The organism is Phreatobacter aquiterrae (assembly GCF_053471285.1).
Window position 1 is genome coordinate 1 of sequence record NZ_JBJPHW010000011.1, and the last position, 112,905, is coordinate 112,905.

General features: G+C 67.9%; 103 protein-coding genes, 1 tRNA gene and 1 pseudogene (1 of these 105 only partly in view). 63 read left to right on the top strand and 42 right to left on the bottom strand.

The genetic code is table 11. From position 1 onward, the window contains the following. Positions 1-1,485 (top strand): immunity protein CdiI family protein (locus ACJ4V0_RS16350; protein ID WP_448300665.1); only part of this gene is annotated, 1,485 nt, incomplete at its 5' end. Positions 1,486-1,727: 242 nt separating this feature from the next. Here ACJ4V0_RS16350 and ACJ4V0_RS16355 read toward each other — a convergent pair. Then, positions 1,728-1,802 (bottom strand) — tRNA-Val (locus tag ACJ4V0_RS16355). 104 nt (positions 1,803-1,906) lie between these two features. After that, entirely contained in the window at positions 1,907-2,272 is a 366-nt protein-coding gene (gene cpdR, locus ACJ4V0_RS16360) for a cell cycle two-component system response regulator CpdR (RefSeq protein ID WP_106749214.1), read from the bottom strand. A gap of 218 nt (positions 2,273-2,490) precedes the next feature. Between cpdR and ACJ4V0_RS16365 the strand changes: the two genes are divergently transcribed. Further along, a complete protein-coding gene (locus ACJ4V0_RS16365) occupies positions 2,491-3,381 on the top strand; it encodes an N-formylglutamate amidohydrolase (RefSeq protein WP_448300666.1) in 891 nt (296 codons plus the stop codon). Between the two features lie 398 nt (positions 3,382-3,779). Here the strand turns inward: ACJ4V0_RS16365 and ACJ4V0_RS16370 are convergent, their stop codons facing one another. Beyond that, positions 3,780-5,033, bottom strand: coding sequence for an MFS transporter (locus tag ACJ4V0_RS16370; RefSeq protein WP_448300667.1), 1,254 nt, complete (start codon positions 5,031-5,033; stop codon positions 3,780-3,782). 172 nt (positions 5,034-5,205) lie between these two features. On the opposite strand from ACJ4V0_RS16370, the gene hisN reads away from it, so the two are divergent. Further along, complete coding sequence (hisN, locus tag ACJ4V0_RS16375) at positions 5,206-5,988, top strand: histidinol-phosphatase (RefSeq protein WP_448300668.1); 783 nt, start codon at positions 5,206-5,208, stop codon at positions 5,986-5,988. 12 nt (positions 5,989-6,000) lie between these two features. Here the strand turns inward: hisN and ACJ4V0_RS16380 are convergent, their stop codons facing one another. The 3 genes from ACJ4V0_RS16380 to ACJ4V0_RS16390 form a co-directional block, all read right to left on the bottom strand. Then, positions 6,001-6,951, bottom strand: a complete 951-nt coding sequence (locus ACJ4V0_RS16380; protein ID WP_448300669.1) for an alpha/beta fold hydrolase — start codon at positions 6,949-6,951, stop codon at positions 6,001-6,003. A 77-nt stretch (positions 6,952-7,028) separates the two neighbouring features. Next, on the bottom strand, positions 7,029-7,439 hold the full coding sequence (locus tag ACJ4V0_RS16385; RefSeq protein WP_448300670.1) for a hypothetical protein: 411 nt from the start codon (positions 7,437-7,439) through the stop codon (positions 7,029-7,031). A 100-nt stretch (positions 7,440-7,539) separates the two neighbouring features. Then, positions 7,540-7,971 carry a hypothetical protein gene (locus ACJ4V0_RS16390; RefSeq protein ID WP_448300671.1) on the bottom strand — a complete coding sequence of 144 codons (432 nt, stop codon included), beginning with the start codon at positions 7,969-7,971 and terminating at the stop codon, positions 7,540-7,542. A gap of 307 nt (positions 7,972-8,278) precedes the next feature. On the opposite strand from ACJ4V0_RS16390, the gene ACJ4V0_RS16395 reads away from it, so the two are divergent. After that, positions 8,279-8,755, top strand: a complete 477-nt coding sequence (locus ACJ4V0_RS16395) for an Hsp20 family protein (RefSeq protein ID WP_448300672.1) — start codon at positions 8,279-8,281, stop codon at positions 8,753-8,755. A 135-nt stretch (positions 8,756-8,890) separates the two neighbouring features. On the opposite strand, the gene ACJ4V0_RS16400 is transcribed toward ACJ4V0_RS16395, so the two are convergent. The 8 genes from ACJ4V0_RS16400 to ACJ4V0_RS16435 all read right to left on the bottom strand — a co-directional run bounded on the left by ACJ4V0_RS16400 (position 8,891) and on the right by ACJ4V0_RS16435 (position 22,700). After that, positions 8,891-10,111, bottom strand: a complete 1,221-nt coding sequence (locus tag ACJ4V0_RS16400; RefSeq protein WP_448300673.1) for a hypothetical protein — start codon at positions 10,109-10,111, stop codon at positions 8,891-8,893. A gap of 139 nt (positions 10,112-10,250) precedes the next feature. Next, entirely contained in the window at positions 10,251-11,594 is a 1,344-nt protein-coding gene (locus tag ACJ4V0_RS16405; protein ID WP_448300674.1) for a threonine aldolase family protein, read from the bottom strand. Positions 11,595-11,646: 52 nt separating this feature from the next. Beyond that, complete coding sequence (gltD, locus tag ACJ4V0_RS16410) at positions 11,647-13,065, bottom strand: glutamate synthase subunit beta (protein WP_448300675.1); 1,419 nt, start codon at positions 13,063-13,065, stop codon at positions 11,647-11,649. 4 nt (positions 13,066-13,069) lie between these two features. Then, positions 13,070-17,803, bottom strand: a complete 4,734-nt coding sequence (gltB, locus tag ACJ4V0_RS16415) for a glutamate synthase large subunit (RefSeq protein ID WP_448300818.1) — start codon at positions 17,801-17,803, stop codon at positions 13,070-13,072. A gap of 346 nt (positions 17,804-18,149) precedes the next feature. Further along, on the bottom strand, positions 18,150-19,472 hold the full coding sequence (locus tag ACJ4V0_RS16420) for an SGNH/GDSL hydrolase family protein (RefSeq protein WP_448300676.1): 1,323 nt from the start codon (positions 19,470-19,472) through the stop codon (positions 18,150-18,152). Between the two features lie 135 nt (positions 19,473-19,607). Further along, on the bottom strand, positions 19,608-20,810 hold the full coding sequence (locus ACJ4V0_RS16425) for a lytic murein transglycosylase (protein ID WP_448300677.1): 1,203 nt from the start codon (positions 20,808-20,810) through the stop codon (positions 19,608-19,610). A gap of 104 nt (positions 20,811-20,914) precedes the next feature. Continuing rightward, positions 20,915-21,460: a chlorite dismutase family protein gene (locus ACJ4V0_RS16430; RefSeq protein ID WP_448300678.1), complete on the bottom strand. Its 546-nt coding sequence runs from the start codon at positions 21,458-21,460 to the stop codon at positions 20,915-20,917. A gap of 52 nt (positions 21,461-21,512) precedes the next feature. After that, positions 21,513-22,700, bottom strand: coding sequence for a lytic murein transglycosylase (locus ACJ4V0_RS16435; protein WP_448300679.1), 1,188 nt, complete (start codon positions 22,698-22,700; stop codon positions 21,513-21,515). A 183-nt stretch (positions 22,701-22,883) separates the two neighbouring features. On the opposite strand from ACJ4V0_RS16435, the gene ACJ4V0_RS16440 reads away from it, so the two are divergent. Both ACJ4V0_RS16440 and gyrB read left to right on the top strand, forming a co-directional pair. After that, a complete protein-coding gene (locus tag ACJ4V0_RS16440) occupies positions 22,884-23,330 on the top strand; it encodes a baeRF12 domain-containing protein (protein WP_448300680.1) in 447 nt (148 codons plus the stop codon). Positions 23,331-23,504: 174 nt separating this feature from the next. Beyond that, entirely contained in the window at positions 23,505-25,931 is a 2,427-nt protein-coding gene (gene gyrB, locus ACJ4V0_RS16445) for a DNA topoisomerase (ATP-hydrolyzing) subunit B (RefSeq protein ID WP_448300681.1), read from the top strand. 132 nt (positions 25,932-26,063) lie between these two features. On the opposite strand, the gene ACJ4V0_RS16450 is transcribed toward gyrB, so the two are convergent. Beyond that, complete coding sequence (locus tag ACJ4V0_RS16450; protein WP_448300819.1) at positions 26,064-27,674, bottom strand: GMC family oxidoreductase; 1,611 nt, start codon at positions 27,672-27,674, stop codon at positions 26,064-26,066. Between the two features lie 477 nt (positions 27,675-28,151). Here ACJ4V0_RS16450 and ACJ4V0_RS16455 point away from each other — a divergent pair, with 477 nt between their 5' ends. Both ACJ4V0_RS16455 and ACJ4V0_RS16460 read left to right on the top strand, forming a co-directional pair. Next, entirely contained in the window at positions 28,152-28,580 is a 429-nt protein-coding gene (locus ACJ4V0_RS16455; RefSeq protein ID WP_448300682.1) for an NUDIX hydrolase, read from the top strand. Between the two features lie 70 nt (positions 28,581-28,650). Then, on the top strand, positions 28,651-28,977 hold the full coding sequence (locus ACJ4V0_RS16460) for an NIPSNAP family protein (protein ID WP_448300683.1): 327 nt from the start codon (positions 28,651-28,653) through the stop codon (positions 28,975-28,977). Positions 28,978-29,021: 44 nt separating this feature from the next. On the opposite strand, the gene ACJ4V0_RS16465 is transcribed toward ACJ4V0_RS16460, so the two are convergent. The 7 genes from ACJ4V0_RS16465 to ACJ4V0_RS16495 all read right to left on the bottom strand — a co-directional run bounded on the left by ACJ4V0_RS16465 (position 29,022) and on the right by ACJ4V0_RS16495 (position 34,950). Next, positions 29,022-29,387: a hypothetical protein gene (locus ACJ4V0_RS16465; protein WP_448300684.1), complete on the bottom strand. Its 366-nt coding sequence runs from the start codon at positions 29,385-29,387 to the stop codon at positions 29,022-29,024. A 168-nt stretch (positions 29,388-29,555) separates the two neighbouring features. Continuing rightward, the gene (locus ACJ4V0_RS16470; RefSeq protein ID WP_448300685.1) at positions 29,556-29,927 is read right to left on the bottom strand and encodes a nitrile hydratase accessory protein; all 372 of its coding nucleotides are present in this window, start codon (positions 29,925-29,927) and stop codon (positions 29,556-29,558) included. Beyond that, positions 29,924-30,586 (bottom strand): nitrile hydratase subunit beta, encoded by a 663-nt coding sequence (nthB, locus tag ACJ4V0_RS16475; protein ID WP_448300686.1) that lies wholly within the window; start codon positions 30,584-30,586, stop codon positions 29,924-29,926. Before nthB ends, ACJ4V0_RS16470 begins: the two co-directional genes overlap by 4 nt. Beyond that, positions 30,583-31,230: a nitrile hydratase subunit alpha gene (gene nthA, locus ACJ4V0_RS16480; RefSeq protein ID WP_448300687.1), complete on the bottom strand. Its 648-nt coding sequence runs from the start codon at positions 31,228-31,230 to the stop codon at positions 30,583-30,585. The genes nthB and nthA overlap by 4 nt, the downstream gene beginning before the upstream one ends. Before the next feature lie 101 nt (positions 31,231-31,331). Continuing rightward, positions 31,332-33,068, bottom strand: a complete 1,737-nt coding sequence (locus ACJ4V0_RS16485) for an AMP-binding protein (RefSeq protein ID WP_448300688.1) — start codon at positions 33,066-33,068, stop codon at positions 31,332-31,334. Between the two features lie 110 nt (positions 33,069-33,178). After that, positions 33,179-33,460 (bottom strand): EscU/YscU/HrcU family type III secretion system export apparatus switch protein, encoded by a 282-nt coding sequence (locus ACJ4V0_RS16490; RefSeq protein WP_448300689.1) that lies wholly within the window; start codon positions 33,458-33,460, stop codon positions 33,179-33,181. Beyond that, entirely contained in the window at positions 33,457-34,950 is a 1,494-nt protein-coding gene (locus ACJ4V0_RS16495) for a flagellar hook-length control protein FliK (protein ID WP_448300690.1), read from the bottom strand. The genes ACJ4V0_RS16490 and ACJ4V0_RS16495 overlap by 4 nt, the downstream gene beginning before the upstream one ends. A 197-nt stretch (positions 34,951-35,147) precedes the next feature. Between ACJ4V0_RS16495 and ACJ4V0_RS16500 the strand changes: the two genes are divergently transcribed. Continuing rightward, a complete protein-coding gene (locus tag ACJ4V0_RS16500; protein ID WP_448300691.1) occupies positions 35,148-37,400 on the top strand; it encodes an OmpA family protein in 2,253 nt (750 codons plus the stop codon). A 12-nt stretch (positions 37,401-37,412) separates the two neighbouring features. Further along, positions 37,413-38,162 (top strand): helix-hairpin-helix domain-containing protein, encoded by a 750-nt coding sequence (locus tag ACJ4V0_RS16505; RefSeq protein ID WP_448300692.1) that lies wholly within the window; start codon positions 37,413-37,415, stop codon positions 38,160-38,162. A 301-nt stretch (positions 38,163-38,463) separates the two neighbouring features. Here ACJ4V0_RS16505 and flhA read toward each other — a convergent pair whose 3' ends face one another. After that, on the bottom strand, positions 38,464-40,593 hold the full coding sequence (gene flhA, locus ACJ4V0_RS16510) for a flagellar biosynthesis protein FlhA (RefSeq protein WP_448300693.1): 2,130 nt from the start codon (positions 40,591-40,593) through the stop codon (positions 38,464-38,466). A 174-nt stretch (positions 40,594-40,767) separates the two neighbouring features. Here flhA and ACJ4V0_RS16515 point away from each other — a divergent pair, with 174 nt between their 5' ends. From ACJ4V0_RS16515 to flbD, 6 genes are all read left to right on the top strand, one after another. Then, the gene (locus ACJ4V0_RS16515; RefSeq protein WP_448300694.1) at positions 40,768-41,145 is read left to right on the top strand and encodes a hypothetical protein; all 378 of its coding nucleotides are present in this window, start codon (positions 40,768-40,770) and stop codon (positions 41,143-41,145) included. Positions 41,146-41,266: 121 nt separating this feature from the next. Next, positions 41,267-42,949, top strand: a complete 1,683-nt coding sequence (gene fliF, locus ACJ4V0_RS16520; RefSeq protein ID WP_448300695.1) for a flagellar basal-body MS-ring/collar protein FliF — start codon at positions 41,267-41,269, stop codon at positions 42,947-42,949. 41 nt (positions 42,950-42,990) lie between these two features. Further along, on the top strand, positions 42,991-44,031 hold the full coding sequence (gene fliG, locus ACJ4V0_RS16525; protein ID WP_448300820.1) for a flagellar motor switch protein FliG: 1,041 nt from the start codon (positions 42,991-42,993) through the stop codon (positions 44,029-44,031). Positions 44,032-44,041: 10 nt separating this feature from the next. Continuing rightward, positions 44,042-44,683, top strand: a complete 642-nt coding sequence (gene fliH, locus ACJ4V0_RS16530; RefSeq protein ID WP_448300696.1) for a FliH/SctL family protein — start codon at positions 44,042-44,044, stop codon at positions 44,681-44,683. Continuing rightward, on the top strand, positions 44,680-45,042 hold the full coding sequence (gene fliN, locus ACJ4V0_RS16535) for a flagellar motor switch protein FliN (protein ID WP_448300697.1): 363 nt from the start codon (positions 44,680-44,682) through the stop codon (positions 45,040-45,042). Before fliH ends, fliN begins: the two co-directional genes overlap by 4 nt. Positions 45,043-45,055: 13 nt before the next feature. Further along, a complete protein-coding gene (flbD, locus tag ACJ4V0_RS16540) occupies positions 45,056-46,435 on the top strand; it encodes a sigma-54-dependent transcriptional regulator FlbD (protein ID WP_448300698.1) in 1,380 nt (459 codons plus the stop codon). Here flbD and ACJ4V0_RS16545 read toward each other — a convergent pair. Continuing rightward, positions 46,426-46,605, bottom strand: coding sequence for a DUF2256 domain-containing protein (locus ACJ4V0_RS16545; protein WP_448300699.1), 180 nt, complete (start codon positions 46,603-46,605; stop codon positions 46,426-46,428). The two genes, flbD and ACJ4V0_RS16545, sit on opposite strands and share 10 nt — an antisense overlap. An 85-nt stretch (positions 46,606-46,690) precedes the next feature. On the opposite strand from ACJ4V0_RS16545, the gene ACJ4V0_RS16550 reads away from it, so the two are divergent. After that, positions 46,691-47,422 (top strand): SDR family NAD(P)-dependent oxidoreductase, encoded by a 732-nt coding sequence (locus ACJ4V0_RS16550; protein ID WP_448300700.1) that lies wholly within the window; start codon positions 46,691-46,693, stop codon positions 47,420-47,422. Positions 47,423-47,429: 7 nt separating this feature from the next. Continuing rightward, positions 47,430-48,956 carry a cryptochrome/photolyase family protein gene (locus ACJ4V0_RS16555; RefSeq protein ID WP_448300701.1) on the top strand — a complete coding sequence of 509 codons (1,527 nt, stop codon included), beginning with the start codon at positions 47,430-47,432 and terminating at the stop codon, positions 48,954-48,956. Here the strand turns inward: ACJ4V0_RS16555 and ACJ4V0_RS16560 are convergent. Continuing rightward, positions 48,946-49,347, bottom strand: coding sequence for a DUF2513 domain-containing protein (locus tag ACJ4V0_RS16560; RefSeq protein WP_448300702.1), 402 nt, complete (start codon positions 49,345-49,347; stop codon positions 48,946-48,948). The two genes, ACJ4V0_RS16555 and ACJ4V0_RS16560, sit on opposite strands and share 11 nt — an antisense overlap. A gap of 159 nt (positions 49,348-49,506) precedes the next feature. Here ACJ4V0_RS16560 and ACJ4V0_RS16565 point away from each other — a divergent pair, with 159 nt between their 5' ends. Together ACJ4V0_RS16565 and ACJ4V0_RS16570 are read left to right on the top strand one after the other, a co-directional pair. After that, positions 49,507-50,499, top strand: a complete 993-nt coding sequence (locus ACJ4V0_RS16565; RefSeq protein ID WP_448300703.1) for an NAD(P)H-dependent flavin oxidoreductase — start codon at positions 49,507-49,509, stop codon at positions 50,497-50,499. Positions 50,500-50,608: 109 nt separating this feature from the next. Beyond that, entirely contained in the window at positions 50,609-51,406 is a 798-nt protein-coding gene (locus ACJ4V0_RS16570) for a DUF2189 domain-containing protein (RefSeq protein ID WP_448300704.1), read from the top strand. Positions 51,407-51,416: 10 nt separating this feature from the next. Here the strand turns inward: ACJ4V0_RS16570 and ACJ4V0_RS16575 are convergent, their stop codons facing one another. After that, positions 51,417-52,334 (bottom strand): polysaccharide deacetylase family protein, encoded by a 918-nt coding sequence (locus tag ACJ4V0_RS16575; RefSeq protein WP_448300705.1) that lies wholly within the window; start codon positions 52,332-52,334, stop codon positions 51,417-51,419. 176 nt (positions 52,335-52,510) lie between these two features. Between ACJ4V0_RS16575 and ACJ4V0_RS16580 the strand changes: the two genes are divergently transcribed. Together ACJ4V0_RS16580 and ACJ4V0_RS16585 are read left to right on the top strand one after the other, a co-directional pair. Continuing rightward, positions 52,511-53,482 carry a D-2-hydroxyacid dehydrogenase gene (locus ACJ4V0_RS16580; RefSeq protein WP_448300706.1) on the top strand — a complete coding sequence of 324 codons (972 nt, stop codon included), beginning with the start codon at positions 52,511-52,513 and terminating at the stop codon, positions 53,480-53,482. A 111-nt stretch (positions 53,483-53,593) separates the two neighbouring features. After that, positions 53,594-54,499 (top strand): CE1 family esterase, encoded by a 906-nt coding sequence (locus ACJ4V0_RS16585; protein WP_448300707.1) that lies wholly within the window; start codon positions 53,594-53,596, stop codon positions 54,497-54,499. A gap of 14 nt (positions 54,500-54,513) precedes the next feature. Here ACJ4V0_RS16585 and ACJ4V0_RS16590 read toward each other — a convergent pair whose 3' ends face one another. Beyond that, positions 54,514-55,026, bottom strand: a complete 513-nt coding sequence (locus tag ACJ4V0_RS16590) for a YHS domain-containing (seleno)protein (RefSeq protein ID WP_448300708.1) — start codon at positions 55,024-55,026, stop codon at positions 54,514-54,516. Between the two features lie 182 nt (positions 55,027-55,208). On the opposite strand from ACJ4V0_RS16590, the gene ACJ4V0_RS16595 reads away from it, so the two are divergent. Continuing rightward, positions 55,209-55,808 carry a DUF1134 domain-containing protein gene (locus ACJ4V0_RS16595; protein WP_448300709.1) on the top strand — a complete coding sequence of 200 codons (600 nt, stop codon included), beginning with the start codon at positions 55,209-55,211 and terminating at the stop codon, positions 55,806-55,808. 119 nt (positions 55,809-55,927) lie between these two features. Further along, a complete protein-coding gene (locus tag ACJ4V0_RS16600) occupies positions 55,928-57,328 on the top strand; it encodes a coiled-coil domain-containing protein (RefSeq protein ID WP_448300710.1) in 1,401 nt (466 codons plus the stop codon). Between the two features lie 41 nt (positions 57,329-57,369). Here ACJ4V0_RS16600 and ACJ4V0_RS16605 read toward each other — a convergent pair whose 3' ends face one another. The 3 genes from ACJ4V0_RS16605 to ACJ4V0_RS16615 form a co-directional block, all read right to left on the bottom strand. Further along, a complete protein-coding gene (locus ACJ4V0_RS16605) occupies positions 57,370-57,585 on the bottom strand; it encodes a DUF1127 domain-containing protein (protein WP_448300711.1) in 216 nt (71 codons plus the stop codon). A gap of 195 nt (positions 57,586-57,780) precedes the next feature. After that, entirely contained in the window at positions 57,781-58,203 is a 423-nt protein-coding gene (gene phaP, locus ACJ4V0_RS16610) for a TIGR01841 family phasin (RefSeq protein ID WP_448300712.1), read from the bottom strand. A 126-nt stretch (positions 58,204-58,329) separates the two neighbouring features. Then, a complete protein-coding gene (locus ACJ4V0_RS16615) occupies positions 58,330-59,643 on the bottom strand; it encodes a DUF445 domain-containing protein (RefSeq protein ID WP_448300713.1) in 1,314 nt (437 codons plus the stop codon). A 205-nt stretch (positions 59,644-59,848) separates the two neighbouring features. On the opposite strand from ACJ4V0_RS16615, the gene ACJ4V0_RS16620 reads away from it, so the two are divergent. Beyond that, a complete protein-coding gene (locus ACJ4V0_RS16620; RefSeq protein WP_448300714.1) occupies positions 59,849-60,340 on the top strand; it encodes a hypothetical protein in 492 nt (163 codons plus the stop codon). Positions 60,341-60,437: 97 nt separating this feature from the next. Here ACJ4V0_RS16620 and ACJ4V0_RS16625 read toward each other — a convergent pair whose 3' ends face one another. Next, on the bottom strand, positions 60,438-60,974 hold the full coding sequence (locus tag ACJ4V0_RS16625) for a GNAT family N-acetyltransferase (protein ID WP_448300715.1): 537 nt from the start codon (positions 60,972-60,974) through the stop codon (positions 60,438-60,440). A 139-nt stretch (positions 60,975-61,113) separates the two neighbouring features. Continuing rightward, complete coding sequence (locus ACJ4V0_RS16630; protein WP_448300716.1) at positions 61,114-64,662, bottom strand: tetratricopeptide repeat protein; 3,549 nt, start codon at positions 64,660-64,662, stop codon at positions 61,114-61,116. Between the two features lie 384 nt (positions 64,663-65,046). Here ACJ4V0_RS16630 and ACJ4V0_RS16635 point away from each other — a divergent pair, with 384 nt between their 5' ends. From ACJ4V0_RS16635 to ACJ4V0_RS16655, 5 genes are all read left to right on the top strand, one after another. Beyond that, positions 65,047-65,490 (top strand): MerR family transcriptional regulator, encoded by a 444-nt coding sequence (locus ACJ4V0_RS16635; RefSeq protein WP_448300717.1) that lies wholly within the window; start codon positions 65,047-65,049, stop codon positions 65,488-65,490. Between the two features lie 155 nt (positions 65,491-65,645). After that, positions 65,646-66,929 carry a phosphoglycerate dehydrogenase gene (gene serA / locus ACJ4V0_RS16640; protein WP_448300718.1) on the top strand — a complete coding sequence of 428 codons (1,284 nt, stop codon included), beginning with the start codon at positions 65,646-65,648 and terminating at the stop codon, positions 66,927-66,929. Between the two features lie 380 nt (positions 66,930-67,309). Continuing rightward, positions 67,310-68,398 (top strand): alcohol dehydrogenase, encoded by a 1,089-nt coding sequence (locus ACJ4V0_RS16645; RefSeq protein ID WP_448300719.1) that lies wholly within the window; start codon positions 67,310-67,312, stop codon positions 68,396-68,398. 13 nt (positions 68,399-68,411) lie between these two features. Next, a complete protein-coding gene (locus ACJ4V0_RS16650) occupies positions 68,412-69,548 on the top strand; it encodes a thiolase family protein (protein ID WP_448300720.1) in 1,137 nt (378 codons plus the stop codon). After that, positions 69,545-69,859: a Zn-ribbon domain-containing OB-fold protein gene (locus tag ACJ4V0_RS16655; protein WP_448300721.1), complete on the top strand. Its 315-nt coding sequence runs from the start codon at positions 69,545-69,547 to the stop codon at positions 69,857-69,859. Before ACJ4V0_RS16650 ends, ACJ4V0_RS16655 begins: the two co-directional genes overlap by 4 nt. Before the next feature lie 21 nt (positions 69,860-69,880). Here the strand turns inward: ACJ4V0_RS16655 and ACJ4V0_RS16660 are convergent, their stop codons facing one another. Then, entirely contained in the window at positions 69,881-70,072 is a 192-nt protein-coding gene (locus tag ACJ4V0_RS16660; RefSeq protein WP_448300722.1) for a DUF1192 domain-containing protein, read from the bottom strand. 84 nt (positions 70,073-70,156) lie between these two features. Between ACJ4V0_RS16660 and ACJ4V0_RS16665 the strand changes: the two genes are divergently transcribed. Beyond that, a complete protein-coding gene (locus ACJ4V0_RS16665) occupies positions 70,157-71,155 on the top strand; it encodes an NAD(P)H-quinone oxidoreductase (RefSeq protein WP_448300723.1) in 999 nt (332 codons plus the stop codon). A gap of 233 nt (positions 71,156-71,388) precedes the next feature. Here the strand turns inward: ACJ4V0_RS16665 and hydA are convergent, their stop codons facing one another. Next, positions 71,389-72,813, bottom strand: a complete 1,425-nt coding sequence (gene hydA / locus ACJ4V0_RS16670; RefSeq protein ID WP_448300724.1) for a dihydropyrimidinase — start codon at positions 72,811-72,813, stop codon at positions 71,389-71,391. A gap of 560 nt (positions 72,814-73,373) precedes the next feature. On the opposite strand from hydA, the gene rcdA reads away from it, so the two are divergent. Together rcdA and ACJ4V0_RS16680 are read left to right on the top strand one after the other, a co-directional pair. Beyond that, on the top strand, positions 73,374-73,904 hold the full coding sequence (gene rcdA, locus ACJ4V0_RS16675; RefSeq protein WP_448300725.1) for a protease adaptor protein RcdA: 531 nt from the start codon (positions 73,374-73,376) through the stop codon (positions 73,902-73,904). 129 nt (positions 73,905-74,033) lie between these two features. After that, positions 74,034-74,780 carry a YebC/PmpR family DNA-binding transcriptional regulator gene (locus ACJ4V0_RS16680; protein WP_448300726.1) on the top strand — a complete coding sequence of 249 codons (747 nt, stop codon included), beginning with the start codon at positions 74,034-74,036 and terminating at the stop codon, positions 74,778-74,780. A gap of 9 nt (positions 74,781-74,789) precedes the next feature. Here the strand turns inward: ACJ4V0_RS16680 and ACJ4V0_RS16685 are convergent, their stop codons facing one another. Continuing rightward, positions 74,790-75,551, bottom strand: a complete 762-nt coding sequence (locus tag ACJ4V0_RS16685; RefSeq protein WP_448300727.1) for a sulfite exporter TauE/SafE family protein — start codon at positions 75,549-75,551, stop codon at positions 74,790-74,792. Positions 75,552-75,669: 118 nt separating this feature from the next. Here ACJ4V0_RS16685 and ruvC point away from each other — a divergent pair, with 118 nt between their 5' ends. The 4 genes from ruvC to ACJ4V0_RS16705 all read left to right on the top strand — a co-directional run bounded on the left by ruvC (position 75,670) and on the right by ACJ4V0_RS16705 (position 78,464). Then, on the top strand, positions 75,670-76,164 hold the full coding sequence (gene ruvC, locus ACJ4V0_RS16690; protein ID WP_448300728.1) for a crossover junction endodeoxyribonuclease RuvC: 495 nt from the start codon (positions 75,670-75,672) through the stop codon (positions 76,162-76,164). A gap of 57 nt (positions 76,165-76,221) precedes the next feature. Continuing rightward, on the top strand, positions 76,222-76,938 hold the full coding sequence (locus tag ACJ4V0_RS16695) for a DNA-3-methyladenine glycosylase I (RefSeq protein WP_448300729.1): 717 nt from the start codon (positions 76,222-76,224) through the stop codon (positions 76,936-76,938). A gap of 303 nt (positions 76,939-77,241) precedes the next feature. Continuing rightward, positions 77,242-77,859, top strand: coding sequence for a Holliday junction branch migration protein RuvA (ruvA, locus tag ACJ4V0_RS16700; RefSeq protein ID WP_448300730.1), 618 nt, complete (start codon positions 77,242-77,244; stop codon positions 77,857-77,859). 11 nt (positions 77,860-77,870) lie between these two features. Continuing rightward, positions 77,871-78,464 carry a hypothetical protein gene (locus tag ACJ4V0_RS16705; RefSeq protein WP_448300731.1) on the top strand — a complete coding sequence of 198 codons (594 nt, stop codon included), beginning with the start codon at positions 77,871-77,873 and terminating at the stop codon, positions 78,462-78,464. Between the two features lie 9 nt (positions 78,465-78,473). Here the strand turns inward: ACJ4V0_RS16705 and ACJ4V0_RS16710 are convergent, their stop codons facing one another. Together ACJ4V0_RS16710 and ACJ4V0_RS16715 are read right to left on the bottom strand one after the other, a co-directional pair. Beyond that, positions 78,474-78,770 carry a BrnA antitoxin family protein gene (locus ACJ4V0_RS16710; RefSeq protein WP_448300732.1) on the bottom strand — a complete coding sequence of 99 codons (297 nt, stop codon included), beginning with the start codon at positions 78,768-78,770 and terminating at the stop codon, positions 78,474-78,476. After that, positions 78,718-79,005 carry a BrnT family toxin gene (locus ACJ4V0_RS16715; RefSeq protein WP_448300733.1) on the bottom strand — a complete coding sequence of 96 codons (288 nt, stop codon included), beginning with the start codon at positions 79,003-79,005 and terminating at the stop codon, positions 78,718-78,720. The genes ACJ4V0_RS16710 and ACJ4V0_RS16715 overlap by 53 nt, the downstream gene beginning before the upstream one ends. A 45-nt stretch (positions 79,006-79,050) precedes the next feature. On the opposite strand from ACJ4V0_RS16715, the gene ruvB reads away from it, so the two are divergent. From ruvB to ACJ4V0_RS16790, 15 genes are all read left to right on the top strand, one after another. Next, positions 79,051-80,094, top strand: coding sequence for a Holliday junction branch migration DNA helicase RuvB (gene ruvB, locus ACJ4V0_RS16720; RefSeq protein WP_448300734.1), 1,044 nt, complete (start codon positions 79,051-79,053; stop codon positions 80,092-80,094). Positions 80,095-80,104: 10 nt separating this feature from the next. Then, positions 80,105-81,145: a DUF2971 domain-containing protein gene (locus ACJ4V0_RS16725; protein ID WP_448300735.1), complete on the top strand. Its 1,041-nt coding sequence runs from the start codon at positions 80,105-80,107 to the stop codon at positions 81,143-81,145. Positions 81,146-81,152: 7 nt separating this feature from the next. Beyond that, positions 81,153-81,611, top strand: coding sequence for a tol-pal system-associated acyl-CoA thioesterase (gene ybgC, locus ACJ4V0_RS16730; protein WP_448300736.1), 459 nt, complete (start codon positions 81,153-81,155; stop codon positions 81,609-81,611). Between the two features lie 460 nt (positions 81,612-82,071). Further along, positions 82,072-82,812: a protein TolQ gene (gene tolQ / locus ACJ4V0_RS16735; protein ID WP_448300737.1), complete on the top strand. Its 741-nt coding sequence runs from the start codon at positions 82,072-82,074 to the stop codon at positions 82,810-82,812. A gap of 12 nt (positions 82,813-82,824) precedes the next feature. Continuing rightward, positions 82,825-83,274 carry a protein TolR gene (gene tolR, locus ACJ4V0_RS16740; RefSeq protein ID WP_448300738.1) on the top strand — a complete coding sequence of 150 codons (450 nt, stop codon included), beginning with the start codon at positions 82,825-82,827 and terminating at the stop codon, positions 83,272-83,274. A 22-nt stretch (positions 83,275-83,296) separates the two neighbouring features. Continuing rightward, positions 83,297-84,502 carry a cell envelope integrity protein TolA gene (gene tolA / locus ACJ4V0_RS16745; RefSeq protein WP_448300739.1) on the top strand — a complete coding sequence of 402 codons (1,206 nt, stop codon included), beginning with the start codon at positions 83,297-83,299 and terminating at the stop codon, positions 84,500-84,502. An 83-nt stretch (positions 84,503-84,585) separates the two neighbouring features. Continuing rightward, a complete protein-coding gene (tolB, locus tag ACJ4V0_RS16750; protein ID WP_448300740.1) occupies positions 84,586-85,905 on the top strand; it encodes a Tol-Pal system beta propeller repeat protein TolB in 1,320 nt (439 codons plus the stop codon). A 129-nt stretch (positions 85,906-86,034) separates the two neighbouring features. Further along, complete coding sequence (locus tag ACJ4V0_RS16755; protein WP_448300741.1) at positions 86,035-86,484, top strand: MarR family winged helix-turn-helix transcriptional regulator; 450 nt, start codon at positions 86,035-86,037, stop codon at positions 86,482-86,484. Positions 86,485-86,518: 34 nt separating this feature from the next. Next, complete coding sequence (locus ACJ4V0_RS16760) at positions 86,519-87,871, top strand: MATE family efflux transporter (RefSeq protein ID WP_448300742.1); 1,353 nt, start codon at positions 86,519-86,521, stop codon at positions 87,869-87,871. 405 nt (positions 87,872-88,276) lie between these two features. Next, positions 88,277-88,774 (top strand): peptidoglycan-associated lipoprotein Pal, encoded by a 498-nt coding sequence (gene pal, locus ACJ4V0_RS16765; protein WP_448300821.1) that lies wholly within the window; start codon positions 88,277-88,279, stop codon positions 88,772-88,774. Positions 88,775-88,901: 127 nt separating this feature from the next. Further along, complete coding sequence (ybgF, locus tag ACJ4V0_RS16770) at positions 88,902-89,897, top strand: tol-pal system protein YbgF (protein WP_448300743.1); 996 nt, start codon at positions 88,902-88,904, stop codon at positions 89,895-89,897. Beyond that, entirely contained in the window at positions 89,884-90,927 is a 1,044-nt protein-coding gene (gene tilS / locus ACJ4V0_RS16775) for a tRNA lysidine(34) synthetase TilS (protein ID WP_448300744.1), read from the top strand. Before ybgF ends, tilS begins: the two co-directional genes overlap by 14 nt. A 191-nt stretch (positions 90,928-91,118) precedes the next feature. After that, complete coding sequence (gene ftsH, locus ACJ4V0_RS16780) at positions 91,119-93,038, top strand: ATP-dependent zinc metalloprotease FtsH (RefSeq protein ID WP_448300745.1); 1,920 nt, start codon at positions 91,119-91,121, stop codon at positions 93,036-93,038. A 383-nt stretch (positions 93,039-93,421) separates the two neighbouring features. After that, a complete protein-coding gene (locus ACJ4V0_RS16785; RefSeq protein WP_448300822.1) occupies positions 93,422-96,253 on the top strand; it encodes an EAL domain-containing protein in 2,832 nt (943 codons plus the stop codon). Positions 96,254-96,351: 98 nt separating this feature from the next. Beyond that, positions 96,352-97,362 carry an aldo/keto reductase gene (locus tag ACJ4V0_RS16790; protein ID WP_448300746.1) on the top strand — a complete coding sequence of 337 codons (1,011 nt, stop codon included), beginning with the start codon at positions 96,352-96,354 and terminating at the stop codon, positions 97,360-97,362. Here ACJ4V0_RS16790 and ACJ4V0_RS16795 read toward each other — a convergent pair whose 3' ends face one another. Together ACJ4V0_RS16795 and ACJ4V0_RS16800 are read right to left on the bottom strand one after the other, a co-directional pair. After that, positions 97,363-98,532, bottom strand: a complete 1,170-nt coding sequence (locus ACJ4V0_RS16795) for a GGDEF domain-containing protein (protein WP_448300747.1) — start codon at positions 98,530-98,532, stop codon at positions 97,363-97,365. It lies immediately after the preceding gene. A gap of 186 nt (positions 98,533-98,718) precedes the next feature. After that, positions 98,719-98,997, bottom strand: a complete 279-nt coding sequence (locus tag ACJ4V0_RS16800; protein WP_448300748.1) for a hypothetical protein — start codon at positions 98,995-98,997, stop codon at positions 98,719-98,721. A 159-nt stretch (positions 98,998-99,156) separates the two neighbouring features. On the opposite strand from ACJ4V0_RS16800, the gene ACJ4V0_RS16805 reads away from it, so the two are divergent. Next, positions 99,157-99,876: a phosphatase PAP2 family protein gene (locus ACJ4V0_RS16805; RefSeq protein ID WP_448300749.1), complete on the top strand. Its 720-nt coding sequence runs from the start codon at positions 99,157-99,159 to the stop codon at positions 99,874-99,876. Between the two features lie 19 nt (positions 99,877-99,895). On the opposite strand, the gene ACJ4V0_RS16810 is transcribed toward ACJ4V0_RS16805, so the two are convergent. Beyond that, positions 99,896-100,258 (bottom strand): hypothetical protein, encoded by a 363-nt coding sequence (locus ACJ4V0_RS16810; protein WP_448300750.1) that lies wholly within the window; start codon positions 100,256-100,258, stop codon positions 99,896-99,898. 387 nt (positions 100,259-100,645) lie between these two features. Beyond that, complete coding sequence (locus ACJ4V0_RS16815; protein WP_448300751.1) at positions 100,646-101,080, bottom strand: hypothetical protein; 435 nt, start codon at positions 101,078-101,080, stop codon at positions 100,646-100,648. Positions 101,081-101,255: 175 nt separating this feature from the next. On the opposite strand from ACJ4V0_RS16815, the gene ACJ4V0_RS16820 reads away from it, so the two are divergent. The 7 genes from ACJ4V0_RS16820 (at position 101,256) to ACJ4V0_RS16850 (ending at position 108,915) form a co-directional block, all read left to right on the top strand. After that, positions 101,256-101,504: a DUF3297 family protein gene (locus ACJ4V0_RS16820; protein ID WP_448300752.1), complete on the top strand. Its 249-nt coding sequence runs from the start codon at positions 101,256-101,258 to the stop codon at positions 101,502-101,504. A 148-nt stretch (positions 101,505-101,652) separates the two neighbouring features. Continuing rightward, positions 101,653-102,999 carry a phosphoglucosamine mutase gene (gene glmM, locus ACJ4V0_RS16825; RefSeq protein WP_448300753.1) on the top strand — a complete coding sequence of 449 codons (1,347 nt, stop codon included), beginning with the start codon at positions 101,653-101,655 and terminating at the stop codon, positions 102,997-102,999. Between the two features lie 164 nt (positions 103,000-103,163). Then, positions 103,164-104,054, top strand: a complete 891-nt coding sequence (locus ACJ4V0_RS16830; RefSeq protein ID WP_448300754.1) for an outer membrane protein — start codon at positions 103,164-103,166, stop codon at positions 104,052-104,054. A 186-nt stretch (positions 104,055-104,240) separates the two neighbouring features. Then, the gene (locus ACJ4V0_RS16835) at positions 104,241-105,083 is read left to right on the top strand and encodes an outer membrane protein (RefSeq protein WP_448300755.1); all 843 of its coding nucleotides are present in this window, start codon (positions 104,241-104,243) and stop codon (positions 105,081-105,083) included. 116 nt (positions 105,084-105,199) lie between these two features. Next, on the top strand, positions 105,200-106,375 hold the full coding sequence (locus ACJ4V0_RS16840; protein WP_448300756.1) for a phosphoserine transaminase: 1,176 nt from the start codon (positions 105,200-105,202) through the stop codon (positions 106,373-106,375). A gap of 233 nt (positions 106,376-106,608) precedes the next feature. Further along, positions 106,609-108,201 (top strand): phosphoglycerate dehydrogenase, encoded by a 1,593-nt coding sequence (gene serA, locus ACJ4V0_RS16845; protein ID WP_448300757.1) that lies wholly within the window; start codon positions 106,609-106,611, stop codon positions 108,199-108,201. Positions 108,202-108,465: 264 nt separating this feature from the next. Further along, positions 108,466-108,915, top strand: a complete 450-nt coding sequence (locus ACJ4V0_RS16850) for a hypothetical protein (protein ID WP_448300758.1) — start codon at positions 108,466-108,468, stop codon at positions 108,913-108,915. On the opposite strand, the gene ACJ4V0_RS16855 is transcribed toward ACJ4V0_RS16850, so the two are convergent. Beyond that, a complete protein-coding gene (locus ACJ4V0_RS16855; protein WP_448300759.1) occupies positions 108,900-109,799 on the bottom strand; it encodes a DMT family transporter in 900 nt (299 codons plus the stop codon). The two genes, ACJ4V0_RS16850 and ACJ4V0_RS16855, sit on opposite strands and share 16 nt — an antisense overlap. 297 nt (positions 109,800-110,096) lie before the next feature. Here ACJ4V0_RS16855 and ACJ4V0_RS16860 point away from each other — a divergent pair, with 297 nt between their 5' ends. The 3 genes and pseudogenes from ACJ4V0_RS16860 to ACJ4V0_RS16870 all read left to right on the top strand — a co-directional run. Beyond that, entirely contained in the window at positions 110,097-111,128 is a 1,032-nt protein-coding gene (locus ACJ4V0_RS16860) for a substrate-binding domain-containing protein (protein WP_448300760.1), read from the top strand. Between the two features lie 103 nt (positions 111,129-111,231). Continuing rightward, positions 111,232-112,611: a phosphate ABC transporter permease subunit PstC gene (pstC, locus tag ACJ4V0_RS16865; protein WP_448300761.1), complete on the top strand. Its 1,380-nt coding sequence runs from the start codon at positions 111,232-111,234 to the stop codon at positions 112,609-112,611. Further along, positions 112,604-112,905: pseudogene (locus ACJ4V0_RS16870) on the top strand (DUF3333 domain-containing protein) (its annotated part continues 190 nt past the right edge of the window); the annotation flags it as partial. The gene pstC and the pseudogene ACJ4V0_RS16870, both read left to right, overlap by 8 nt.

Genomic DNA, 112,905 nt, shown 5'->3' on the forward strand with positions numbered 1-112,905 from the left:
CGAGGCAGGGAGGCAGAAACGAAGGCTGGTGGCGATCAGTCGCCTCGACGAAACGTCCCATCCGGCACCTCCGAAGCAGCTATCGAAGGCTATCACAGCGCGGGTTTTCACACAGCCTCGGCCCCAAAGCGGCTGTTCAGCCGGTCTGCTCAGTGCAAAACTCTGAATACACACTATGCGGTGGTGGCCATAGGGGACCCGTGTGACCAGCAACGACAAGACCAGCCGGAGGCGATGAGCGGCGTCGAGATCATCCTCCGCCTCGTCGGCGCCTTCTACGTCCTGGCCGGACTGCTCGTGGCGCGGAGGATGGTTGTGGAGGTTTTCCTCGACAAGGCCCTCTCGGGACTCACCATGAAGCCCGTGCCGCATGCCGACCAAGTTCGCGGCCGATGGATGCTGGGCATCGCGGCGAGCGTCTTTGCCAGCGCCGTACTGCTCCTGGCGCTGAGCGTCCTCGCTTTTCCCGCTTTCCTCGCCGGCGCGGCCGTACAAGGCGCCTATCTCGGCCATGTGGCGCCGCGCCTCGTCGACCCGGAGGAGCCACCGGACCCGGCAGGCCGCCGCGGCACCCGCAACGCTTTCCTGATCTATCTCGCCGCTACAGCTTTCGTCGCCTGGGCCGCCGTCGCGGGCCATCTGCGCTGGCCGGGCAAGGATCCCTGGCCCGCAGCGATCGCCGGTGTCGCCATCGCCGCCTTCGCGGCCTACCACATGGCAAAGATGAGGGCGCCTCTCGGCGGGCGCTACAGCCCTTCCGACGACCCCCTGCTGCCCGAGGCGCCGGAGGTCCTCCCCGACCGGGTCCGCCTGATGGTCCGCCCGTTCGTGCTGCCGTTCGCTGACGACAAGACAGGGCGGGTCGTACCGCAATCCCTCGCCGTCAGCACCTTCGGACATGAACTGGTGGCTGATATCCTCGACTGGGAGGAGGGCTATCTGGCCACCATCCCGCCGCGAAAGCGTACCGGCGGCTTCAGCGATCCGTTGGCCGCAGCCCGTCACGAGGCCGAAGGGCGCGCGCTGGCTGAGCGGATAGCGGTCGTGATCGGTCTAGAACGGGTGATCTATGCCCCGGTCGGAACCCCATTCCTTTCGGCACCCGAGCGCGTCTACACCCGGCCCCGGCGCATCAAAGTCATGGCAGATTACGCATGCCATCCGCTGTGGTCGATGGACGAAGCTTATTCCGGCAATCTCGATCCGGAGGCGCTCGGTCTGTCGCCGGCCCTCGTCACCGATCTGAGGGCTTGGGCGGAGCGTTTCGACGACGCGCTTGACTGGGACAATCCCGGCGCCGTGCGCGAGGCGGACGGGTTCGTCGCGCGACACGAGTCTGAGGGCTACGCCCTCGCGCAACGGTTGGCCGGCGAGTTGGCAGGGCAAAGCCGCGACGTCCAAGTCTACCTGTTGACGCAGGAGGCGGGTGTCGTGGAGGTCAGAGGCGGAAGCGCGGAGGATTTCCCGCCGGCTTCGGCCGTCTGAGCATCTCGGCCGAGAGCGTGTCGATCTATTTTCGGATCCGCAGCGGTTACGAACCATAGCTCCACGGGGTGTTGGGTGAGCGCATCGAACTCGTCTCCAGCAGGCAGAATTGAGGGAAGGCGACCCGTGGCGAAGTTGCTAGAAAGTAGCTAGCGCTGGCCTATTGCAGCTTTAGTGGCCGCGTTGCTGACGGCACGGAAAGAAAAACCCCCGCCAAACCAGAGGTTTGGCGGGGGCTTGAATGGTGGGCACGACTGGGATCGAACCAGTGACCCCTACGATGTCAACGTAGTGCTCTCCCGCTGAGCTACGCGCCCTTTGCGGTCCGGGGACCGCGAAAGCGAGGCGCACCGTATAGTGGGGATCGCGAAAGCGTGCAAGAGGATCGCGACGCCCAAAATGCGCCGGTGTGGAGGAGACCTCAGGCCGCCTGCTGGAGCATCTTCTCGACCTCGTTGACGAGGTCGCGCAGGTGGAAGGGCTTGGAGAGGATCTTGGCATCCTTTGGCGCCTGCGAATCCGGCTGCAGGGCCACGGCGGCGAAGCCGGTGATGAACATCACCTTGATGTCGGGGTCGAGTTCGGTGGCGCGGCGGGCGAGCTCGATGCCGTCCATCTCCGGCATGACGATGTCGGTGAGCAGCAGTTCGAACGGCTCCTCGCGCAGCCGGTGATAGGCGGACAGGCCGTTGTCGAAATGGGCGACGTCGTAACCGGCCGTCTGCAGCGCCTTCACCAGAAAGCGGCGCATGTCGTTGTCGTCTTCTGCCAGCAGAATCTTGCCCATGCTGAATGCGGTCCTTCGTCCGTCCGTCGTCGGGGAGGCGGTGTAGCGAACCCGATCCCGGTTGTGCCCATCAAGCCTGAAGATGGTAAATGTGCGGTGAATGGCGCGGCCGCCGTGCGCAGGTTCGGTCCGCGGGAGGCGGCCCGGCGCCGGCGAGGCTTCACAGACCCGCCTCAGGCGCTAGATTGAGTGACGGAGAAGGATCGGGGCGCATTACGATGATTGAGGCCGAGATCTGCGACATCGATCCCGCCTTCGAGGCGCTGGAGCCCGGCGAGACCAGGGCGCCGGTGGTGTTCAACTCGCCGCATTCCGGCCGGATCTATCCGCCGCATTTCATCGGACAGGTGCGTCTCGACCTGCCGCAGCTCCGCCGTTCCGAGGATACCGGCGTGGACGAGCTCTTCCTCGGCGTGGTGGAGCGCGGCATGCCGCTGATGCGCGTCCATTTCCCGCGGTCGATGGTCGACGTCAACCGCGAGCCCTACGAGCTCGATCCGCGCATGTTCGACGGCCGGCTGCCGACCTTTGCGAACACGCGGTCCATGCGGGTCGCCGGCGGGCTCGGGACCATTCCGCGGGTGGTGGGCGAGGCGCAGGAGATCTATGCGCGGCGGCTGCCTGTCGACGAGGCGCTGATGCGCATCGAGACGCTCTACAAGCCCTATCACCGGGCGCTTCGCCGCCTCATTGCCGCCACCCACCGGGCCTTCGGCGAGGTCCTGCTGGTCGACTGCCACTCGATGCCCTCCATGGCGCCGATCCGCGAGGACCGCCCGCGCGCCGACGTCGTCATCGGCGACCGCTACGGCACGAGCTGCTCACCATCCGTCGGCGACCTGATCGAAGGCGTGCTGCGCGCCCGTGGCTACAACGTGGTGCGCAACAAGCCCTATGCCGGCGGCTTCATCACCGAGCATTACGGCCAGCCGCAGACCGGGGTCCATGCGGTGCAGATCGAGATCAACCGGGCGATCTACATGGACGAGCGGACCTACCGGCCGACGGCCGACTTCGTCCGCCTGCAGGCCGACCTGATGGCCCTGGCGGAGGCCCTGGCGCGGCTGCCGCTGGACCGTGCCGGCGACTGGCGCATCGCTGCGGAATAGCCGGATCAGTTCCATCAAATCTGCATGGCTCGCGGAATCAGCCCCTGTCGACGCGAATGGGCTTGGCAGTGAATCTGTCCAGCTGATCGGTTGATCAGGGTGCATTGCACAACGAGTCGGGGCGAGTTTTCTATTTTATACGACCTCTCCCATCCAGTTTCCGTGCCACGTCATCTTCCATCCAACTCATTGAAAATCATGAGTTAAATGACACGCTGGAAAAGAAAGAGGCCGCTCACTTTCGTGAGCGGCCCAAGTCTAGGGAGGAAACGCCCAAGGAGGGCTGCGAGGCACCGCAAGGCGATACCGCGCTGCAACAATATGCCTATGGTCGCCGGGAAAGGCAAGAAGGCTGTCCCATTATTTTCAGACCGCTGCCGCTGTCCCGACAGGACCCGTCAGGTGGCCGTGCGCCGGGGGTCGGGCGCCCTGAGATAGGCGAGGGTCGCGACCGCCAGAAGGACGGCCTGCAAGCCGAAGGCGATCTGGAAGGCCGCCACCGGATAGACGGCGGCGTCGCCGGCTACTGCTTTCACGGCGAGGCCGGTTACCCACTGGGTGATGAAGCTGCCGCTCATGGTTCCCATGTTAATGAACGACAGGCCGCGTCCGGTGATCTCGGGCGGGAACAGCGACTTGGAATGGGCCACCAGAACCGGCGTGAAGGCGCAGGAGAAGCCGAGCAGCCCGACGATGATCTCGGTTTGCGCCGCGCCATGGTGGCCGAGACCGATCAGCGCCGCGAGCAGGGCGAGGGAGAGGGCCGAGCCGGTCACGACGATCGGCCGATAGGCGCCGACGAAACGGTCGGCGTAGCCCCAGGCCAGCGTGCCGATCACCTGCGCCATCGCCATGATGAAAAGCACGCGCCCCTGCGCCGCGAGACCTGCACCGTGGACATGGGCGAGGTAGGGACCGCCCCACAGGCCGATGATGAGCCCGAAGGTGGAATAGGTGGAGAAGGACATCAGGAACAGCGGCCAGAAGCCGCGGGTGCGCATGACGGCGCCCACCCCCGCCAAGGCCTCGCGCATCGTTTCCGCCGGCCTGCCGGCGAGGCGCCCGGCACCGGGGCCGCGCACGGCCAAGACGATGCCGGTGAGCAGCAGGGCGGAGACCAGGGCTGCCACCACGAAGGCGGCGCGCCAGCCGTAAACGGCGGTCATCCAGCCGAGCGGCGCGGTCGCCAGGATCGTGCCGATGCTGGAGATGGCGATCTGCAAGCCGGCAAGGCTGGCGAAGACGGCGGGCGGGAAGGTGCGCGCATAGATGACCAGCGGCGCCATGAAGAAGGTGGAGCAGCCAATGCCGAGCAGCAGGCGTCCGGCGATCAGTCCCGCCTGTCCCGCCGCCAGGGCGAAGACCAGCGAGCCGGCGACGACGAAGAGGGCGGAGCCGAGAAGCGCTGCGCGCGGACCATAGCGATCGATGATGACGCCAACCGGGATCTGGCACAGCGCGAAGATGAGGAAAAAGCTGGAGGCGACGAGGCCGAGTTCGTCCGGGTCGAGCTTCAGCTCCGTGGCGAGCGTCGTCGCGATGACCCCGACCGAATTGCGGAAGAACTGGCTGACGGCGGTCGCCGTGGCGAGAACCGCGACGAGGGCGATGACCGCCGGGCGGCTCATGGCGCCGTGGACTGAACTGAACACGTGTTTCCTCCGGCCGGCGACACTGCCCTTGCGTCCCTTCCGCAGCAAGGCGGGTGGCGGCACCCCTGTGGCCGTGCCGCTGCATGGAACCGGGAGCAGGGGCCGCCCCGCGTTGCGGTTGCAGGTCGCCCGGCCTATAGCTCGCGGCACCGGTCAGGAGAGGACACCCATCGTGAGCGCCGTCGATTTCGAGAGCTTCGTGCGCGATCTCGCGCGTCTGTCCGGCGAGGCCATCCTGCCCTTCTTTCGCACCTCAATCGGCGTCGAGAACAAGGCCGGTCTCGGCCAGTTCGATCCGGTGACGGAGGGCGACCGTGCCGGCGAGACCGCCATGCGCCACCTCATCAAGCGCACCTTTCCGGAGCACGGCATCGTCGGTGAGGAATATGGCGAGGAGAACGCCGGCGCCGAGCATGTCTGGGTGCTCGACCCGATCGACGGCACCAAGGCCTTCATCGCCGGCATTCCGGTCTGGGGAACGCTGATCGGCCTCGTCCGCCACGGTGTTCCGGTGTTCGGCATGATGCACCAGCCGTTCATCGGCGAACGTTTCTGGGGTGACGGCGCGGCCGCCCGCTACGAGGGACCGGCGGGCGCGCGCAACCTGAGGACGCGGCCCTGCCCCGGGCTGGAAGCCGCGACCATCATGACGACCTCGCCGAAGCTGTTCGATGCGGAGACGCGCCAGTTGTTCAATGCGGTCGAGGCCCGCTGCCGCACCTACCGCTACGGCGCCGACTGCTACGCCTATTGCATGCTGGCGGCCGGCCATGTCGATCTCGTGGTCGAGGCCGGGCTCAAGGCCTACGACATCGCCGCTCTGGTGCCGATCATCGAGGGCGCCGGGGGCGTGGTGACGACCTGGGACGGCGGGCCTGCGGGTGGCGGCGGACGCATCGTCGCGGCTGGCGACAAGCGTGTCCACGCCGAGGCGCTGGAGATCCTCAACGCCTGACGGCCTGTCCGGCTAGAGGAAGGCCTGCTCGCCGGGCACGAAGGCGTCGAAGGCAGCCCAGAACTGCGCGCGGATCTCGTCGCGCTCGTGCAGCGGCTCATGGCGCGAGCCGGGGATCACCACCGCGCTGCCGGTCTTCAGCCGGCGGGCGAACTCCTCGACGCGGGGCGTGTCGATGAGGGGATCACGGGCAGCGCCGACAAGCAGCATCGGCTGGCGGATGGGCCGCGTGTAGAGCGGGTGGGCGAAGCGGCGCGTGACCGCCAGCGCCTCGCGCAGCCAGCCGACCGTCGGCGCGCCGAGGCCGAGCCGGGCATCCGCCTCGGCATAGGCCGCAGCGCGGGCGTAGCGGACCGGATCGGAGGTCACGGGATTGCCCTCGAAGGGCTTCAGCGCCACCGGCGCGGTGGAGCCGCCGGGCACGATCGAGCCGCTCATCCCGGCGAGCGACAGCGCGGTGGCGAGCGGGCGGATGAGAAAGGGGGAGCGCACCTGCGCCAGCGCCACCATCGGCGCCGACAGCACCATCCGGTCGAACCAGGTGCGGCCGCCGTGCGCGGCTTCGATGAGGACGGCGCCGCCCATGCTGTGGCCGAGGGCGTAGAAGGGCGGGCGGCAGTCGGGAAGACCGACCACCGACATGGCCGTGTCGAGGTCGATCTGGAAATCGGCGAAGCGCCGGACGTGCCCCTTGCGCAGGTCGGAGAGGAGCCGGCCGGAGCCGCCCTGACCGCGCCAGTCGAAGGCCAGCACCCCGAAGCCGCGGGCGCGCAGTTCGTCGACCACCTCGAAGTATTTCTCGATGAACTCGGCCCGTCCCTGGCAGAGGACCACCGTGCCGCGTCGCGGCGCGCCGGTCGCCTCCCATCGCGCGTAGCGGATCGCGATCCGGTCGGGCGTGGTGATGGTTCCGGCGCGGACGCCGGCGGGGATCGGCCTGTCGGGCAGGGCGACGAGATCCATCGGGCGGGTCAACTCGCGAATCGAAAGACGGGAGCATCAGGATGCCCCCGCCTCGCTAACACAGCCTTAGCGACGGATCAGCGCAGGATGCGCACGTCGCGGCCGGTATAGGGATCGCGCTCCCAGCCAGGCGGCGGCGCGCGGCGCTGGCGATAGACAGGCGCGTCGTCGTAGTAGCGCGGCGCAGGGCGCTCGTAGTAGCGCGGCGCGGGGCGATAGCCGGGCGGGTCGCCATAGTAAACGCGCGGCGCAGGACGCTCGTAGTAGCCGCCGCCGCGAACGCGGGGGCAGGGTTGCCGCACCCAGACCGGCGTCTGCGTGCCGGTATTCGGATCGGTCTCAATCCGCCGGATCGGCGGGCCGCAATCCTGGACGTGCATCATGAGTCCATCGCCCGACCCCGGCAGCGGTGCCACGGGCATGGCCATGGCCATGGCGGCCGCGGGGAACAGTGCGGCGAGAGCCGTCGTCAGCAAGGTCTTGCGCATGGGCACCTCCTCAGTGCGTGGTATCAACTCTTCTCCACCATGGCTGGTTCCGCAAGGTTACTGCGCCGGCCGAAGACAGTCACGGTGAACGATCGACCCCTCAGGGACGGGCCGGGCCGTCGCGGCGCGGCAGGCGGCCGTCGCCGATGACGCGCAGGCCGACAATCTCGCCGTTGCGGGCATCCATGACCAGGCGCAGGCGCTGGCCGTACCTGTCGGTGCCGTGGGTGAGATAGGCGCTGCCGCGCCGGATCACCGGGTCGGTGACGGCATAGCCGCGCTGCGACAGTCGCCCGCTCACCTCGCCGGCGGGGATGAGACGTTCGGCCGCGCTCCGGTCGCGGCGCTGAGGATCGGGCTCCGCAGCGCGGGCGAGGCCGCCGGCGCAGGCGAGGAGGGCGACGGCGAGCACCATGCTGGCGGTTCCCGCGACGAGGCCGAGCGCGAGTGTGGACACCGACGACGACCGCGGCATGCTAACAGGGTGCGGCGCGCCGGCGGGGCGGGGTGTGCGCGACATGGTCATGCGCATGATCAAGCTTCCCGGGTCGGCGTTCGCCGGCCCTCTTCCAGGGTGGAGGACCGGAGGGGCAGGCGCCGGTCCATCGTCCCCCTCCATATGGGGGCACCGCCCTGAACCGTCGCGGAAGCGGCCGTTCACCGGCGCTTCATCGGGCGAGCACGATCCGCACGGGGATCTCCTTCAGGGGTCTTGCGAAGCTCCGGAGGCCTTCCTAACTCTTCTCCCGTGCAGGCCCGATGAGGCTGCACGAACCGTTTGGCCCGGCCGTTTCAGGCGGGCCACGTCACTCTTGGTGTCGCTTGAAGGAGGACATCCCATGCGCAGCTTCGATCTTGCTCCGCTCTATCGCTCGACCGTCGGTTTCGACCGTCTCTTTTCGATGCTCGACCAGACCTCCGGTCTCGAGGCCCCCACGCAGAGCTACCCGCCCTACAATATCGAGCGGACCGGCGAGAACGCCTACCGCATCTCGGTGGCCGTCGCCGGCTTCACCGACAAGGACATGTCCATCGAGGTGAAGGAGCAGGCCCTGACCATCCGCGGCGAGAAGGCCGCCGGAGAGGGAGAGGCCAAGCCCGACTACCTGCACCAGGGCATCGCCGCCCGCGCCTTCGAGCGCCGCTTCCAGCTCGCCGACCATGTCTTTGTCAAGGGCGCGGCTCTCGAGCATGGCCTTCTGCACGTCGATCTCGTCCGCGAGATTCCGGAGGCCATGAAGCCGCGGCAGATCGCCATCAGCACCGGCGAGGGCGCCCGCGTCATCGAAGGCACGGCCAACCGCCAGGCCGCCTGAACCGCATCGGTCTTGACGGCAGGGCCGCCCTCCAACGGCCCCTCCTGAGATGCACGAACGCCCCTGTGAGGCATCACCGGGGCGTTTCGTCGTTTGCGGCCATGAATGAATGCGGCGGAGAGGTTGCCACCGGCCTCAGTTCGAGGCCGGGGGAGCCACCTGACGGACGCCGGGCGTCGTCGGCGGACCGCCGGCCTGCGGCAGGGGCTCGCCATTCGGGCCGAGGAAGCGGCCATCGATCAGCACCCCCTCGCCATCCGCCGGCTTCTGCGCCGTCTCGGCAGGAGGGGCCGGTGTCGCCGCCGCAGGAGGCTCCGCGACGGGGTTCGTCGCGGCGGGCGGCTCGACAACGACAACAGGCGGGGCGGGCTCGGGGGCCGGATCGGGCGCGGCCGGGGGCAGGGCAGCTGCAGGGGCCGGGTGCTCCTCGACGGGGGCGGCCGGCGTTGCGGCTGTGGGCGGCGGCTCGACCTGCACCGGAGCTGGCTCCTCGCGCGGGGTCTCGGAGGCCGGCGGTATGGCCGCCGCAGGTGGTTCGGCCTGCGGAACAACGCCGACGGGCGGCGGGATCGGCGTCGTGGGCTCGACGCTGAGCGGCGGCGTCGCCGGAACGGGCACGGCCGATGGCGGATCGACCCGGCGCGGCGGCAGGGCTGCCGCAGGGGGCGGGGCGACCGGAGCATCGATTGCAGGCGGGCTCGCGACAGGCGGGATCACTGGCGGCACCACCTGCGGGCGCGGGGCCAGATCGCCATCGATGTTCGGGCGGGGGGTCGGCACCGGTACGATGCGGGCGGTGATGTTGGGCTGCGGCCGCGGCGCGGGACGCTCCGGGCGATCCAGCGCGTCGGGGTCGAGACGGCCCTCGCGCAGCCCCGGCTGCGGCGCACCCTCACGCCCGAAACTCGGACGCTCATCGCGCCAGACCGGCGGGGTCGGGAAACGCTGGCCGCCAGGCTCCAGCTCGCGGATGTTGATCGGCGCGCCCGAATAGGCGTGGATGGTGACGCGGGTGCGCTGGCCGGCGCTGCCGACCGCCTCGACGACCCAGACGCGACCGGCGAGGCGCGGCCGGCTGATGGCGCGGTGGCCCATAGAGCGGGCGATGGCGATGGCCTGCGCGGCGGGAATGGGCCCCTCGATCTCCGGCTCGACATAGCGTCGGCGATAGACCGGCGGTTCATCGTCGTCATCGTCATAGACGCGCGGCGGACCCCAGCCGCCCCAGTACTGGACGGGAATGGCCTCGGCCGCAGAGGCGACCAGCCGGCCGCCCACCAACGGATTGGCGGACACCGGCCCGATCCCGGCGGTAATGGCGGCAGCGGCAACTGCCATGAGCAATGTATGGCGCACGAATTCGCGTCCTTGTTCCCCAACTGCCCCGCGGCAACCTTTCGGCAAGGAGAACGGCGATTTCAGGGCGGCCGTGTTTCAGCAGGATTTCGAGAGGGTTGCGCGGCAAGTCAGCCGCGCTGCGCCCAGCACCGGGCCGTCAAGCCAAGGCGTCAGGATGCCGAGAAGGTGTGCCACTAAAGCCTTCGGTCCGAGGACACCCCGGATTGTGCCGGAAATGCTCGAAATGGGCTCTCTGCCCAGTGACCGATCTCTTATGTGCCCGCATTGGTCCGTGACAGGCAATGCACCGGAACGGCCCGTTTCCGCGCTGCAACGCGTCCTGAATAGTCAAACGTACCCACTGTCCCTCGATACGGACTTCCGCCTCGAGATTCTCCGAGATTCCCGATGGCGGATGGGAGGAGCCAGCGGCCAGCGGCTGAGCCGCCTTGGCCGCAATGGCCAGGAAACGCTCGATTTCCTCGTCGCGCGTGGCGAAACTGGTGACGAGGCGCATCATCTGCTCGCCCGGACGAGCCCGCTCGGCCTCCGGTAGGCCCTTGTCCGGCCAGGGGTAGAAGGCAGCGCCCTCCGCCTTGAGGGCATCGACGATCTCCTGCCGCATGATCGGGAACAGGCCGTTGGCCTGTGGAACGATGGGCAGGCGAACGCCCGGAATGGCGGAGAGGCTATCCGCGAGACGCTTCGCCGCCGCGTTGGCGTGGCGGGCGAGGTCCAGCCAGTGGCCGCCGTCGAGGAAGGCGTCCATCTGAGCCGCGAGGAAGCGGTGCTTGGACAGGAGGTGTCCGGCGCGCATGCGGCGGCGGACCATCTCGGCGCCCTTGGCCGGATCGAAATAGATCAGCGCCTCGCAGGCGAGGCCGCCGCCCTTGGTGGTGCCGAAGGACAGGACGTCGACGCCGGCCTTCCAGGTGATCTCCGCCGGCGTGCAGCCAAGCGCCGCGACGGCATTGGCGAAACGCGCGCCGTCCATGTGGACGCCGAGACCATTGGCGCGGGCGATGGCGGACAGGGCCTTCACCTCGTCGACCGCATAGACCTGGCCGAGCTCGGTCGACTGGGTGATCGACAGGGCGTGGATCGGCGCATTGTGCGGCACGCGGCGGCCGAGCCCGGCGATCGCCGCCTCGAGCGCAGCCGCCGTGATTTTCGCGCCGCGGCCGGGAATGCCGACGAGCTTGGCGCCGCCGGTGAAGAACTCCGGCCCGCAGCACTCGTCCTCGATGACGTGGCTCTCGTCGTGGCAGAGCACGATGCCCCAGGGCGGGGTCATGGTGGAGAGGGCGAGGCCGTTGGCGGCCGTGCCGGTTGAGACCATGTAGACGCCGACGTCGCGCTCGAACAGGTCGCAGAGCTTCTGCACCACCGCCTTCGTGGCGTCGTCGTTGCCATAGCCGAGGCGCGCGCCGCCATTGGCGGCTGATATCGCCTGCATCACCTTGTCGGAGGCGCCGAGGCCGTTGTCGCTTGCGAAGAACATCGAGAAACTCCCTGCCTCCTTGCTATCGCGGAGGCAGGGGCGATGTCATCCCTCAGCGCGGCAGGGTGGTCGTGCCGACAAGGTCCTTGTCGATGGCATGCGCGGCCTGGCGGCCCTCGCGGATCGCCCAGACGACGAGGCTCTGGCCGCGCCGCATGTCGCCCGCCGCATAGACCTTCGGCACCGAGGTCCGGTAGTCCGAGACGTTGGCGGCGACGTTCTTGCGGGCGTCGAGCGAGACGCCGAGGCTCTCGACCATGCCCTCGTGGACGGGATTGACGAAGCCCATGGCGAGCAGGACGAGGTCGGCCTTGAGGTCGAACTCGGAGCCCGGGATCGGCTGCATCTTCTCGTCGACGCGCACACACCTGATCTTCTTGACCCGGCCGTTGGCGCCGATGAACTCCGACGTCATCACGGCGAAGTCGCGCTCGGCGCCTTCCTCGTGGCTGGAGGAGGTGCGCAGCTTCAGCGGCCAGAGCGGCCAGACCAGCGCCTTGTTCTCCTTCTCCGGAGGCTTCGGCATGATCTCGAGCTGCGTCACCGAGACCGCGCCCTGGCGCACCGAGGTGCCGATGCAGTCCGAGCCGGTGTCGCCGCCGCCGATGACGACGACATGTTTGCCGGAGGCGAGGATCGGCTCGTTCGTGCCGATGGGTTCGCCGGAGACGCGGCGGTTCTGCTGCGGCAGGAACTCCATGGCGAAATGAACGCCGTCGAGGTCGCGGCCCGGAATCGGCAGGTCGCGGGGCTTTTCCGAGCCGCCGGTGAGCAGCACGGCGTCATAGCCGGCGGTCAATTCCTCGACCGGGCGGGTGACGCCGATGTGTTCGTTGTAGTGGAAGGTGACGCCCTCGGCCTCCATCTGGTGGATGCGGCGGTCGATGAGGCGCTTCTCCATCTTGAAGTCGGGGATGCCGTAGCGGAGCAGGCCGCCGGCCTTGGCGAACTTCTCGTAGACGTGGACATCGTGGCCGGCGCGGGCGAGCTGCTGGGCGGCGGCGAGCCCGGCAGGGCCGGAGCCGACGACTGCGACCTTCTTCCCCGAACGCGTCTTCGACGGCTCCGGCGTGATCCAGCCCTCGTTCCAGGCGCGGTCGACGATGGCGCACTCGATCGTCTTGATGGTGACCGGCGTGTCCTCGATGTTCAGCGTGCAGGCCGCCTCGCAGGGGGCGGGGCAGATGCGGCCGGTGAACTCGGGGAAGTTGTTGGTCGAGTGCAGGTTGATCGACGCCTCGCGCCAGCCGCCGTTGTAAACGAGGTCGTTCCAGTCGGGGATCTGGTTGTTGACCGGGCAGCCGTTGTGACAGAACGGAATGCCGCAGTTCATGCAGCGCGCCGCCTGGTTGCGGGTGCCTTCCTCGCTCAGCGGGATGACGAATTCACGGTAATGGCGGATGCGGTCGCCGGCCGGCGCATAGCGCCGGTCCTGGCGGTCGATCTCCAAGAAGCCTGTGACCTTCCCCATCGTCTTATTCTCCTGCCAGCGCGAGCGGACGCTGGGCCTGTTCCATTTCCTGAAGCGCGCGGCGGTACTCGACCGGCATCACCTTCCTGAATTTGGGCAGCATCTCCGACCAGCGGTCGAGGATGTCCTGCGCGCGCCGCGATCCCGTGTACCGGGCATGGTTGGCGATGAGCTGGTGCAGGCGCTCTGCATCGAAGCGGCTCATGTCGCTCATCACGTCGACGCGGCCGTGGCTGTCGAGCCCGCCGGTCTGGTGATAGACACGGGAGAGGAGGTCATCCTCCTCCGGCACCGGCTCCAGCTCGACCATCGCCATGTTGCAGCGGCGGGCGAAATCGCCTTCCTCGTCCAGCACGTAGGCGATGCCGCCCGACATGCCGGCCGCGAAGTTGCGGCCGGTCTGGCCGAGCACGACGACGACGCCGCCGGTCATGTATTCGCAGCCGTGGTCGCCCGTGCCCTCGACCACCGCGATGGCGCCCGAGTTGCGCACGGCGAAGCGTTCGCCGGCGATGCCGCGGAAGTAGCACTCGCCCTCGATGGCGCCGTAGAGCACGGTGTTGCCGACGATGATCGAGTTGTCGACGTCGAGACTGGTCGCCTCCGACGAGGGATAGACGATGATCTTGCCGCCTGAGAGGCCCTTGCCGACATAGTCGTTGGCCTCACCCTCGAGCTCCAGCGTGACGCCGCGGGTGACCCAGGCGCCGAAGCTCTGGCCCGCCGTGCCCTTCAGCTTGACGTGGATGGAGTCGTCCGCGAGCCCGGCATGGCCGAAGCGCGTCGCGACCTCGCCCGACAGCATGGCGCCGACCGAGCGGTTGGCGCTGGCGATCGGCATCTCGATGACGACCGGCCTGCCCTCCTCGAGGGCAGGCTTCGCGCTCTCGATGAGCTTGCGGTCGAGCACGGCCTCCAGATGATGGTTCTGGTCCTCCGAGCGGCGGATGCCGACCTCGGCCGGCACGACCGGCTTGTGGAACAGCCGGGAGAAGTCGAGCCCATTGGCCTTCCAGTGGTCGACGGCCTCGCGGCGGTCGAGCATCTGCATCTGGCCGACCATTTCGTCGATGGAACGGAAGCCCATGGAGGCCATGAGTTCGCGCACTTCCTCGGCGACGAAGAAGAAGTAATTGATGACGTGCTCGGGCTGGCCCTTGAAGCGCTTCCTCAGCACCGGGTCCTGGGTGGCGACGCCCACGGGGCAGGTGTTGAGGTGGCACTTGCGCATCATGATGCAGCCGGACGCGATCAGCGGCGCTGTGGCGAAACCGAACTCGTCGGCGCCGAGCAGGGCGCCGATGACGACGTCGCGGCCGGTGCGAAGGCCACCGTCGACCTGCACCGAGATGCGCGACCGCAGGCGGTTCAGCACCAGGGTCTGGTGGGTCTCGGCGAGGCCGATCTCCCACGGCGAACCGGTGTGCTTGATCGAGGTGAGGGGGGACGCGCCGGTGCCGCCCTCGAAGCCGGAGATGGTCACGTGGTCGGCGCGCGCCTTGGCGACGCCGGCGGCAACCGTGCCGACGCCGACCTCGGAGACGAGCTTCACCGAGACGTCGGCCCGCGGGTTGACGTTCTTCAGGTCATAGATGAGCTGCGCCAGGTCCTCGATCGAGTAGATGTCATGGTGCGGCGGCGGCGAGATCAGGCCGACGCCCGGCGTCGAGTGGCGCACCTTGGCGATGACGGCATCGACCTTGTGGCCGGGCAACTGGCCGCCCTCGCCGGGCTTGGCGCCCTGCGCCATCTTGATCTGCATCATGTCGGAATTGACGAGATATTCCGTCGTGACGCCGAAGCGGCCGGAGGCGACTTGCTTGATCGCCGAGCGCATGGAGCGGCCGTCGGGCAGGGGCTGGAAGCGCTCGGCCTCCTCGCCGCCCTCGCCGGTGTTCGACTTGGCGCCGATGGCGTTCATGGCGAGCGCCAGCGTCGTGTGCGCCTCGCGCGAGATGGAGCCATAGGACATGGCGCCGGTGGCGAAGCGCTTGACGATGGCGGAAGCCGGCTCGACCTCGTCGAGGGGGACGGGCTTGCGGCCGTCCTCTTCCGCCGTGCGGATGCGGAACAGGCCGCGGATGGTCTGCAGCCGCGACGTCTGCTCGTTGATGAGGTGCGCGAACTCGCGGTAGCGGTCCTGGCTGTTGCCGCGCACGGCATGCTGCAGCGCCGCCACCGTCTCCGGCGACCAGACGTGATCCTCGCCGCGGATGCGGTAGGCGTACTCGCCGCCGACCTCAAGGGTGGTCTTCAGCGTCGGATCGTCGGAGAAGGCCGCGGTGTGGCGGATCACCGTCTCCTGGGCGACCTCGGCGAGGCCGACGCCGCCGATGCGGGTGGCGGTGCCGGTGAAATACTTCGCGACGAAGTCGTCGGCGAGGCCGACAGCGTCGAAGATCTGCGCGCCGCAATAGGACTGGTAGGTCGAGATGCCCATCTTCGACATCACCTTCATGATGCCCTTGCCGATGGACTTGATGAAACGCTTCACCACCTCGTCGGCGTCGACTTCCGGCGGCAGCAGGCCCTTGGCGTGCAGCTCCTCCATGGTCTCGAAGGCGAGATAGGGGTTGATCGCCTCGGCGCCGTAGCCGGCGAGGCAGCAGAAGTGATGCACCTCACGCGCCTCGCCCGTCTCCACGACGAGGCCGGCGGCGGTGCGCAGGCCCTTGCGGATCAGGTGGTGGTGGACGGCGGCGGTGGCGAGCAGCGCCGGGATCGGGATGCGGTCCGCGCCGACCATGCGGTCGGACAGGATGATGATGTTGTAGCGGCCGTGGACGGCGGCTTCGGCGCGGTCGCAGAGAAGCTGGAGAGCCTCCTGCAGGCCGGCGGCGCCCTTGGCGGCCGGATAGGTGATGTCGAGGGTCTTCGTGTCGAAGGAATCCTCGCGGTGGCCGATGCAGCGGATCTTCTCCAGGTCCTCGTTGGTGAGGATCGGCTGGCGGACCTCCAGGCGCTTGCGGCGCGAGGTGCCGTCGAGGTCGAACAGGTTCGGCCGGGGCCCGATGAAGGAGACGAGGCTCATGACGAGTTCCTCGCGGATCGGATCGATCGGCGGGTTCGTCACCTGGGCGAAGTTCTGCTTGAAGTAGGTGTAGAGCAGCTTCGACTTGGAGGAGAGTGCGGAAATCGGCGTGTCCGTGCCCATCGAACCGACGGCCTCCTGGCCGGTCGTCGCCATGGGCTCGAGCAGGATCTTCACGTCCTCTTGCGTGTAGCCGAAGGCCTGCTGCTTATCGAGCAGCGGCACGTCGGTGCGCGAGGCGCGCGGCTCGACGGGGGGAAGGTCCTCGAGGATGAGCTGCGAGCGCTCCAGCCACTCCGCATAGGGGCTGGCGCCGGCGAGCTGGGCCTTGATCTCCTCGTCGGAGATGATGCGGCCCTCGGCGAGATCGACGAGCAGCATCTTGCCCGGCTGGAGGCGCCACTTGCGGATGATCTCGCTCTCGGGAACGGGCAGGACGCCCATTTCCGAGGCCATGATGATGCGGTCGTCCTTGGTGACGAACCAGCGCGCCGGCCTCAGGCCGTTGCGGTCGAGCGTCGCGCCGATCTGCCGTCCGTCGGTGAAGGCGATGGCGGCGGGGCCGTCCCACGGCTCCATGATGGCGGCGTGGTACTCGTAGAAGGCGCGGCGCTGCTCATCCATCAGCTTGTTGCCGGCCCAGGCCTCGGGCACCAGCATCATCACCGCATGGGCGAGGGAATAGCCGCCCTGGACGAGGAACTCGAGGGCGTTGTCGAAGCAGGCCGTGTCCGACTGGCCCTCGTAGGAGACCGGCCAGAGCTTGGAGATGTCGTTGCCGAAGAGCTCGGAATCGACGCTCGCCTGCCGCGCCGCCATCCAGTTGACGTTGCCGCGCAGCGTATTGATCTCGCCGTTGTGCGCGACCATCCGGTAGGGGTGCGCCAGTGACCAGGCCGGGAAGGTGTTGGTCGAGAAGCGCTGGTGCACGAGGGCGAGGGCGCTCTCGAAGCTCGGATCGTGCAGGTCGGGGAAATAGGAGCCGAGCTGGTCGGCCAGGAACATGCCCTTGTAGACGATGGTCCGGCACGACAGCGACACGGGGTAATAGCCCTTGGTGCGCGGGTCGTTCAGATCATAAACGAGGTTGGAGATGACCTTGCGCAGCACGAAGAGGCGGCGTTCGAATTCGTCCTCCGATTCCACCCCCGCGCCGCGCGCCACGAAGATCTGCTTGTGCAGCGGCTCGGTCGGCTTGACGCTCTCGCCGAGGGAGGAATTGTCGGTCGGCACGTCGCGCCATCCGAGCAGCACCTGGCCCTCGTCGGCGACGACCTTCTCGATCGCCTCGCGGACGATGGTCTGGCCTTCCAGGTCGCGCGGAAAGAAGATGAAGCCGACGGCGTAGTGGCCCGGCTCGGGCAGTTCGAAGCCGAGCTTGGCCGCTTCCTTGCGGAAGAAGGCATCGGGCAACTGCACCAGCATGCCGGCGCCATCGCCAGCGCGCGGGTCGGCGCCGACCGCGCCGCGGTGCTCGAGGTTGAGCAGGATCTGGATGCCGTCCTGGATGATCTTGTGGGACTTGCGGCCCTTCATGTCGGCGATGAAGCCGACGCCGCAGGAGTCCTTCTCGTTGCGCGGGTCGTAGAGGCCCTGCGCTGCGGGCAAACCAGGGTCGATGACGGCGCGCGTGCGGTTTTTGACGTCGACAGGCAGATTGGCTTTCGTGGCGCGATTCGTCCGCACCTCGATCCCCTCATCCGACATCGCGCCAAAAAGCTGCGTGCTCATCATTCACCTCGTTCTGCGGCGCCGGCCGCCGTTCGTGCCCTTGATCGTGACACACGAAGCCGGCACAGGCGACGGGGCAAACCCGCAACCGGTCCGGCATGCAAACTCGGGGCCTTGCGTCCTCCCCGACCGCCCCGTTGTCGGGGTCATCTTGGATAGGGCAGCGATGCTGACCTTTCTCGAGCCGTTATTTGACAGATTTCAAACAGCGACACAAGCGCCAATGCGTGCCGCAGTCCGGCATGACATGATGTTTATTGCCGGGCCGTCGAAAGGCGCGACCGAAACGGAACATTATTCCCCCGGTTCCGCAATAATATGACTATCGACCGGCCGCGGCAGCCGGTTCGGTAGCGGTGGTACCACCGGCCTCTGCGGGCAGGCCTGGCGCGACAGCCGGCACCTGATTCAGGCTTTGAGCTGGGATGCGCGGCCAGCTGAAATCGTCGATGCGGCCGGCCACCGGGGCTGGCGCTTCGCCGCGGACCAGCACCGACGCGGCAACTCCCGATGGCCGTCTGGCCGCTGCCGCCCCCATTAGTTCCGCGGGGCTTGCCGACGTTCCGGGCGTGGCATCTGCCGCGGCGGCAATGCTCGGATTGCCGTGAAGTGGCAGGACGGGGCCTGCCAGGGGTCGCGGCGCGACGGGAAGGGGAATGCCGGCGCCCGGCCCCGGCGCCTCGCCGGACGGATCGGCCGGAACCTGCGGAACGGCGGGCGTGATGCGGCCGAGCAGATCGCGCCGGAGATCCTGTTCGAGGAACAGGGCGAGCTTGCGCGCGCCGGCCGGAGTGAAGTGGACGCCGTCGGCCGTGCGCAGGCGCCTGACCTGGCCGGCGAAGTCGGGACCGAACTGGGTGTAGTTGCCGTGCTCGTCGACGAAGCCGTTCCAGACGTCGACATAGTTGACGCCGTTCTTCTGGGCCCGTTCCTTGTAGATCTCGTTGAGAGTGGACATGTGAGCGGAGGTGCGCTGGCCGCGCAGCGGCGGCACGCCGACCCAGTAGACGGGAACGCCGCGCGCCTTCAGGGCCTGCATGACCGCATCGACGCGCTGGGCGTAAAGGTCGCGCCAGCGCTCGTTGTCCGGCTCGACGCTCTCGCGCTCCAGGCGGATCGCCTGCCGGTCGTTCGACCCCAGCATCATGACGATGAAATCGACCTTGGCCTGCTGGGCGAGCGTCTCGGGAACGGCGCGGGTCCAGTCATGGAACTCGGGCCGGGTGAGACCGGAGGACAGCCGCGTCCTGTCGACGACACCGAGCTCGGGTACGTCCTCGAAGGCATGCTCCAGGCCATAGGCGAGCCATTCGGCGAGGTTGTCGCCAAGCACGAGGACGAAGGTGGTGGGCGCTGCCGGGGCTTCGGCGGCCGGCGGATGGGCTCCGTCGATCACCGTCGGGAGCGTGGCCGCCCGGTCGCGGGACGGCGGACGCACCGACTCCGCCGGGCGCGCCACGCGAGGAGCCGTCTGCCGCGAGCCCTGCGGGATGGTGATGATACGCGGGCGCTGGTCGCGGGGTGCGAAGAGATGCGGATAGCGGTCGTCGACATAGGGCGCCTGGGCCCGGGCCGGCAGGGCGAGGCCCGTCGCCAGGGCGAGGCATGCCCATGCGAGCCAATGGCGCCAACCGGTCATGGTCATCCCGATCTCCTTGTCCAACACGGTGCCAGTCTAGCACCGGTCGCGATTTCGGGGACAAGGTTGCGATGCGGAACCTGTAAAACCGGCGGAAATCCGGGACGAAAAAAAACGCGCGAGCGGAATCTGTCCCCGGTGTTAGCTGCCGCGACGCAGCCGCTGCAGCAGAGCCGCGGTCGGGAAGCCGTCGGCCGGCATGCCGGCGCGGGCCTGGAAGCGCTGGAGGGCTTCGCGGGTGCCGGCGCCGAGCTTGCCGTCGACCGTTCCGGTGTAGAACCCGACCTGCGCGAGGCGCTGCTGCAGTTCGACGCGCTCCTGCTGCGACAGGGCGCGCTCCGCCGTCGGCCAGGCTTGTGCGAAGCCGCCGCCGCCGCGCAGCCGGTCGGCGAGGTGCCCGACCGCCATCGCGTAGTTCTCGGAGTTGTTGTACTTCATGATCACCCGGAAATTCGGGAGCATCAGGAAGGCCGGGCCGCGCGCGCCGGCCGGCAGATGCAGGAAGGCCTGGTCGGTGCGGCGCGGGAAGGCGCGGCCGCCGATGCGCCGGACGCCGCGGGCCTCCCACTGGGTGATCGCCTGAGGCCTGTCGCGGCCGGCGAGAGTAAGGTCGAGGCCGGCCGGTATCGTCACCTCGTAGCCCCAGCCCTGTCCGCGCTGCCAGCCTTCGGCGCGCAGGAGATTGCCGGTCGACATCAGCGCGTCTGGAACCGACCCCATCAGGTCGATGCGCGCACCGCCGGTGCCGGACCGCGCCGCACGGAGGAAGGTCGACGGCATGAACTGGGTGTGACCAAAGGCGCCGGCCCAGGACCCGCGGAAATTCGACGGGGCGACGTGGCCCTGATTGATGATCTGCAGCGCTGCGACGAACTCGCCGCGGAAGAAGTCCTGCCGCCGGCCGTAGCAGGCGAGGGTCGCAGTCGCCCTGACGACGCTGGTATTGCCCTTCGACCTGCCGAAACTCGTCTCGATGCCCCAGATGGCAGCAATGATGTGCTTGTCGACGCCGGTTTCCTGCTCGGCGCGCTCGAAGGCGGCGCGATGGGCCTGCAGCATGCGGCGGCCCTCGGCGATGCGGTTCGCCGCGACCAGCCCGTTGATGTAGTCCCAGGGCTGGCGCGAGAACTCGGGCTGGCGGTCGAGAAGGGCGAGGATCGAGTTGTCCGGCGTCAGGCCGGCGGTCGCCTGCGCGAAGACCTGGGGCAGCACGCCGCGGGCGCGCGCCTGCTGCTCGAGGCCCCGCAGGCAGTCGGAGAAACTGCCCTGGGCCGCCGCCGGCGCCGCCGCTGCAAGGCAGGCGGCGACGGTCAGCACCGCCGGAAAGAACTGTCCGCGTTTCATGCCAAGCGCCTCACGTCCCGAACCCCCCGGCCCAGGTTCCAGTGGAACAACGCGCATGCTTGACGAACAGTTAAGCCATGGCGGGTTGGCTGGTCCAGACCCCTTCAGTCACGCTCCAGGCGGAGATCGACCTCGGCCTCGACAAAGCGCCATTCCTCGGTGGCCCTCAGCCGCGCCACCATGTGCTCGAAGGCGCTTTCGTCGTCGGGGGCATATTCGAACCATGTGAGGAAATCGAACGGCCCGCCGAGATCGCGGCAATGGTGCAGGCGTCGCGCCACCTGCGGCAGATAGTCCATGCCGATCGCCGTGTGACGCGAGCGCTCCTCGAAGATGGCGCGGCGCTCGTCCTGGGCAAGCGCCCACCAGGCGGCGGACTTGCGAATGGGAATGAGGGCAGCGCGCGTCGCCTCCGGCCTGCCGAGCCCTTGCTGGCGGGCGGCGAGGGCATTGCTCTCGGCCCGCGTCGCATAGCGCGTGTTGCTGGTGGTGCCGGTCAGCGTCCAGACACCATCAGGCGCATCCGCTCCGCCGGTTACGGCGAGGCGCGGAGCAGCCGGCAGAGCCGGCCCAGCCACCGCCGCACAGGAGAGCATGCGCCAGGGGCCGGTCTCGCCGGCGGTGAAGGAGATGGTCAGGGGGCTCGTCATCGCGACCTCGTCGGCGATTCAATATTCAAGCCCCGTGCCAGGTCCGGTCCGCTCACCCCCGCCGCAGCCGTTCGAGGAAGGTCCGGTCGGCCTCGCCGGTGGGCGACATGCCGAAGCGGCCCTGCATGGTGCGCACCGCCGCCTTGGACTTCTCGCCGAGGATGCCGTCGACATCGCCGAGGTCGAAGCCGAGGCGGTTGAGGCGGGTCTGGATTTCCTCGCGGTCGGCATGGGTGAGGCCGCCCTCGCCGGGGGGCCAGGGCTTGGAGAAGCGTCCCGCACCCTTGATGCGGTCGCCGAGATGGCCGACGGCGAGCGCATAGGAATCGGCATTGTTGTAGCGCTTTATGACGTTGAAATTGTTGGTCACCAGCAGGTGCGGGCCGGCTTCGCCCGCCGGTTTCCAGAGCGAGGCCTGCGCTCCGCCGGACATCGGCCCGCCACTGACGCGTCGCACGCCGGCGCCCGCCCAGCCGTCGAAGCTCCGGCGCTGCGAGCGGTTGCCGGCAAGGCCCGGTGCATGAACCTCGAAGCCCCAGGGCACGCCCGGCGTCCAGCCGTTGCGGCGCAGGTAATTGGCCGCCGACCCCATGGCGTCGGGGATCGAGGTCCAGATGTCGCGACGTCCGTCGCCGGTGAAGTCGACCGCGAAGGCATGGAAGCTCGTCGGCATGAACTGGACATGCCCCATGGCGCCGGCCCAGGAGCCGATCATGTTCTGCGGCGTCGTGTCGCCGGCCTGCAGGATGCGCAGTGCGGCGATCAGTTCGCGGCGGAAGAAGTCGGCGCGGCGTCCTGCGGCGGCCAGGGTCGCCATGGCCTGAATGACGTAGTGCTCGCCGCGGGAGGTGCCGTAGGAGGTCTCGTTGCCCCAGATGGAGCAGACGATCTCGGCCGGCACGCCGTAGCGGCTCTGCACCGCCGAGAAGGTTCCGCCGTGCTGGGCGAGGGCGGCGCGGCCGTTGGTGACGCGCTTGTTCGAGGCGCGCACGTCGACATAGTCGCCGAGCGTGCGGCGGAACTCCGGCTGGCGCTGCGAAAGTTCGATCACCCGCGGATTGGGCTGAACCCCGGAAAAGGCCCGGTCGAACGTCGCCCGCGACACGCCCGCCGACGAGGCGGCCGGCCACAGGCTCGCGACGAACGCCTCGAAGGATCGCGCCTCCGCCGGCCGGATGAGGTGTGGGAGCGTCAGTGCGGCGGCGCCGGCAACGAGGGTGCGGCGGGTGACGAAGGTCATGGGTTCTCCCGTGGGCCTGCCGGATCGGACCTTGATCCAGCGCATGGTGGGTGAATCAGTCGCGCACGAAGATAGCGCGGATAAGGCAGGCCGGCACCCGCCGGCTGGGCCGCAGGCCCCGATGAGGCGATGGAACGATCCGATCCGCGCCCCGTTCCCCATGGGCGACAAGGAGACCTCAACATGACCCAGACACGCATTCCCCGCGACGCCCTCGTGTTCGTCGGCGACGGCGCCAAGGCCCTGTTCCTCCGCAACAAGGGCGATGCCGAACTGGTCAATCTCGTTGTCGAGCGCATCTTCGAGCAGGACAATCCCGCGACCCGCGACCAGGGAACCGACCGGCCCGGCCGCTCCTTCGCCAGCACCGGCACCCATCGCAGCGCCATGGAGCAGACCGACTGGCACCAGCTGGCCGAGGACCGCTTCGTCGGCGAGGTGGCGGACGCGCTGTACAGGCAGGCCCATGCCGGCCGCTTCGAGACGCTCATCGTGGTGGCGCCGCCGAAGGTGCTGGGGGGCCTCCGCAAGGCCTTCCACAAGGAGGTCGCCGACCGGATCACTGCCGAAGTGCCGAAGGACCTGACCAAGCACCCCCTGCACGACATCGAGAAGCTGCTGGCCGGCTGATCTGAGGGCCTGCCTTTCATTCTCCTCGTTTCGGGCCTATCAGGGGTCTTGCGTCTCGCGCGTATGCGCGCGCAGGACACCCTGACCCGTTCCAGCTAAAATGCCGGACCGAATCGCAAGGCTCGCGCAGCCGCCTTGATGGCGCCGCGCGGGCTGAAGGAGAGACCGAGGCTCATGGCCGAACCCGTTCGCACCGAAATCAATGAAGCCGACTACGGCGCCGACAGCATCAAGGTCCTGAAGGGCCTCGACGCCGTCCGCAAGCGCCCCGGCATGTATATCGGCGATACCGATGATGGGTCCGGCCTGCACCACATGGTCTATGAGGTGGTGGACAATGCCATCGACGAGGCGCTCGCGGGCCACGCCACCGAAGTCACCGTGACGCTGAACGCCGACAATTCGGTGACGGTCACCGACAACGGGCGCGGCATCCCCACCGACATCCACCCGACCGAGGGCATTTCGGCGGCCGAGGTCATCATGACCCAGTTGCATGCCGGCGGTAAGTTCGACCAGAACTCCTACAAGGTGTCGGGCGGCCTGCATGGCGTCGGCGTTTCGGTCGTCAACGCCCTGTCGAGCTGGCTGAAGCTGAACATCTGGCGCAGCGGCAAGGAGCATTTCGTCGAGTTCCGGCACGGCGAGCCGATCGCGCCGCTGATCGAGGTCGGCCCCTCGCATGGCAAGCGCGGCACGGAGCTGACATTCCTCGCCTCCACCGAAACCTTCACCATGGTGGAATACGATTTCCCCACGCTGGAGCATCGGCTGCGCGAACTCGCCTTCCTCAATTCCGGCGTGCGCATCCTGCTGACCGACCGGCGCCATGCCGAGGAGAAGCACGTCGAACTCTACTACGAGGGCGGCGTCGAGGCTTTCGTGCGCTATCTCGACCGCAACAAGTCGCCGCTGGTGCCGAACCCGATCATGCTCAAGTCAGAGCGCGACGGCATCACGGTGGAAGTGGCGCTGTGGTGGAACGACAGCTACCACGAGAACGTCCTGTGCTTCACCAACAACATCCCGCAGCGCGACGGCGGCACCCATCTCGCCGGTTTTCGCGGCGCCCTGACCCGGCAGGTGACGAACTATGCCGGATCCTCCGGCGTGACGAAGAAGGAGAAGGTCGATCTCACCGGCGACGATTGCCGCGAGGGGCTGACCGCCATCGTCTCCGTGAAGGTGCCCGATCCGAAATTCTCGTCACAGACCAAGGACAAGCTCGTCTCCTCCGAGGTGCGCCCGGTCGTCGAGGGCATCGTCAACGAGGCGCTGTCGACCTGGTTCGAGGAGCATCCGGCCGAGGCAAGGACCATCGTGCAGAAGGTGGCGGAAGCCGCCGCCGCGCGCGAGGCCGCGCGCAAGGCGCGTGAGCTGACCCGCCGCAAGACCGCGCTGGACGTCGCCTCGCTGCCCGGCAAGCTCGCCGACTGCCAGGAGCGCGACCCCGCCAAGTCCGAACTCTTCATCGTCGAGGGCGACTCGGCCGGCGGCTCCGCCAAGCAGGGCCGCGACCGCGCCTTCCAGGCCGTACTGCCGCTGCGCGGCAAGATCCTCAACGTCGAGCGCGCCCGCTTCGACAAGATGCTGTCGTCGGAGATGATCGGCACCCTGATCATGGCGCTCGGCACCGGCATCGGCCGCGACGAGTTCAACATCGACAAGCTGCGCTATCACAAGATCATCCTGATGACGGACGCCGACGTCGACGGCTCCCACATCCGGACGCTGCTGCTGACCTTCTTCTTCCGGCAGATGCCGGAGGTGCTGGAGCGCGGCCATATCTTCATCGCCCAACCGCCGCTGTTCAAGGTCTCGCGCGGCAAGAGCGAGACCTACATCAAGAACGAGCGGGCGCTGGACGACTATCTGGTGACCGGCGGCCTGGAGGACAGCCTTCTCGTGCTCGGAACCGGCGAGATCTGCGCCGGCTCCGACCTTGCGGCCATCGTCGAGGAGGCGCGGCAGGTGAAGAACCTGATCGGCGCCGTGCATTCGCGCTACAGCCACGCCGTGGTCGAGCAGGCCGCCATCGCCGGCGCGCTCAACCCCGAGGTCGCCAAGGATCCGGCGCGTGCGCAGGAACTCGCCACCAGGATCGCGCAGCGTCTCGACGCCATCTCGGATGACATCGAGCGGGGCTGGGAGGGCGAGTTCAACGGCGAGAAGTACCTGTTCTCGCGCACCGTGCGCGGCGTCAAGGAGGTGGCGATGCTTGACGGCGCGCTGATTTCCTCGCTCGAGGCGCGCAAGCTGGACGAGCATTCCGCCCGGCTCGGCGTCGTCTATGACAAGCCCGCCGTTTTCCGCCGCAAGGCCGGGGAGAAGCAGATCGCCGGTCCGATCTCGCTGTTCGAGACGGTCAAGGAGGCAGGCGCCAGCGGCGTCAAGCTGCAGCGCTACAAAGGTCTCGGCGAGATGAACGCGGAGCAGTTGTGGGAGACGACCCTCGACCGAAACGCGCGCTCGCTTCTGCAGGTGAAGGTGAAGGAGGTCGACGAGGCCGACGACATCTTCGTCAAGCTGATGGGCGACGTGGTGGAACCGCGGCGCGAGTTCATCCAGGAGAATGCGCTGAGCGCGACGGTGGATGCCTGAGGCGGTCGGTTCGCCGCCACCGCGGCGAGCATTTCCGCGGAGATGCCTTATCGGGCCGGGCCCTTCTGGTCACTCGCCGACACCTAAAGGAATGCGCGGCGATCGTCCGGCGCGCTTCGCCGGCCCGAACGCCTAAGCCCGCGCGTCCTGCCGGATCAGATCGACCGCCTTCTCCGCGATCATCATCACCGCCGCCTGGGTGTTGGCCGAGACGATGGTCGGCATGACCGAGGCGTCGACAATGCGGATGCCGTCGAGGCCGCGCACCCTGAGGTCCGGCGTGACGACGGCCAGGTCGTCATGGCCCATCCGGCAAGTGCCGACCGGGTGGTAGATGGTCTGGCCATTGCGGCGGGCGAAGTCGTCCCAGGCCGCGTCGGTGGCGACGTCCGGACCCGGGCTCATCTCATGGGCGACATAGGGCGCGAGCGGTGGCTGGGCGACCACGGTGCGGGCGATCTTCATGCCCTCGATCAGGGTCTCCACGTCGCCGCGGGCGGAGAGGAAGTTCGGCCGAATGATCGGCGCCGCAAAGGGATCGGGAGACCGCGCATGGATGGTGCCGCGGGACTCCGGTCGCAACTGCGTCACGCCGATGGTCATGCCGGGCTCGCTGTCCAACAGCCGCGTCGCGGCATTGGCGTAGCTCGCATGCATGAAGAAGTACTGGATGTCCGGCGTCGCGAGGTCCGGCCGCGTGCGGACGAAACCGTAGGCGAGGCCGGTGCCGAGCGTCAGGAAGCCCTTTCCGGTGGCGAAGTAGCGCGCCACGGCCCTGGCCAGCGACAGGCCGCGCGTCTGCTCGTTCAGGGTGATCGGCTGCTTCACCCGCCAGTTCATGCGGGTGCAGTAGTGGTCGATGTAGTTCTCGCCGACGCCGGGCAGGGCATGGCGCACCGGCACGCCGATGGCGGCGAGCACCTCGGGGTCGCCGATGCCGGAGAGTTCGAGAAGCTGCGGCGACTGCACGGCGCCGGCCGCCAGGACCACCTCTCCGCCCGCAAGTGCCACGCGCTCGTCGCCGCGCACGCGGTAGCGCACCCCCGTGACGCGCCGCCCGTCCATGATCAGGCCGGTGGCATGGGCGTCGGTCTCGACGGTGAGGTTCGGGCGGCGGCGGGCCGGATCGAGATAGCCGTCCCGGACCGTCCAGCGCCGGCCGTTTCTCTGGTTCGCCTGATAGTAGCCGAAGCCCTCCTGGGAGGCGCCGTTGTAGTCGGATGGCGTCGGATAGCCGGCCGCAGCGCCTGCGGCGATGAAGGCGTTGGCGAGTTCCGGCTGCTCGGAGACGGTGGTGATGGACATGGGTCCGTCGCGCCCGCGCAATTCCGGATCGCCACCGTCGAAGGCTTCGATCCTGCGGAAATAGGGCAGCACGTCGGCGAAGGACCAGCCGGTGGCGCCGCGCTGGCTCCAGCCGTCGAAGTCCTCGGCCTGGCCGCGGACGAAGATCATGCCGTTGATGAGGGTCGAGCCGCCGAGGCCCTTGCCGCGCGGCACGACGATGCGGCGGTCGCGGGTCGTCGCCTCGGGCTCGGTCTCGAAGCGCCAGTTGAAGTCCGCACCGGCGAGGAGCCTGGAAAAGCCGGCAGGCACGGAGACCCAGAAGCCCTTGCCTTCACCGCCTGCCTCCAGCAGCAGGACGGACGTGCGCGGATCCTCGCTCAGGCGCGCCGCGAGGATGCAGCCGGCCGTGCCGCCGCCCACCACGACATAGTCGAAGGTCCGTCCCGCCGCGCTCATGGCATCCATTCTCCCCGCTCGGCCCGCGCTGATGCGTCACGCGTGCCGCGTGCCATCGCATGGCGTCCGCTTGTCAAACCCGGCGCAGGTGATACGTCAAGGCAGGCATGCCTGTGTGGCGCTATGGGCGCGCCCATGCCATCTTGTCGACGTGACTGACCGACATGATCATTCCGTGCCACCCGAGGCGTCCGGATTGCCCATGTGTTTCAGTCTCGTTACTACGACGGTCGGACCCGCCGACAGCCCGCAACAGATCGCGGCAATGCTCTCGATTCGGCCACGGACGGCCGTCGCAGGACCGATTCGCGATCCGACCGACGTTTGCCGCGCGCCGATCCTTGCCCCTCACGTCGCCCCAGGCGCCGTTTCTCCCGCCAGCGGCCACTAGCCGAGCAGCGTTTGCGCCGTTGACCGCCTGCCTCGACAGGGCGAGCGTCAGAGGCAAACGACGCCACATTCGAGTTCAGCCAGTCCATGACGATCTCGCCTCCCAGCCCCCAGTTCGCTGCGCTTCCCTACCGGCTTCGGCCGGACGGAACGGTGGAGATCATGCTGATCACCTCGCGCACAACGCGCCGCTGGATCATCCCGAAGGGCTGGCCGATGGGCCAGCGTGCGCCGCACAAGGTGGCCGAACTTGAGGCGATGGAGGAAGCGGGCGTCGCCGGCCGCATCGGCAAGCGCCCTCTCGGCGTATACCACTACGATAAGCTGCTCAGCGACGGTTCGGCGGCGCGCTGCCGCGTCGACGTCTATGCCCTCGAGGTGCGCAAGGAAAAGGCGTCCTGGCCGGAGAAGAAGCGCCGAGAAAGACGCTGGGTGGACGTCGAGGAGGCGGCATCCCTGGCCGATGATGCGGAACTCGTGCCGCTCATCCGCGGCTTGGGGGTGGGTACGCCCTAGCCTGCGCGCCACGCATGGCACAATCGCCGAACCCAAGGCATTGTGACCGGCCCTCAGGGAAGGACCGTCCATGATCTACGAACTGCGCATCTACAATTGCCTGCCCGGCCGCCTGCCGAAGCTGCTGGCGCGCTTCCAGAACCACACGCTCAAGCTCTGGGAGAAGCACGGCATCCGCCAGGCGGGCTTCTTCACCACGGCGATCGGCCCGTCGAACAACGACCTGACCTATCTCGTCGCCTGGGACTCGATGGCCGAGCGCGAGCAGAAATGGGCCGCCTTCCAGCAGGACCCGGACTGGATCGCCGCGCGCAACGACAGCGAAAAGGACGGCCCGATCATCGCCAACGTGGCGAGTTCGTTCCTGTCGCCGACGGCCTTCTCCTCGGTGAAATGATGGCGATCCGGGGCGGGCTGCAGGGTCCGCCCCGGACCGGCAGGTCATTCGACGGTGAAGCGCGTGGTGCCGGCCGAGCGGTTGTAGAAGAGGGTGACGCGGCTCACCTGGCACAGGTTGATGCCGCGGAACTCGGCGGTCTCCTGATCGTCATAGACGACCTTGATGTCGAAGCTGCATTCGGAGGTGGCGCGGTTGAAGCGGACATTGAGCTGCTGGCCGTTCTCCAGGCTGTCGTCGCCCATCAGATCCTCCTCCCAGTTGGTGACGCTGGAGGCGCTGACATAGACCTCGTCGATGGTGTAGCCGGTGCGGTTCACCAGGACGAAGTCCTGCTGGGCCTGGGCGCGGGCGTCGCCCGCGGCCATGAGGAAGAGTGCGGAAAAGGCCGCGAAAAACAGGGCGCGCATGGGAGTCTCGTGTGTTCGTCCGGGGGGCGGCGGGTCGCTGGCCGGAACTGGGGTCTGAAGGCCGCCCGGCGAAACCCTGATGGCGCTTTGACGCAAGGTCAATCGGGCAAGCGGCAGCGCCGATGGCCTAGGCCACCGCATCCGCGGACAGGCAGCGCGCAAGGCGGTTCAGCGGCCGGCGTCGAGCATGATCGGCTGGCCGTGCGGGGTCGCCTCGGCGGCTGCATGCCAGGCCTCGGTGGTCGCCTCGATGGCCGGTGCGGTCGTCACGCCCTTGGCGATCATCAGCCGCTCCAGCGCCTTCAGCCAGTGCGTGTAGTAGGTCTCGCCGGTGTCGGGGTCGCCGGCCGCCTGGGCGGCACGGATTTCTGCCGAGAGCGTCTCGGCCCATTCCGGCCATGTGAACACGCCCTTCTGGTGCAGCGTCACCGCGAGCGCGAAGGCATGGGCTTCCCAGGGCTCGCGGAACACCGGGCCCTCGGCATCGCAGGGAATATGCGGCAGGGCGGAGAGGTCGGGTGAGGCGTCGGGCCGGGTCATGCGGGGCTCAGATAGCTGTCCCAGGCGTCGACCGAGACGCTGGAGGTGGGGTCGCCCTCGGCGCCGAAGAGATCGGCCCCGTCGAAGCGGACGGTGTAGAGCCACTGGGGCGCCTCGCCGACCGGCGTTGCATTGGTGTCGGCGAAGACATGAACGCCGTGCAGATGGGTGACCGTGCCGACCTTGCCCTGGACGTAACGGGGCAGGCGCGTGTGACCTGTGGGAGCGGCCACCGTGGCGGTGCGCACCCGGTCGCCCACCGCGAACCGGGCCGGTGTCGCCGCCGCCCGGTCGGTCGGGCCGCCGCGGGCGAGGGTGGCGGGAACCTTGTCGATGGTGAGGACGCGGGCGATGGGCTTCGGCGGGTCGACGGCGTGGCCGGCGGCGAAGTCGGCCTCCGTGACGAGGCCCCGCTCGGAGAGCAGGCGCTCCATCGCGCCGGTCCAGATCTCGTAGTAGCTCATCGCGAGATAGTCGGGCTGCTGCTCGCGGGCGGCGCGCGACTGGTCGATGGTCCAGGAGCCCGTGGCGCCCATGGCGAGCGTCAGGGCGAGCGCGCGCTTCTCCCAGTCCGCATGGAACCAGGGTTCGTCCTTTTCCGGCACCACGGGGCCAAGGCCCTTCCGGCCGCCAAGATCGGCATAGGTCGTATAGGTCATGACGCGACCTCAGCCGGCTGCCGGGCGAGGCCGGTGCCGATCATCGAGTCGCGGGTGACGAGGGCCGCGAGGCGTTCCTCGTCCCAGCCCTCGGTTCCCGGCGGACGTTCGGGAATGACGAGGTAGCGGACCTCGGCGGTGGAATCCCAGACCTTGATCGCCTTGCCGGGGGGAAGGGTGACGCCGAAATCGGCGAGCACGCCGCGCGGGTCGCGCACGGCCTTGGCCCGGTAGGGGGCTGACTTGTACCAGACCGGCGGCAGGCCGAGCACCGGCCACGGGTAGCAGGAGCACAGGGTGCAGACGACCATGTTGTGGGTGTCGGGCGTGTTCTCGATGGCGACGAGATGCTCGCCCTGCCGGCCGGCATAACCGAGTTCGCCAACGGCCTTCGTCGCATCCGCGAGCAGGCGCTGGCGATAGGCCGGATCCGCCCAGCTCTTCGCGACGACCTGCGCGCCGTTGTGCGGGCCGACCCTGGTCTCGTAGGTTTCGATCAGCAGGTCGAGGGCCGCGGGATCGACATAGCCCTTCTCGGTGAGGATCGTCTCCAGCGCCCTGACCCGCGCATCCATCGGCGAAAGTTCGCTGTGGTCGTGATCATGGTCGTGGTGATGATGATGGTGGTGGTCGTGATCGGTCATGGCTCACCTCTGCGGCAGCGCGAAGGCTAGCGCACCGACGGTGGACAGGGGAAGGCGGCCGCCCGGGGCGACCGCCATGCAGGATGGGACGTGCCGGCCTGTCAGGCATTGGCGGACTTGGCGAGGTCCTCGGCGCGCAGGTCCTTGCGCAGGATCTTGCCGACGTTGGACTTCGGCAGTTCGGTGCGGAACTCGACGAATTTCGGCACCTTGTAGCCGGTCAGGTGCTCCTTGCAGAAGGCACGCACCTGTTCGACGTCGAGGTCCATCTCCGGCCGCTTGACGATGAAGGCCTTGACCGCCTCGCCGGCCGCCCCGTCCGGAACGCCGACCACCGCCACTTCGAGCACGGCCGGGTGCTTGGCCAGCGTGTCCTCGACCTCGTTGGGGAAGACGTTGAAGCCGGAGACGAGCACCATGTCCTTCTTGCGGTCGACGATGCGGAAATAGCCGTCGTCGTCCTGGGTGGCGATGTCGCCGGTGTAGAGCCAGGCGTCGCGGACGGTCTTGGCGGTCTCGTCGGGCTTGCGCCAGTAGCCGGCCATGATCTGCGGCCCGCGGGCGATGAGTTCGCCCGGCTGGCCGTAGGGCACCTCGTTGCCGGCATCGTCGACGCATTTGATGTCGGTGGAGGGAACCGGAACGCCGATCGAGCCCTCCTTGACCGCATCGAGCGGGTTGAAGGTGAGGACAGGGGAGGACTCGGTCAGGCCGTAGCCCTCGACCACGGGCGTGCCGGTGACCTCTTTCCAGCGCTTGGCGACGGCGTCCTGCAGCGCCATGCCGCCGGCGCAGGCGCTCTTCAGCGACTTCGGAGGATTGTCGCGGAACCAGGCCTCGTTATTGAGGCCGTTGAAGAGCGTGTTGACACCCGTCAGCGTCGAGATCGGGAACTTCTCGAAGGCCTTCTGCAGGTTGGTCAGGGGGCGCGGATTGGGCACGAGGACGTTGTGCGCGCCGAGAACCCAGTAGCCCAGCATGTTCACCGTGAAGGCGAAGATATGGTAGAGCGGCAGCGCCGTGAGGATCGTCTCCTCGCCCTTGACCATGTTCAGGGCGACCATCTCGAGCGACTGGGCCATGTTCATCACGAGATTGCCGTGGGTGAGCATGGCGCCCTTGGAGACGCCCGTCGTGCCGCCCGTGTACTGGAGCACAGCCAGCGTATCGAGCCCGACATTGTCGGTGTAGGCAGCGATGTTGGCGCCCGACTTGCGCGCCTCGCCCTGGGCCAGGGCGGAGCGGAAGGTGGTATGCGCCACCGGCACCGGCTTGACCGACTTGTCCTTGTACTTCTGCACGAGGCCGACGAGCGTGCCCTGGAGCCAGGGCATGAAGTCGGTGATCGACGAGACCACCACGTTCGGCACCTTGTGGATGGCGTAGGCCGACGGCAGCTTGTCGGCGAACATGTCGATGATGACGAGCAGGTCCGGTTCGCCGTCGGCGAAGACCTTGCCCATCTCCTCCGCCGTGTAGAGCGGGTTGATGTTGATGAGGACGCAGCCCGCCTTGAACACGCCGAAGGCGACGATCGGGAAGGCCATGGCGTTGGGCGTCTGGAGGGCGACGCGCGCTCCCGCCGGCAGCTTCAGCACGTCGCGGAGATAGACGGCGAAGGCATCCGACCAGCGGTCGATCTCGGCATAGGTCAGCGAGCCGCCCATGCCGTTCGGCAGGCAGAGCGAGAAGGCCGGCTTGTCGGCATAGGTGCGCGCGACGGAGCGCACCATGGCGGCGAGATTGGGATAGGGCGCTTCGTCGATCGTGTGCCGCATTCCGACGGAGTAGAATTTCGTCCAGGGCCTTGCTGGCGCGGCGGCGGCGGCGGTGGTCATGCGATCCTCCCGGAGATTGCTGGCATGCTTTTGACCATCCATAGCGCGACGGCCGCAGATCGCCTAGTCGGTGCGGCGATCTCGCCCTCCCTCCAATGGCCGAAGATGGCTCAACGGAGCCTGCCGGCCGCCCGCAGCACGAAGCCGATGACCTCGGCGACCGCCCGGTAGAGTTCCTCGGGAATATGGTCGTCCACCGCCACGCCTGACAGCGCCTCGGCCAGCAGCGGATTTCCTTCCACAGTGACCCCGTTCTCGCGGGCCGTGGCGATGATCTTCTCGGCGATGACACCACGCCCGGAGGCGGTGACCCGCGGCGCGGCATCCTTCGCCATGTCGTATTCGAGCGCCACGGCGATGGCGGGGCGGGGGACGACGGGTTCCTCGCTCATGACGACACGTCCAGCCGGTGGGCCGGCGCTAGGGCGGCGTCGCGCGGGTCAGGGGGGCGCCCGGCAGCGATGGTGAGCCGGTCGATGGTGAAGGCGGAAGCCTCCAGCGCGTCCGACAGGCCATGGCGCTGGGCCTCGAGGACGGCGGCGACAGCGTCGCGCTCGGCCCAGAGCTGGATGTTGATCCGGCCGTCATGCCAGCGCACGGCGGCATGGATCGGTCCGAGCGGCTCGGCTTCCAGCGAAAAGCGCATGGTCCAGTCGCCGCCGGCCCGGCCGCCGGCAGTCCGGTCCTGTCGTTCCTCGCGTTCCTGATCGCGCTGGATCTGGAACTGCATGATGGCTGTCTCGACGCCGATCCTGAGCGGAACTTCCAGCGTCGTCTGCACCGGGGCGTCGGGCCGCCCCATGTCGCGGGCGTCAGGGAGGGAGGCCGCCTGGAGAAGCGTGATGCGGGCGAGCGCGGCCTCGGTGCGCTCGGTGAGGACACGGGCAACCTCCGCCGAGGTGGCGGAGGCGGGCAGGCTTGTCGCGGCGGCGGGCTGGCCGTGGGGCAGGGAGCCCCGCAGGGGAGGCCGTTCATGCCCCTGGGGCTTTGGAACCGTGGCCTCCGCATCCGGCGGAAGCGTTGCGGCCCAGCCGGCGAGGGCGGATTGCAGTCGCTGGAGCGCCGCCTTGAGGTCGGGCGGCAGCGGTATGCCCGCGGGAAGCGTCGCCAGCCTCGCCTCGAGGAACGCGCCGGAATTCCTGAGGGCCGCGGCCAGACTGTCCGGCCGCGCCAGCTCTTCCGCGCCGGCGCGGAAGCCGAGCACCGCCGCCATGGCCTGGAGCACGGCCGGAGGAGGTGCCGCCGCCGTCCGTCCCTGCGCGACGGCGGTCAGGTCGGCGAACAGGGTCGTCATGCTCTCCTGTCGCGCCGCGGCGGCGCGCACGGCCTGGACGATGACCTCGCGGCCGGCCGGCGCCGCGTGAGGTGCGCCAGCCATGACCTCGGCCTGTCGTGCCATGTCGGCCGAGCCGCGCGCCACCAGCGCGACCTGGGCTCCATCGCGCGGGCCGGCGGCCGGAGCGAGCCCGCGGGCGAGCAGATCGACGAGGGCGGCAGCGACGGTGCCGGCAGCGGGGAGCGGGATGGCCGGCGTGGAGGAAGCTGCCGGCGCTCCCGCTGCGGTGGGGAGGCCGGCGGGAGCGGGAGGGGAAGCGGCGGCTGGCCGGGTCTGTGCGGTCTCGGTGAGCAGCAGCTTCACGGCCATGCCCTGCCGTTCGACCGTGAGGTTGAGGTTCGTGCCGGGAACGAGGGGCTGGGCGGTCCTGACGTCAAGTGTGCCCGTGCCGACGGTCAGGCGCGCGATGCCCTCCGCCAGCATCGCGGCGACCCGCACGGACACTGTATCGCCCGGCCTGACGCCGAGCGCCTCCAGCGCGGCGCGCCACTGCACCGGCTCGACGGGCGCCACCGCCAGGGTGGGCCGGATGCCATCGACGCTCACGCGGGTCCTCCCCGGCAGGAGATGCGGAATCGAAGCCTGACCGACAAATCATGACCGATTCGGAAAGGCTGAGCTTGACTCGTCCCGACTTCCGCACCGAAATCACGGGAAATCCGCCCGATCGGTCTCCGTGAAGCCCGCGCGAGAGGCGGAAATGACCCGCCGCCGGCCGGCGGAGACCATGTGAGGGCGTATCCATGTTGCATCAGCCGCGTCGCTGGCTCCCGGGCCTGCTGCCTCTTGCCCTTCTTGCCGGCGGCTCCCTGTGGTGGAAACAGGACGCCATCGAAGCCGATCTCGCCGCCCGGGCCACCCGCGCCATCGGCGCGGCGTCGACGGTGGATGGCAAGCCGTGGGCGACCGTCACGGTGCGCGGCCGCGACGCCGTCATCAGCGGCACGGCGCCGGGCCTCGACGCGGCGGTGACCGCCGAGAATTCCGCAGAAGGCGAGACCGGCGTTCGCCGTGCCGATGCGGCCAACGACCTCCTGCCGGCCGCCAATCCATTCGGATGGTCGGCACGGCGCGACGGGCAGACCATCACGCTCTCCGGGCAGGTCGCGCCCGACGGGTCGCGCGCCCGGCTGGCCGATGCGGCTCAGAAGGCGGTGCCCGGCGGCGCGGTCAGCGACCTCATGACGCTGGCGCGCGACATCCCGCCAACGGCGACGCGCGCCGCCGAGATGGGCATCGAGCAGCTCGGCCGGGTGGCCAGCGGTTCGGCGACGCTCAGCGGAACGGCCTTCCGCTTCAACGGGTCTGCCGCCGATGCGGCCACCAAGGCGCTGATCGACCAGGCCCTGGGGGCGCTGCCGCAGGGCATCGTGGCCGGCGGCGTCAATGTCTCGATCCCCGGTCCGCCGGTCGCTGAGGCCCCGGCTCCTGCCGCCATCCTGCCGCCGGTCGCGGACTGGAGCGCCACCAAGGCGGCGGACGGCGCCATCCGCCTTGCCGGGACGATCGGATCGGAGGAAGCGCGCCAGCGTATCGTCGCGGCGGCACGCGCTTCGACGACCGGGCCGGTGACCGACGCCATGACGGTGATCGGCGGGCTGCCCGGCAATCTGGAAGCCAAGGCCCTGTCGGCTCTCGACCAGCTCAAGGGGCTGGCCAGCGGCGCTGCGCGCATCGCCGGCACCGCCTTCTCGTTCAGCGGGGTTGCCGCCGATCACGCCGCCTTCGAGAGGCTCGCGGCCTCGGTGCGGGCTGCCAATGACGGCTTTGCGATCGGCGATCTGGTCGTCGCCCCGCCCGTCGTCTCGCCGTTCTCGTGGAGCGCGAGGCGCACGCCTCAGGGGCTGACCCTGCAGGGCTTCGCTCCGTCGGAAGCGGCGAAGGCCGCAGTTGCGGCAGCGGCCGGACGCCTGTTTGCCGGCGTGCCCGTCATCGACGAGACGAAGGTTGCTTCGGGGTTCCCGAGCGGCGTCGATTTCGCGGCGCTCTCCACAACGGCCCTGACGCAACTGGGACGGCTTGCCGAGGGCTCGGTGCAGATGACGGGCAACCGCCTGTCGCTGGCCGGCCGTGCCGCCGATGCCGCCGTCGCCGTGGATATCCGGCGCGCCCTCGCAGCCGTCGGGCCGCCGGTCCTGGCGGTGAGCGACATTGCCGTGCCGCCGGCCGAGATTCCGCCGCCGCCGCCCGTGCCGCCGCTCGCGGGCGATCTCGTGGCGCCACCGCCACCTCCGCCACCTCCGCCACCTGCGATGGCGCCACAGCGGCTTGCCGCGGTCTCCGGACCCGTTGCAGCAGTGACGCCTCTGCCGGCCTTGCCGCCGGATGCGATCCCGCCTCCGCCGCCGGTACCGCCTCTGGCGGCCGATCTCATTCCGCCGGCGTCCCTGCAGTCGCTTGCCGTGGTTTCCGCGCCCGTCGCGACGGCAACGCCGGTGCCCGATCTTCCGCCGGACGCGATCCCGCCCCCGCCGCCCGTGCCGCCGCTGTCGGCCGATCTCATTCCACCGCCACCCCCGCCGCCCGTTCCGGTCGCGCAGGCGCCGGCTGTGACGTCAGCGCCCGCCCGCCCGCCGGGGACCATCCCGCCCCCTCCGGCTCCGGCGCCCATCTCGCTGCCGCGGCCCGATTGCTCCGTCATCATCCAGACGGCGCTCGAGGGCGACCGCATCCTCTTCGACTACTGGAAGGCGGAGCAGCGGGCAGAGCACGGACCCGTCCTCGACAGGCTGGCGGCTGCGATCCGGCGCTGCGCGGACGACGAGCGCATCGAGGTCGCGGGACATGCCGACGTCCACAACGCCACCAATCAGAACCAGAAGCTCTCCGAGGACCGCGCGGGCCTGATGCGGGCGGAACTCATCCGCCGCGGCGTGGCGGCCAGTTCGCTGGTCGTGGTCGGCTATGCGGCAAGCCGGCCGGTTGTCGAGGGCGATACGGAGGAAGCGCGCGCGCTGAACCGTCGCGTCGAGTTCCACGTGCTGCCGCGCAACTGAGGAGACAAGGTCATGCTCTATCTCGTCCAGACCTTCGCCCTCCCGCTGCTCGTCGCGCTGGCCGGGGGCCTGGCCGTCGGCTGGGTGACCTCCGACCGGGAGGACAAGGGCCCGAGCGGCTGGGCCGCGCTCGCCATGACGGTTTTCGTGCTGATGGCGGTGGCGTCGACCCTCAAGTGGGTTCCGGGCCGGCCGGGCCTGTGGCTCGATACGGCCGTTCTGTTCGGCGCGGCCTACCTCGTCGGCTGCGTCGTCGGCGCCTTCGCGCGGGTCTTCACCGACAAGGTCGAGGACATGGCCCCGCAGCCGCTCGAGCAACTGGCGGGTGCGGGACAGGCCTTCGCCTCGACCGCCGAGCGCCGGCCGGAGACCGCTTCGCAGGCGGTCACCGCGGCTGAACAGACGACGATCCCCGGCGCGGCCGCGGCTGCCGAGGCGATGGCGCAGGGCACGAAGCCTCATGGCCTCGGCGCACCGCGCGATGGCGGGCCCGACGAACTGGAACTGATCCGCGGCATCGGCCCGCAGAACGAGGCGCGGCTCCATGCGCTCGGCATCTGGCACTTCGACCAGATCGCCGCCTGGACGCCGAAGGAGGCGCAGTGGGTGGGCGGCTATCTCGCCTTCCCCGGCCGGATCGAGCGCGAGGACTGGATCGGGCAGGCGAAGATCCTGGCGGCCGGGGGCACGACAGATCACGCCGAGCGCGTCAGAAGGGGCGAGATTGCCAGCACGCCGGAGGGCAGGCCGCCATCGGCCTGACGTCCTTGCCCGGACATGCAGAGGCCCCGGCAAGGCTGTTGCCGGGGCCTCTGCCGTTGATGGGTCGACGACCGTCAGGTCAGGTAGTGGACGCCGGCGACGATGATCAGTGTCCAGACCACGAAATTGGCGGTGATCGTCGCGGCGACAGCCTGTGTCGGAGACATGCGGAACCTCATTGAACCGGTCTTCCTCTTGCGTGGAAGAACCCCTCCGCTCCCATTTCTAGCGATCCGACGTGGCGCGTCGATGAAAGCCTGAAGGAAGGGTTAACCGGCCGTCCCGCTTCGGACCTGCGGCTTCAGATGCTGCCGACGGTCTTCAGGCGCATGCGCGGATGGATTTCCGCCTGGCTCAGCACCGGGGTCTGCGCCCGGAAGCGCTCTACGATCGAGCGCACGAACGGGCGGATGCCGGGGCTGGTGAGGAGGACCGGCGCCTCGCCCATGCGGGCCGCGTCCTCGAAGGCGTCGCGCACCAGCATGATGAACTCCGACAGCTTCGAGGGCTGCATGGCGAGCTGCCGGTCGTCGCCCTGGCCGACGATGGAATCGGCGAAGGCCTGCTCCCATTGCGACGACAGGGCGATGAGCGCGAGGCCGCCGTCCATGCCGGCATACTGGGCGCAGAGCTGGCGGGCGAGCCGGGAGCGCACGTGCTCGGCGATCTGCGCGGGCGAGCGGGTAAAGGCGACCGCCTCGGCGATGCCCTCAAGGATCGTCGGCAGGTCACGGATCGAGACGCGTTCGTTGAGCAGCGTCTGCAGCACCCGCTGGATGCCGGAAATGGTGATCTGGCCAGGCACCAGGTCCTTGACGAGGTCGGACTGCTCCTTCGGCATGTCTTTGATGAGCTTCTGGACCTCCGAATAGCTCAGGAGGTCCGAGACGTTGGCCTTCAGGATCTCGGTGAGGTGGGTCGACAGGACGGTCGCCGCATCGACCACGGTGTAGCCGCGCACGCTCGCCTCCTCCTTCAGCGCGGCGTCGACCCAGGTGGCCGGCAGGCCGAAGGTCGGCTCGGTCGTGTGGACGCCCGGCAGGTCGACATGGCCGCCGGCCGGATCCATCACCATGTACTGCATCGGCCAGATCTGCCCCTGGCCGGCATCCACCTCCTTGACGCGGATGATGTACTGGTTCGGCGGCAGCTGGACGTTGTCGAGGATGCGGACCGAGGGCATGACGAAGCCCATGTCGGCGGCGAGCTGGCGGCGCAGGGCCTTGATCTGGTCGGTAAGACGATCCGAGCCGCCCTCCGACTGGACAAGCGGCAGGAGGCCGTAGCCGAGCTCGATCTTGAGGTCGTCGATCTTCAGCACGGAGGAGATCGGCTCCTCCGCGGGTGGCGCGGAGGCGGCCGCGACCTCCGCGGCTTCCGTGATGTCCGCGTTGCGCGAGGCGCGCTTGGCGTCCTCACCGAGCTTGTAGGCGGCCCAGCCGGCAAGCGCGGCGAGGCCCGCGAAGGGGATGAAGGGAATGCCGGGCAGCAGGGCCATGGCGCCCATGACGCCCGCCGACAGGCCGAGGGCCTTCGGATAGCCAGTGAGCTGCCGCATCATCGCCTGGTCGGCGGAGCCGGTGACACCGGCCTTGGAGACGAGGAGGCCGGCGGCGGTCGAGATGACGAGGGCGGGGATCTGGCTGACGAGACCGTCGCCGACGGTGAGGGTCGTATAGGTCCGCGCCGCCTCCAGAAAGGGCATGCCCTGCTGGGCGACGCCGATGATGAGGCCGGCGATGACGTTGATGAAGGTGATGAGCAGGCCGGCGATGGCGTCGCCCTTCACGAATTTCGAGGCGCCGTCCATGGCGCCGTAGAAGGCGCTCTCGTCCTCGAGATCCTTGCGCCGCGTCTTGGCGGTCTTCTCGTCGATAAGGCCGGCGGAGAGATCGGCGTCGATCGCCATCTGCTTGCCGGGCATGGCGTCGAGGGAGAAGCGCGCCGCGACCTCGGCGATGCGGCCCGAGCCCTTGGTGATGACGATGAAGTTCACGATCACCAGGATGGCGAAGACGATGATGCCGATGATGAACGAGCCGCCCATCACGAAGCTGCCGAAGGCCTCGATGACGTAGCCTGCCGCGGCTGTCCCCTCGTGGCCGTTCGACAGGATGAGGCGCGTCGAGGCAAGGTTCAGCGACAGGCGCAGCATGGTCGCGATGAGCAGCACCGTCGGGAAGGACGAGAACTCCAGCGGCTTGTGGATGAACAGGGCGGTCATGAGGATCATGACCGAGGAGATGATGGACACCGCCAGCATCATGTCGAGGACGAGCGGCGGCAGCGGGAAGATCAGGATGACGAGGATGCCGATGACGCCGGTGGCCATCCACAGGTCCGGACGGCGCAGCCAATCGGTCATCTGGCCGACGGACATGCCGCTGGCATTGGAAGGCTGTCGTCCGGCACCCGCCGTCGTGTCGGTCATGCGCTGTCCCCGGCCGCCCGCAAGTGCGGCCCATGTTGAACGTCTCCAGGCAAGATTTGCCGGGTGGATGGTTAACGGGAGGTTACGGAGCCTTGCCGAAGCGGGCCGCTTGTCGCCGCCGGCCTGCAATGCCAAAGCTTGGCGGCGGCGACGCAGCATCTCCAGGAGCATTCCATGGCCGATTTCCGACTGTCAGGGGCCGGCGGGTCACCGGGGGGCCTGATCCCCTTCTTCGTCGGCCTCGGCATGACGGTGGCGGGCGCCTATCTGTTGACGAACCAGGTCTCGGTTCACGGCGGATCGTGGACGCTGGGTGGCTATTCGGCCTTCGGCCTGTCGCTTGTTCCGATCCTTTTCGGCATCGGCATGCTGTTTTTCGACGGATCGTCCCGCCTCGGCTTTCTGCTGCTCTTTGCCGGCGTTGTGATCATCGCGGCAGGCATCCTGACCAACCTGACCATCTATTTCGTGCCCACCAGCCTGTTCAACACGCTGATGATGCTGGGTCTGACGGCGGGCGGGATCGGCCTCGTCCTGCGCTCGTTGCGCTGAATTTCGCCCCGCGCCCCAAAACGCGCGGCCGCGTTAACCAACCGGTAACCACCCACCCGGCAAATCTTGCCCAGCGAACCGGCGACACGCCGCTTCGCCTGCGCTTGGGGGCTGGTGCGTCTTGAACGGCATGCTGGAGTTCGTGAAGAAACTGGGGGCGCCCCGCCTGGCGGCCATGGGAGTGGTGTCCCTCGGCCTCGTCGGGTTCTTCGTCTACATCATCATGCGCATGAGCCAGCCGCAGATGGCTCTGCTGTTCTCCGACCTGACGCTGGAGGACTCCTCGCAGATCGTGAAGGAGCTGGAGCGCCGCCAGGTCCGCTTCCAGCTGCGCAACGACGGCGCCCAGTTGTTCGTGCCGCAGGAGCAGGTGGCCCGGGTGCGCCTGCAGCTTGCCGAGAGCGGCATGCCGCGCGGCGGCGGCGTCGGCTACGAGATCTTCGACAAGGGCGACGCCCTCTCGTCGACATCCTTCGTGCAGAACATGAACCAGCTGCGCGCGCTGGAGGGTGAACTCGCCCGCACCATCCGCGGCATCGAGCGGGTCCAGTCGGCCCGCGTCCATCTCGTCCTGCCGGAGCGGGCGCTGTTCTCCCGCGAGCGCACCGAGCCCTCGGCCTCAATCGTCCTGCGCGTGCGCGGCGGTCTCGAGCCCCAGCAGATCCGCGCCGTCCGTCACCTCGTCGCCTCGGCGGTGCGCGGCCTCTCGCCGCAGCGCATCTCCATCGTCGACGAGGGCGGCCGGTTGCTCGCCGACGGCGCCGGCGATTCCTCGGGCATGATGGGTTCCACCATCGACGAGCGGAAGGCGGGCCAGGAGCGACGCCTGCGCGAACAGGTCGAAAGCATCATCGCCTCCGTCGTCGGGCCGGGCCGCGCCCGCGTCCAGGTCGCCGCCGACATGGACTTCAACCGCGTCACCCAGACCTCGGACGACTTCGATCCCGAGCGCCGCGTCGTGCGCTCGACCCAAACCCGCGAGGAGCAGTCGAGCTCCAACGAGGGCCGCGACGGCCAGGTCACCGTCGGCAACGAGCTTCCCGGCGCCAACCAGACGGCCCCCGGCCAGAACCCCTCACGCGAGGCCAGCCGCAAGTCCGAGGAGACGATCAACTACGAGATCGCCCGGACCCAGCGCACCGAGGTGATCGAGGGCGGACGGATCAAGCGGGTCTCGGTCGCGGTGCTGGTCGACGGCATCTATGCACGCGATCCGCAGGGCAATGTGAACTACCAGCCGCGCGCCCAGGAGGAGCTCGACCGGATCGGCGCTCTGGTGCGCTCGGCGATCGGCTTCGACCAGCGCCGTGGCGACCAGGTCGAGATCGTCAACCTGCGCTTCGCCGAAGCGCCGCAACTCGCCGCGCCCGAGGCGCCGAAGCCCTGGTGGATGGTGTACGACTTCACCAAGGACGACATCCGCTACGCCATCGAGCTGTTCGTCCTGCTCATCGTGTCGCTGCTCGTCATGCTCTTCGTGGTGCGCCCGCTGCTCCGTCGCATCGTCGCGCCCGAGGAGGTTCCCGCCGTGGCGCTGCCAGCCGGCGCGGCCGGCGGGCTCGCCGGTGGCGCGTCCGCATCACGCGAGGAAGAGGGCGGCGAGACCAGCGATTCCAAGGCCGTGAAGGCGCCGCCGCTGGTGCCGGGCATGGAGAGCGCCACCATGAAGATGATCGAGATGGCGCAGATGAAGGGCGAGGTGCACCAGGCCTCGCTCTCCAAGGTCGGCGAACTGGTTGAGAAGAACCCGCACGAGACGGTCTCGATCATCCGCCAGTGGCTGAATGACGGGGAACCGAAGTGACGATCGCCCAGATCCAGCGCGACGCCGAATTCGGCAAGGCCCTGGCGGCCCTCTCGGCCGACGGACGCGTCAACACGCTCGCGGCCAAGGGCCTGACGGGCCACCAGCGCGCCGCGATCCTGATGCTGACGCTCGGCGACAAGGTCTCGGCGCGCATCTGGAAGCTGCTCGACGACGACGAGATCCGCGTCCTGTCCATCGCCATGTCACAGCTCGGCACGGTGGAGCCCGACGTGGTGGAGAGCCTCATGCTCGAATTCGTCGGTCGCTTGTCGGCGGCAGGCGGCCTGATGGGCAATTTCGACGCGACCGAGCGCCTCCTGTCGCAGTTCATGCCTACCGATCGCGTCGCCATGCTGATGGAGGAAATCCGCGGTCCGGCCGGTCGCAACATGTGGGAGAAGCTCTCCAACGTGCAGGAGCAGGTGCTCGCCAACTATCTGAAGAACGAGTATCCGCAGACCGTCGCGGTGGTCCTGTCGAAGATCCGGCCGGAGCATGCCGGCCGGGTGCTGGCCATCCTGCCCGAGGAGTTCGCCCTCGACGTCGTCGGCCGGATGCTGAAGATGGAAGCGATCCAGAAGGACGTGCTGGAGCGCATCGAGCAGACGCTGCGCACGGAATTCATGTCGAATCTCTCGCAGACCTCGCGCCGCGACAGCCACGAGGCCATGGCGGAGATCTTCAACTCCTTCGACCGCCAGACCGAGACCCGCTTCATCACCGCCCTGGAAGAGCAGAGCCGCGACTCCGCCGAGCGGATCAAGAGCCTCATGTTCACCTTCGACGACCTCGCCAAGCTCGACGCCGGTTCGGCGCAGACCCTCGTCCGGCAGGTCGACAAAGACAAGCTCGCCATCGCCCTCAAGGGCGCCAACCAGACCATGCGCGAATTCTTCCTGTCGCAGATGTCGACCCGGGCCGCGAAGATGCTGGCCGACGACATGCAGGCGCTCGGGCCGATGCGCCTCAAGGATGTCGACGAGGCCCAGGCCATGCTGGTCAACCTCGCCAAGGATCTCGCGGCGAAGGGCGAGATCATGATTTCCAAGAACCGTGCCGACGACGAACTGATCTTCTGAGGAACGATACGTGGTGGCACCGGTCAAATTTCTCTTCGATACGGAATTCGCCCAGGAGGCGAAGCGCGCCGCCGAGCCGAAGATCACGCTCGCGGAGCATCACCATCTCCTGGCGCTGGCCCGCCAGGAGGGCGAGGCGTCCGGCTTCATCGCCGGCGAGGGCAAGGCCATGGCCTCGATCGAGCGCCAGCGCGCCCTCGCCCTCGGTGTTCTCGGCGACCGCCTGAGCGGCGCTGCTGCTGCGCTCGGCGGGCTCGAATCCCGCCTGGAGTCGGAGGCCATCGACATCGCCGTGGCGGTGGCCACCAAGCTGGCCGGCGCCCTGATCGAGCGCGAGCCGCTGTCGGAGGTGCGCCGCCTCGTCGCGGACTGCTTCGCCAACCTGCGCGGCGTCCCGCATCTCGTCGTGCGGGTCAACGACGACCTGCTGGAGGACGCGCGCAACGAACTCACGCGCCTTGCCGCCGAAAGGGGTTTCGAGGGCCGGCTGGTCCTTCTCGCCGAGCCCGGAATCGCGATCGGCGACTGCCGCATCGAGTGGTCGAGCGGCGGCGTCATGCTCGATCGTGAAGAGACCGCGCGGCGCATCGTCGAGGCGGTCGGCCGCTATGTCGCATCCAATCCCGCCGGACCGGAAGAGGGACTGTCATGACCGAACCCACCGACAACGGAATGCCCCTTCCGGATCTCGAAAACGACGGCAGCCTGGATGTCGTGCCCGGCCTGGGCATGGGCATGGCCGACGACGACGATACCGGGGTCAAGGACGCCGCGGACCTCGAGGCCGTCTTCGACGTTCCGGTGAACGTCTCGGCGGTCCTCGGCCGCTCGCGCATGGACGTGGGCGAACTCCTGAAACTCGGTCCCGGAACCGTCCTCGAACTCGACCGCAAGGTCGGCGAGGCCATCGACATCTACGTCAACGACCGTCTCGTCGCGCGCGGCGAAGTGGTGCTCGTCGAGGATCGCCTCGGCGTGACCATGACGGAAATCATCAAAGCCGAGCGCTGAAGGAACCCGAACGATGCGACTCCTGATCGTCGGAACACTCAAGGGCCAGCTTTCCATCGCCACCAAGATGGCCGTGGACAAGGGTGCGGCCGTCACCAATGCCGAGGACATCGAGACGGCCCTGCGCGTCATGCGCGCCAAGGGCGCCGATCTCGTCATGGTCGACGTCGCCATGGATGTCAGGGCGCTCGTCCAGGCCTTCGCCGACGAGATGATCGCCGTGCCGGTGGTCGCCTGCGGAACCTCGAACGACGCCCGCGCGGCGGTGGCTGCAATCCATGCGGGGGCGAAGGAATACATTCCGCTGCCGCCCGACCCCGAACTGATCGCCGCCGTTCTCGCCGCGGTGGCCGACGACGCCAAGCAGCTCATCTACCGCGACGAGGCCATGGCCCGCGTCGTCCAGCTCGCCAACCAGGTGGCCGGCTCGGACGCCTCCATCCTCATCACCGGCGAGAGCGGCACCGGCAAGGAGGTGCTCGCGCGCTATGTCCACAACAAGTCGAACCGCGCCAAGGCTCCCTTCGTCGCGGTCAACTGCGCGGCGATCCCGGACAACCTGCTGGAGAGCGAGCTCTTCGGCCACGAGAAGGGCGCCTTCACCGGCGCCGTCGCCCGTCGCATCGGCAAGTTCGAGGAGGCCAATGGCGGCACGCTGCTGCTCGACGAAATCTCCGAGATGGACATCCGCCTGCAGTCGAAGCTCTTGCGCGCCATCCAGGAGCGCGTGATCGACCGCGTCGGCGGCACCCGGCCGGTGCCGGTCGACATCCGCATCCTCGCCACCTCCAACCGCACGTTGGCCGACGAGGTGCGCAAGGGCACGTTCCGCGAGGACCTCCTCTACCGGCTCAACGTCGTCAACCTGAAGCTGCCGCCGCTGCGCGAGCGCCCCGCCGACATCCTCGAACTGGCAGGACATTTCGCGAAGAAATATGCCGAGGCGAACGGCATGCAGCCGCGCCTGCTCTCGGCCGAGGCGCGCCGGCAACTGACGGTCGCGCGCTGGCCGGGCAATGTGCGCGAACTCGAGAACACCCTGCACCGTGCGGTGCTGCTGTCCTCCGGCCCGGAGATCGGCGTCGACGCCATCCGCACGCCCGACGGCGCGCGCCTCGACGAGCGGCGGGGGCCTGATCAGGTGGCGGCGCAGGCGGCCATTGCTGCGGAGGCGGTGACGCGCGGGCTCGTCGGCCGCACCGTGGCGGACGTCGAGCGCGACCTCATCCTCGACACGCTCGGCCACACGCTCGGCAACCGCACCCATGCGGCAAACATCCTCGGCATCTCGATCCGCACGCTGCGCAACAAGCTGAACCAGTATGCCGACGAGGGTCATGCCATCACCCCGCCGCCGCAGGGCGAGGCGCGCTACGAGGCCCGCTACGGCTGAGATGTCCAGGCCTGCCCGGGACCCTTCGCGGAACGGTTGCCACGGCAGCGGTCGGAGCAATGGCGCACCTCGTCCCAGACCCGCGCCCATTTCTTCCGCCAGGCGAAGGGGCGGCCGCAGGTCGCGCAGATCTTCTCCGGCAGGTCGGCCTTGCGGATCATCTTGGCCATGTCGCTTCGCATTTCCTGAACCGCCGCCGGGATCGCGCCGTATCAACCTGACCGGTCCTAATGCCGGAAGCGAGACGACGGCATCATGGCGGACAACGTCCTCATCTACGGCGGCACTGGCGGCATCGGATCGGCGCTGGCGCGCCGCCTGACCGGCCGGGGGCACGCTGTTCACCTGGTGGCGCGCGACCGGGACCGGCTGGAGGCCCTCGCGAGCGAGATCGGCGCCACCTTCTCAGTGGCCGATGTGGTGGACCGCGCGAGCATCGACGCAGCCGCCGCGGCGGCCGGCCCGAAGCTCGCGGGATTCGCCTATTGCGTCGGCTCCATCAATCTCAAGCCCGTGGCGCGGCTGACGGATGCCGACTTCACCCGCGATTTCGAGCTCAACGCCCTCGGCGCCGTGCGTGCCGTCCAGGCGGCGCTGCCCGCGCTGAAGGCCCATGACGGTTCGACCTCGTCGATCCTTCTCGTCTCGACGGTGGCGGTGGCGCAGGGCTTCGCCGCCCATGCGTCGGTCTCCATGGCCAAAGGCGCGGTCGAGGGGCTGACGGTGGCTCTCGCCGCAGAACTCGCCCCGAAGATCCGGGTCAACTGCGTCGCGCCGTCGCTGACCAGAACCCCCTTGGCGAAGGCCCTGACCAGCTCCGAGACCATGGCTAATGCCATTGCGGCGCTGCACGCCATTCCGCGTCTCGGCGAACCCGACGACGTCGCGGCTCTCGGCGCGCTGCTGCTGGACAAGGACGCGGGCTGGATCACGGGCCAGATCATCGGCGTCGACGGCGGCCGCTCCATGCTGCGCACCAAGGGCTGAGGCGTCATTGGCGACACTCCGCCTCATCCTCGGGGACCATCTCTCCCGCGATGTCGCCGCTCTCGACGGTCTGGAGGCCGGCGACGTGGTGCTCATGGCGGAGGTGGCTGAGGAGACGGCCTATGTCCCTCACCACAAGCAGAAGATCGCCTTCATCCTCTCGGCGATGCGGCATTTCGCCGGGGAACTGAGCGTGGAGGGGATCGTCGTCGACTATGTCCGCCTCGACGATCCGGAGAACAGCGGCAGCTTCACCGGCGAAGTGCTGCGCGCGCTCGACCGCCATGCCGTGGACCGCATCGTGGTGACGGAGCCGGGCGAGTGGCGCGTGCGCGCCATGATGGAAGAGTGGGCCGCGCTCACCGGCCTTCCGGTTGAGATCCGGGAGGACGACCGCTTCCTCTGCTCCCGCGGGCGGTTCGCCCGCTGGGCCGAGGGCCGCAAGGCCTTCCGGATGGAGTTCTTCTACCGCGAGATGCGCCGCGAGACGGGCCTGCTCATGGACGGCGACAAGCCAGTCGGCGGCCAGTGGAACTTGGACGCCGAGAACCGCAAGGCCCTGCCAAAGGGGGCGCGCCTGCCGCGCCGTCTGCGCTTTTCCCCAGACGCCGTGACGCGGGAGGTGATGGACCTTGTCGCACAGCGCTTCGCCGACCATTTCGGCGATCTCGAGCCCTTCGGCTGGGCGGTGACACGGGCCGACGCGCTGGCGGCGCTCGACCATTTCATCGCCGAGGGCCTGCCGTCCTTCGGCGACGTGCAGGACGCGATGAAGCGCGGCGAGCCCTTCCTCTACCACGGCCTCATCTCGCCCTATCTGAACGTCGGCCTGCTCACCGCGCGCGAGGTCTGCCTCGCCGCCGAGGCCGCCTGGCGTCGGGGCGCCGCTCCACTCAATGCGGCCGAGGGGTTCATCCGCCAGATCCTCGGCTGGCGCGAATATGTGCGCGGCATCTACTGGCACAAGATGCCCGGCTACGCCGAAACCAATGCGCTCGGGGCGATGCGTCCGCTGCCGTGGTTCTACTGGTCCGGCGAGACGGACCTCGCCTGTATCGCGGAGGTGGTCGGCGACACGCGCCGCAACGCCTATGCCCACCACATCCAGCGCCTCATGGTCACCGGCAACTTCGCGCTGCTCGCCGGTATCCGGCCGGCAGAGGTCGAGGCCTGGTACCTCGCGGTCTATGTCGACGCCTTCGACTGGGTGGAACTGCCCAACGTCCACGGCATGGTGATGTTCGCCGACGGCGGGCTGCTGGCGTCTAAGCCCTATGCGGCGTCGGGCGCCTATATCGACCGGATGTCCGACTACTGCTCCGGCTGCCGCTACGATCCGAAGATCAAGATCGGGGATGGGGCCTGTCCCTTCAACCTGCTCTACTGGAACTTCATCGCCGAGAATGCCGCGGCGCTGCGCGGCAACCCGCGCATGGCCATGCCCTACCGGACCTGGGAGGCGATGGAGCCGGCCCGCCGCGAGCAGATCGTGAACGAAGCGCAGGTCTTTCTCGATAGACTGTCTAGAGCTTGACACCCGTCTTTTCTTCGATCATTTTTTTGACATAGCCTTTAGCGAGATCCTTTATTAGTTCGAACGTGAAGCCGCCGGCACTTTGAACGCCCTTCTTTGTTTTATTCCATATTTCATCATCTTTTACACTATCTACGAAATCATGTCCCTGCCAAGTCAATCCTCTTACATTTACCTGTCCACCCAGCGAACGAAACTCCACCTCAATAAGTCCGTTCTGTTCAAGGAGATGCAAGTGCTCCCTCAGCTTTAAGGCATCCTCCTCTGACAGCGTTTCGTCTGGAGGCAAGCCAAGATTGGCCGCCCGAACCGACGAAATAGTCGAGAACTGACGTCTGCCTGCTTCAATTTGCAATAGAATGTCGCGGATGAAATCTAAGTCGCGCTTCAAAGGCCCCTCCTGATTTCACGCAATAATTGCATACTTCTAGATTGCAATCTAGCCGCGGATGACCTCTGCCTTCCGGCGGGGCTTTCGCCTGGCGATACGATCGGCTTTGATGCGTCGTGTCGATACACGTCACCAAACAATTGGCCCTGGAACGTCCACATGTCGCTTCCCGCTTCGCTCGCCAGCCGCCTGCAGCTTCCGGCGATCGGCTCGCCACTGTTCATCGTGTCCAATCCGGACCTCGTCATCGCCCAGTGCAAGGCGGGCATCGTCGGGTCCTTTCCGGCGCTCAATGCGCGCCCCGGTCCCGTGCTGGAGGACTGGCTCAAGCGGATCACCGAGGAACTCGGCGCCTATGACGAGGCGAACCCGCAGGCGCCGTCGGCGCCCTATGCGGTGAACCAGATCGTCCACAAATCGAACGACCGGCTCATGCACGACGTCGAGATGTGCGTGAAGTACAAGGTGCCGGTGGTCATCACCTCGCTCGGCGCGCGCCCCGAGCTCAACGACGCCATCCATTCCTATGGCGGCATCACGCTGCACGACATCATCAACATCACCCATGCGAAGAAGGCGCTGGAGAAGGGCGCCGACGGCCTGATCGCCGTGGCGGCCGGCGCCGGTGGCCATGCCGGCACGCTGTCGCCGCTCGCCCTGATCCAGGAAATTCGCGAGTTCTTTGACGGCCCGCTCGCGCTGTCCGGGGCCATCGCCACCGGCCGCGCCATCCTCGCCGCCCAGGCCATGGGCGCCGATGTCGGCTATATCGGTTCGGCCTTCATCGCCACGAAGGAGGCCAATGCGGCGGAGGCCTACAAGCAGGCCATCGTCGAGGGCACGGCCGGCGACATCGTCTATTCAAACCTGTTCACCGGCGTGCACGGCAATTACCTGCGCGCCTCCATCGTCAATGCCGGCCTCGACCCCGACCATCTGCCGGAGAGCGACCCCTCGAAGATGAGCTTCGGCTCCGGCGGCTCGGAGAAGAGCAAGGCCTGGCGCGACATCTGGGGGTCGGGCCAGGGCATCGGCGCCGTCAAGGCCGTGGAGAGCGCCGGCGAGTTCATCGCGCGCCTGAAGCGCGAATATGCCGCGGCCAAGACCGCGCTGGATGCCGTTACGACATGGCCGCTTCGTCCGGCGCACTGATCATAGCATCGGCTTGACGCGGCCTGCGGCTGCGTCATCCTTCCCTGACCCCCGAACAAGCCGGCATCGAGACCGGCTGACGACGCGCGTCGAGGGAGGATCTGACCGCATGAGCGAGATGTCACCACCGGAGGCCGGGTTGCGCTCGCGCGACCCGATCGTGCGACCGGCGACCGTCGAGGACATCAAGGCCGCCTTCGAGGCGGCCTGGGGCGACCTGAAGGCGGCCCCGGCCTACGGGCTGTTCTTCGGCGCCATCTACTGGCTCGGCGGGCTTGCGCTGCTGATCCTGCCGGCGCGCTTCGGCTATGTCTGGGCGGTGTTTCCGCTCGCCGCCGGCTTCGCCCTCATCGGCCCCTTCGTGGCGGTCGGCCTCTACGAAGTGTCCCGGCTGCGCGAACTCGGGCGGACACCGACGTGGTCCGGCGTTCTGGGCACCGTCTGGCGGCAGGGCGGGCGGGAGCTGTCCTGGCTCGCCTTCCTGACCATCTTCATCTTCATCATCTGGATGTATCAGGTGCGCATGCTCTATGCGCTGTTCTTCGGCTTCGCCTCGCTCGATCCCGTGACCTTCGCGCGCGCCCTGTTCCTCACGGCCGATGGCTGGACCTTCCTGACGGTGGGAACGGCGGTCGGCGCGGCGATGGCGCTGTTCACCTTCTCGATCACCGTGGTGTCGTTTCCGCTTCTGCTCGATCGCGACATCGACGTGGTGACCGCCATCATCACCAGCGTCAGGGCGGTGCAGGCGAGCCCCGTCGTCATGCTCGGCTGGGGCGCTGTGACGGCTGTGGTGATGTTCCTCGCCATGGCGCCGCTCTTTTCCGGCCTTCTCGTGGTGCTGCCGCTCTGGGGCCATGCGACCTGGCACCTCTACCGGCGGATCGTCACCTACGTCGACGGCTGACGGCGGCGGTTCACGCACCCGGCACGGTGCCCGCCGGCAGTCCCGCTACATGGTCGGCAATGGCGCCGGCCGTGGTGATCCAGACCTCTTCGCGCCGCGCGGCGATGTGCGACAACGCCCGCCTGAGCTGGCGGAGGCGATAGGGCTGGCCGACGATATAGGGATGCAGGGCAATGCCCATGACCAGCGGCATGGCGCGCGACTGGTCCAGCATCTCGTCGAACTGGTCGATGATCATGTCGGCGAACTGGCTGGCCGAATCCTTGCGAGCCACGACGGCCGGGATGTCATTCAGTTCCTGCGGATAGGGCAGGGACAGGATGCGGCCGCCGCCCCGCGTGGCGAACCAGACCGGCTGGTCGTCCTGGCACCAGTCGAGGAGATAGGTATAGCCGCCCTCGGCGAGGAGGTCGGGCGTCACGAGGCTCTGCGAGATCCAGGGGCCGAGCCAGCCCTTCGGCGGCTTGCCCTCCGCGGTTGCGATGACGGCGGTCGTCTCGTCGATCAGCGCCCGCTCGGCAGCCTCGTCGAGGATGCCCTGCCGCTCGGAGTTGGTCCGGCCGTGACCGAGAACCTCGTCCCCGCGCGCGCGAAAGGCGTCCATCACCTCCGGGCAGTAGGCGTAGATGGATGAATTGACGAGCACCGAGGCGGGCAGGGCGAGCGCGTCGAACAGCTCGATCATGCGCCAGACGCCGACGCGGTTGCCGTAGTCGCGCCAGGCGTAGTTCAGCACGTCGGGCTGCGGCCCGCCGGGCGCGAGTTCCGCGCCAAGGCCCGTGCCGAAGGCGAAATGCTCGAGATTGACACCGAGATAGACGGCGAGGCGCTTGCCCCCCGGCCAGCCATAGGTGGGCCGGCGGGTGATGGCGCTGTAGGCGTAGCGGCCGTGCGAGGACAGGGTGGGGGCAGGGGTCGGCTGGGTCATCGGGCGAACAAGGACCGTTCTGGAGGAGGGGGACAGGTTCCGGGACGGGATGCGGGATGGCAAGGACCATGCCGCAGGCGGCCCCCGCGGTTGCCGCATGTGGACCGCCCGCCGGGCGGCATTGCCTTCGGCGGGCTTCTGGGGATGATCGGCGCATCCCTCCACCCGGAAACCCCATGACCGCGCTTCCCCCCCTGTCCGACCTGACCATCGGCTTCGGCCATTCCGCCTATCGCCTCGGCGAGGAGTTTGCCCGCCGCAGCACCGGTATTCGTTTCGCCGAGTTCCGGACGGCGGCCGAATTCCACGCGCGCATCGGCGAGTTCGACGTGGCCTGCGTCTCGGCCTTCTGGCGCAACGCCCCACTGGAGAATGCCGGCAAGCTGCGCTTCATCCAGTCTGTCAGCGCCGGCATCGACGTCTTCGCCCTCGATGCGCTGAAGGCGCGCGGCGTGCGCCTGGCGAGCGCGCAAGGGGCGAATGCCATCGCGGTGGCCGAACACGCCATGGGCCTCACCCTCGCTCTGTCGCGGATGATCCACACGGCCCGCGACAACCAGGCGCGGAAGCACTGGCGCGGGATGATCTCCGATCCCCTCGCGCGCGAGGATGAACTGGCCGGAAAGACCATGCTGATCGTCGGCCTCGGCGGCATCGGCGGGCGTCTCGCCCGCTTCGCCAAGGCCTTCGACATGCGGGTCATCGGCTTGAAGCGCGACACGAGCGTGAAGGTGGACAATGTCGACGCGCTGGTCGGCCCGGCCGATCTCGACCGGGCTCTCGGCGAAGCGGATGTCGTGGCGCTGACCTGCCCGCTGACGCCCGAGACGGAGGGGCTGATCAATGCCACGCGCCTGAAGGCGATGAAGCCGGGCGCCCATCTCATCAACTGCGCGCGGGGCAAGGTGGTGGACGAGGATGCGCTGGTGGCGGCGCTGCAGGCCGGAACGATTGCCGCGGCGGGCCTCGATGTCACCCGCGAGGAGCCGCTCGCCGAGGCTTCGCCCCTGTGGACGATGGAGAACGTCCTCATCACGCCTCATACGGGTGGCGAGACAGCGGCCTATGAGAGGCGCGTCATCGACCTCCTGGTGGACAATCTCGGCCGTCTCGGTCGCGGCGAGCCGCTGGTGAACGGAGTCGTCTGACCGGCGGGGCGTAACGGCCCATGTGTTGCGTTTCCTCCCCCGATACCACCCAATCGGGGCAGCATGATTCGTTGTCGGCACCGACGCTCTCTAGGGGGGATCGTTGCGGGAGTGGCGCTGGCCACCGCGGCGATGGTCGCGGCCGGCCTGCCGGCGCGGGCCCAGACGGTCACAACACTCAGCTACCAGATGGCTGGCGGCAACCGGACGGCGCTGATCGTCGATTCCGCGCAAGGCCGCCCGGCGCCGCTCGTCATCGTCCTGCACGGGGCCAACGGCACGTCGGAGCAGGCGCGGCGCTACCTGACCTGGGACGAGGTCGCGGCGCGCGAAAAGCTCATCGTGGTCTATCCGCAGGGCGTCAGCGGCTCATGGAACGACGGTCGTCCCACCGATGGCCGCCGGTTCAACCCGGTCAGCCGCGTCGACGACGTCGCCTTCATCCGCCGGATCGTGTCCGATCTGGACACCCAGGTGAGGATCGACCGGCGGCGCGTCTATGTCGTCGGCGTGTCCGCCGGGGGCCACATGGTCTATCGCCTCATCTGTGAGGCCGGAGACATGATTGCTGCGGCGGCGCCGATGCTCGCGACCCTGTCCGTCATCTGGTCGCGGTCCTGTCCTGGTCAGCCCCTGCCCGTGGTGATGATCAACGGCACGCAGGACCGCATCTCACCCTGGGGCGGCCAGCCGGCCGGCGTCGATCCCGACGGAGCACTGCTGTCGGCGCCGGAGACCTTCGCCTTCTTCCGTGCGCGCAACGGCTGTTCGAGCTTCGGGGAGAGGGCTCTGCCGGAGCAGGCGACATCCGGCGGCTCGCGCGTCTTCATCATGGACGGAACGATCTGCCGCCGCGCGGTCCGCCTGTACCGTGTTGCGGGGGGCGGCCATCACACCCCGACGCGCTATGACCGCCGGATGCGGCCGGTCATCGGCGCCATGCTGGGCCTCCAGAACCACGACATCGAGGCGGACGAGGAGGTGTGGATCTTCTTCTCCGACAAGACCCGACCCTGACGGATCGCCAAAGGTCAGGGAATCAGCTGCGCCTTGACGACCGGCCATTGCATCTCGGCGCGATCGAGCGCCCGCGACGGGTCGGCGAGGAAGGCGGCCTTGTTCTTCTCGGAATGGAAGACGTAGAGGCGCTGTTCGTAAACGGTCCAGACGGAGGGATGGCCGGCGGTCGGAACACCTGCGCCGACGGCGACCGGGTCGTAGCCGCCGAAACGCGGCTCATAGGTTTCCGGATCCTGCATGAAGGCGTCGCGGTTGCCCTCGTTGAGGAAGCGCCAGGTCGCGCCGACCCAGGACAGCTCATAGGTGGAGGAGCCCTGGCGCGGCTCGCGCTCGGTGAAATAGGCGACCGGGTCGAAACCGTAGATGGCGAGCCCCGTCAGCCGGTCGGTCACCACCCGCTCGGTGGTGGCGGCGCGCGAGGCGGTCTCGCTGGTCATGCCGATCAGGACCGCGATGCCGGCATAAAGAGCGGTCACCGCGAGGGTCCAGGCCAGCGGTCGCAGAAACTGCCTCAACACCGACATCTTCTCTCCTGATTCTGGAGCTGTATCGATTCCGGACCATGGCGCTGGACGGTAACCAGTTCCTTACCGGCGCCGGCGAAATCCCGGTCTGGTGACCAAATGGTTACCATCGCTGGCCTAGAGTGGCCCGAGGACACGGTCTGCCGCACCGATGAGCGGCGAAGGCATTTCGAGAGGTGAACATGCGCCGTCCCACGTCATTCGACCGCCGCACGATCGTCGCCGGGCTCGGCGCATCGCTGCTGGCCGGCCTCCATCGCCCCGCCATGGCGCAGCGCACCTACGAGTCGCAGTCGCCGCGCACCTTCGCGCCCAACGAGGTCGTCTCGGCGGGCCACCGCTTCTTCGGCGGCGCCAGCCGGGGCCTCGCCAATCTGGTCGAGCGCGCCACCCAGCAATGGGGCCGCCCGACGGCCTATATCCTCGGCCAGGAAGGCTCGGGCGCCTTCGTCGCCGGCCTGCGCTACGGCGAGGGCATGCTCTACACCAAGGATGGCGGTGACTCGAAGGTCTACTGGCAGGGTCCGTCCCTCGGCTTCGACTTCGGCGGCGAGGGCGCCCGGACCATGATGCTGGCCTATCGGGTGCGTGACGTCCGGGACCTCGAGCGCCGCTTCATCGGCGTCGACGGCTCGGCCTATCTGGTCGGCGGCCTTGGCATGACGGCGCTCGGCGCCGACAACATGCTGGTGGTGCCGATCCGCACCGGCGTCGGCGCACGCCTCGGCGTCAATGGCGGCTATCTGAAGTTCACCTCGCGTCCGACCTGGAACCCCTTCTGACGGCTCGCGCCGGGAGAGGACGCCCGATGTCGTGAATGACGCAATGGCGGCGGCACTTTGCGCGGCGGTATTGGCATGGCAGAAGAGTGTCTCGCTGATCTTCAGGGAGTCGCGCCGTCGTGACGATCGAGACCGCCATGGTCTTCGTGCTGGGTTTCGTCGTGGCGGCGCTTCTCTCGCTCGCGCTGATGGGCGCCGTCTGGCGGCGCGCCGTGCGTCTGACCACCCGCCGGGTCGAGAGCGCCATTCCCATGTCCATGGCCGAGATCAAGGCCGAGAAGGACCAGGTGCGGGCCGAATATGCCCTGGCGATCCGGCGCACCGAGATTGAGGCCGAGCGGCTGCGTGAGGCCGCCAACCTTCAGACCATCGAGATCGCCAGGCGCACCGAGACCATTCGCGACCTGAACGCCGAACTCGACGCGCGGGCTGCGCGCATCGCTGGCCTCGAGGGCGCCAAGGCCTCCCTCGAGGAGGCTCTGGCGGAGAGCCGGGCGACCGTCGCGGCGAAGATCGAGGAACTGGCGCGCGGGGCGGCTCATCTCGCCGAGCGGGAAGCGGCCTTCGAGGCGCTGACCCGCGAGCATGCCGACAAGGTCGCCGAGAGCGACAGCCAGCGCGTCGAGATCGTGGCGCTGCGCACGCAGGTCGACAACCAGCGCAACCAGATCGGCCAGCTCTCGGCCGAACTCGCGACCGCCGAGGGCGACCTCGCCGCCCATCGGCTGTCCTACGCGGAGACCTCCAATCTGCTGACCTCCGAGCGGCAGCGGATCGCCGACGTCCAGGCGGCGCTGAAGCGCGAGCAGGAAGGCGCCGCCGAATTGCGCGCCGAGATTGCCGAGACACGCCGGGCGCTCGCCGAGACGACGACCCTGCTCACGGCCGAGCGCCGCAAGGCCAGCGAGCAGCATGCGGAGATCCGGACGCTGCAGGGCAAGCTGGCCACCGACGAGAAGCGGATCGCCAAGCTGGAGCGGGAGAAGGCGAAGCTGGACACGGCTCTCGCCGAGCAGAAGGAAGCCGCCACCCGCGAGCGGCAGGCCCGCGACGAGATCGAGCGGAGCGTGGCGCGGATCGAGGCGGAACGGGACCGGGTGCGCAGGGAGATCGACGAGGTGAAGGACCGCAGCGCCGAGACGGCCCGTCGCCTGCAGATCGCCGCCGAGACGGCGATCGCCGAGAAGAACGTGCTGGAAGGGTCCCTCGCCAAGGCGCGCGAGGATCGCACTCGCATCCAGCGCGAGGTGGCCTCGCTCGCCCGTGCCGCCGAAACCTCCCTGATGCGGGAAGCCAAGGACACGGCTGCCCTGAGGGCGAAGATCGACGAGGTGGCCATCGACGTGACCCGCGTGACGGCTATCCTCGAGGGACCCGGATCGCGGATCGAGGAGATTCTCGCCGCTGCGGCCTCGGAGAAGGCGCCGGCTGGCGGACGCCGTCTGCGGGGCGAACTGCCGCTGGCCGAGCGGATCAGGGCCGTGCTAGGCGCGACGCGCGGTCGGCAGGCGGCGGAATAGGCTTGCCGGGGCGAGCCCCCGTCATGGGGAGCTCTGCGGCGTCAGGAGCCGCGGCGGCCGAACTTCGCCACCCGCTCGATCTCCGAGCGGTCGATGCCGAGGTCCTTCAGCATTTCCGGGCTGAGATCGTGCAGGGCCGCGGCCGCCCGGCGGATGCGCAGGTATTCCCGGATCGAGCTGAACAGCACGAAAACGCGATTGGCGAAGCGCGTGGAGAGAGCGTCGTGCGCAGTGGTCTGAAGTGTCGTGATGGACATTGGTAACTCCCATGGATCGGATGATGTCGTGTCTCATCCCGAGATTTCGGGTTGAGCGTTCGGTCCATGGGTCGTGTTTCAAATGTTGATGGTTCGAAAATCATCAATCAATTTTCGTGATATTACTCATCAACGATGGTGCAATGCACCATCGAGGGGGCGCCGCACCGGACAGGGCCGGCGCGGCGTTTGCCGTCACTTGCGCGAGAAGTTCTGGCGAATCTCCTCGAAGCTCTCCTTCATCCGGTCCTGGATGACGCGGATCGCTTCGGCATTGGATTTCTGCAACAGCTCGGCCATGTCGCGGGTGTTCTTCACCGCCGCTTCCATGGCCTTCTTGGTGAACTCGGTCTGCGCCGCCATCATCTCCTGGGCGCTGCCGGGCAGCTTGAAATTCTGCGCCGCGGCCTGGATGTCCTTGATCGCCGCCTCGATAATCTCCTTCTGGCGCGCCGCGATCGCGGTCGCGCCTTCCGCCGCCGCCTTGCCGCTGGCGGCCAGCGCCTCGAGGTTCTTGCGGTGATGATCGACGATCGTCTGCATGTCGACGGCCGGGACCTTCATGTCCTCGCCGAGCTTCTTGAACATGTCGATGATCGATTGGGGCGTCTGGGTCATGGCACTACTCCGCTTCGCATCAAGACGTGGGCTTGTCGCAGGAAGGCGTGGGCTCGCGCCTGCCTCCACCGCAAGGCCGACGACGGGCCTCCGCCGTCCCGACGGTAGGCCCGACAGGTGACCGGATCAAGAATTGCGGATCAGAACCTCGATCGTATGGAGCACCAGCCCGGCGAGGCCGCCGATCAGCGTTCCGTTCAGCCGGATATATTGCAGGTCGCGGCCGATGTTCAGCTCCATCAGCCGGATCAGCTGCTGCATGTTCCAGGCCTTGACCTGCTCGGCGATGAAGCGGGACGCGCCGCTCTTCTGCTGCTCGACGAGGGTCGAGAGGGTCACGACGAAGCCCTCGTTGATCTCCGCCTTCATGCGCGTGTCATTGGCAAGCTTGGCTCCGATCTCGGTGAGGACGAGCGTCATCTGCGCTTCGATCTTCGACTGGGGCGACGCGACGTCGCGCTCGACATAGGTCGTGATGCCGCGCCACAGCGTCAGGGCGATGTCGCGCAGTTCCTGCCGGCCGAGCAGGTCCTGCTTCAGCTTCTCGGCGCGTGCGGCATAGTCCGGGCTGTCGCGCAGGCTGACGATGAAGCCCTCGACGAAGCGGTCGAATTCCAGCCGGAGCGCGTGGTTGGGATCCTGCCGCACCTCGTCGAGGAAGGTGTTGGTGGATTTCAGGATGCGGTTCAGCAGGTAGGCGTCGGCCTTGAACAGATTGAACAGGGTCGGCAGTTCGTTGCGGATCTTGTCGCGAATGCCGTCGACGGTGGCCTGGTTGCCGAGGATCTTCTCGACGGAGTCGATGAGTTCGTCCAGCAACCGCTGGTGCCGTCGATCCTCGGTGATGGCTCCGAGAAGCTGCGCGGCGAGGGGGCCGAGCTTCACGGCGCCGACCTGATCGGCCAGCCGCTCGGCGAGAAACTCCTTGATCCGCGACTGGTCCATGCCGGCCAGCGCGCCGGGCAGGAGGTTGACGGCAAATCGGGCGGCAGCGCCGCTCCGTGACGCATCCGCCAGCCAGCCCGCGATGTGCGAGGCGAAATCCACATCCCGCAGTTTCGCGCCGACCGGTCCCGGCGCCAGGAAGTTCGTCTCGACGAACTTTCCGAGGCTGTCGGCGATCCGCTCCTGGTTCTTCTGGATGATCGCCGTGTGGGGGATCGGCAGGCCCATCGGGTGCTTGAACAGGGCGACGACGGCATACCAGTCGGCGAGGCCACCGATAGTCGCCGCCTCGGCGAAGGCGGCGACGAAGCCGAAGGCCGGGTGGCGATGCTCCATCAGCTTCGCGGCGATCATCAGGGTGACGCTGAAGGCGAGCAGCGAGGTTGCAACGACCTTGGCCCGGCGCAGGGCCGCCTGCTTCTCCGCGTCGCGGACCGACAGGTCGCTGCCGCCCTCGTGCGGACGGGCCGGGTCAGCCGGCGGGGGCAGGGCCATGGGGAAACGTCTCCGGCGGAATGGTTCCTTGAGATAAGGGGAACGCGCCGCTGGAGGAAGGGTTCTGCGGCTCGTCATCGGGCATCCATAAATTGTGCAATGCACAATTTATGTTGCAATGCACAATAGCTGGCTCTATATTCACGCTACCCGCCGGGCCTCGACAGGACGGCGGACCATGGCTCGAACGAGAATGGAGACACCAATGTTCGATCAGACGATGAAGACCGCTGCCGAAGCCTATTTCGGCCAGGTGAAGCAGGCTTTCGAGGGCTTCTCGGCAAAGCCGGGCAAGCTGGAAGTTGCTCCTGCCATCCGTGAATTCGCCACCCGCCAGACCGAGACCGCCAAGGCGCGCCTTGCCGCCGCGCAGAAGGCGTCGCTTGATGCGGCCGCCGGTCTCGAGACCGCATCCGTCGCCGCTGCCGGCTTCGGAGCCAGTCTGGTTCGCGCCGCCGTCGAGGGCGCGGTCGCCAACACGACCATGGCCATCGACGCCGCCCGGGACATCGCCGCCACGGCCAACCCGCAGGATGCGATGCGTCGCTACGGCGATTTCGTGAAGGCCTTTGGCGAGGCCAATTTCACCCGCGCCAGGGATGGCTTCGCGCAGATGCGCGATGGGGCGACCGAAGGCGCCAAGGTGCTCCAGGCCGAGGCTTCGAAGCTCGCGTCTGTCGCTGCCAAGGCCGCCTGAACGGGCGTCCCCGCTTCCTGATCCGTTCCCCCCATGTGGAAGGGCCCGCCGGTTTGACCGGCGGGCCCTTTCGCGTTGTGCCGCAGGGATGGGCGCCTCAGACCAGCGCCGCTTCAACCTCGCGGAGGACCTGATTGCGGCGCGGGGCAATGCCGTCGGCGTCCGTCACCGCGAGAAATCCGGTGACCTCGCCGCCCTCGAAGGTGAAATGCGCGCCGAACTTGCGGGCCAGCGCCCGCATCGCGCGGTTGGCGGCAGTCGAGGTGATGCGCAGCATCGGGTAACGGGAATAGCGCGCCGCGGCCATCACGGCCTCGAACAGGCGCGTACCGATGCCCATCTGCCGAAACTGCGGTTCGACGGAGAAGGCGATGTCGGCCGGATCGTCGGGCGTCGGTGGGTGCAGCTCAGCCGCGCCGCGCACGTGACCCTCGCGGTCGAGCAGCGCGAAGATGCGCGTGCGCCCGGCAAAGCAGCGCTGCGAATAGCGATGGATGAATCTGTCGTCGGCGACGCCGTTGAACCGCTCGCGGCGCCCGGCCGCATCCAGCCTCAGGAGGTGGTCGCGATGGAGGTCGGAATCAGTCCCGGTGAGTTCGCGAAGCGTGCCGAGCTCGTGAAGGGCTCGTGCCATGGTGATCTCCTCGTGATTGTCGTCCCGAGGCGTTCACATCCCTAGAAGCCGCATATTGTGCAGTGCAGCATGAATGTCAATGCACTGGCTGCATATCTCCCTGCCGCCGCGGCGCGGCGGCTCAAGTTCCCCCTGTTCGTCAGCGCGTCGACTGGGCGCGGCGCGGGGCCGGTCGGGCGGGCTGCGCGGCCGGGACTGAGGGCGGGTCGGCCCATTCGGCCTGGGCGGCAACCTTCACGGCGGCATCGGGTTCCGTTCTGGCAGCGAAGGTCTGCACCGCGAGGCGGGCCGCCACCAGGGTCTGCGGGTCGAGGCGGGCTGCCACCTCGTCACGCTTCTTGCCGGCGTCCTGATCGCCGCCGGCAGACGCGAGGGCAAACCACTTGTAGCTTTCGGCGAGGCTCTGGTCGACGCCGAGGCCGCGGGCATAGAGGATACCCAGATTGTACTGGCTGTCGGCCACGCCATGCTCGGCGGCGCGGCGGAACCACTCGGCTGCGGTCTTGTAGTCCGGCCGGGGCGTTGCCTGGCCCTGGGCATACATGACGGCGAGATTGTGCATGGCCTTGGCGTTGCCCGCTTCGCCGGCGCGCTCGTAGAGGCGGCGGGCGCGCTCGTAGTCACGCAGGACGCCGGTGCCCTTCTCGTAGAGGCTGCCGAGGCGGTACTGGGCGGGCGCGATGCCGGCGTCGGCGGCGCGCTGGTACCATTTCGCCGCCTCGGCGGCGCTGACGGCTACGCCGCGTCCCTCAAGATAGCGGGTGGCCATCTCGTAGGCAGCCAGCGGATCGCCCGCATCGGCGGCGGCCTTGAGGGCCGCCGGAACCGTCACGGCGCGGCCGGTGCGGGTATCGACGGGCTGCCAGCCGGTCGGCGACACGGTGGTTCCCGACGGACGCGGGGTGCGCGCGGCCGTGACCGAGCCGGTCGTCTCGGGGACGGCCGCATCCTGTTCCGAGGCCGGTCCCGGAGCCGGCGACGGCGTCTGCGGCGCAGCGCCGGCCGGCGGCGGGGTCAGGATGGTGTCTGTCGTCGGGGGGACGAGGTCGACGGGCGCGGATGTCGCGGAGGCCGGAGCGAAAGCGGGGGCAGTCGCGGGCGCTGCGGTGGATGCCGGTTGAACCGGCGCCATCGGAACGGTGGCCTGCTGGCCGCCAGTGGCGCTGATCAGGCTGCGGATCTTCGGCATGGTCGCGATGCCGGCCGCCAGAACCAGCAGCGCGGCCGCGATCCCCATCAGGATCGTCTTGCGGTTGACCGAGATGACGGGCCTTGCCGAGGCATCCGCGGCGACATCCATGTCGGGGACGAGCGTGACCGGCTCGACCATGGTCGGCGTGGGAGCGACGGCTGGTGCCGCCCCGGAGACGTCAGGCTGCTTGCGCCAGCGCGGGGCCTTCACCTCGGAGGCCGCCGGCCGGATCTCAAGCTCCGGCTTCGAAGCACCGCGGAACCGCGCGAAGAAGCCCGCCTTGGCAGGAGCGTCTGCATCGTCCCGATGAGCCGGTTCGGCCGCGGCTGCCTTGGCGGCACGACGGGCGGCGGCGATGAAATCGGTCTTTGCACCGGCGGCAGGCGCTGCCCCGGGTGCGGGGGGGCGCACACGCGGCGCGCCGGAACCCGGTTCGAGCGGAAGATCGCTGCTGATCGACGGACGCGCCAAGGCGGCCTGACGGGCGGCCGGTGGGGCGGCGCGTTCGGCAGCGGCGGGCGTCGCCGGAGGCATCCTGACCTTGTCGACGGCCGGCTCCGCGGCCGGGGGCGCGGTGGCGGGGCCAGCGGCGGGTTCGATCTCGGCGATGCGGCGTGCGACGCGTTCGAAGGTCTGCTGGACGGCGTCGACGGTGCCGGTTCCCTTCTGGTCCAGCGCCTCGCGGGCGAGGCGCATTTCGGCGATCTCGCGGCGCAGCGCTTCCACCTCGGCGTCGCTGGCCGGGGAGGGGATTGCCGTCACGGCATTACGGGCTGCGCGCTCGGCGGCGTCGATGGAACTCGCCCGGATATCCTCCATCTGGGCGAAGAGGTCGGACAGGCCGCGCTCGATGGTGCCGAGCTGGGCGAAACGGCCGTCGGCCGCATCGATCTTGGCGGCGAGCGACAGGATGTGCCGCTCGATGTCGGCCAGCGCGCCGGGGTCGTCGGGGCGGGCGTGGCTGTCCTCGAGCTTGTCGGCGAGGCGGCGCAGGGCTTCCTCGAGCTGGGGGTTGGAGGCAGCTGGAACGGCCTGGCGCGGGGCCGCCGCGAGCCTGTCGGCGATCTCGCCGATTCGCGTTTCGATCGCCGAGGTGATGGCCTCGATGTCGCTGCCGCCCTGGCGCGGCACGACCATGTCGTCGATCCGGCGACCCAGCGCCGCGATCTGCGCGGCGAGATCCTCGATGGCATCCCGCGAGACCGTATCGGCCAGCATGGCGCGGATCGCCGTCGTCTCGTCGGCGAGCTTTTCCATGAGGCCGCCGGTGATGCCGCGGGTGGCCAGCGTGTCGATGCGGAAGGAGATCGCCTTCAGTTCGTCGGCGATGCCCTCGGCCGGCATCATCCGTGCGAGCGTCCGCTCGAACTCGCGCACGAGGGCCTGCAGCGGCTCGGCCGCCAGCCCCTGTGCGCTCGCCTGTTCGAGCCGGTCGGCGAGCGCGTGGACCTCGGATTCGAGCGATTCGACCGCCTTGCGGGGAGCAAGGTCGGTCAGTTGTTCGGCCATGGCGGCGATGTCGGCCCGCAGTTCGGCGACCGCATGGTCCTGCTGGCCGGTCTCGCGCTCGGCGATTTCCCGGCGCATCTGCTCGATGCGGCCGGACAGGCCCTTGATCTCGCGCTCCAGGCCGTCGCCCGGCGGGGCCCCCAGGGCATCGATGCGCTGCGACAGGCGGCCGATTTCGCCGGCAAGAGCCGAGGGCTCGCCGTTGCGGGGGGCTGCCGGCCGGGCCTGGGCGAGGACCGCGTCAATCTGGCGGGACAGGGCATCGAGCTTCTCGGCAATCGGCGCCATGTCGGGGGTGGAAAGCGGAGGAGCTGCGACGAGGGCCGCAGCAGCCTGCGGCAAGAGTTCGGCGCGGCCGCCGGCGAGGGCCTTCTGGCGGGCGGCAATCTCCGCCACGGTCTGGTCGATGTCCTGTCGCATCGCCCGTCGCGGGGTCGCCGCGGGCGCTTCTCTGGCCATGTGCGGTGCAGTGTGCGGCGAGGCTGCCATGTCGAGTTCGCGGATCGTCCGGGCGATGGCGTCGAGCTGGGCGGTATGATCGGACCGCCCCGACGCGGAGGCCGAGGTGACGGCCGGCAGCGCAGCCTGCGGGAGGACGGCAGCGGTAGCGCGCGGCGCGCCGATCCGCTCGACCGCCTCGATGGCCGCTGCCGAGCGTCGCTCCGAGATTTCCGCGAGGCGGGCGACGGCATCGAGGGCGCGCACGATATCGCCGTGATCGCTGCGGCCGAGGGACATAAGGGGAATTGCGGTCCCCGATTCGCGGCGGGTGACCGCGTCCAGCCGCTTGGAGATCGAGTCCAGCCGGCGCGTGACGGTTGCAAGGCCCGTGTCCGGCTCGGGCGGAGCCGTGTCGGCGGCCTGGTCGCTGATGACGGTATTGAGCCACTCCCCGAGGGACATGCCCGCGCGGCGGGCCGCCTCCTTGGCGGCCTCCCTGGCGTCGTGATCGACGCCCTTCACGCTCCAGGGCACGGTGTGTCGCATACCGGGTCCACACACTTGGCGGTTGGACGCACCGCAACCGTCCGTCTCTGGACGACCGATTGCGATCGGGGCATTCTCAAGCGCGAATCCATGATGCGCCTTGCGAACACTCCCGCCCTGCAATCTTGGCGCTCATGGTAAATGGAGGGTTAACGCCGCGTTTTTTTGTTCAAACCGCAGCGGCGGGCTTAACCGTTAAACCGCTGGTAAGTGATTGTGGGCGTTGCTGGATGGTGCGCGCTGCCCTGCCCTAACGGTAAGTAACGTATCGGAATGACCTGTTTGACTCCCCCGCTAAGGCTCTATCCGGTATGAGGGGTCCCATCCACGAATGAGGTTTCCTCGCGAGCGAGGATGGAGCAGAATATGGAACGGAAGGCATTTATGACTCGCAACAACGACGACGACGTCTTCTGGATCGAGGATGACGCCGAGGCCGCCAAGGCGGGTCCGGCGGTCTACACGATCGGAGATCTCGCGCGCGAGTTCGACGTCACCCTGCGCGCCCTGCGCTTCTATGAGGACAAGGGTCTTCTCTCGCCCCGTCGCGAGGGTCTCGCCCGCCTCTACAGCGCCGCCGACCGCGTGCGTCTGCAACTGATCCTCAAGGGCAAGCGTCTCGGCTTCACGCTCGCCGAAATTTCGGAAATGGTCGAGGCGCATGAGCGCAACGATGCCGGGCCGGACCAGCAGCTGAAGCTGTCGCGCGAAAAGTGCATCGAGCAGATCGCCCATCTCGAGCAGCAGAAGCGCGAGATCGAGGAAGCGATCGTCGAGCTCAAGCGCACCCACGACACGCTGACCCAGATGATCGACCGCAGCCGCTGAGACCCTGTCGCGGGGGTCGGTCGTCCGGCTCCCGCCTGTCTCTGGCGCGCCCAACTGCCTACGCTGACGATATCGCGACCTTCCGAAGGCGGGCTTGCCCGGTGCCGCGCTTCCTGCCATGCGGTGGCCTTTCGGCAGCCGCGCGGAACCCCTTCATGACGACCACATCCAAAGCCGCTCGCCCGGGCGCCCGCAAGGCGGCACTGTCGCTGTCGAAGGACCGCATCAGGATCCTTCTTCTCGAGGGCATTTCCGATACGGCCGTGGGCGTTCTCGAACAGGCCGGCTACACGGCCATCCAGCGTCTGCCCAAGGCGCTCGACGGGGCGGCCCTCGCCAAGGCGATCCGCGGCGTCCACCTTCTCGGCATCCGCTCGCGCACCCAGATCACTCCGGAGATTCTGGCCGCCGCCGACCGCCTGATCGCCATCGGCTGTTTCTCGGTGGGCACGAACCAGGTTGATCTGGTCGCCGCCAACCGGGCCGGCGTCCCGGTGTTCAACGCGCCGTTCTCCAACACCCGCAGCGTCGCCGAACTCACGATCGCCGAGATCGTCATGCTGTTCCGCCGCATATTCCCGAAATCGGTGAAGGCGCACGAGGGCGGCTGGGACAAGTCCGCGGTCGACAGCACCGAGGCGCGCGGCAAGGTCCTCGGCATCGTCGGCTACGGCAATATCGGCTCGCAACTGGCGGTTCTCGCCGAGGCCATGGGCATGCGGGTGATCTATTTCGACCACACCGACAAGCTCAGGCACGGCAATGTCGAGCCGGCCGACAGCCTCCACGACCTGCTTGGCCGCTCTGATGTGGTGTCGCTGCACCTGCCCGAAACGCCCGCCACGCAGGGCATGATCGGCGCGCGCGAAATCGCCGCGATGAAGAGGGGCGCCTATCTCATCAACAATGCCCGCGGCACCATCCTCGACCTTGAGGCGCTGGCTGAGGCGCTGAAATCGGGCCACCTGAGGGGCGCGGCGGTGGACGTGTTTCCGGTCGAACCGTCCTCCAACGCGGATGCCTTCGTCAGCCCCCTTCAGGGTCTCGACAACGTCATTCTCACGCCGCATGTCGGCGGCTCGACCGAGGAGGCGCAGGAACGCATCGGCGCCGAGGTGGCGCGCAAGTTCATCGACTATTCCGACATCGGCTCGACCTGGGGTGCAGTGAATTTCCCGCAGGTGCAGTTGCCGGTCCGCCCGGCGGGCACCCGCTTCATCCAGGTGCAGCGCAATCTGCCCGGCGAACTCCGGCGTCTCAACGACGTCTTCGCCGACAGGGGCATCAACATCGCCGCGCAGTACTACCAGACAGATGGCGAGATCGGCTACGTGGTGCTCGACGCCGACGGCTCGGTGGCCGATGCCGAGGCGGTGCTTGACCAGATCCGCGACCTGCCCGGCACGATCCGTGCGCGCCTGCTCTACCGCGGCGGCTGACCGTCCCAGCGGCACGGTAAGGAATCGTTCACCACGATCAGGACGATTGTCTGAAAATGCGATGCAGTCCGGGTACCCGGGCGGTTCCCGCGCGTTGACCCCTCAACACGAGGAGCGTCCCATGCCGCGTATTCTGCTCATCGTTACCCTGTTGGTTACCCTTTGCGCGGTCGCCGCGATCCTGGCGACGGCCGGACCGGCGCCCCAATTTGCCCTCCAGACAGGTTGAGGCGCGCAGTCCTTCGCCGGGCATGCCGCCCGGACTGCAGCGTCTCGGCCCTTCGGCACATTTACAGTCCGTCTCCTCGTGCTAGCGTTCTCGCCATCCGATCGCGGCATCCCGAACCAACGGGCGCCGAGCCAGCATTCGAGGATACGCCATGGACACCTTCTCACCGGCCCGCACCACCCATTCCTGGCGCCTCAACGTCTCCTGCGATCCGCTGGTGCTGACGGAGGAGCCGCGCCCCGAACCGAAGGGCCGCGAGGTGCTGATGAAGGTCAGCCATTGCGGCGTGTGCCATTCCGACCTCCATATCCGGGAAGGCAAGTACAACATCGGTGGCGGCAGGTCGCTCAACCTGTCTGACCGCGGCCTGAAGCTGCCGCTGACCCTCGGCCACGAGATCCTCGGCACGGTCGAGGCCGTCGGACCGGACGTGACCACCGTGAAGCCGGGCGACCGGCGCCTGCTGCACACCTGGATCGGCTGCGGCGCGTGCCCGCTCTGCAAGTCGGGCGACGAGAACCTGTGCGCGGCGCCGCAGTTCCTCGGCGTGCAGGCCCGCGGCGGCTTCGCCGAGCATGTGCTGGTGCGCGACGAGGACTTCCTCGTCGATGTCGAGGGGCTCGATCCGGCACTCGCCGCCACCTATGCCTGCTCCGGCGTGACGGTCTTCAGCGCCGTCAACAAGATCCGCCCGCACCGCGAGGGCGAGAAGATTGCCGTCTTCGGCATCGGCGGCCTCGGCCAGACGGCCCTGCAGCTGCTCAAGGCGCTCGGAATGGGGCCGGTGATCGCCGTCGATCCCTCGCCGGAAAAGCGCAAGATCGCCGAATCCATCGGCGTCGCCGCGACGCTCGATCCGAACGCGCCGGATGCCGCCAGGCAACTCTCCGCCTTTGCCGAGGGCAAGCTTGCCGCCGCCCTCGATTTCGTCGGCGCGGAGGGCACCACGACCCTTGCCATCAACGCCCTGCGCAAGGGCGGCCAACTCGTCATCGTCGGCCTGTTCGGCGGCGAGCTGCGCTATCCGCTGCCCTTCATCCCCATGCGCGCCATTTCCATCCGCGGCTCCTATGTCGGGTCGCTGAAGGAGCTGAAGGAATTCGTCGCCCTGGTTCGCAAGGTGAACCTGCCGCCGATCCCGATCGAGAAGCGGCCGATGAGCCAGGTGAACGAGGCGCTGCACGATCTGGAAGCCGGCAAGGTTGCCGGCCGCATCGTGCTGGAAGCCGAACCGGCCTGATCCGGCAGCGGTGATGGCCTATCTCGCCGGCGTCGCCGTCACGCGCTTCGGCAAGCATCCAGGCCGGGACGCGGTCGAGCTGATGGAGGAGGCGGCGCTCGCTGCCCTCTCCGATGCCGGTCTGCCGCGCGAGGCGGTGGACGGCCTCATCTCGGGCTATGCCACGACCTACCCCCACCTGATGATGGGCACGGTGATGGCGGAGCGGCTCTCCATCCGCCCCCGTCACGCCCATCAGGCGCAGGTGGGCGGGGCGACCGGGGCGGTCGCCATCATTCTCGCCCGCCATCTCATCGCGGCCGGGGCCTGCCGGCATGTGCTGGTTCTGGGCGGCGAGAACCGGCTCACCGGCCAGAGTCGCGACGATGCGGTCAAGACGCTGGCCGGCGTCGGCCACCCCGTCCACGAGGTGCCGCTCGGCGCCTCCATCCCGGCCTACTACGCGCTCGTGGCGGCGCGCTACCTGCACGAGACCGGCGCCAGCGAGGCGGATCTCGCCGAGCTCGCGGTGCTGATGCGCCGCCACGCGGTGGCCCATCCCGGTGCGCAACTCACGAGGCCGATCACGTTGGCGGATGTGCTGGCCTCGAAGCCGATCGCCACGCCGCTCAAGTTCCTCGACTGCTGCCCGATCTCGGACGGTGCTGCAGCCGTGATCGTCTCGGCGGAACCATTGGCGAAGGCCTCCATCCGCCTGGCAGGATGGGGCGAGGCGCACACGCACCAGCACGTCTCGGAAATGCCCGATGACCTCGGGCTCGGCGCGAAGGTCGCAGCGGCTCAGGCCTTCGACACGGCAGGCCGCAAGGCGGAGGACATGCGGCTTCTCGGGCTCTACGACAGCTTTACGCCGACGCTCGCCATCTTCCTGGAGGCCCTCGGTTTCGCTGCGCCCGGCAGGGCCGGGCAAGCGGCCCGCGAGGGCCGGTTCAGCCGCGATGGCGCCTCGCCTCTTAACCTCCACGGCGGACTGATGTCCTACGGCCACCCCGGCGTTGCCGGCTTCCTCGCCCATGTGGTGGAGGTGGTGCGTCAGATGCGGGGGGAGGCGGCAGGGCGGCAGGTGAGGGACGCGCCGCTCGCCTATTGCCACGCCGATGGCGGGGTCTTCTCCAGCCATGCCGGCTTCGTGCTGGAGCGGACGGCATGAGCACGCCGATGCTCCAGTCCTGCAGCGCCTGCGGCCATCGCTGGCAGTTCCGTCGCGCCGCCTGTCCGGCCTGCGCCGCCACCGATCCGCAGGAGGTCGAGGCCGGGGGAGGGGGTTCGGTCTGGTCGGTGACGACTGTGCTGCGCGCACCGCTGCCCGAGTTTGATGTGCCGGGCGGCTATGGCATCGCCCTCATCACCCTCGATGAGGGGCCGCGCATCATGTGCCGGGCGGAGCCGGGGCTCGCCATCGGCGACCGCGTGCGGGTGACGGTGGGCGATGACGGGCTGCCGCTGGCGACATCCACCTGAGCCGTAGTGGTTCCGGCCTGATCAGAACTTGAAGACGCTGGAGGCGGCCGACTTGCTCGCCTCCTTGGCCCCCATGTCCATCTCAAGCCGCGCGATCTCGATCTTCAGGAGCGCGATCCGCTCGGCGAGTTCGTGGACCGACAGCGCCGACAGGTCCTGACCCAGCACGTGGGCGGGCGGCTTCGGGCGCGGCTTCAGGTCGTCCTCGAACATCGTGGGCTCCTCCTCGCGGACTGGCATTGGTGTCGAGCCAAGGCTACACCGTCTCACCCCGCTCTGTCGAAACCGGATGATCCGATGACCGCCGTTCCCTCGACCATGACCGCCATCGCCATTCCCGTCCCGGGTGGCCCCGAGGCGCTGGTTCCTGAGACGCGTCCCGTGCCGACCCCGGGTGTGGGCGAGGTGCTGGTGAAGATCGCCGCGGCGGGCGTCAACCGACCCGACGTGCTGCAGCGGGCCGGCGGTTATCCGCCGCCGAAGGGCGCTTCCGACATCCCGGGCCTGGAATTCTCCGGCGAGGTGGTGGCGTGCGGGGATGGCGTCACCCGCTTCAAGGCGGGTGACAAGGTCTGCGCGCTCGTTTCCGGCGGCGGCTATGCCGAATATGCGGTGGTGCATGAGAGCAACGCCCTGCCGGTGCCGCAGGGCCTCTCCATGGTGGAGGCGGCCGGCATCCCCGAGACCTTCTTCACTGTCTGGTCCAACGTCTTCGACCGCGGTGGCCTGAAGGCCGGCGAGACCATCCTCATCCATGGCGGTACGTCGGGCATCGGCGTCACCGCCATCCAGCTCGCCAAGGCCTTCGGTGCGACCGTCATCACCACGGCCGGCTCGGAAGAGAAGTGCGCGGCGGCCAGGGCGCTGGGCGCCGACCACGCCATCAACTACCGCACCACCGATTTCGTCGAGGCGGTGAACGCCATCACCGGCAAGCGCGGCGCCCATGTGATCCTCGACATGGTGGGCGGCGACTATGTCGCCAAGAACCTCGCCTGCGTCGCCGCGGACGGCCGCATCGTGCAGATCGCCTTCCTCCACGGCTCGGAGGTGACGGTCGACCTGCGCTGGCTCATGCTGAAGCGCATCACCTTCACTGGCTCGACGCTGCGCATCCGCGACACCTCCTTCAAGGCAGCGCTCGCCGGTGCCCTTAAGGCCCAGGTCTGGCCGCTGCTGGAGAGCGGACAGGTGAAGGTGGTGATGGACTCGACCTATCCCCTCGTGGAGGCCTCGAAAGCCCATGCCCGCATGGAGGGCAGCACCCATATCGGCAAGATCGTGCTGACGGTGTGAACGGGGAGTCCGGGGACTTGCACCGCGCGAGTGCGTCCTTCGAGGCTCGCTTCGCTCGCACCTCAGGATGAGGTGGGTCGTGCATTGCACCTCAGCTCCATCAAGCCGAGAAGGTCGAGCCGCGTTCGACGCTGATGCCAGCCGCTACAACCTCATCCTGAGGCGCGAGCCCGCAGGGCGAGCCTCGAAGGACGCACTTGCCCGATGCAAGGCTCCCACTGGCGGGAACGCCCTCACGCCCCTGCGGGCAGCGCGTAGGGGCTCTTGTCGCGGGCGATGAACGCGCCGGCCCCCATGGCGCCGACGACCTTGCCGTCGTCCACCACCGTCTTGCCCCTGGCGATGGTCATGACCGGCCATCCCGTGACGGCGAAGCCCTCCCATGGGGTGTAGTCCGAGCCGTGGTGCAGGATCTCCTGCCGAATCGTCTCCTTGCGGTTGGGGTCCCACAGGACGATGTCGGCATCGGTGCCGACCGCGATGGTGCCCTTCTTCGGGTAGAGACCATAGAGCTTGGCGTGGTTGGTGGAGGTCAGCGCGACGAACTCGTTCATCGAGATGCGCCCCTTGGCGACGCCCTCCGACCAGAGAACCGGCATGCGCGTCTCGACGCCGGGCAGGCCGTTCGGCACCCACTTGAACGAGGTGCGGCCCTTGTCGGTCAGCTTGCCGCGCGGACTGTCGTAGAAGAACGGGCAATGGTCTGACGAGAAGGTCTGGAATACGCCCTGTTTCAGGCCCTCCCAGATCGCCTGCTGGCTGTCGGTGTCGCGCGGCGGCGGCGAGCAGACATATTTCGCGCCTGACATGTCCATGTTCAGGCCCTTCATGTCATCCTCGGTGAGGGTGATGTATTGCGGGCAGGTCTCCGCATAGACCTTCAGGCCCCGCTGGCGCGCCCAGCGGATCTGCTCCATCGCCTCCCGTCCCGAGACGTGGACGATCATGATGGGAACGTCGAGCAGTTCGGCATGGCTGATGGCGCGGTGGGTGGCCTCGCGCTCGATCACCTGCGGGCGCGAGGGGCCGTGGTAGTAGGGCGCGGTCTTGCCGGCCGCCTCCAGTCGCTCGGTCAGGAACTTGATGTTGTCGTAGCCCTCGGCATGGACCATGACCAGCGCCTGCTCGCGGCGGGCGACCTCGAAAACCTCCAGCAACTGGCGATCGGACAGGACGAGGTCGTCATAGGTCATGAAGACCTTGAACGAGGTGCAGCCGTCGGCGAACAGCGCGGGGAGCTCCTGGTTCAGCACGGTCGGCGTCGGGTCCGAGACGACGAGGTGGAAGCCGTAGTCGATATAGGCCTTGCCCTCGGCCTTGCGGTGGTAGTCGCTGACGCAGGCGCGCAGGGATTCGCCCTTCACCTGCATGGCGAAGGGAATGATCGTGGTGTTGCCGCCGGCCGCCGCCGAGCGGGTGCCGCTCTCGAAACCGTCGGCCATGGTGACGTCGGGGCCCGAGGGCTGGTCGAGATGGACGTGGCTGTCGATGCCGCCCGGCATGACGATGAGACCGGATGCGTCGATCGTGCGCGCGGCTTCGGTGATGTTCTCGGCCAGCAGCGCGATCCTGCCGTCCTTGATGCCGACGTCGCAGCGGATGGTGTCCGAGGCGGTGACGACGGTGCCGCCGCGAATGGCGAGGTCGATATCGAGCATGACGGCAGTCCCTGGATCATCGGCAGAAGGGCGCCCGCGCCGGGCCTCCTCTGGCACCGCATTTTCGGGCAGGCGTCAAGGGCCGCGCGCGGCCGCCGCGGGACCGGCGCCGCGACCGGCTGCGCGAGTGTGACGCCGGTGGTGCAACGCGAAGAATCGGCGCCTGCACCGGGGCAGGTTAACCGGGGGTTAACCTTTCCATACTATCAAGGAAATCGTTCAGTTCGCTGGACGCGAGTGGCTCCTGTCCACTCTGTTTGACGCCTCCCTGTATTCCACTTCAAGGCCGCCTTCGGGCGGCCTTTTTTTGCCTCGGAACGCCATGATTTCGGGCTGCTGGCGCCGGATGAAACTTCGGCCTTGGCACGGCCTTCTTTTCGTCGTCTCATCACTTCTGCCAGACGCGGCAGGTCCCGTTTCGGGACGGCAGGGGCTGGCATCCGCCTTGCTGCATCAGACCTGAGAGTTCATTCCTGTCGCCGTTTACCTTCCCTTAAGCAAACGCTTTACAGGGGAGTTGGAACGACGGCACACACGGGTCTTGAGGGAGTTGTTGCGTGATGTCGCATGAAAGCGTTCCGTCCGTCGTCGAGCCCACCGTCGCCTTTGGCGCCCGGCTTGCCAACTCCCCTGCCTTCAAGGAGTTGTTCCGTGACGGGATGGGCCTCGTGGAAGAGACCGCCGCCTATCTCGACGGTCCCGGCCGCACGGAGAGCCGCAATCTCGACCGTGGACCGGCGCTCGCCTACGCCACCGAGAGCATGCGCCTGACCACCCGCCTGATGCAGCTGGCATCTTGGCTTCTGCTGCAGCGCGCCGTGAACGAGGGCGAACTCACGCAGGAACAGGCGGCGCAGGAGAAGTCCAAGGTCCGGCTGTCGTCTGTCGGCGCCGCCACCCCGCAGTCCACCATCGAGGAACTGCCCGAGGCGCTCGCCGCGCTCATCGGCAAGGCCATGCGCCTGCAGGAGCGGATCGTTCACATGGACCGCCTGCTGTTCGGCGGCCAGCGCGCGATGCCGGACGCCCCGGTCAACGCCATCTCCAGCCAGATTGACCTTCTGGCCAATGCCTTCGGCGTGCGTCGCTGATCGCGTCCGGCGGCGCTGGATTTTGCCTGATCTCCCGCCTATAAGTCGCGCCGACCTGTAGCCGGCGCTCAGCGCGGCGCGTGCCTTCCAGCGCCCCCGACACCGGCAGACTACCGCCGAGGGGGGCATATGGCCGGCCATTCACAGTTCAAGAACATCATGCACCGCAAGGGCCGCCAGGATGCGGCCCGCTCGAAGCTGTTCGGCAAGCTGTCGCGCGAGATCACGGTGGCGGCCAAGATGGGCCAGCCTGACCCCGTCTTCAATCCGCGCCTGCGCGCCGCGATCCTCGCCGCCCGCGCCGAGAACATGACCAAGGACGCGATCGAGCGGGCGATCAAGAAGGCCTCGGCGGGCGACGCCGAGAACTACGAAGAAATCCGCTACGAGGGCTATGGTCCGGGCGGGGTTGCCGTCATCGTCGAGGCGCTGTCCGACAACCGCAACCGCACCGCCTCGGAAGTGCGCTCCTATTTTACCAAGTCCGGCGGCAACCTCGCCGAAACCGGCGCCGTGTCCTTCATGTTCGACCGAGTCGGCACCATCGAGTTCGCCGCCGAAAAGGCCTCCGCCGACGACATGCTGGAGGCCGCCATCGAGGCGGGCGCCGAGGACGTCGTGTCCTCCGAGACCGGCCACGAGATCACCACGGCGGCCGACGCCCTCGCCGAGGTCTCCAAGGCGCTGGAGGCGAAGTTCGGCGAGCCGAACAAGACGGCTCTGACATGGAAGCCGCAGACCAATGTCGCCGTCGACGACGAGACCGGCGAGAAGCTCCTCCGGCTGATGCACGCGCTCGACGAGAACGACGACGTGCAGAACGTCTTTTCGAACTTCGAATTGTCCGACGCGCTTATGGCGAAGATGGGCGGCTGACGGCCGGCGTCAGCCTCGCAGCAGCCTGTCGAGCAGCGGCAGGCTGGTGAGCGCGGCGGCGGCGATCACCGCGAAGGCCACTGGGCGGAACATGCGCGGGTCGGCCTTGTCGAACAGCAGCGCACCGAGGCCGATGCCGACGCCATAGGGCAGGATGGCCCAGGCGGCGATGCGGAACACCTCGCTGGTGTAGATGCCGGCGAGGGCCAGCAGGCTGATCGAAATGATCGAGGCCGGCACGAAGAAGGCGACGGACGATCCGCGCACCCCGGCATTGTGGCTGGGGCCTGCCAGCCAGAACAGCGACAGCGCCATGCCGCCGAGGCTGGCGAGCCCCGAGATGAGCCCGGAGGCGACCCCCGTCGCCAGCGTCGCCGGCAGGCCGGGCGAGCGCTCGATGCGTCCGACCGCCAGCATCAGGGTCAGGACCAGCACGATCGACAGCGAGGTGACCCAGCGCACCGACGTCGGGTCGATGGTCGTCAGCAGCCAGACGCCGATGGGCAACCCCACCACATAGCCGACGAAGAGCGGGCCGATCTCGCCCCAGCGGGCATGGCGCCAAGTGGAGCGGAGCATGGCGAACTGCATCACCGCGTCGATGATCGACATGATGCCGATGGCCGATTTCGGGCCGAGATAGGCGCCGGCGACCGGCATGAAGATCATGGCCGAGCCGAAGCCGGTGTAGCCGCGCACCATGCCGGCCAACAGGGCGGCGACGAGGACCACGATCGGCGGAGGGGGGCCGAGGCTTGCGAGAATATCCACGGGGGAGGGAGCTTTCGGCGGGCGTTTCCAAGGCTTTTTGTTCCGATTAGAAGGATTTTCGGCGGACGGGAACGGGCTGCGGCGCGGGGCACGCCTGCAAATGGGCTAGATTGCCGGCATGAACGGCACGATTCGCATTCTCGGCATCGACCCGGGCCTCAGGCGCACCGGCTGGGGCGTCATCGACGTCACCGGCAATCGCCTCGCTTTCGTCGCCTGCGGCACGGTCACGTCGAACGACAAGACGGACCTCGCCTCGCGCCTCGCGGAACTCCACCGCGGCCTTTCCGACGTGCTCGCGGCCTGGTCGCCGGAGGAGGCGGCGGTGGAGCAGACCTTCGTCAACAAGGGCGCGACCGCCACCCTCAAGCTCGGCCAGGCCCGCGGCATCGCCATGGTCGTCCCGGCGCTGGCCGGCATCCCGGTCGCCGAATATGAGCCGAACAAGGTCAAGAAGTCGGTGGTCGGCGCCGGGCACGCGGAGAAGAACCAGATCCACATGATGATCGGCATTCTGCTGCCCAAGGCCGACCCGAAGACCATGGACGCCGCCGATGCGCTGGCCATCGCCATCACCCACGCGCATCACCGCGGAGGGGCTGGGCGGTGGTGAGGCCTCTTGCCGCGATCCGGCATTTCGGCATGGGATGAGGGCGCAAGGGGGAATGCCATGACCGATTTCAGGACGATCCGGGCACGCGCCGCCAAGCGCAAGGGTGGCGAGGCGGTGCTGGCGACGCTGCTGCCCCCGGTGCCCGGCAGAGCCGCGCTCGCCGCCGTCACCGACGACCGCGTGCTGGCCGAGATGGCAAAGCGGGTCTTCTCCGCCGGCTTCGTCTGGAGCGTCATCGAGAAGAAGTGGCCGGGTTTCGAGGAGGCCTTTCTCGGCTTCGTGCCGCAGGCGCTCACCTTCCAGCCGGACGAGTTCTGGCATGACCTCGCCCGTGATGGCCGCATCGTGAAGAACCCGCAGAAGATCAAGTCGGTGAGGGAGAACGCCGCCTTCGTCACGGCGGTGGCGCAGGAGCACGGCTCCTTCGGCAAGTTCCTGAGCGAATGGCCGGCGGAGGATCAGATCGGCCTGCTCGACGTGCTGGCCAAGCGCGGGTCGCGCCTCGGCGGCAAAACCGGCCAGTATTTCCTGCGCTTCATCGGCTATGACGGCTTCGTCACGTCGAAGGACATGGTGGCGGCGATGCGCGATGCGGGCGTCGACGTCGCGGCCGAGCCGACCTCGAAGGGCGATCTGAAGAAGATCCAGGCGCAGATCAATGACTGGGCCAAGGCGACGAAGCTGCCGCGCACCCACATCTCGCGCATCCTCGCCATGTCGGTGGGCGAGAACTATGCGGTGGAGAAGCTGCAGAGCTACATGGGGGACGAGTAGAATCCAGGTGGGTTGCACCCTGCATCCGCGGAGTGCGTCCTTCGAGGCTCGTTCGCTCCGCTCCTCGCACCTCAGGATGAGGAGGTTGGGTAAACCTGCATCGGGGTTCGAGGGGGCAACACGGGCGGCCTGTTTGACTGTGGTGCGATCCACCACCCTCCTCATCCTGAAGTGCGAGCGCCCGGCGATGCGTCAGCATCGTCCGGTAGCGAGCCTCGAAGGACGCACTTCCCTGATGAAGGGCGACAGGCCCGACGGCCCGCGAATCCGCTATAAGCACCTCCTCGAACCGGCGGGGCCACCATGATCGGCAAGCTCAAGGGCACCATCGACAGCTACGGACCCGACTGGGTCATCGTCGACGTCCACGGCATCGGCTACGTGGTTCATTGTTCCTCCCGCACGCTGCAGGCGCTGCCCGCGGCGGGCGAGGCGGCGGTCCTCTCGATCGAGACCATGGTGCGGGAGGACATGATCCGCCTCTACGGCTTCGCCAATGACCTGGAGCGCGAGTGGTTCCGCCTGCTGCTTGCCGTGCAGGGGGTGGGCGCCAAGGTGGCGCTCTCCGTCCTCTCGGCGCTGAAGGCCTCGGACCTCGCCAATGCCATCGCGCTGCGCGACAAGGCGGCCATCGGCCGGGCCAACGGCGTCGGACCGAAGGTCGCCGAGCGCATCGTCACCGAACTCAAGGACAAGGCGCCCGGGTTCACCGACATCGACCCGGCGCTGGCGAGGCTCGCCGGCGATGTCGACGAGAAGCGTGTGGCGGGCCCGGTCGCCGACGCCATCTCCGCGCTGACCAATCTCGGCTATGGCGCGCCCCAGGCCGCCGCCGCCATCGCCGCCGCCGCGAAGAAGGCCGGCGAGGATGCCAATACCCAGACCCTGATCCGCATGGGGCTGAAGGAACTGTCGAGCTAGGGGAGGTTGCGTTGGGACTTAAGGTATCCACAATCGCGCGTTTGCCCGTATCGACTGACAGAGACTACTTTATCTACTTCTTGGATTATGGTTGGGATGAACCCCTAACTCGCGCCATGTACAATAATTTTGACCAGTTGGCGGAGTTTGCTGCAAATAACCAGTCTCTTGTGATTGTTGGCCTGAATCGGACAGAATTTGCAAATGAAGTTCTGAGTTGGCATCGTGTCAATGGGGAGAGTGCGGAGGACCTTCTGCCTGCCATTATGATTACTGACTGTGATCCGCGTCTCTTGGCCGAATCTAACGAGCAAAGATTCGGCGACCGCCATCGAGATAAAGCCAAACCCGAGCGCTTCTTGCTGATTCCGCTGGCCGAGCATTGCAAGACTAAGACTGATGTGGCTCAGATGTTCGAGCGCATTAAGCGATCGATCGAAAGCAAGACCCCCTTGAGTGATTTCGAGGTTGTGCGTGAAGTTAGAAGGGCCGATTCTGGTTTATCGGATGTCCTCGTCCTTAAACCGAACGTGTTTGGCATCGGACTTGACCTGAATCGCATATGGGAAATTGGCAGGGAACGGCTCTGGCCTACGAAGAAGTAGATCGATTTCTCACGCCACTTTCTTCGCCAGCCACTCCTTTAATGCTTCATCGATGCGTGTCTGCCAGCCGGCGCCTTCCGCCTTGAAGGCATCGACGACCTCGGGAGACAGTCGGATGGACACCGGCACCTTGGGCCGGGGTTTGCGCGGCCGGCCGCGGCGGATCAGGGTCTCGCCTTGGTAGAGGTCAGCATGGACGAAGAAATCCTCGTCCAGTTCCGGTGCGTCATCCGGATCGACCCAAGGCTCCTTGTCAGGTGCCGGTGTCGCCGATATGGCCGGCATACCAAGCTTGCTCCCGCTCATTCGCCTTCCTCATGGAGATGATGCGGCGGGCTTCCCCGCGCGGTGTCCAGACGATGACTACCATCCGCTCGGCCAGATGGCCGACGGTGATGTAACGTGGTTCGCCGTAGTCGAATCGCGCGTCGAGCCCCGTATAGTTCGGACCGGCAAACACGCGGTGCGCATCGGCGAAATCAAGGCCTCGCTCGACGAGCGTGAGGTTTCGCTTGAAAGGATCGAACGTGATCTCGACCACTTTTTTAATGTATACACAAAAAATGGTTTTGTCGAGCGCGCGGTCATGACCGATCCCAACCGCATCCTCTCCGCCGAGCGCCGCGACGACGATGCCGACACGCATCTGAGGCCGCAGCGGCTCGCCGAGTTCATCGGCCAGGCGCAGGCGCGCTCGAACCTTGAGGTCTTCATCTCGGCGGCGCGCACGCGCGGCGAGGCGCTGGACCATGTTCTCTTCGTCGGCCCTCCCGGCCTCGGCAAGACGACGCTGGCGCAGATTCTCGCCAAGGAGCTGGGCGTCGGCTTCCGCGCCACCTCCGGCCCGGTGATCGCCAAGGCCGGCGACCTCGCGGCGCAGCTTACCAATCTCGAGGAGCGCGACGTGCTCTTCATCGATGAGATCCACCGTCTCAACCCGGCGGTGGAGGAGATCCTCTATCCCGCGATGGAGGACTTCCAGCTCGACCTCATCATCGGCGAGGGGCCGGCGGCGCGCTCGGTGAAGATCGACCTCGCCAAGTTCACGCTGGTCGGCGCGACGACCCGCGCGGGCCTCCTCACCACGCCGCTGCGCGACCGCTTCGGCATTCCCATCCGCCTCGCCTTCTACACGGTGCAGGAACTGGAGCTGATCGTCACGCGCGGCGCGCGGGTGCTCGGCGTCGGCATGACGGCGGACGGGGCCAACGAGATCGCCCGTCGCGCGCGCGGCACGCCGCGCATCGCCGGCCGCCTGCTCAGGCGGGTGCGCGACTTCGCGATCTACCGGGATTCCGACACGATCACCCGCACCATCGCCGACGAGGCGCTGACGCGGCTGGAGGTGGACGATGCCGGGCTCGACGCCATGGACCGGCGCTATCTCAAGGCCATCGCGCTGAACTATGGCGGCGGCCCGGTCGGCATCGAGACCATGGCGGCGGCGCTGTCCGAGCCGCGCGACGCCATCGAGGAGATCATCGAGCCCTTCCTCATCCAGCAGGGCTTCCTGCAGCGCACGCCGCGCGGGCGGCTGCTGACCTCCGGCGCCTTCCGCCATCTCGGCCTCGCCGAGCCAAGCCGCGAGGGCGCCCAGTTCGCCCTGTTCAAGGGCGACGAGGAGGACTGAGGGGACCCACATGAGCGGCTCCGCACTCGGAAATCTACTTGAACAGTACGGGCTCGATGACATCGACTGGAGTGATTTTTTTAGTTACGACCTCGAACAGAATGGATATCAAGAGAATCCGCCGGACATTTTGTACAAGTATCTTTCGCCCGGGAATTTTGCCAAGTTCTGCACCACACGGACGCTTCGGGTATCTCAGAAATCTGTCCTCAACGACGTATTCGAATTTCGGGGTCGCGCGAAGAGCGTAATTGATGAACGATTCAAGTCCGGAATATCTAGAGCTCTTCGACTAATATTTCGTAGGCTAATCGATAGGCCTGACTTCCTTTTTGCGATGCTGAAGCAGACGGCCATTCAGAACCGGATATTTATTACACCTGATCAGTCAGCACTTCTGGGTCATATGGTTTTAAACCCAAGGCTGAAGGCCCAGATCCAAGATTTTATCAATTCGAAGATCTCGGATATAGAAGTTCTTATTGCGCAGAATATTGAGCGCCTTGCGGATTTGCTCAATAACTCTTTTGCAATCGAAGATATGTTGCGCGGCGTCGGTATGCTTTGTCTTGCTGAGAGGCCTCTGAATCAGCCGATGTGGGCTCACTATGCCGAAGGTGAAAAAGGCGCTGTAGTCGGGATACGTACTTCATCGACGCGATTTTTTAGGCCGCCGTCCACTCCAGTTCCCGGCGCGTCAATCTTGGGTCGGGTGCGTTATTCAGACGATATTGCCGAGTGTATTTTTGACGATGTTTATTCGGTTTTTCTGAATAAAAGTTTGGACTGGTCGTATGAGCGCGAGTGGAGAGGGATATATAAACTTGAAGAGACCAGCATCGTTGGCTCTGATCCGGCCGGTAGTGATATTCACGTAATTGAGTTTGATGTGTCCGATATAGCGGAAATCTATTTTGGCTATAATTTTGACATAGAGACTTCGATGGAGCGGCTGGTGCCATTGATCGCTGCGGGAGTTTCCGCTCGGACGTGTTACGTGAGCGGCTACTCTGTAGAGGGACTGGTGGCTGAGCATTGCGTGGAGGGTTGACCGATTTATGAACGATAACCTGGCCGGCCGCATCGACGGCGAGACCCATCTCCTCCCCGTCCGCGTCTATTACGAGGACACGGATTTTTCCGGCGTCGTCTACCACGCCAGCTATCTGCGCTTCATGGAGCGTGGCCGCACCGACTTCCTGCGCCTGCTTGGCGTCGCTCAAGGAGATTTGTTCGAGCAGACGAAGGAGGAAGCCGGCGCCGGCTTCTTCTTCGTGGTGCGGTCCATGGGCATCGAGTTTCTCCGCCCGGCTCGCATCGACGACGTGCTGACGGTGGAGACGCGGACAGAGGTGGTGAAGGGCGCGACGCTGAACCTCGTCCAGCGCGTGCTGCGCGGCGACGAGGTGCTGGTGGAGGCGAAGGTGCGCGTCGCCTTCCTCGCCGATGGCAAGCCGGTGCGCATTCCGGACGGTCTCAGGCGCGCGATGACGCCTCGGAGTTCCGGAGCCGCATGAGCGTTGGGGAATGCCCCACCCTTACCCTCCCCGCTGCGCGGAGGGGGTAAGGGTGGGGCCTTCCTGAGCTCCGGGCGCCGGGGCTCATCCTCCAGATCACATCCGCGGCAATCCACTTGTTCCGGGGATGGGACCGGGTTAGTGGCCCGTCTGCCGGCGTGGTCCGGTGCGGCAAGGCCATACCCGTCGGCAATCAGGCCTTGCCCCGATGCGCGAAGGTCTCCTTCATGCTGCAGTGCCGAAGATAACTGACCCTTAACCTTATCAATGGCTTGGTAGGTCACCACGCGGAAGCACCTTCCGCGCCACGGTCAAGACACATTCGGGGGCCATTTCGCCTCCTACAGGGACGATTAAGCGCCAATTGTCGTCATTTGGCGCCGTCGCCCGGGTTCTCGACCAAGGCGGAAGCGTTCGCGCGACCTCGTAGCCGGATCAGTCGCGAAAAAGGATCTTTGCCATGACCCCCGCCGACGTCGCCCAGACCGCTGCGGCCGCCGCCTCCCATGACGTCTCCCTCTGGGGCCTGTTCTGGGCCGCCCACTGGGTGGTCAAGGCCGTGATGCTCGGCCTGGTCTCCGCCTCCATCTGGGTCTGGGCGATCATCGTCGAGAAGATCATCATGTACCGCCGGACCAAGACGCAGATGGACCGCTTCGAGCAGGTCTTCTGGTCCGGCCAGAGCCTCGAGGAACTCTACCGCACGCTGGCGCAGCGGCCGACCACCGCGATGGCCGCGCTGTTCGTCGCCGCCATGCGCGAGTGGAAGCGCAGCCACGAGACGGCCTCGCGCTCCTTTGCCGGCCTGCAGCAGCGCCTCGACCGCGTCATGAACGTCACCATCCAGCGCGAGATCGAGCGTCTCGAGGCGCGCCTCATGGTGCTCGCCACGGTCGCCTCCGCCGGCCCGTTCATCGGCCTGTTCGGTACGGTCTGGGGCATCATGACCGCCTTCCAGGCCATCGCCGTGTCGAAGAACACCTCGCTCGCGGTCGTCGCGCCGGGCATCGCGGAGGCGCTGTTCGCTACCGCCATCGGCCTCGTCGCCGCCATTCCGGCGACCATCGCCTACAACAAGCTCGCCGGCGAGGTGAACAAGATCGCCAGCCGCCTCGAGGGTTTCGCCGACGAGTTCTCCGCCATCCTGTCGCGCCAGATCGACCAGCAGGGCGGCGGCAACTACGACCAGCGCGCTGCGTAAGGAGCAAGCCGAATGGGTGCCCAACTCGCAAGCGGTGGAGGCGGACGCGGCGGTGGCCGTCGCAGGCGCCGTGCCCACGTCATGAACGAGATCAACATCACGCCCTTCGTGGACGTGATGCTCGTGCTTCTCGTCATCTTCATGATCGCCGCGCCGCTGATGACGGTCTCCGTGCCGATCGACCTGCCGCAGGCCTCGGCCCGCGCCATCCAGCAGGACAAGCCTCCGATCACCGTCTCCGTGCGGCAGAACGGCGAGATCTTCGTCGGCGAGGACAAGGTCGAATCCGCCGCGCTGGTCGAGCGCGTCCGCTCCTCGGCGCAGAACGGCACCGAGGACCGCATCTTCGTGCGTGGCGACGCCGCGGCGAATTACCAGGCGATCATGGACGTCCTGTCGCAGCTCAAGGGCGGCGGCTTCACCAAGGTGGCGCTGGTCGCCACCGAGCGCGCGTCGCGCTGAGGCAGGGCAGGGGTCACAGGCGTTGGCGCTCCACCCGCAGAAGGTCGGATACGGGATCTCGGTCACGGGGCACGTGCTCCTCGTGGTCGCAGGCCTCGTCGGCTTCCTGACGTCGCCCTCCAGGGTCGACGAGGGCGAGAGCGTGCCCGTGGAAATCGTCTCGGACGAGCCGGCCCAGTCGACCCGCGGCGACCGGCGCGGCGAACAGACTCCGACGCCGCAGCGCGTCGTCGATCGCCAGGCGGCCGAGGAGCGCCAGACCCCCGATCCGGCGACCCTGCCGGTGGCGCGCGAGCGCGTCCAGAACACCGAAATCCCGCCGCCGCCGCCGCCGCGCCCCCCGATGCCCGAGCCCAAGCCGGAGGAGGCGGCCGCCCCGCCGCCGCGTCCTGCCCAACTCGCCGCCGTCCAGCCCTCCATGCCGGTGCCGCCGCAGCCCGTGCCGCGGCCGACGCCGCCGGCCGCCGCTGCGCAGGAGCAGCAGGAGGATCCCGCCGCCCGCGAGGCCGAGATCCAGGCCCATCAGAAGCGCGAGGAAGAGCTGCGCCGTCAGGAGCAGCAGCGCCAGGAACAGGCCCGCCGCCAGCAGGAGCAGCGCGAGCGTGAACAGCGGGAAGCCCGCGAACGGCAGGAGCGCCTCCAGCGCGAGGCCCGCGAGAAGCAGGAACGCGAGCAGCGCGAACGGCAGGCCCGCGAGACGCGCGAACGCCAGCAGCGCGAAGCCCGCGAACGTGCGGAGCGGCAGCGCCAGGAGCAGGCAAACGCGCGCCGGTTCGATCCGAGTTCCATCGCGGCGCGGCTCAATACGACCAGCAGCCAGGAGAACGACCGCCGCCAGGCCTCCCGGACCGAGGCTACGGGAGCGACGGCGCCGGCTCGCACCGCTTCGCTCGGAACGGCGACGGGCGCTTCGTCGCGCATCACCGGCCGCGAGATCGACGCCATCCGCGCCTGGGCCGAACGGTGCTGGGAAATTCCGATTGCGGCGCGCGAGGGCAACAGCCCCGCTGTTCGCCTGCGCGTGTCGTTCAATCCCGACGGCACCGTGACCGCCCGCCCCGAGGTGCAGAACCCGCGGGGCGATTCCAGTTTCCAGGTTCTCGCCAATTCCGCCGTGCGCGCTGTCATGCGCTGCTCGGCCGAAGGCGGCGTGCGCCTGCCGCGCGAGCGCTACGAGACGTGGCGCGAAGTCGTCCTCAACTTCGATCCCAAGGAAATGATGCGCTGACGGACATGTTGCGCCGGGTTCTCGTCATGCTCTCGACGAACCGCCCTGCTAGCGCCATCTGAAGGCCTCAAGAGACCGGACCCATGACCCTTCTTGTGAACCGCCGCACCATCCTCTCCGCCGGCTCAGCCATCGCCGGGACGAGCCTGTTCTCGCCCTGGTCGCTGGCGCAGGGCGCGCCGCCGGTCATCGACATCCGCCGCGGCCAGGTCCAGCCCTTCCCCATCGTCGTGCCGAATCTCGGCGGCGAGGGCGACATGGGCCGCAACATCTCCGGCGTGATCGAGAACAACCTGCGCCGTTCGGGCTTCTTCCGCATCATCGAGAAGCAGGCCTACGGCAATGCGACGCTCGATCCCGACCAGCCGCCGAATTTCGCCCAATTCCGCCAGCTTGGCGCCGCCGCCGTCGTCACCGGCCGCGCCGGACGGGGCGCGGACGGCCGCTCGCGCGTCGAGTTCCGCCTGTGGGACGTCGCCCAGGGCGGCCAGCTCCACGGCCAGCAGTTCGCCACCCAGGAGGCCAACTGGCGGCGCATCGCTCATCTCGTCTCCGACCAGATCTTCGAGCGGGTGACGGGCGAGAAGGGCCATTTCGATACGCGCATCGTCTTCGTCGACGAGACCGGTCCGAAGGACCGTCGGCAGAAGCGTCTCGCCATCATGGACCAGGACGGCGCCAATGTGCGCTACCTGACCCGCGGCGGCGATCTGGTGCTGACGCCGCGTTTCTCGCCGTCGAGCCAGGACATCACCTACATGGCCTATGCCGGCGGCGAGCCGCGCGTCTATCTCCTCAACATCGAGTCCGGCCAGCGCGAGCAGGTCGGCAACTTCCCCGGCATGACCTTCTCGCCGCGTTTCTCGCCAGACGGCCAGCGCATCGTCCTGTCGCTGCAGCAGGGCTCCGGCTCCTCGCTCTATTCGCTGGACCTGCGGTCGCGCGCCGCGGTGCGCCTGACCGATGGCGCCGCCATCGACACCTCGCCGTCCTATTCGCCGGACGGCAGCCAGATCGTCTTCGAGAGCGACCGCGGCGGCGGCCAGCAGCTCTACGTGATGAGCGCCGGCGGCGGTGGCGCCAACCGCATCTCCTTCGGCCAGGGCCGCTATTCGACGCCGGTCTGGTCGCCGCGCGGCGACTACATCGCCTTCACCCGCCAGGGCGGCGGACAGTTCGCCATCGGCGTCATCAAGCCGGACGGCTCGGGCGAGCGCATCATCACCTCGGGCTTCCACAACGAGGGTCCGACCTTCTCGCCCAACGGCCTGTTCGTCATGTTCTTCCGCGAGCAGGGCGCCGGGCCGAAGCTGTTCCAGGCTGATATCTTCGCCCGGGCCGAGAACGTCGTTCCGACGCCGAGCTTCGCCTCCGACCCGGCCTGGAGCCCGACGCTGCGCTGAGGCCAGGCCGTCGCCGCGCAAGGCGGCGCGCCGGCTTTCCTCACCGATCCCTGATCCCGACGATCCATGCCCTCCGCGCAGGCGTGGCATTCTTTGCCATTAGCTGCATATGCAGCTAAATGTAAGGCCATGATCGAACCGCCCGACCCCGCAGCCGCCACGCTGCCCTGCATCTGCGGCCGCGTTCGGCGGGCCGCCCGGCGGGTGTCACAGATCTATGACCGGCATCTCCAGCCCTTCGACCTGACCATCACCCAGTTCGGGCTCCTGGCGCAGGTGAGGGGAGAGCCGGACCTGTCCATCGGCCAGCTCGCCGACCGGATGGTGATGGACCCGACGTCGCTGACGCGCGGGCTGAAGCCGCTCGAACGACGCGGGCTCCTGCGCCTCGCCCCCGATCCGGACGACCGGCGGACGCGCCGCGTGTCGCTGACGCCCGAGGGTCTCGCCGCTCTGAAGGCGGCCCGGCCCGGATGGGAGGCGGCGCAGGCGGAAGTCCAGCTCGCATTGGGACATGCCGAGAGCGCCGATCTCGTCACCCGTCTCGACCACACACTGATGCGGCTTCAGCCGCGATGACTGTCCTCATCCCCTGCAGCCCAGACCGGATCGCATGACCCCGAGCACCGCGCCCAGCGGCAATCCGATCCTGACCGCGCCGATCGTCGCGACGATCCTCCGGCTGTCGACCCCCAACATGATGGCGATGGTGGCGACAGCGGCCGTCGCCATTGCCGAGACCGCCTATGTCGGGCTTCTCGGCACGGCGGCGCTCGCCGGCATGGCGCTGGTCTTTCCCATGGTCATGCTGCAACAGATGATGTCGGCCGGCGCCATGGGCGGCGGGGTGTCCTCGGCTGTCAGCCGGGCGCTTGGGGCAGGGGATGTCGAGCGGGCGCGGTCGCTCGCCTACCACACGGTTCTTATCGGCCTTGCCGGCGGCATCGGCATGACCGTGCTCTTCCTGCTGGCGGGTCCCTCCATCTACCGTCTGCTCGGCGGACAGGGCGCGGCGCTCGGCCAGGCGCTGATCTACTCCAACGTCGTCTTCGCCGGGGCGCTGGCCATCTGGCTGTGCAACCTGCTCGCCTCCGTCGTGCGCGGCATGGGCAACATGGCCGTGCCGTCCTCGACGCTGCTCGCCGTGGCGGCCATCCAGATCGTGGTCGGGGGCGGACTTGGGCTCGGGATAGGTCCATTGCCGCGCCTCGGCATGGTGGGCGTCGGCCTCGGGCAGGGGGTCGCCTACGGGATTGGGGCGCTGTGGCTGCTGCGCTTTCTGCGGTCAGGCAAGGGTCGCTTCGTCCTGCCCCTCTCCGGCTTTGCGCCGCGCTGGGACCATGCCGCCGACATCCTGAAGGTCGGCACGGTGGCGATGATGTCGTCGTTCCAGTCGGTGCTGACCGTCCTGATCCTCACGCGGCTGGTCGCCCGTTTCGGCGACGAGGCGCTGGCCGGCTACGGCATCGGCTCGCGGCTCGAATTTCTGCTGATCCCGGTGACCTTCGCCATCGGTGTTTCGCTCGTCCCCATGGTCGGCATGGCGATCGGCGCCGGCAATGCGCCGCGCGCGCGCCGCGCCGCCTGGACCGGCGGCCTCATGGCCTTCGCCGTCACCGGCTCCGTTGGCCTCGCCGGCTGGCTCATGCCGGAGGCCTGGGCACGGCTTTTCACGTCAGACCCGGCGGTGATCGAGTCCGCCCGCTCCTATCTTGTCTGGGCGGGACCGGCCTTCGGCTTCTATGGCCTCGGCCTCTGCCTCTATTTCGCGGCGCAAGGGGCCGGGCGGGTCTTCGGGCCGGTGCTGGCGGGAACGGCGCGGCTGGTGGTGATCGCGATCGGCGGCTGGTGGCTGGCGTCGACCGGGCAGCCGGCCTGGACCATGTTCGCGCTGGTGGGCTTCGCCATGGTCGTCTACGGACTCGCCTCGGTGGCGGCGATCCGGTTGACCCGATGGGGGCGCTGAAGCGCCACGCAGCACGGCGCTGTTGCAATTTGGGCACAGGTCGGAACCACCTGCCGCTGCAGGTGAGGCTCCTCGCCAGCGCCACCCGCTTGCCACAGTCTCGTCACGCTCCGCCGCGATGCGGGAGGGGTGCTGTTGCCCCTCACCGGGCGGGTGGCCGGCGGAAGGGTTTCCATTTACCAATGGTTGACCATTCCGGCGATTGGTCGGGCGGCGAGGACTTAACGCCTCACCGCCCGACCAATCGCGTAAACATAAAACAATTCAACAGGATAAGAACCTGAACGTCGCGTGTGGATGCCAATCTGGTGACCGGGTCCGGTCAAAGTTCACCCTGTCCCGGAAGGTTCGCTTAACCGACTTCCTGATACAGGTTCGATCATGTTTCAGGTCAAGGAGACCATCATGCTGACCATGGCTCTGGGCCGCAACTTCAAGCTTGCTGCCATCGTGGCCTTCGGGCTCGCTCTCGGCGCCTGCGCCCAAAACCCGACCACCCAGGCGGGAGCCGGCGGCGCCGGCGCCGCCACCCCGGGCAGCGCCCAGGACTTCGTCGTCAACGTCGGCGATCGCGTCTTCTTCGAGACCGATTCCTCCGAGCTGACGCCCCAGGCCCGCGCCACCCTCGACAAGCAGTCGGTCTGGCTGAACCAGTACAACCGCTACTCCTTCACCATCGAGGGCCATGCGGACGAGCGCGGCACCCGCGAGTACAACATCGCCCTCGGCGCCCGCCGCGCCCAGACGGTGCGTGACTATCTGTCGGCGCGCGGCATCTCCTCGGCCCGCATCCGCACGATCTCCTACGGCAAGGAGCGCCCGGTGGCGGTGTGCAACGACATCTCCTGCTGGTCGCAGAACCGCCGCTCGGTCACGGTGCTGTCCGGCGGCGCCGGCTCCTGATCCCGCAGACCCGGCATGCCATGCGCGGCGCCCGGTCAACCGGGCGCCGTTTTTGCTTGAAATGAGCCGAACTCTCGCCCAATTCGGCGCATGAACTGCCACAGACAAGGGCTGAAGGACGAAGAACATGGTCGGCAAGGCGATCAGGACATGGTTGCGGCTGGAGACGGTGGCGGCGCTGGCGCTGACCGCCGGCCTGTTTGCCGCGACCGCATGGCCGGCGCGGGCGCAGACCGCCGCCGATCTGATGGACCGGATCCAGCGGCTGGAAGCGCAGGTCCGCTCGCTCAACGGCCAGCTCGAGCAGTCGCAGTTCCGCGTCCGCCAGATGGAGGACCAGCAGCGCCGCATGCAGGCGGACATCGAGTTCCGCCTCAATGAGCTGGAGAACGCCCGCGGCGGTGCGCGGCCGGCCCAGCCGGCGCGTCCCCAGGCGCCGCAGCAGCCGCCGCCCCAGCGGCGCAGCGACGTCTTCGATCCCGCCGAACAGCAGGCCGCTCCCGGTGCGCCGCGCGATCTCGGCGCGCTGCCGCCCGGCGCCAATGCGGCGCCGCCGCGCGTCGCCCAGGGTGCTGTCCCGCAAGGTTCTCCGGGCAGCGGCGCCACCCAGCCGCTCGACCTCGGCCAGCTCGCCGGCCGCGCCGTGGCCGACCCGACCCTGGAGCCTGGCGCGCCGCGTTCCGGAATCCCGGGGGCCGTCGCCTCGACCGGCAGCACGGGTACCCAGCCGGTCATCGCAACCACGCCGCGCGACGAATACAATGCGGCCGTCGCCTTCATCACCCGCCGCGACTACGAGCAGGCCGAGATCGCACTGCGCGGCTTCCTGCAGAACCATCCGCGCGACCGCCTGGTGGGCGATGCCACCCACCAGCTCGGCGAGACCATGTACCAGCGCCGTCAGTATCGCGAGGCAGCCGAACAGTTCCTCAAGGTGTCGACCGACTATCCGCGCGCCGGTCGCGCGCCGTCGAGCCTGCTGCGTCTCGGCCAGTCCCTGAATGCGCTCGGCGAGCGCGAGGCCGCCTGCGCCGCCTATGCTGAGTTCAACCGCAAGTTCCCCAACGCCAACGCGTCGACCAAGCAGGCCGTGGTGAGCGAGCAGCGTCGTGCCAGCTGCTGAGGCCGAGTCGGCAGAGCCCCTCGCCGACGACGAGGTCCGCGACCTTCTCGATCCCTTCTCCCACCAGCCGGCCATCCTTCTCGCAGTCTCCGGCGGTCCCGATTCCTGCGGCATGCTGGCGGCCTTTGCCCGCTGGCGCTCCTTGACCGAAGCGGGGCCGACCCTCTCCGTAGCGAGTGTCGATCATGGTCTCAGGCCGGAAGCGGCCGGGGAATGCGCGATGGTGATGGATGCCGCCGCGCGCCTCGACCTGCCCGCCACCACCCTGCGCTGGGTGGGGGAGAAACCCGCCGCCGGCCTGCAGGACGCGGCGCGCGAGGCGCGCTACCGCCTGCTCGCCGACCATGCCCGCGCCACAGGCGCCACCGCCATCGCCACCGCCCATCACCGCGAGGATCAGGCCGAAACCGTGCTGATGCGCCTCATTCGAGGGTCGGGACCGCTCGGCCTCAAGGGCATGGCGGCGACGAGCGAACGCCACGGCATCGCCATCCTGCGGCCGTTCCTCTGGGTGCCGCAGACGCGCCTCGCGGCCACGGCCGCGGCGGCCGGGCTCGAACCTGTCGCCGACCCGTCCAACGCCGACGATCGCTATACCCGCGTCCGGATCCGCAGGCTGATGCCGCTGCTCGCCGGGGAGGGGCTCGATGCCCAGAGGCTGGCGATCCTCGCGGGTAGGATGCGGATGCTGGACGAGGCCCTGGCGCATCAGGTGGGCGGCGTATTGGACAACTGCCGTCGCCCGTCCATCGTGCCCGGCACGATCGTTCTGGACGGAAGCGCCTGGCTCAACGAGCCCTTCGCCGTGATCCAGCAGCTTCTGTCCAGGGTTCTTTCCGAGGTGTCGCCGGAGGGAGCCCGCGAGCGGCTGGAGGCGGTGGAGGGGCTCGCGGGAGCTGTTCTGATGGCGATCGCCGGAGGAGAATCCCTGCGCCACACCCTTCAGGGGGCGCTGATCAGCGTGACGGCGGACGGGCGCGTCATTGTGGCGCGGGAGCCGCCGCGCCAGTCCGGCCGTAATCCGGACTAGGAAACAATTGACCGCGCCGTGCGGTTGTCACCATGCCAACCGCGGAGTTTCCGTCTGCTCCTTGGCAAGACCCTGCGGCGCTCCTACATTGGGTCGGTACGGGTTATGCCGCATGACGCAACGAGCATGAGCATGGCTGCGACGCCATTTCGGCGTCTCGCGCGCGGCGATACCCTGGGGATGGACACGCGATGAACTCCAATTTCCGCAACCTCGCCCTGTGGGTGATCATCGTCCTGCTGTTGCTGGCGCTGTTCACGCTGTTCCAGAGCCCGCAGCAAAGGGCCGGGTCGTCGGACCTGCCCTTCTCGCAGTTCCTCGCCGAGGCCGATGCCGGCCGGGTGCGCGACGTCACGATCCAGGGTCCCGAACTGACCGGCCACTACACCGACGGGCGCACCTTCCAGACCTATGCCCCGCCGTTCCCGGGCCTCACCCAGCGCCTCGTCGAAAAGGGCGTCCAGGTTCAGGCGCGCGCGCCGGGCGAGCAGGTGCCGTGGTTCGTGGCGCTGCTGGCCCAGTGGTTCCCGGTTCTGCTGCTGATCGGCCTGTGGATCTTCATGTCGCGCCAGATCCAGGGCGCCGGCGGCAAGGCCATGGGCTTCGGCAAGTCCAAGGCGAAGCTGCTGACCGAGGCGCACGGCCGCGTCACCTTCGACGACGTCGCCGGCATCGACGAGGCCAAGCAGGACCTGCAGGAGATCGTGGAGTTCCTGCGCGACCCGCAGAAGTTCCAGCGGCTCGGCGGCCGCATCCCGCGCGGCGTGCTGCTCGTCGGCCCGCCCGGTACCGGCAAGACGCTGACCGCCAAGGCGGTGGCCGGCGAAGCCAATGTGCCGTTCTTCACTATTTCGGGTTCGGACTTCGTCGAGATGTTCGTCGGCGTCGGCGCCAGCCGCGTCCGCGACATGTTCGAGCAGGCGAAGAAGAACGCCCCCTGCATCATCTTCATCGACGAGATCGACGCGGTCGGACGCCATCGCGGCGCCGGCCTCGGCGGGGGCAATGACGAGCGCGAGCAGACGTTGAACCAGCTCCTCGTCGAGATGGACGGCTTCGAGCCGAACGAGGGCGTCATCATCATCGCGGCGACCAACCGCCCCGATGTCCTCGACCCGGCGCTGCTGCGTCCCGGCCGCTTCGATCGCCAGATCGTGGTGCCGAATCCGGACGTGAACGGCCGCGAGAAGATCCTCAAGGTCCATGCCCGCAAGGTGCCGCTGGCGCCGGACGTCGATCTCAAGATCATCGCCCGCGGCACGCCCGGTTTCTCCGGCGCGGACCTGATGAACCTCGTCAACGAGAGCGCCCTGCTGGCGGCCCGCCGCGGCAAGCGCATGGTCACCATGGCGGACCTCGAGGACGCCAAGGACAAGGTCATGATGGGCGCCGAGCGCCGGTCCATGGCCATGAGCGAGGAAGAGAAGAAGCTGACCGCCTATCACGAGGCGGGCCACGCGGTCGTCGGCCTCAACGTGCCGGCGGGTCTTCCCGTCCACAAGGCGACGATCATCCCGCGCGGACGCGCTCTGGGCATGGTGAAGTTCCTGCCCGAGGGCGACCGCTACTCGATGAAGTACAAGGAGTACACCTCGCACCTCGCGGTCGCCATGGGCGGGCGCGTGGCGGAGGAAATCACCTTCGGCAAGGAGAACGTCACCTCCGGCGCCGTCGGCGACATCGACCAGGCGACCAAGATGGCGCGCGCCATGGTCACCCGCATGGGCTTCTCCGAGGAACTCGGCATGGTCGCCTATGGCGACAACCAGGAAGAGGTCTTCCTCGGCATGTCGATGGGCCGTCAGCAGAACATCTCCGAATCGACCGCCCAGATGATCGACAAGGAAGTGAAGCGCCTCGTGCAGGAAGGCTATGAGGTTGCCAAGCAGATCCTCACCGAGAACCACGAGCAGTTCATCAAGGTGGCGGAAGCGCTGCTCGAATACGAGACGCTGTCGGGCGACGAGATCAAGGACCTGCTGGCCGGCAAGCCGCCGGTGCGCGACGCCGAGCCGGACAAGAACCAGCCGCGCCATTCGGCCGTGCCGACCGCCGGCAAGGGTCGTCGCCCGGCCAACGACGACGGCCTGGAGCCGCAGCCGCAGGCGTGAAGCAGCGGGCAATGAAGTTTCGCAAGAGGCGGGTCGCGAGGCCCGCCTTTCTGCTTTGAGGGGCCATGAGGTGAGCCGCCGACCTCGCGCCGCCTTCCCACCTGCTGGCCGGCGCCGCCATCGGCGCCGAGACCTGACGCGACGCGAAATCGCTGGACTGACGGGCGAAATCGCCGGGCTACCCTTGCTCCCGGCCGCGTCGCCCGGCTAAGTCACGGGGACATGCGAAGAACGAGCGCCGCATTGGCGCCACAAGCGGGGCTCATGGCGTGACGCCTGTTGCAACACCAGTGCTCAGTGCCAGGCGTCACCGGTCCCCCGTGCGGAAGCTCCGTTTCATTCTCCATCTGCTGACCCTGCTTCTCCCGCTGGTGCTCGGCGTCATGGCGCCGGGCGACCGGGCGCAGGCCGCCGATCCCGTGGCGGTGACGGCGACCTCTCCGGCCATCAATCTCGGCCGCGCCGTGACCTTCGTACAGGGGGACGGCGACCGCGTATCGGTGCCGACGGCGCCGGGCAGCGACGGCATCGTGCGGCGCATGGAGGTTCGCCAGACCCGCACCGATTCCAGCCCCGTCTGGGCGGTGTTCACGCTGGCCAACGCCACCGACGAGCAGGTGGACCGGCTGGTCGTCGTGCCGCATTACCGGCTCATCCGCTCCGGTCTCCTCAGGCCCGATCTCGGCTCCCAGCGCGTCGTCGCGCTGACGCCGAGTCAGGGCTTCCGCCCCGAGCGCCAGACGGCGGTGGACCAGGACGTCTTTCTCGTCACGCTCGATCCCGGCACCACCGTCACCTTCGTCGCCGAACTGCGCGACCCGCGCATCCCGCAGATCACGCTATGGCAGCCGGACGCCTTTAAGGACCGCGAGAACTCCTTCACGCTTTATCGCGGCATCATCCTCGGCATCGCCGGGCTGCTGGCGCTGTTCCTGACCATCCTGTTCGTGGTGAAGGGCTCGTTGATGTTCCCGGCGGCGGCGCTGCTCGCCTGGGCGGTGCTGGCGACGCTGGCGCTCGATTTCGGCTTCTGGACGCGGGTGATGGAGCTCTCTCCGGAGGCTGTCGCCTTCTGGCGCGCGGTGGCGGAGGCGATCCTCTCCGCGACGCTGATGATCTTCCTCTTCGCCTATCTCGACCTCAACCGCTGGCACGTGCGCTACACGGTGCTGATGGCGGTCTGGCTCGCCTTCGCCGGCGGCATGGTCACCGTCGCCTGGTTCGACCCGCCGATCGCCGCCGGCGTCGCGCGGCTCGGCATCGGCGCCGTGACGATCCTCGGCACGGTGATCCTCGTCTATCTGTCGTTCCTGCGCTACGACCGCGCCATCAACCTCCTGCCGACCTGGGCGCTGTTCATGATCTGGTCGGGGGCGGCGCTCCTCATGGTGTCCGGCCGCCTGAACAACGAGATCGCCGCGCCCGCCATGCTCGGCGCGCTGGTGCTGCTCGTCATGCTCATCGGCTTCACCGTGATGCAGCACGCCTTCTCCGGCTCGGGCGTGCCGAAGGGCCTTGTCTCCGACACCGAGCGCAAGGCGCTGGCGCTGACGGGGGCGGGCGACATCATTTTCGACTGGGACGTCATCGCCAACAGGATCTGGGTCAGCCCGGAGCTGGAGGCGCAGCTCGGCATGAAGCGCGGCGCGCTGGAGGGGGCCGCCACCAAGTTCGTCGAGGCGCTGCACCCGTCCGACCGCGACCGGATCCGGTCGATCTTCGACACGGTCGTCGAGCATCGCCGCGGCCGGGTCGTTGACGAGTTCCGGCTGCGCGCCGCCGACGGACACTTCGTCTGGATCATGCTGCGGGCGCGGCCGGTGGTCGGCACCGACGGCGAGGTCGTCAGGCTGGTCGGCACGCTGGCCGACATCACCGAGTTCAAGGCGTCGGAGGAGCGGCTGCTGCATGATGCCGTCCACGACAACCTTACCGGCCTGCCGAACCGCGAGCTCTTCCTCGACCGGCTCGAGGCCTCGCTGATGAACGCGCAGGGCGACGAGCAGCGCCGCCCGACAGTTCTGGTCCTCGACATCGACCGGTTCAAGCAGGTGAACGACTCGGTCGGCATATCGGTCGGCGATTCAATCCTGCTGACCGTTTCGCGCCGCCTGTCGCGCCTCCTGAAGCCGCAGGACACGCTGGCGCGCCTGAACGGCGACCAGTTCGGCATCATCCTCGTCTCCGAGCGCGCGCCCGAGCGCATCACGGGCTTTGCCGAAACGATCCGCAAGGCCCTGAGGGCGCCCATCGCCTTCGGCGAGCGCGAGATCTTCCTCACCGGCTCCATCGGCATCGCCCTTGCCGACGGTACGCAGCGCAAGCGGGAAGACCTCCTGAAGGATGCCGAGCTTGCCGCCTATCACGCCAAGCGCCTCGGCGGTGACCGGATCGAGGTGTTCAAGCCGGCACTGCGCGCCCACAAGAGCGACCGCCTGGCGCTGGAGAGCGACCTCAGGCGGGCGCTGGAGCGCGGCGAGATCGCCATCGTCTACCAGCCCGTGGTGCGCCTCTCCGACCGGACGCTCGCCGGCTTCGAGGCCCTGGTGCGCTGGGACCATCCCCGCCTCGGCCGCCTGCCGCCGGCCGAGTTCATCGCCATCGCCGAGGAGACCGGCCTGATCGTCGAGCTCGGCCTCTTCGTCATGGACCGCGCCGCCCGGCAACTCGCCAACTGGCAGGCGCTGATGCCGCTCGACCCGCCGCTGTTCACGGCGGTCAACGTGTCGAGCCGGCAGTTGCTGCGGCACGACCTGCTGCAGGACATCAAGGGCGTGCTGGCCCGCTCCACCGTCGCCCGCGGCTCGCTGAAGCTGGAACTGACCGAAAGCCTGGTGATGGAGAACCCGGAATATGCGGCGCAGATGCTGCATCGCATCCGCGAACTCGGCGCGGGCCTGTCGCTGGACGATTTCGGCACGGGCTATTCCTCGCTCGCCTATCTGCAGCGCTTCCCCTTCGACACCATCAAGATCGACAAGAGCTTCGTGCGCGCCGACCAGCGTGGCGTCCGTCCTGTCATCCTGCGCACCATCATCGCGCTCGGCCAGGACCTCGGCATGGAGGTGGTGGCGGAAGGGGCGGAGAGCGACACCGATGCGGTCGAGCTCTACCAGCTCGGTTGCGACTATGCGCAGGGCTTCGCCTTCGGCGAGCCGATGACCGCCGACCAGGCGACCAAGCTCCTCAAGGCGGCGCTGGCCCAGGCGGCCTGACGACTGCGCCTTTCGCAACACCTCGCATGCAGGGGCGGTGCTTTCCTTTTCCCCGGTGTCGCGGCCTACTGTGCCCAACCAGAACCAGGGAGCGCCCCATGACCCCCCGCAATCTCGGCCGGTCCGGAATCAAGGTCTCGCCGATCTGCCTCGGCACCATGATGTTCGGCGGGGCGACGACGGAGAAGGACTCCGCGCGCATCATCGCCCGCGCGAAGGATGCCGGCGTCAACTTCATCGACACGGCGGACGTCTATACCGAGGGCCGCTCCGAGGAGATCACCGGCCGCGCCATCAAGGCGGACCGAGCGCACTGGGTGCTGGCGACCAAGCTCGCCAATCCGACCGGCCCCGGCCCGAACGACCGCGGCCTGTCGCGCCTCTACATGATGCGGGCGGTGGAGGCTTCGCTCAAGCGGCTCGGGACCGACGTCATCGACATCTACTACCTGCACAAGGAAGACCACGAGACGCCGCTGGAGGAGACGGTGCGCGCCCTCGGCGACCTCATCCGTCAGGGCAAGATCCGCGCCTACGGCGTCTCCAACCACCGCTCCTGGCGCGTCGCCGAAATCTGCAATCTCGCCGACCGCATGGGCATCGACCGTCCGGTGGTCAGCCAGCCCTACTACAACGCCATGAACCGCATGCCGGAGGTGGAGCACCTGCCGGCCTGCGGCTTCTACGGCCTCGGCGTCGTGCCCTATTCGCCGCTCGCCCGCGGCATCCTCTCCGGCAAGTACGACCCCAAGGCGCCGCCGCCCGAGGGCTCGCGCGCGGGGCGCGCGGATGCCCGCATGCTGCAGACCGAGTGGCGCAAGGAATCGCTCGTCATCGCCCAGAAGTTGAAGGCCCATGCGGAAAAGCGCAGCATCACGCCGGGACAGTTCGCCACCGCCTGGGTGCTGAACAACGCCTTCGTCACGGCGGCCATCGCCGGGCCTCGCACGATGGAACAGTTCGAGGATTATCTCGGCGCTCCGGGCTACGCCTTCACCAAGGCGGACGAGGCGCTGGTCGACCGGCTCGTCCCTGCGGGCCATCCCTCGACGCCGGGCTATACCGACCCGGCTTATCCGCTGGAGGGCAGGGTGCCGCGCGGCGGGTAATCACCCAGCCAGCCGGAGCCCGTCCTCGCGCGCGACCACCCGGTTGCGGCCGGTGCGCTTGGCCTCGTAGAGGCAGGCGTCGGCGCGGTCGATGAGATGGTCGAGGTCGGGCTTTCCGCCGGCGATGCTCGAGACGCCGATGGAGACCGAGACGCGCACCGTTTCGCCGGCGGCGCGGATGTCGAGCCCGGCGATGCGGGCGCGCAGGCCCTCCGCCACCACCATGGCCGCCTGCAGGGTCGTGTTGGGCAGCAGGCAGCCGAACTCCTCGCCGCCGAGACGGCCGAACGTGTCGTCCGGCCGCAGGTGCCCGCGGATCGCGTTTGCGACCGCCACCAGAACGGCGTCGCCGCCGGCATGGCCCACGGTGTCGTTGATGGTCTTGAAGCGGTCGACGTCGATGAGAACCATGCAGGCCGGCCAGCAGTCCTGGCGGGCGACGATTTTTTCCGCCGTCTGCATGAAGGCGCGCCGGTTCGGCTGGCCGGTCAGCACGTCCGTCTCGGCAGCGCGGCGATAGCGGTCCTCGGCGCGGTCCTTGGTCAACGACAGCTGCAGGAACGAGATCAGCGTGATGTGGATCAGCGCCTCGAACATGATGATCGTGATCAACGGCGAGGCGGTGATCTCGTTGCTCGCCGGAACGGTGCTGGTCAGGGGCGGCACCATTCGGACCAGATAGACGGCGACGTGGAACAGGTGCCAGCCGATCGCCGGATAGCGGGAAACGAGATTCTCGCCTTTCAGGCCCAACAGGGTCACCGCGGTGCCGAGCGAGGTCGCCACGACCACCGCGGACACGAAGATCAGCCGCCATTCGACACTGTCATTGAATGCAGGCCACTGGCACAGGGTCAGCCAGACGACCGAGGGTGTCAGCACCCAGGCGAAATTCAGTTTCTGGTGACAGAACCGCCGCGTGCCGGCGAAGTTGAGGGCGTAGCCGAGCAGGATGGCCGCGTTGGCGAGATCGATTGTCACCCGGTCCGGCGCCCAGTTCCTCAGCCCCAGCAGCACGCAGCCGAAGGCGCCGAAAAGATTGGCGACACCCCAATAGACGAGGCCCCGCTCCTCGCGGTTCTGGCGAGACGAGAGGAGCAGCAGAAGCCCCGTCGTCGTGCTGATCGCCACGACGGACAGAAGCAACGTGCGGGGGTGAAGGAATTCCATCGGCTTCCGTGGACGCCCGCCCGCGGAATATCCGCTCGGGACGTTGGCCAGTCTCGCCGCAGACCTTTGAGGCTTCGTTAAGGGACGTGAGTCGGTTGTATCGCCTTGCGGAACGCCACCGACGGAGAAGCGGACCGGCCGAGGGGGCAGCCGGTCCGCTCTCCGTCGGGTCGCATGGACCTCAGGTCAGTACCAGCGGCACACGCGGAGCCCGCGACGATTGATCCAGCAACGGCGGCGGCGCGGGCGAACCCAACGGCGGCGCGGGCCGCGACGCATGCGGCGGCGCTGCATTTCGATCACATCACCGTCTGCCGGGGCGGCCGGCGAGAGAGCGGCGCGCACGCCGGTCAGTTCTGCCGAGGTTGCCGGCTGGGCGGGCGAGGCTTGAGCAGCGCTGAGGCCGAATGTCGCGGTAGCGGCGAAGCCGCCTGCCAGCGCCGTCAGAAAAAGCCTGCGATCCATGTCGCTTCCTCCTTGTTCACGTGATGGGCCTTCGGGTAATGCGCCGACCCCGCGTCCGGTTCCCCCGCCCGCGAAGGTTCTTCATTTCCGGGCGCGGCGACGTCCGCGTGGCGTCTTGCTCCGGGCAGCGCCTTGCTCCATGTCTTCGGCATGGCCTTTATGTCCTTGCCCCCTGGTTCGCGCTTCATCCGCCTGTTGCGCGACGAAGCCGGTCTGATCGTGGCCCTTGCCGTAGTCGCGGGCGGCATCCTTGCGTTCCTGAGGCTCGCGGACATCGTCGTGGAGGGCGAGACCGAAGCCTTCGACCGGGCGCTGCTGATGCACTTCCGCGACCCGGCGGCGCCCGAGGTCGCGCCTGGCCCTTCGTGGCTGCCCGGCGTCATGCGTGACATCACCGCGCTCGGCGGCATCGCTGTGCTGAGCCTGATCACGCTGTGCGCCAGCCTGTATCTGCTGCTCGTGGGCAAGCCGGGGGGAGCGCTGTTCGTCTTCGTCGCGGTAGCCGGCGGTACGGTCATCAGCCAGGCGCTCAAGGCGCTGTTCGACCGGCCGCGGCCCGATCTGGTGCCGAATGCGCCGATCGAGCTCACCGCCAGCTTTCCGAGCGGCCATGCCATGCTCTCGGCGGTTACCTACCTGACGATCGGCGCTCTCCTGACGCGGCTGGAGGCGCCGCGGCGGGTCCATGCCTTCTTCCTGGCGGTGGCCGTCGTCATGACCGTGCTCATCGGCATCAGCCGGGTCTATCTCGGCGTGCACTGGCCGACGGACGTTCTCGCCGGCTGGTGCCTCGGCGCAGCATGGTCGCTGTTCTGCTGGCTGGTGGCGCTCTGGATGCAGCGGCGGGGCCAGATCGAGAAGGTTTCCGATCGCGGCTGAGGCCTTGTGATCAAAGGGATCAGATCTTGCCTGCTTGCGGGACGGTCGGACGATCAAAGAAAAACCCGGCCACGAGGCCGGGTTTCGCATGTCTCGGAGAGCCGATCATATCACCAGTAGATGGGACGCCGACGGCAAACCAACTGGCCCCACTGGTTGATCCAGCAACGCCGCCGCGGTGCGAAGCCAGGACCCCAGCCCGGGCCTCCCCAGCCGCGTCGATATCCGCCACGACGGAAACCGCCGCCACCGCCACCGCGGAACCCGCCGCCACCGCCGCGGAAGCCACCGCCGCGGAACCCGCCGCCGCGACCTCCACCGCCGCCTCCGCGACCTCCGCCGCCGCGACCTCCGCCGCCGCGACCTCCGCCGCCGCGTCCACCGCGCTGCATCTCGACGGCGTCACTGCCCGTCAGGGCGCCGCGCACGGCATCCAGATCGGAAGCCCCCGACATCGCCGGGGCCGCTTCGGCAGCGGTCGATGCAACGGATGCCGCTGCGGCCGCGCCACCTGCAAGAGCCATCAGAAATAATCGACGATCCATGGTGTCATCCTCCTCAGTGTCGATGCCGCACCCTAGAGATATTACCACGTTGATTGCTTTGACCTAGGGCAATTTAACGGGTGGCTTCCGTGCCAAATCCCAGATGAATGCTGCATTGCAACGCGCGAATATTCGAGGAGATGGACCCTGCATCCGGCTTCCAGCAGCGTGTCCCAGCGAAAAAGCCCGGCCGTGGGGCCGGGCTTCCACGAAATGTGCTGGCGCTACCAGAAGAAGGGGAAGGGCACGACCGGCGCAAAGGGCCGCGGGCACACGCGCTGGCCCCAACGGTTGATCCAGCAGCGGCGATAGGGACGGTAGCCGTAGGCCGGACCACCGTAGTACCGCGGGCCACCGTAGTAGCGCGGACCGCCATAGTAGCCCCGGCGGGCGAAAGGCTGGCCGCCGCGGAAGCCACCGCCGCGGAACTGCCGGCCCCCGCCGCCGCCTCGGAAGGCGCGCCCGCCGCCCCCGCCACGGGATCCGCCACCCCGCCGTCCGCCACCACCCGGTCGCTGCATTTCAACGGGGCCGGCGAGAGCGCTCTGAGCCCCTCCCAGCGTGATGCCGGGATTTGCGCCAGCGAAGGCCGACGGTGCGACGGCCGCTGCGGCGGCGACGCCGCCCAGAGCGGCCAGGATAAGGGATCTGCGATCCATGGGTGTCTCCTTTGGTTCGACTGTTGTCTCCCCCTTGTTCATCGAACGCCCGGTGAGGCCGCCGGTTCCGGTTCTTCGCGCCGAAGGTCTGGCGGACCCCGGTATTGGCAGGGCACCGGGGGGCGTCTATCAGTCGCTTCCTGTTCCGGCTGCGGCCGGCCCGAGGAGACCCGACATGACGGATACGCCGCCCACCGCTCTGCCCGACCGCCTTTCGACCGATCCGTCGAGCCCGTTCTATGACGAGGCTGTGCTGTCGCGGGAGGTCGGCATCCGCTTCAAGGGCGTCGAGAAGACCAATGTCGAGGAATACTGCGTGTCGGAGGGCTGGGTCCGGGTGGTTGCCGGCCATGCCAAGGACCGTCACGGCAATCCGCTGACGATCAAGCTCACCGGCACGGTGGAGCCCTATTTCAAGGACTGACGGCCGGGCGGCGCCGCCTGTCACAGTCGCACACCAATTTTGAACCCGCCTTCAGGACAATGGCTGCGCCCCCGCCTATAAGGCATCGGGAGGGTTCCGCCCTCGAATCGTATCGCAAGCCGTCCTGAAGCCGCGCGAGATCCCGCCCATGCCCCGCAAGTATTTCGGCACCGATGGCATTCGTGGCCGCGCCAACGCCTTTCCGGTGACGCCCGAGTTCGCCATGAAGATAGGGCAGGCGGCCGGCATCGCCTTCCAGCGCGGCGAGCATCGGCACCGCGTCATGATCGGCAAGGACACGCGGCTCTCCGGCTACATGATCGAGAACGCTCTGGTCGCCGGCTTCACCTCGGTCGGCATGGACGTGCTGCTGGTCGGTCCGATGCCTACGCCCGCCGTCGCCATGCTGACGCGCTCCATGCGCGCCGATCTCGGCGTCATGATCTCCGCCTCGCACAATCCCTTCGACGACAACGGCATCAAGCTCTTCGCCCCCGACGGCTACAAGCTCTCCGACGAGGTCGAGCGCGAGATCGAGGCGCTGCTCGACCAGGACCTGGCGCGTCAGCTCGCCTCCTCGCGCCTCCTCGGCCGCGCCAAGCGCATCGACGACGCCCAGGCCCGCTACATCGAGTTCGCCAAGCGCACCCTGCCGCGCAATCTCGACCTGGCGGGCCTGCGCGTCGTCGTCGATTGCGCCAATGGCGCCGGTTACAAGGTGGCGCCGGCGGCCCTGTGGGAGCTCGGCGCGGAGGTCGTGACGATCGGCGACAAGCCGGACGGGTTCAACATCAACGATGCCTGCGGTTCCACCCACCCAGAGACGCTGGTGGAGAAGGTGCGCGAGATGCGCGCCGATATCGGCATCGCGCTCGACGGCGACGCCGACCGCGTGCTGATCGTCGACGAGAAGGGTCACGTGGTCGATGGCGACCAGCTGATGGCGGTCGTCGCCCAGTCCTGGCTCGAGGACGGGCGTCTTTCCCAACCCGGAATCGTCGCCACGGTGATGTCCAACCTTGGGCTGGAGCGCTTTCTGACCGGCCTCGGCCTGCAACTCGCCCGCACGCCCGTCGGCGATCGTTATGTGCTGGAGCATATGCGCGAGCACGGCTTCAATGTCGGCGGCGAGCAGTCCGGCCACATCATCCTGTCCGATTTCTCGACCACGGGAGACGGCCTCGTCGCAGCGCTGCAGGTGCTGGCCGTCGTTCTGAAGATGGGCAAGCCCGTCTCCGAGGTCTGCCACCGCTTCGAGCCCCTGCCGCAGATCCTCAAGAACGTGCGCTTCAAGGGCGGCAAGCCGCTGGAGGCCTCCAGCGTCGTCACCGCCATCGACGATGCCAAGCTGAAGCTCGGCCAGCATGGGCGCCTGGTCATCCGTCCGTCCGGCACCGAGCCGGTTATCCGCGTGATGGCGGAGGGCGACGACCGGGATCTCGTTGAGACCGTCGTCGACCAGATCGTCGCGGCGGTGGCCAAGGCGGCGGCCTGACGCCAGAGCCTCTCCCAGTCAACGTGCCGACGGGTCCGGCCTTCATCAGCCGCTAACCCTGTTCGTTAGGGTTAAGCGCGCTTTAAGCAATCTCTGCGACGGTTCCGGGTGTCGAACCCCGGGCGCGCCCTTTCCAGGCGATGCCCCCACGCCAGGACATCGCCATGCGCCGCCATTCCACAGTTGCTCTCGCCGCCGCGGCGGCGCTCGCCTCCACCGCCTCACTTGCCGCCGACATGGCGCCGCCTGTGCTGCGCGGGACGGCTCCGGTCGTCCAGCCCGCCGAGAGCGGAGGCTGGTATCTGCGCGGTGACATCGGCGCGGCCGGCAACAGCATCGGCAATTTCGGCGTGCTCCAGAACGGCACGCAGGTGCGCGCCGGCGTAGGCGGCGTCAACGACTACCAGCTGCGGATGAAGTCGCATTCCGAAAGCGTGTCGATCGGGCTTGGTGCAGGCTACCAGTTCAATTCCTGGTTCCGCGTGGACGTCACCGGCGAGTTCCGGACCGGTGGCCGCCTGCGCGGCATGGACTACGTCAACTTCGATCAGTCCGGCGGCACCACATCGCAGACCAATCTCTACTACGGCGGCACCCGATCGCTGGTCGGGCTCGCCAATTTCTACATCGATCTCGGAACATTCTGCCAGCTCGGCTGTCTGACGCCCTATATCGGCGCCGGCTTCGGCTTCGCCCATACGACGGTCAGCAACTTCACCGACACGTCCACCGGCTTCAACACCGTCACCGGCGCCACCGGCTCGCTCGGGGGCTACGCCACCACCGTCTCGCGCACCAGCTTCGCCTGGGCGCTGATGGCCGGCGTCGGCTACAAGGTCAACGAGCGCCTGACGCTGGAGGCGGGCTACCGCTACCTGTCGCTCGGCGACATGCCGAACCTGCTTCTGCGCGATCCGGCGACCGGCGCGCCGCGTCCCGGCAACGAGACCGTGCAGGTCAGCCGCCTGACGGCCCACGAGATCAAGATCGGCATGCGCTGGTCGCTCAACTGCTCCTGCGCGGTGCCCGCCGAGCCGATCGTCGCCCGCTACTGATCCATCTTTCCTGCCATCTCCCCGACGGCGCGGACCCTGTCCGCGCCGTTTGCTTTGGTCGGGAGGGGAGGGCGCTCGTGGTTAATTCTTAACCTTAAATCCCCCTTAACCGCCCTCGGCGACACTGGCGTCAGATCGCGTTTCGCCCACAGCCGGGGCGGCGTCAGCGTTGCAGGAACGGTTGAGATGAAGCGTCACCAGTCCCCCCCGCGTTTGCCCGTCGCCGCCGCCGGCCTCCTTGCAGCCCTCGTCCTCGCCTCGCCCGGGCATGCGGCCGACACGCGCTCCCCGGCGCCCGCGGCGCCCTTGCTGCCGCCCGTGCTGGCGGAGGACTTCTCGTCCGGCTGGTATGTCCGGGGAGACGTGAATGCCAGTCTCTTCCGGCGACCCTCGGCCCGCACCTTCGACGTCGCGAATTTCGCGCCGGGACAATCGGTGGAACTGCGCGACACACGCGGCGCCAACGCCTTCGGCGGCAGCCTTGGCGCAGGCTTCAGATACAAGTGGTTCCGGCTCGACACGACCCTGGACATCCGCTCGACCGCCCGCCTGTCGGGCTTTGCGCCACCCGAGGGCAACTGGGGTTATGTCGGTCCGCTGCCGACCCCGTCCCGCACCGAACGCTTCGGCGTCACCGCCCATTCGGCGCTGGTGAATGCCTATGTCGATCTCGGCGGCTGGGGAGGGGTGACGCCCTATGTCGGCGTCGGCATCGGCGCCGCGCGCCTCGCCGCCTCGAACTACGTGTCGACCCCGGTTCCTGCCGCGGCCCTGCTCGGCGAGGCGACGGTGACGCCGGCGCTCACCAATACGGTGAAGTGGACCCTCGCCTGGGCCGCCATGGCCGGCGTCACCATCGACGTGACGCCGCAGACGAAGATCGACCTCGGTTATCGCTACATGCACATGGGCGCGCTGTCGTTCACCGACACAGCGGGAGGCGCCTACCGCACCACGGTGGCGGCGCACGAGTTCCGCATCGGCCTGCGCTACATGTTCGGCGACGGGCTCGGCGTCGGCGGCCACTGACCGCACCCTAAGCACTAACACGCTCCTCCTTGACCTGACTCACCATTGGTCCTATCCCCCTCCGCGGGACATGCCCCCCCAACGGGGCACGCTCATCTGTGAGGATGGAGATCCAAATGGCGACAACCGCCCCGACTGCGCGCCCGCGCGCCAATACCTTTTCGTCCGGCCCCTGCGCGAAGCGCCCCGGATGGTCCCTAAAAGCTCTGGCTGACGCGCCCCTCGGGCGGTCACACCGCGCCAAGATCGGCAAGGCGAAGCTGAAGCTCGCGATCGATCTCACCCGAGACGTGCTGCAGGTGCCCGCTGGCTACCGCATCGGTATCGTGCCGGCCTCCGACACCGGCGCGGTGGAGATGGCCATGTGGTCCATGCTCGGCGCCCGCGGCGTCGACATGGTCGCCTGGGAGAGCTTTGGCGAGGGTTGGGTCACCGACGTGGTGAAGCAGCTCAAGCTGACCGACGTGCGCACCATCACGGCGCCCTACGGCGAGTTGCCGAACCTCAAGACGATCGACACGAAGACCCGTGACGTCGTCTTCACCTGGAACGGCACCACCTCCGGCGTGCGCGTGCCGAACGGCGACTGGATCGCCGCCGACCGCGAGGGCTTGACCATCTGCGACGCGACGTCTGCGGCCTTCGCCCAGCGCCTCGACTGGGACAAGCTCGATGTCGTCACCTTCTCCTGGCAGAAGGTGCTCGGCGGCGAGGCTGCTCACGGCATGCTCATCCTCTCCCCGCGCGCCGTGGAGCGGCTGGAGACCTACAAGCCGGCCTGGCCGCTGCCGAAGATCTTCCGCATGACCAAGGGCGGCAAGCTGATCGAGGGCATCTTCGAGGGGGAGACGATCAACACGCCCTCGATGCTCTGCGTCGAGGATTATATCGATGCGCTGAAGTGGGCGCAGAAGGTCGGCGGCCTCGACGGGCTGGTGAAGCGCGCGGATGCCAACACCCGCGTCATCGCGAAGTTCGTCAAGGAAAACGACTGGATCGACTTCCTCGCGGTCAAGCCGAAGACGCGGTCCAACACCTCGGTCTGCCTGAAGTTCACCGACCCGGCCGTGACGGCGCTGCCGGCGGATGCGCAGGCGGCCTTCGCCAAGGGCATTGTCGCGACGCTGGAAAAGGAAGGCGCAGGCCTCGATCTCGGGCACTATCGCGATGCCCCTCCGGGCCTGCGCATCTGGTGCGGCGCGACCGTGCAGGCGCGTGATCTGAAGGCGCTGATGCCGTGGATCGCCTATGCCTTCGCGCTCGAGAAAGCGAAGCTGAAGAAGGCGGCCTGAGGCTGTCCGCATCACCAGCCGTCATCCCCGGCGAGCCGCGAAGCGGCGAGGAAGGGGATCCAGGGGCCACCTTGCACTGCCCTTCAACTCCTGGACCCCCTTCCCCTCGCTATCGCTCGGCCGGGGGTGACGTTCGGAGCCCTGAACGCTCCGCGCAGCCCTTTCCTTTCATCGGCGCCTGACGGCGCAGGCCTCTTCCGAACGGGGAGAGGCTGCATGTGGAGCATCATCCCGTGACCAAACCCCGCGTTCTCATCTCCGACGCCCTGTCGCCCGCCGCCGTCCAGATCTTCAGGGATCGCGGCATCGACGTCGATTTCCAGCCCGCTCTCGGCAAGGACAAGGACAAGCTCGCCGCGATCATCGGCGACTATGACGGCCTCGCCATCCGCTCGGCGACCAAGGTGACGCCGGCGATCCTCGCCAATGCCGCGAAGCTCAAGGTGATCGGCCGCGCCGGCATCGGCGTCGACAATGTCGACATTCCCGCCGCGACGGCGAAGGGCATCATCGTGATGAACACGCCCTTCGGCAATTCGATCACGACGGCTGAGCACGCCATCGCGATGATGTTCTCCATCGCCCGCCAGATTCCGGATGCCGACCGCACGACCCAGGCCGGCCTGTGGGAGAAGAACAAGTACATGGGCGTCGAGCTGACCTCGAAGACGCTCGGGGTCATCGGCTGCGGCAATATCGGCTCCATCGTCGCCGACCGGGCGCTCGGCCTCAAGATGAAGGTCATCGCCTTCGATCCCTACCTTTCGCCGGAGCGCGCCGTCTCCATCGGCGTCGAGAAGGTCGAGCTGGAAGACCTGCTGCGCCGCGCCGATTTCATCACCCTGCACGTGCCGATGACGGCGCAGACGAAGAACGTTCTCTCCCGCGAGGCGCTTGCGAAGACCAGGAAGGGCGTGCGCATCATCAACTGCGCCCGCGGCGGTCTCGTCGACGAGCAGGCGCTGCGCGATGCGCTCGACGCCGGCCACGTGGCGGGAGCGGCCTTCGACGTCTTCTCCGAGGAGCCGGCGACGGCCAATCCGCTGTTCGGCCATCCGAACGTGGTCTGCACGCCGCATCTCGGCGCTGCAACGACCGAGGCGCAGGAGAACGTCGCCCTGCAGGTGGCCGAGCAGATGTCGGACCATCTCCTGTCCGGCGCCATCACCAATGCGGTGAACTTTCCGTCGATCTCGGCGGAGGATGCGCCGAAGCTGCGCCCCTTCGTGGCACTCGCCGAGAAGCTCGGCTCCTTCCTCGGCCAGCTCACCGAAGCCCCGATCAAGGGCATCCGCATCGAGTACGAAGGCAAGGTCGCCGATCTCAATGTGCGCCCGCTGACGGCCGCTGCGGTGACGGGCGTGCTCAGGCCCTTCCTCTCCGACATCAACATGGTTAATGCCGTGCCGATCGCCAACGACAAGGGCATCACCGTGGACGAGGTGAAGCGCGAAGCGCCGGGCGGCAACCTCGAGAGCCGCATCATGATCACGGTGGAGGCGGAGGACATGCCGCGCCATGCCGCCGGCACCGTGCTCGCCGATGGCAAGCCGCGCATCGTCGAGATCCGGCATATCGCCATGGACGCCGAGTTCGCCGACCACATGCTCTATGTGCGCAACGACGACAAGCCGGGCTTCATCGGCCGCTTCGGCTCACTCCTCGGCGATGCGGGGGTGAACATCGCGACCTTCAACCTCGGCCGCGACAAGCCGGGCGGCGACGCCATCTGCTTCGTCGCAGTCGACGAGCGCATCTCGGACGAGTTGCTCGCGAAGATCCACGAGATCCCGCAGGTGAAGCGCGCCCGTCGCCTGGCGTTCTGACGGCGGCGCGGGAGGGGTATGAGAGCCCCACCCTTACCCTCCCCTCGCCGGGGCGGGGGAGGCGGCTACCGCGTCGCGCGTGGTTCTGGCCGGTTGGGCCTGGCGCGGCGACCAAGAGGGGTGACAGAGGCCGAAGTCCCCTCTCCGCGCGGCGGGAAGGGTGCGGGTGGGGCATTGTTTCGGGACGGAACTGCCGCGTGCGAGGCGGGTGATGTCCTGGCTCCTGCGCTACACTCGGCCGTCCCGATTCGCCGGAACCCGATCATGTATGTCCTCGCCCGTCTCTCCTTCGGCTTCGCGGTGGGCGCACTCGCGGTCATCCTCGCGCTCCAGGGCGCGGTCTGGCTGATGGGGCAGGTGGGCATGGCGGCGTTGCAGCTCTTTCCGATGCGCGCGCCGCTGCCGGCGAGCCTCCCCGGCCTGACGCAGCCGGCGATCATCGGCGGCCTGTGGGGCATGCTCTTCATCCTCATCTGGGATCGCTGGGGCCGCCAGGGCATCGTCAAGGGGGCCGGCTTCGGCACGCTGTTCGGCCTGATCGGCCCCGCACTGGTGCTCTGGGTCGTCTGGCCGGCGATCCGTGGTGCTGCGCTGTTCGAGGGCGGCAATGCCGGACGGATCGCCGCCGGGGCCGCGCTGGCGGTCGCCTTCGGCATCGGGCTCGCCTGGATCGGCCAGCTTCTCAACGGCTATATGCGCTACGCGGCCCGCTGATCGCGCTTGCCGCTCTCGGCGATGGCGATGCCGCCAAGTACCAGCAGCAGCGCGACGGCGTGATACCAGGCGAAGATCTCGCCGAGGATCAGCGGCCCGAGGATCGCCGACCAGACCGGCACAAGATTGACCCAGAGCCCGGCGCGCCCCGGACCGATCAGTTCCACGCCGCGCATGAAGAAGAGCTGGGCGACGAAGCCGGGCAGCACGGCGACATAGAGGATGATCAGCCAGCCGTTGAGGTCCGGCCACTGCGCCGAACCATGGGCGATCTCGGCGGCGAGCAGCGGCAGCGACGAGACGAGCGCCACCAGCGCCAGGGCGAGGAAGAAGGGGCGGGGCGAGATGGGGGGCCGGTTGCGGAGCGCGACGGTATAGGCGGCGTAGCCGAGGCAGGCGACCAGCATCAGGAGGTCGCCGAAGTTGAACGCGAGCCCTGTCAGCACGGCGAGGTCACCGCGCGCCGCCAGCAGCGCGACGCCGGCAATGGTCACCACGATGCCGATGCCCTGCAGCCCCGTCACCGCCGTGCGGTGGACGAGATAGGCCCCGGCCAGCACCATGACGGGAATCGAGCCCTGGATGATGCCGATGTTGACGGCCGTCGTGTAGAGCGCGGAGAGGTAGAACAGGGCGTTGAAGCCGGTGAAGCCGACCACGCCCATGATCGCCAGCCAGCGCCAGTTGGCCCTGATCTGTGGCCATTCGCGCAGGAAAGCGGGGCCGGCGATGGCGAGCATCAGCGACAGCGTGCCGACCCAGCGCAGGGTCGTCAGCATCATCGGCGAGACATGGCCGATGGCGAGGCGGCTGGCGACGGCGTTGCCGGCCCAGATCAGCGTCGTGGCGGAGAGGACGAGATAGGGACGGTCGTAAAGGCGCATGCGCTCGCAAAACCCTGATGGACCCGCACTATAGACGGCCCGAAGGGCGGTCGGCAGCCGGTTTGGGCGCAGTCGAGCAATGCCGGACAAGCGGTGTCGGCCGAGTCATCCAGTCTTTGCGACAAATTGTGACGAGGCGAGACAACTATCTGAAAAATATCACATTATGCTTTCATCTTTCTGTCAACCAAGGGTCATAGAAGTATCGCGCAGCGGCCCTATCCAAAGGCTGCATCCCTTGTCCGCCCCTGCGCATTGATGCGCTGGACGAGGTTCCTCCAAGGACAGGAGCATCCTGTGAAACTCTCATTCTTCCTCTCTGCCGCGGTCGTCGCGATCGGCGGCACCGTTCTCGCCACGGCGCCGGCCAATGCCCAGGCCCGTGACCGCATCCAGATCACCGGTTCCTCGACCGTGTTCCCCTTCACCACCACGGTGGCCGAGCGCTTCTCGCAGCGCGGCGGCCGCGCCCCGATCGTCGAGTCGACCGGCACGGGCGGCGGCATGCGTCTGTTCTGCGCCGGCGTCGGCCTGAACACGCCGGATGCGGCCAATGCCTCGCGTCGCATCACCCAGTCCGAGTTCGACACCTGCAAGAAGAACGGCGTCACCCCGATCGAGATCAAGGTCGGCTTCGACGGCATCGTCTTCGCCAACTCCAAGCAGGGTCCGCGCGTCCAGATTACGCTCGAACAGTTCTATCTTGCGCTCGCCGCCAAGATCCCGAACGCCCAGGGCCAGATGGTTGACAATCCTCACCGCAACTGGTCGGACGTCGCTGCCAACCTGCCCAACGTGAAGATCGAGGTCCTCGGGCCGCCGCCGACGTCGGGTACCCGCGACGCCTTCAACGAGCTCGGCATGCTCGAGGGCTGCAAGCTCGCCCAGAAGCGCCTCAACGTGCAGATCGCGAGCCGCGACTGCCAGCAGGTTCGCGCCGACGGCGCCTTCGTCGAGGCCGGCGAGAACGACAACATCATCGTCCAGCGTCTCGTCGCCAATCCGCAGGCCTTCGGCATCTTCGGCTACTCCTTCCTCGAGGAGAACCAGGACAAGATCCAGGCTGCCCCGATCGGCGGCGTCGAGGTCTCCGTCGATGCGATCGCCGAGGGCAAGTATCCGCTCGCCCGTTCGCTCTTCTTCTACGTGAAGAAGGAGCATCTGTCGGTGGTTCCGGGTCTGCAGGACTTCGTCAACGAGTACGTCTCCGAGCCCTCCATGGGCGACGACGGCTATCTCGAGAAGAAGGGCCTCGTGCCGCTGCCGAAGGCGGAGCGTGAGACGGTTGCCCGCAATGCGCGGGCGGCGACCGGCCTCTCGGGCCTCTGATCTCCCTCAGATCTCAACGGACCCGCCCTCGGGCGGGTCCGCACTTCTCCAGCAAAGCCTGCCGGTACCGGCAGACCCGCATCTTCCTTGGGGACGGCATCCGATGTTCACGATCTTGTCCGGCGTGCTGATTGCGGCGGCCGTCGTCTGCGTCCTTCTTGGTCGCAATCGGGCTGTCGCCGTCTCTGGATCCCAGTTTTCGTCCCTGCACTCTCTTCCCGGCTATCATGGCTGGTGGCTGGCTCTGGTCACCGTTGGGCCGGCACTCGCCATTCTGATCGTCTGGTCAATCGTCGGACCGATGGTCGTCCGCTCCATGATGATGTCGCAGTTTTCCGGTCAGGTCAGCGCCATGAGCGTCGCCCAGCTCGACGGCTTCTGGCGCGACATCCAGAGCATCGCCGGCGGCGGCATGCCGGGGGTCCGCGACGCCTTCCGTGAGGAGGCCGCGGCGGCTTATCAGTCGGTCAACAGAACCTCGCTGATCGGCATGACCATTCTGATGGTCCTGGTGGCCCTGGCCGGCTTCTACTACGCCTGGAATGCGATCACCGTGAACTTCCGCGCCCGTCACCGGGTCGAAGCGGCGGTCAAGGTGTTTCTGGCCGCATCGGCGACCGTCGCGGTCCTGACCACCGTCGGAATCGTCATGTCGCTGCTCTTCGAATCGCTTCGCTTCTTCTCCCTCGTCAGCCCAATGGAGTTTCTGTTCGGGACGACCTGGACGCCGCAGCAGATGGCCTTCCGCGCCGACCAGGTCGGTGGGACCGCAGCCTTCGGCTTCATCCCGCTGCTGACCGGCACTCTGCTGATCACCTTCATCGCCATGGTGGTGGCGGCCCCGCTCGGCATCCTCGCCGCCATCTATCTGTCCGACTACGCCTCGCCGCAGGCGCGTGCGGTTGGCAAGCCGGTTCTCGAGTTGCTCGCCGGCATTCCGACGGTGGTCTACGGCTTCTTCGCCGCGCTCACCGTTGCGCCGTTCATCCGCAACAGCGGCCAGTCCTTCGGCCTCGACGTCTCGTCGGAGAGCGCGCTCGCTGCGGGCGTCGTCATGGGCATCATGATCGTGCCCTTCGTCTCCTCGCTCTCGGACGACGTCATCAACGCCGTGCCCCAGTCGCTGCGCGACGGCTCGGCCGGGCTCGGCGCCACCAAATCGGAGACCATCCGCAGGGTCGTCCTGCCGGCGGCGCTGCCGGGCATCGTCTCCGCCCTGGTTCTGGCCGTGTCGCGCGCCATGGGCGAGACGATGATCGTGGTCATGGCGGCGGGCATGGCGGCCAACCTGACGCTCAATCCGCTGGAAGCCGTGACGACGATCACGGTGCAGATCGGCACGCTTCTGACCGGCGACCAGGAATTCGACAGCCCGAAGACCCTCGCAGCCTTCGGTCTCGGCCTGGCGCTCTTCGTCATCACCCTGTCGCTCAATCTCGTCGCCCTGCGCGTCGTCAACAAGTATCGGGAACAGTATGACTGACGTCTCGCTGCCTCGGATCGCCACCGATCTGCACACCAACGACGCGGCGCAGAAGCGGCTGAAGGCACGCTATCGCAGCGAGTACATCTTCCAGGCCCTGGGTATCGGGGCTCTGGCGATTGCCGCCGGCTTCCTCGTGCTCTTCCTGTCGACCATCGTCGGCCAGTCCATCCCGGCCTTCACCCAGCACTATCTGAAGCTGGATGTGGAATTGAAGCGCGAGGACCTCAACCCGCAGAACGCGACGGGGGCGGAACTGACGCGGGCGATCGGTGCGGCCAATTTCGACGCGCT

Bases quoted from the DNA above. Each gene is read 5' to 3' on its own strand.
- cpdR (WP_106749214.1), bottom strand. From the start codon at position 2,272: ATGGGCAAGATTCTGCTGGCAGAAGACGACAACGACATGCGCCGCTTT.
- ACJ4V0_RS16365 (WP_448300666.1), top strand. From the start codon at position 2,491: ATGATTGAGGCCGAGATCTGCGACATCGATCCCGCCTTCGAGGCGCTG.
- ACJ4V0_RS16380 (WP_448300669.1), bottom strand. From the start codon at position 6,951: ATGGATCTCGTCGCCCTGCCCGACAGGCCGATCCCCGCCGGCGTCCGC.
- ACJ4V0_RS16385 (WP_448300670.1), bottom strand. From the start codon at position 7,439: ATGCGCAAGACCTTGCTGACGACGGCTCTCGCCGCACTGTTCCCCGCG.
- ACJ4V0_RS16390 (WP_448300671.1), bottom strand. From the start codon at position 7,971: ATGCGCATGACCATGTCGCGCACACCCCGCCCCGCCGGCGCGCCGCAC.
- ACJ4V0_RS16395 (WP_448300672.1), top strand. From the start codon at position 8,279: ATGCGCAGCTTCGATCTTGCTCCGCTCTATCGCTCGACCGTCGGTTTC.
- ACJ4V0_RS16405 (WP_448300674.1), bottom strand. From the start codon at position 11,594: ATGTTCTTCGCAAGCGACAACGGCCTCGGCGCCTCCGACAAGGTGATG.
- gltD (WP_448300675.1), bottom strand. From the start codon at position 13,065: ATGGGGAAGGTCACAGGCTTCTTGGAGATCGACCGCCAGGACCGGCGC.
- gltB (WP_448300818.1), bottom strand. From the start codon at position 17,803: ATGTCGGATGAGGGGATCGAGGTGCGGACGAATCGCGCCACGAAAGCC.
- ACJ4V0_RS16420 (WP_448300676.1), bottom strand. From the start codon at position 19,472: ATGACCATGACCGGTTGGCGCCATTGGCTCGCATGGGCATGCCTCGCC.
- ACJ4V0_RS16425 (WP_448300677.1), bottom strand. From the start codon at position 20,810: ATGAAACGCGGACAGTTCTTTCCGGCGGTGCTGACCGTCGCCGCCTGC.
- ACJ4V0_RS16430 (WP_448300678.1), bottom strand. From the start codon at position 21,460: ATGACGAGCCCCCTGACCATCTCCTTCACCGCCGGCGAGACCGGCCCC.
- ACJ4V0_RS16435 (WP_448300679.1), bottom strand. From the start codon at position 22,700: ATGACCTTCGTCACCCGCCGCACCCTCGTTGCCGGCGCCGCCGCACTG.
- ACJ4V0_RS16440 (WP_448300680.1), top strand. From the start codon at position 22,884: ATGACCCAGACACGCATTCCCCGCGACGCCCTCGTGTTCGTCGGCGAC.
- gyrB (WP_448300681.1), top strand. From the start codon at position 23,505: ATGGCCGAACCCGTTCGCACCGAAATCAATGAAGCCGACTACGGCGCC.
- ACJ4V0_RS16450 (WP_448300819.1), bottom strand. From the start codon at position 27,674: ATGAGCGCGGCGGGACGGACCTTCGACTATGTCGTGGTGGGCGGCGGC.
- ACJ4V0_RS16455 (WP_448300682.1), top strand. From the start codon at position 28,152: ATGACGATCTCGCCTCCCAGCCCCCAGTTCGCTGCGCTTCCCTACCGG.
- ACJ4V0_RS16460 (WP_448300683.1), top strand. From the start codon at position 28,651: ATGATCTACGAACTGCGCATCTACAATTGCCTGCCCGGCCGCCTGCCG.
- ACJ4V0_RS16465 (WP_448300684.1), bottom strand. From the start codon at position 29,387: ATGCGCGCCCTGTTTTTCGCGGCCTTTTCCGCACTCTTCCTCATGGCC.
- ACJ4V0_RS16470 (WP_448300685.1), bottom strand. From the start codon at position 29,927: ATGACCCGGCCCGACGCCTCACCCGACCTCTCCGCCCTGCCGCATATT.
- nthB (WP_448300686.1), bottom strand. From the start codon at position 30,586: ATGACCTATACGACCTATGCCGATCTTGGCGGCCGGAAGGGCCTTGGC.
- nthA (WP_448300687.1), bottom strand. From the start codon at position 31,230: ATGACCGATCACGACCACCACCATCATCATCACCACGACCATGATCAC.
- ACJ4V0_RS16485 (WP_448300688.1), bottom strand. From the start codon at position 33,068: ATGACCACCGCCGCCGCCGCCGCGCCAGCAAGGCCCTGGACGAAATTC.
- ACJ4V0_RS16490 (WP_448300689.1), bottom strand. From the start codon at position 33,460: ATGAGCGAGGAACCCGTCGTCCCCCGCCCCGCCATCGCCGTGGCGCTC.
- ACJ4V0_RS16500 (WP_448300691.1), top strand. From the start codon at position 35,148: ATGTTGCATCAGCCGCGTCGCTGGCTCCCGGGCCTGCTGCCTCTTGCC.
- ACJ4V0_RS16505 (WP_448300692.1), top strand. From the start codon at position 37,413: ATGCTCTATCTCGTCCAGACCTTCGCCCTCCCGCTGCTCGTCGCGCTG.
- flhA (WP_448300693.1), bottom strand. From the start codon at position 40,593: ATGACCGACACGACGGCGGGTGCCGGACGACAGCCTTCCAATGCCAGC.
- ACJ4V0_RS16515 (WP_448300694.1), top strand. From the start codon at position 40,768: ATGGCCGATTTCCGACTGTCAGGGGCCGGCGGGTCACCGGGGGGCCTG.
- fliN (WP_448300697.1), top strand. From the start codon at position 44,680: ATGACCGAACCCACCGACAACGGAATGCCCCTTCCGGATCTCGAAAAC.
- flbD (WP_448300698.1), top strand. From the start codon at position 45,056: ATGCGACTCCTGATCGTCGGAACACTCAAGGGCCAGCTTTCCATCGCC.
- ACJ4V0_RS16545 (WP_448300699.1), bottom strand. From the start codon at position 46,605: ATGGCCAAGATGATCCGCAAGGCCGACCTGCCGGAGAAGATCTGCGCG.
- ACJ4V0_RS16550 (WP_448300700.1), top strand. From the start codon at position 46,691: ATGGCGGACAACGTCCTCATCTACGGCGGCACTGGCGGCATCGGATCG.
- ACJ4V0_RS16565 (WP_448300703.1), top strand. From the start codon at position 49,507: ATGTCGCTTCCCGCTTCGCTCGCCAGCCGCCTGCAGCTTCCGGCGATC.
- ACJ4V0_RS16570 (WP_448300704.1), top strand. From the start codon at position 50,609: ATGAGCGAGATGTCACCACCGGAGGCCGGGTTGCGCTCGCGCGACCCG.
- ACJ4V0_RS16575 (WP_448300705.1), bottom strand. From the start codon at position 52,334: ATGACCCAGCCGACCCCTGCCCCCACCCTGTCCTCGCACGGCCGCTAC.
- ACJ4V0_RS16580 (WP_448300706.1), top strand. From the start codon at position 52,511: ATGACCGCGCTTCCCCCCCTGTCCGACCTGACCATCGGCTTCGGCCAT.
- ACJ4V0_RS16590 (WP_448300708.1), bottom strand. From the start codon at position 55,026: ATGTCGGTGTTGAGGCAGTTTCTGCGACCGCTGGCCTGGACCCTCGCG.
- ACJ4V0_RS16595 (WP_448300709.1), top strand. From the start codon at position 55,209: ATGCGCCGTCCCACGTCATTCGACCGCCGCACGATCGTCGCCGGGCTC.
- ACJ4V0_RS16605 (WP_448300711.1), bottom strand. From the start codon at position 57,585: ATGTCCATCACGACACTTCAGACCACTGCGCACGACGCTCTCTCCACG.
- phaP (WP_448300712.1), bottom strand. From the start codon at position 58,203: ATGACCCAGACGCCCCAATCGATCATCGACATGTTCAAGAAGCTCGGC.
- ACJ4V0_RS16615 (WP_448300713.1), bottom strand. From the start codon at position 59,643: ATGGCCCTGCCCCCGCCGGCTGACCCGGCCCGTCCGCACGAGGGCGGC.
- ACJ4V0_RS16620 (WP_448300714.1), top strand. From the start codon at position 59,849: ATGTTCGATCAGACGATGAAGACCGCTGCCGAAGCCTATTTCGGCCAG.
- ACJ4V0_RS16625 (WP_448300715.1), bottom strand. From the start codon at position 60,974: ATGGCACGAGCCCTTCACGAGCTCGGCACGCTTCGCGAACTCACCGGG.
- ACJ4V0_RS16630 (WP_448300716.1), bottom strand. From the start codon at position 64,662: ATGCGACACACCGTGCCCTGGAGCGTGAAGGGCGTCGATCACGACGCC.
- ACJ4V0_RS16635 (WP_448300717.1), top strand. From the start codon at position 65,047: ATGACTCGCAACAACGACGACGACGTCTTCTGGATCGAGGATGACGCC.
- serA (WP_448300718.1), top strand. From the start codon at position 65,646: ATGACGACCACATCCAAAGCCGCTCGCCCGGGCGCCCGCAAGGCGGCA.
- ACJ4V0_RS16645 (WP_448300719.1), top strand. From the start codon at position 67,310: ATGGACACCTTCTCACCGGCCCGCACCACCCATTCCTGGCGCCTCAAC.
- ACJ4V0_RS16650 (WP_448300720.1), top strand. From the start codon at position 68,412: ATGGCCTATCTCGCCGGCGTCGCCGTCACGCGCTTCGGCAAGCATCCA.
- ACJ4V0_RS16655 (WP_448300721.1), top strand. From the start codon at position 69,545: ATGAGCACGCCGATGCTCCAGTCCTGCAGCGCCTGCGGCCATCGCTGG.
- ACJ4V0_RS16660 (WP_448300722.1), bottom strand. From the start codon at position 70,072: ATGTTCGAGGACGACCTGAAGCCGCGCCCGAAGCCGCCCGCCCACGTG.
- ACJ4V0_RS16665 (WP_448300723.1), top strand. From the start codon at position 70,157: ATGACCGCCGTTCCCTCGACCATGACCGCCATCGCCATTCCCGTCCCG.
- hydA (WP_448300724.1), bottom strand. From the start codon at position 72,813: ATGCTCGATATCGACCTCGCCATTCGCGGCGGCACCGTCGTCACCGCC.
- rcdA (WP_448300725.1), top strand. From the start codon at position 73,374: ATGTCGCATGAAAGCGTTCCGTCCGTCGTCGAGCCCACCGTCGCCTTT.
- ACJ4V0_RS16680 (WP_448300726.1), top strand. From the start codon at position 74,034: ATGGCCGGCCATTCACAGTTCAAGAACATCATGCACCGCAAGGGCCGC.
- ruvC (WP_448300728.1), top strand. From the start codon at position 75,670: ATGAACGGCACGATTCGCATTCTCGGCATCGACCCGGGCCTCAGGCGC.
- ACJ4V0_RS16695 (WP_448300729.1), top strand. From the start codon at position 76,222: ATGACCGATTTCAGGACGATCCGGGCACGCGCCGCCAAGCGCAAGGGT.
- ruvA (WP_448300730.1), top strand. From the start codon at position 77,242: ATGATCGGCAAGCTCAAGGGCACCATCGACAGCTACGGACCCGACTGG.
- ACJ4V0_RS16710 (WP_448300732.1), bottom strand. From the start codon at position 78,770: ATGAGCGGGAGCAAGCTTGGTATGCCGGCCATATCGGCGACACCGGCA.
- ruvB (WP_448300734.1), top strand. From the start codon at position 79,051: ATGACCGATCCCAACCGCATCCTCTCCGCCGAGCGCCGCGACGACGAT.
- ACJ4V0_RS16725 (WP_448300735.1), top strand. From the start codon at position 80,105: ATGAGCGGCTCCGCACTCGGAAATCTACTTGAACAGTACGGGCTCGAT.
- ybgC (WP_448300736.1), top strand. From the start codon at position 81,153: ATGAACGATAACCTGGCCGGCCGCATCGACGGCGAGACCCATCTCCTC.
- tolQ (WP_448300737.1), top strand. From the start codon at position 82,072: ATGACCCCCGCCGACGTCGCCCAGACCGCTGCGGCCGCCGCCTCCCAT.
- tolR (WP_448300738.1), top strand. From the start codon at position 82,825: ATGGGTGCCCAACTCGCAAGCGGTGGAGGCGGACGCGGCGGTGGCCGT.
- tolB (WP_448300740.1), top strand. From the start codon at position 84,586: ATGACCCTTCTTGTGAACCGCCGCACCATCCTCTCCGCCGGCTCAGCC.
- ACJ4V0_RS16755 (WP_448300741.1), top strand. From the start codon at position 86,035: ATGATCGAACCGCCCGACCCCGCAGCCGCCACGCTGCCCTGCATCTGC.
- ACJ4V0_RS16760 (WP_448300742.1), top strand. From the start codon at position 86,519: ATGACCCCGAGCACCGCGCCCAGCGGCAATCCGATCCTGACCGCGCCG.
- pal (WP_448300821.1), top strand. From the start codon at position 88,277: ATGCTGACCATGGCTCTGGGCCGCAACTTCAAGCTTGCTGCCATCGTG.
- ybgF (WP_448300743.1), top strand. From the start codon at position 88,902: ATGGTCGGCAAGGCGATCAGGACATGGTTGCGGCTGGAGACGGTGGCG.
- ftsH (WP_448300745.1), top strand. From the start codon at position 91,119: ATGAACTCCAATTTCCGCAACCTCGCCCTGTGGGTGATCATCGTCCTG.
- ACJ4V0_RS16785 (WP_448300822.1), top strand. From the start codon at position 93,422: ATGGCGCCGGGCGACCGGGCGCAGGCCGCCGATCCCGTGGCGGTGACG.
- ACJ4V0_RS16790 (WP_448300746.1), top strand. From the start codon at position 96,352: ATGACCCCCCGCAATCTCGGCCGGTCCGGAATCAAGGTCTCGCCGATC.
- ACJ4V0_RS16795 (WP_448300747.1), bottom strand. From the start codon at position 98,532: ATGGAATTCCTTCACCCCCGCACGTTGCTTCTGTCCGTCGTGGCGATC.
- ACJ4V0_RS16800 (WP_448300748.1), bottom strand. From the start codon at position 98,997: ATGGATCGCAGGCTTTTTCTGACGGCGCTGGCAGGCGGCTTCGCCGCT.
- ACJ4V0_RS16805 (WP_448300749.1), top strand. From the start codon at position 99,157: ATGTCCTTGCCCCCTGGTTCGCGCTTCATCCGCCTGTTGCGCGACGAA.
- ACJ4V0_RS16815 (WP_448300751.1), bottom strand. From the start codon at position 101,080: ATGGATCGCAGATCCCTTATCCTGGCCGCTCTGGGCGGCGTCGCCGCC.
- ACJ4V0_RS16820 (WP_448300752.1), top strand. From the start codon at position 101,256: ATGACGGATACGCCGCCCACCGCTCTGCCCGACCGCCTTTCGACCGAT.
- glmM (WP_448300753.1), top strand. From the start codon at position 101,653: ATGCCCCGCAAGTATTTCGGCACCGATGGCATTCGTGGCCGCGCCAAC.
- ACJ4V0_RS16830 (WP_448300754.1), top strand. From the start codon at position 103,164: ATGCGCCGCCATTCCACAGTTGCTCTCGCCGCCGCGGCGGCGCTCGCC.
- ACJ4V0_RS16835 (WP_448300755.1), top strand. From the start codon at position 104,241: ATGAAGCGTCACCAGTCCCCCCCGCGTTTGCCCGTCGCCGCCGCCGGC.
- ACJ4V0_RS16840 (WP_448300756.1), top strand. From the start codon at position 105,200: ATGGCGACAACCGCCCCGACTGCGCGCCCGCGCGCCAATACCTTTTCG.
- ACJ4V0_RS16850 (WP_448300758.1), top strand. From the start codon at position 108,466: ATGTATGTCCTCGCCCGTCTCTCCTTCGGCTTCGCGGTGGGCGCACTC.
- ACJ4V0_RS16855 (WP_448300759.1), bottom strand. From the start codon at position 109,799: ATGCGCCTTTACGACCGTCCCTATCTCGTCCTCTCCGCCACGACGCTG.
- pstC (WP_448300761.1), top strand. From the start codon at position 111,232: ATGTTCACGATCTTGTCCGGCGTGCTGATTGCGGCGGCCGTCGTCTGC.